The organism is Modestobacter sp. SYSU DS0511, assembly GCF_054050755.1.
In genome coordinates this window covers 56,778-156,606 of sequence record NZ_JBJGZY010000004.1, presented here as the reverse complement: position 1 = coordinate 156,606, position 99,829 = coordinate 56,778, and the positions used below count along the sequence as shown (strand labels likewise).

General features: G+C 76.1%; 99 protein-coding genes, 1 tRNA gene, 1 pseudogene and 2 riboswitches (1 of these 103 running past the window's edge). Of the genes and pseudogenes, 54 read left to right on the top strand and 47 right to left on the bottom strand.

The window, feature by feature from the left end:
* Window positions 1-132 precede the first annotated feature (132 nt).
* The 4 genes from ACI783_RS03820 to ACI783_RS03805 all read right to left on the bottom strand — a co-directional run bounded on the left by ACI783_RS03820 (window position 133) and on the right by ACI783_RS03805 (window position 5,873).
* A complete protein-coding gene (locus tag ACI783_RS03820; RefSeq protein ID WP_457139198.1) occupies window positions 133-2,355 on the bottom strand; it encodes a transglycosylase domain-containing protein in 2,223 nt (740 codons plus the stop codon).
* Between the two features lie 120 nt (window positions 2,356-2,475).
* Window positions 2,476-3,534, bottom strand: a complete 1,059-nt coding sequence (locus tag ACI783_RS03815; RefSeq protein ID WP_457139197.1) for a fatty acid desaturase — start codon at window positions 3,532-3,534, stop codon at window positions 2,476-2,478.
* Between the two features lie 141 nt (window positions 3,535-3,675).
* On the bottom strand, window positions 3,676-4,884 hold the full coding sequence (locus ACI783_RS03810) for an ArsA family ATPase (RefSeq protein WP_457139196.1): 1,209 nt from the start codon (window positions 4,882-4,884) through the stop codon (window positions 3,676-3,678).
* On the bottom strand, window positions 4,881-5,873 hold the full coding sequence (locus ACI783_RS03805) for an ArsA-related P-loop ATPase (protein WP_457139195.1): 993 nt from the start codon (window positions 5,871-5,873) through the stop codon (window positions 4,881-4,883). Before ACI783_RS03805 ends, ACI783_RS03810 begins: the two co-directional genes overlap by 4 nt.
* A 118-nt stretch (window positions 5,874-5,991) precedes the next feature.
* Between ACI783_RS03805 and ACI783_RS03800 the strand changes: the two genes are divergently transcribed.
* From ACI783_RS03800 to ACI783_RS03790, 3 genes are read left to right on the top strand one after another with little or no spacing between them, the layout of a single operon-like run.
* Window positions 5,992-6,162, top strand: a complete 171-nt coding sequence (locus tag ACI783_RS03800; protein WP_166521355.1) for a hypothetical protein — start codon at window positions 5,992-5,994, stop codon at window positions 6,160-6,162.
* Window positions 6,163-6,169: 7 nt separating this feature from the next.
* Complete coding sequence (locus ACI783_RS03795; protein WP_457139194.1) at window positions 6,170-6,637, top strand: RidA family protein; 468 nt, start codon at window positions 6,170-6,172, stop codon at window positions 6,635-6,637.
* Window positions 6,634-7,428: an NUDIX hydrolase gene (locus ACI783_RS03790; RefSeq protein ID WP_457139193.1), complete on the top strand. Its 795-nt coding sequence runs from the start codon at window positions 6,634-6,636 to the stop codon at window positions 7,426-7,428. Before ACI783_RS03795 ends, ACI783_RS03790 begins: the two co-directional genes overlap by 4 nt.
* 66 nt (window positions 7,429-7,494) lie before the next feature.
* Here the strand turns inward: ACI783_RS03790 and ACI783_RS03785 are convergent, their stop codons facing one another.
* On the bottom strand, window positions 7,495-8,169 hold the full coding sequence (locus ACI783_RS03785; protein WP_457080196.1) for a Crp/Fnr family transcriptional regulator: 675 nt from the start codon (window positions 8,167-8,169) through the stop codon (window positions 7,495-7,497).
* A 164-nt stretch (window positions 8,170-8,333) separates the two neighbouring features.
* A complete protein-coding gene (locus ACI783_RS03780; RefSeq protein WP_457139192.1) occupies window positions 8,334-8,627 on the bottom strand; it encodes a hypothetical protein in 294 nt (97 codons plus the stop codon).
* 158 nt (window positions 8,628-8,785) lie between these two features.
* Here ACI783_RS03780 and nth point away from each other — a divergent pair, with 158 nt between their 5' ends.
* Genes nth through ACI783_RS03755 form a run of 5 tightly spaced genes read left to right on the top strand, consistent with a single transcriptional unit; the run spans window position 8,786 to window position 12,600 of the window.
* Entirely contained in the window at window positions 8,786-9,586 is an 801-nt protein-coding gene (gene nth / locus ACI783_RS03775) for an endonuclease III (RefSeq protein ID WP_457139191.1), read from the top strand.
* On the top strand, window positions 9,583-10,158 hold the full coding sequence (locus ACI783_RS03770) for a TlpA family protein disulfide reductase (RefSeq protein ID WP_457139190.1): 576 nt from the start codon (window positions 9,583-9,585) through the stop codon (window positions 10,156-10,158). The genes nth and ACI783_RS03770 overlap by 4 nt, the downstream gene beginning before the upstream one ends.
* Entirely contained in the window at window positions 10,155-10,943 is a 789-nt protein-coding gene (locus ACI783_RS03765; RefSeq protein WP_457139189.1) for an NUDIX hydrolase, read from the top strand. The genes ACI783_RS03770 and ACI783_RS03765 overlap by 4 nt, the downstream gene beginning before the upstream one ends.
* Window positions 10,940-11,422 (top strand): plastocyanin/azurin family copper-binding protein, encoded by a 483-nt coding sequence (locus ACI783_RS03760; protein ID WP_457139188.1) that lies wholly within the window; start codon window positions 10,940-10,942, stop codon window positions 11,420-11,422. Before ACI783_RS03765 ends, ACI783_RS03760 begins: the two co-directional genes overlap by 4 nt.
* Window positions 11,419-12,600: a MarP family serine protease gene (locus ACI783_RS03755; protein ID WP_457139187.1), complete on the top strand. Its 1,182-nt coding sequence runs from the start codon at window positions 11,419-11,421 to the stop codon at window positions 12,598-12,600. Before ACI783_RS03760 ends, ACI783_RS03755 begins: the two co-directional genes overlap by 4 nt.
* A gap of 118 nt (window positions 12,601-12,718) precedes the next feature.
* On the opposite strand, the gene ACI783_RS03750 is transcribed toward ACI783_RS03755, so the two are convergent.
* The 4 genes from ACI783_RS03750 to acs form a co-directional block, all read right to left on the bottom strand.
* Complete coding sequence (locus ACI783_RS03750) at window positions 12,719-13,645, bottom strand: alpha/beta fold hydrolase (RefSeq protein WP_457139186.1); 927 nt, start codon at window positions 13,643-13,645, stop codon at window positions 12,719-12,721.
* Window positions 13,646-13,649: 4 nt separating this feature from the next.
* The gene (locus tag ACI783_RS03745; RefSeq protein WP_457139185.1) at window positions 13,650-14,153 is read right to left on the bottom strand and encodes a phage holin family protein; all 504 of its coding nucleotides are present in this window, start codon (window positions 14,151-14,153) and stop codon (window positions 13,650-13,652) included.
* A 123-nt stretch (window positions 14,154-14,276) separates the two neighbouring features.
* Window positions 14,277-14,933, bottom strand: coding sequence for a helix-turn-helix domain-containing protein (locus ACI783_RS03740; protein ID WP_457139184.1), 657 nt, complete (start codon window positions 14,931-14,933; stop codon window positions 14,277-14,279).
* Window positions 14,934-15,254: 321 nt separating this feature from the next.
* Window positions 15,255-17,246 (bottom strand): acetate--CoA ligase, encoded by a 1,992-nt coding sequence (acs, locus tag ACI783_RS03735; RefSeq protein WP_457139183.1) that lies wholly within the window; start codon window positions 17,244-17,246, stop codon window positions 15,255-15,257.
* A 136-nt stretch (window positions 17,247-17,382) separates the two neighbouring features.
* Between acs and ACI783_RS03730 the strand changes: the two genes are divergently transcribed.
* Window positions 17,383-18,111, top strand: coding sequence for a (2Fe-2S)-binding protein (locus ACI783_RS03730; protein WP_457139182.1), 729 nt, complete (start codon window positions 17,383-17,385; stop codon window positions 18,109-18,111).
* 151 nt (window positions 18,112-18,262) lie between these two features.
* On the opposite strand, the gene hflX is transcribed toward ACI783_RS03730, so the two are convergent.
* From hflX to ACI783_RS03665, 13 genes are all read right to left on the bottom strand, one after another.
* Window positions 18,263-19,420: a GTPase HflX gene (gene hflX / locus ACI783_RS03725; protein ID WP_457139181.1), complete on the bottom strand. Its 1,158-nt coding sequence runs from the start codon at window positions 19,418-19,420 to the stop codon at window positions 18,263-18,265.
* A gap of 131 nt (window positions 19,421-19,551) precedes the next feature.
* The gene (locus ACI783_RS03720) at window positions 19,552-19,812 is read right to left on the bottom strand and encodes a helix-turn-helix transcriptional regulator (RefSeq protein ID WP_457139180.1); all 261 of its coding nucleotides are present in this window, start codon (window positions 19,810-19,812) and stop codon (window positions 19,552-19,554) included.
* The gene (locus ACI783_RS03715; RefSeq protein ID WP_457139179.1) at window positions 19,809-20,663 is read right to left on the bottom strand and encodes an ABC transporter permease; all 855 of its coding nucleotides are present in this window, start codon (window positions 20,661-20,663) and stop codon (window positions 19,809-19,811) included. Before ACI783_RS03715 ends, ACI783_RS03720 begins: the two co-directional genes overlap by 4 nt.
* On the bottom strand, window positions 20,660-21,598 hold the full coding sequence (locus ACI783_RS03710; protein WP_457139178.1) for an ABC transporter ATP-binding protein: 939 nt from the start codon (window positions 21,596-21,598) through the stop codon (window positions 20,660-20,662). Before ACI783_RS03710 ends, ACI783_RS03715 begins: the two co-directional genes overlap by 4 nt.
* A gap of 109 nt (window positions 21,599-21,707) precedes the next feature.
* Window positions 21,708-22,949 carry a uroporphyrinogen-III C-methyltransferase gene (gene cobA, locus ACI783_RS03705; RefSeq protein ID WP_457139177.1) on the bottom strand — a complete coding sequence of 414 codons (1,242 nt, stop codon included), beginning with the start codon at window positions 22,947-22,949 and terminating at the stop codon, window positions 21,708-21,710.
* Window positions 22,936-24,420, bottom strand: a complete 1,485-nt coding sequence (gene cobC, locus ACI783_RS03700) for an Rv2231c family pyridoxal phosphate-dependent protein CobC (RefSeq protein ID WP_457139176.1) — start codon at window positions 24,418-24,420, stop codon at window positions 22,936-22,938. The genes cobA and cobC overlap by 14 nt, the downstream gene beginning before the upstream one ends.
* On the bottom strand, window positions 24,417-25,262 hold the full coding sequence (locus tag ACI783_RS03695) for an energy-coupling factor ABC transporter ATP-binding protein (RefSeq protein WP_457139175.1): 846 nt from the start codon (window positions 25,260-25,262) through the stop codon (window positions 24,417-24,419). The genes cobC and ACI783_RS03695 overlap by 4 nt, the downstream gene beginning before the upstream one ends.
* Entirely contained in the window at window positions 25,259-25,993 is a 735-nt protein-coding gene (gene cbiQ / locus ACI783_RS03690) for a cobalt ECF transporter T component CbiQ (RefSeq protein ID WP_457139174.1), read from the bottom strand. The genes ACI783_RS03695 and cbiQ overlap by 4 nt, the downstream gene beginning before the upstream one ends.
* On the bottom strand, window positions 25,990-26,301 hold the full coding sequence (locus tag ACI783_RS03685; protein WP_457139173.1) for an energy-coupling factor ABC transporter substrate-binding protein: 312 nt from the start codon (window positions 26,299-26,301) through the stop codon (window positions 25,990-25,992). Before ACI783_RS03685 ends, cbiQ begins: the two co-directional genes overlap by 4 nt.
* The gene (locus ACI783_RS03680; protein ID WP_457139172.1) at window positions 26,298-27,065 is read right to left on the bottom strand and encodes an energy-coupling factor ABC transporter permease; all 768 of its coding nucleotides are present in this window, start codon (window positions 27,063-27,065) and stop codon (window positions 26,298-26,300) included. The genes ACI783_RS03685 and ACI783_RS03680 overlap by 4 nt, the downstream gene beginning before the upstream one ends.
* A complete protein-coding gene (locus tag ACI783_RS03675) occupies window positions 27,052-28,440 on the bottom strand; it encodes a cobyrinate a,c-diamide synthase (protein ID WP_457139171.1) in 1,389 nt (462 codons plus the stop codon). Before ACI783_RS03675 ends, ACI783_RS03680 begins: the two co-directional genes overlap by 14 nt.
* 97 nt (window positions 28,441-28,537) lie before the next feature.
* Window positions 28,538-29,152 (bottom strand): cob(I)yrinic acid a,c-diamide adenosyltransferase, encoded by a 615-nt coding sequence (gene cobO / locus ACI783_RS03670; protein ID WP_457139170.1) that lies wholly within the window; start codon window positions 29,150-29,152, stop codon window positions 28,538-28,540.
* Complete coding sequence (locus ACI783_RS03665) at window positions 29,152-31,218, bottom strand: putative cobaltochelatase (protein WP_457139169.1); 2,067 nt, start codon at window positions 31,216-31,218, stop codon at window positions 29,152-29,154. Before ACI783_RS03665 ends, cobO begins: the two co-directional genes overlap by 1 nt.
* Window positions 31,219-31,280: 62 nt before the next feature.
* Window positions 31,281-31,351: riboswitch (cobalamin riboswitch) on the bottom strand.
* A gap of 103 nt (window positions 31,352-31,454) precedes the next feature.
* On the opposite strand from ACI783_RS03665, the gene ACI783_RS03660 reads away from it, so the two are divergent.
* The 6 genes from ACI783_RS03660 to ACI783_RS03635 all read left to right on the top strand — a co-directional run bounded on the left by ACI783_RS03660 (window position 31,455) and on the right by ACI783_RS03635 (window position 35,252).
* Complete coding sequence (locus ACI783_RS03660; protein ID WP_457139168.1) at window positions 31,455-31,898, top strand: hypothetical protein; 444 nt, start codon at window positions 31,455-31,457, stop codon at window positions 31,896-31,898.
* A gap of 29 nt (window positions 31,899-31,927) precedes the next feature.
* Window positions 31,928-32,377 carry a hypothetical protein gene (locus ACI783_RS03655; RefSeq protein ID WP_457139167.1) on the top strand — a complete coding sequence of 150 codons (450 nt, stop codon included), beginning with the start codon at window positions 31,928-31,930 and terminating at the stop codon, window positions 32,375-32,377.
* The gene (locus ACI783_RS03650; RefSeq protein WP_457139166.1) at window positions 32,374-32,667 is read left to right on the top strand and encodes a transcriptional regulator; all 294 of its coding nucleotides are present in this window, start codon (window positions 32,374-32,376) and stop codon (window positions 32,665-32,667) included. Before ACI783_RS03655 ends, ACI783_RS03650 begins: the two co-directional genes overlap by 4 nt.
* A 34-nt stretch (window positions 32,668-32,701) precedes the next feature.
* Entirely contained in the window at window positions 32,702-33,766 is a 1,065-nt protein-coding gene (locus ACI783_RS03645; RefSeq protein ID WP_457139165.1) for an AbrB family transcriptional regulator, read from the top strand.
* Window positions 33,767-33,830: 64 nt separating this feature from the next.
* Window positions 33,831-34,895, top strand: coding sequence for an AI-2E family transporter (locus ACI783_RS03640; RefSeq protein WP_457139164.1), 1,065 nt, complete (start codon window positions 33,831-33,833; stop codon window positions 34,893-34,895).
* 144 nt (window positions 34,896-35,039) lie between these two features.
* Entirely contained in the window at window positions 35,040-35,252 is a 213-nt protein-coding gene (locus ACI783_RS03635) for a hypothetical protein (protein ID WP_457080254.1), read from the top strand.
* Between the two features lie 3 nt (window positions 35,253-35,255).
* On the opposite strand, the gene ACI783_RS03630 is transcribed toward ACI783_RS03635, so the two are convergent.
* Entirely contained in the window at window positions 35,256-35,753 is a 498-nt protein-coding gene (locus tag ACI783_RS03630) for a type II toxin-antitoxin system PemK/MazF family toxin (RefSeq protein ID WP_457139163.1), read from the bottom strand.
* 231 nt (window positions 35,754-35,984) lie between these two features.
* Here ACI783_RS03630 and ACI783_RS03625 point away from each other — a divergent pair, with 231 nt between their 5' ends.
* A complete protein-coding gene (locus tag ACI783_RS03625; protein ID WP_457080258.1) occupies window positions 35,985-36,182 on the top strand; it encodes a hypothetical protein in 198 nt (65 codons plus the stop codon).
* Between the two features lie 15 nt (window positions 36,183-36,197).
* On the opposite strand, the gene ACI783_RS03620 is transcribed toward ACI783_RS03625, so the two are convergent.
* On the bottom strand, window positions 36,198-36,821 hold the full coding sequence (locus ACI783_RS03620) for an MSMEG_1061 family FMN-dependent PPOX-type flavoprotein (RefSeq protein ID WP_457139162.1): 624 nt from the start codon (window positions 36,819-36,821) through the stop codon (window positions 36,198-36,200).
* A 34-nt stretch (window positions 36,822-36,855) separates the two neighbouring features.
* On the opposite strand from ACI783_RS03620, the gene ACI783_RS03615 reads away from it, so the two are divergent.
* The gene (locus ACI783_RS03615) at window positions 36,856-37,248 is read left to right on the top strand and encodes an acyl-CoA thioesterase (protein ID WP_457139161.1); all 393 of its coding nucleotides are present in this window, start codon (window positions 36,856-36,858) and stop codon (window positions 37,246-37,248) included.
* Between the two features lie 78 nt (window positions 37,249-37,326).
* On the opposite strand, the gene ACI783_RS03610 is transcribed toward ACI783_RS03615, so the two are convergent.
* The 5 genes from ACI783_RS03610 to ACI783_RS03590 form a co-directional block, all read right to left on the bottom strand.
* Window positions 37,327-38,826, bottom strand: coding sequence for a cobyric acid synthase (locus ACI783_RS03610; protein WP_457139160.1), 1,500 nt, complete (start codon window positions 38,824-38,826; stop codon window positions 37,327-37,329).
* A gap of 34 nt (window positions 38,827-38,860) precedes the next feature.
* A complete protein-coding gene (locus tag ACI783_RS03605; RefSeq protein ID WP_457080264.1) occupies window positions 38,861-39,526 on the bottom strand; it encodes a lysophospholipid acyltransferase family protein in 666 nt (221 codons plus the stop codon).
* Window positions 39,527-39,646: 120 nt separating this feature from the next.
* Entirely contained in the window at window positions 39,647-40,360 is a 714-nt protein-coding gene (locus ACI783_RS03600) for a PAS and ANTAR domain-containing protein (RefSeq protein ID WP_457139159.1), read from the bottom strand.
* A gap of 219 nt (window positions 40,361-40,579) precedes the next feature.
* Window positions 40,580-42,028, bottom strand: a complete 1,449-nt coding sequence (gene yczR / locus ACI783_RS03595) for a MocR-like transcription factor YczR (protein ID WP_457139158.1) — start codon at window positions 42,026-42,028, stop codon at window positions 40,580-40,582.
* A 264-nt stretch (window positions 42,029-42,292) separates the two neighbouring features.
* Window positions 42,293-43,294: a cobalamin biosynthesis protein gene (locus ACI783_RS03590; RefSeq protein ID WP_457139157.1), complete on the bottom strand. Its 1,002-nt coding sequence runs from the start codon at window positions 43,292-43,294 to the stop codon at window positions 42,293-42,295.
* Window positions 43,295-43,339: 45 nt separating this feature from the next.
* On the opposite strand from ACI783_RS03590, the gene def reads away from it, so the two are divergent.
* From def to cobM, 3 genes are all read left to right on the top strand, one after another.
* Window positions 43,340-43,897 (top strand): peptide deformylase, encoded by a 558-nt coding sequence (def, locus tag ACI783_RS03585; protein ID WP_457139156.1) that lies wholly within the window; start codon window positions 43,340-43,342, stop codon window positions 43,895-43,897.
* A 79-nt stretch (window positions 43,898-43,976) separates the two neighbouring features.
* Window positions 43,977-45,185 carry a precorrin-6y C5,15-methyltransferase (decarboxylating) subunit CbiE gene (gene cbiE, locus ACI783_RS03580; protein WP_457139155.1) on the top strand — a complete coding sequence of 403 codons (1,209 nt, stop codon included), beginning with the start codon at window positions 43,977-43,979 and terminating at the stop codon, window positions 45,183-45,185.
* Window positions 45,182-45,922 (top strand): precorrin-4 C(11)-methyltransferase, encoded by a 741-nt coding sequence (gene cobM, locus ACI783_RS03575; protein ID WP_457139154.1) that lies wholly within the window; start codon window positions 45,182-45,184, stop codon window positions 45,920-45,922. The genes cbiE and cobM overlap by 4 nt, the downstream gene beginning before the upstream one ends.
* Here cobM and ACI783_RS03570 read toward each other — a convergent pair.
* Window positions 45,919-47,001 (bottom strand): cobalt-precorrin-5B (C(1))-methyltransferase, encoded by a 1,083-nt coding sequence (locus ACI783_RS03570; RefSeq protein WP_457139153.1) that lies wholly within the window; start codon window positions 46,999-47,001, stop codon window positions 45,919-45,921. The genes cobM and ACI783_RS03570 overlap by 4 nt on opposite strands.
* Window positions 47,002-47,096: 95 nt before the next feature.
* Between ACI783_RS03570 and ACI783_RS03565 the strand changes: the two genes are divergently transcribed.
* Window positions 47,097-47,822: a cobalt-precorrin-6A reductase gene (locus tag ACI783_RS03565; RefSeq protein ID WP_457139152.1), complete on the top strand. Its 726-nt coding sequence runs from the start codon at window positions 47,097-47,099 to the stop codon at window positions 47,820-47,822.
* The gene (locus ACI783_RS03560) at window positions 47,810-48,481 is read left to right on the top strand and encodes an HAD hydrolase-like protein (protein ID WP_457139151.1); all 672 of its coding nucleotides are present in this window, start codon (window positions 47,810-47,812) and stop codon (window positions 48,479-48,481) included. Before ACI783_RS03565 ends, ACI783_RS03560 begins: the two co-directional genes overlap by 13 nt.
* A 109-nt stretch (window positions 48,482-48,590) precedes the next feature.
* On the opposite strand, the gene ACI783_RS03555 is transcribed toward ACI783_RS03560, so the two are convergent.
* Window positions 48,591-49,028, bottom strand: a complete 438-nt coding sequence (locus ACI783_RS03555; RefSeq protein WP_457139150.1) for an AAC(3) family N-acetyltransferase — start codon at window positions 49,026-49,028, stop codon at window positions 48,591-48,593.
* A gap of 209 nt (window positions 49,029-49,237) precedes the next feature.
* Here ACI783_RS03555 and ACI783_RS03550 point away from each other — a divergent pair, with 209 nt between their 5' ends.
* From ACI783_RS03550 to ACI783_RS03530, 5 genes are all read left to right on the top strand, one after another.
* Window positions 49,238-50,140, top strand: coding sequence for a hypothetical protein (locus ACI783_RS03550; protein WP_457139149.1), 903 nt, complete (start codon window positions 49,238-49,240; stop codon window positions 50,138-50,140).
* Window positions 50,141-50,370: 230 nt separating this feature from the next.
* On the top strand, window positions 50,371-51,021 hold the full coding sequence (locus tag ACI783_RS03545; protein ID WP_457139148.1) for a maleylpyruvate isomerase family mycothiol-dependent enzyme: 651 nt from the start codon (window positions 50,371-50,373) through the stop codon (window positions 51,019-51,021).
* Window positions 51,022-51,100: 79 nt separating this feature from the next.
* A complete protein-coding gene (locus tag ACI783_RS03540) occupies window positions 51,101-51,367 on the top strand; it encodes a VOC family protein (RefSeq protein WP_457139199.1) in 267 nt (88 codons plus the stop codon).
* 25 nt (window positions 51,368-51,392) lie between these two features.
* A complete protein-coding gene (locus ACI783_RS03535) occupies window positions 51,393-53,090 on the top strand; it encodes an ABC transporter (protein WP_457139147.1) in 1,698 nt (565 codons plus the stop codon).
* A complete protein-coding gene (locus tag ACI783_RS03530) occupies window positions 53,087-54,673 on the top strand; it encodes a GTPase (protein WP_457139146.1) in 1,587 nt (528 codons plus the stop codon). The genes ACI783_RS03535 and ACI783_RS03530 overlap by 4 nt, the downstream gene beginning before the upstream one ends.
* Window positions 54,674-54,746: 73 nt before the next feature.
* On the opposite strand, the gene ACI783_RS03525 is transcribed toward ACI783_RS03530, so the two are convergent.
* The 6 genes from ACI783_RS03525 to ACI783_RS03500 form a co-directional block, all read right to left on the bottom strand.
* A complete protein-coding gene (locus ACI783_RS03525; RefSeq protein WP_457139145.1) occupies window positions 54,747-55,145 on the bottom strand; it encodes a VOC family protein in 399 nt (132 codons plus the stop codon).
* 39 nt (window positions 55,146-55,184) lie between these two features.
* Window positions 55,185-56,423, bottom strand: a complete 1,239-nt coding sequence (locus ACI783_RS03520) for an MFS transporter (RefSeq protein ID WP_457139144.1) — start codon at window positions 56,421-56,423, stop codon at window positions 55,185-55,187.
* A gap of 73 nt (window positions 56,424-56,496) precedes the next feature.
* Window positions 56,497-57,990 (bottom strand): precorrin-2 C(20)-methyltransferase, encoded by a 1,494-nt coding sequence (locus ACI783_RS03515; RefSeq protein ID WP_457139143.1) that lies wholly within the window; start codon window positions 57,988-57,990, stop codon window positions 56,497-56,499.
* A gap of 40 nt (window positions 57,991-58,030) precedes the next feature.
* Complete coding sequence (locus ACI783_RS03510) at window positions 58,031-58,651, bottom strand: precorrin-8X methylmutase (RefSeq protein WP_457139142.1); 621 nt, start codon at window positions 58,649-58,651, stop codon at window positions 58,031-58,033.
* The gene (gene cobG / locus ACI783_RS03505; protein ID WP_457139141.1) at window positions 58,651-59,856 is read right to left on the bottom strand and encodes a precorrin-3B synthase; all 1,206 of its coding nucleotides are present in this window, start codon (window positions 59,854-59,856) and stop codon (window positions 58,651-58,653) included. The genes ACI783_RS03510 and cobG overlap by 1 nt, the downstream gene beginning before the upstream one ends.
* 75 nt (window positions 59,857-59,931) lie before the next feature.
* Window positions 59,932-60,684 (bottom strand): DUF4383 domain-containing protein, encoded by a 753-nt coding sequence (locus ACI783_RS03500; protein ID WP_457139140.1) that lies wholly within the window; start codon window positions 60,682-60,684, stop codon window positions 59,932-59,934.
* Window positions 60,685-60,873: 189 nt separating this feature from the next.
* Between ACI783_RS03500 and ACI783_RS03495 the strand changes: the two genes are divergently transcribed.
* A complete protein-coding gene (locus ACI783_RS03495; RefSeq protein ID WP_457139139.1) occupies window positions 60,874-61,218 on the top strand; it encodes a tetratricopeptide repeat protein in 345 nt (114 codons plus the stop codon).
* 110 nt (window positions 61,219-61,328) lie between these two features.
* Here ACI783_RS03495 and ACI783_RS03490 read toward each other — a convergent pair whose 3' ends face one another.
* Both ACI783_RS03490 and ACI783_RS03485 read right to left on the bottom strand, forming a co-directional pair.
* A complete protein-coding gene (locus ACI783_RS03490) occupies window positions 61,329-62,843 on the bottom strand; it encodes an alanine/glycine:cation symporter family protein (RefSeq protein ID WP_457139138.1) in 1,515 nt (504 codons plus the stop codon).
* On the bottom strand, window positions 62,843-63,283 hold the full coding sequence (locus ACI783_RS03485) for a universal stress protein (RefSeq protein ID WP_457139137.1): 441 nt from the start codon (window positions 63,281-63,283) through the stop codon (window positions 62,843-62,845). The genes ACI783_RS03490 and ACI783_RS03485 overlap by 1 nt, the downstream gene beginning before the upstream one ends.
* 169 nt (window positions 63,284-63,452) lie before the next feature.
* Here ACI783_RS03485 and ACI783_RS03480 point away from each other — a divergent pair, with 169 nt between their 5' ends.
* Window positions 63,453-63,938, top strand: a complete 486-nt coding sequence (locus ACI783_RS03480) for an FKBP-type peptidyl-prolyl cis-trans isomerase (RefSeq protein WP_457139136.1) — start codon at window positions 63,453-63,455, stop codon at window positions 63,936-63,938.
* 5 nt (window positions 63,939-63,943) lie between these two features.
* Here ACI783_RS03480 and ACI783_RS03475 read toward each other — a convergent pair whose 3' ends face one another.
* A complete protein-coding gene (locus ACI783_RS03475; RefSeq protein ID WP_457139135.1) occupies window positions 63,944-64,504 on the bottom strand; it encodes a hypothetical protein in 561 nt (186 codons plus the stop codon).
* Between the two features lie 155 nt (window positions 64,505-64,659).
* On the opposite strand from ACI783_RS03475, the gene ACI783_RS03470 reads away from it, so the two are divergent.
* The 4 genes from ACI783_RS03470 (at window position 64,660) to ACI783_RS03455 (ending at window position 70,118) form a co-directional block, all read left to right on the top strand.
* The gene (locus tag ACI783_RS03470; protein ID WP_457139134.1) at window positions 64,660-64,767 is read left to right on the top strand and encodes an SIP domain-containing protein; all 108 of its coding nucleotides are present in this window, start codon (window positions 64,660-64,662) and stop codon (window positions 64,765-64,767) included.
* A gap of 67 nt (window positions 64,768-64,834) precedes the next feature.
* Window positions 64,835-64,910, top strand: a riboswitch (cobalamin riboswitch).
* Window positions 64,911-64,963: 53 nt separating this feature from the next.
* Window positions 64,964-68,587, top strand: a complete 3,624-nt coding sequence (gene cobN, locus ACI783_RS03465) for a cobaltochelatase subunit CobN (RefSeq protein WP_457139133.1) — start codon at window positions 64,964-64,966, stop codon at window positions 68,585-68,587.
* 156 nt (window positions 68,588-68,743) lie between these two features.
* Complete coding sequence (locus tag ACI783_RS03460; protein WP_457139132.1) at window positions 68,744-69,823, top strand: WD40/YVTN/BNR-like repeat-containing protein; 1,080 nt, start codon at window positions 68,744-68,746, stop codon at window positions 69,821-69,823.
* A 10-nt stretch (window positions 69,824-69,833) separates the two neighbouring features.
* Complete coding sequence (locus ACI783_RS03455; RefSeq protein WP_457139131.1) at window positions 69,834-70,118, top strand: MoaD/ThiS family protein; 285 nt, start codon at window positions 69,834-69,836, stop codon at window positions 70,116-70,118.
* Window positions 70,119-70,121: 3 nt separating this feature from the next.
* Here the strand turns inward: ACI783_RS03455 and ACI783_RS03450 are convergent, their stop codons facing one another.
* From ACI783_RS03450 to ACI783_RS03440, 3 genes are read right to left on the bottom strand one after another with little or no spacing between them, the layout of a single operon-like run.
* Window positions 70,122-70,895, bottom strand: a complete 774-nt coding sequence (locus tag ACI783_RS03450; RefSeq protein WP_457139130.1) for an adenosylcobinamide-GDP ribazoletransferase — start codon at window positions 70,893-70,895, stop codon at window positions 70,122-70,124.
* A complete protein-coding gene (gene cobU, locus ACI783_RS03445; protein WP_457139129.1) occupies window positions 70,892-71,464 on the bottom strand; it encodes a bifunctional adenosylcobinamide kinase/adenosylcobinamide-phosphate guanylyltransferase in 573 nt (190 codons plus the stop codon). Before cobU ends, ACI783_RS03450 begins: the two co-directional genes overlap by 4 nt.
* Window positions 71,461-72,027, bottom strand: a complete 567-nt coding sequence (locus tag ACI783_RS03440) for a histidine phosphatase family protein (protein WP_457139128.1) — start codon at window positions 72,025-72,027, stop codon at window positions 71,461-71,463. The genes cobU and ACI783_RS03440 overlap by 4 nt, the downstream gene beginning before the upstream one ends.
* 46 nt (window positions 72,028-72,073) lie before the next feature.
* Between ACI783_RS03440 and ACI783_RS03435 the strand changes: the two genes are divergently transcribed.
* The 3 genes from ACI783_RS03435 (at window position 72,074) to ACI783_RS03425 (ending at window position 74,384) form a co-directional block, all read left to right on the top strand.
* Window positions 72,074-72,469, top strand: a complete 396-nt coding sequence (locus ACI783_RS03435; protein WP_457139127.1) for a cupin domain-containing protein — start codon at window positions 72,074-72,076, stop codon at window positions 72,467-72,469.
* A 34-nt stretch (window positions 72,470-72,503) separates the two neighbouring features.
* Window positions 72,504-73,301, top strand: a complete 798-nt coding sequence (locus ACI783_RS03430) for an oxidoreductase (RefSeq protein WP_457139126.1) — start codon at window positions 72,504-72,506, stop codon at window positions 73,299-73,301.
* Window positions 73,302-73,394: 93 nt separating this feature from the next.
* Window positions 73,395-74,384, top strand: a complete 990-nt coding sequence (locus tag ACI783_RS03425) for an aldo/keto reductase (RefSeq protein WP_457139125.1) — start codon at window positions 73,395-73,397, stop codon at window positions 74,382-74,384.
* 46 nt (window positions 74,385-74,430) lie between these two features.
* Here ACI783_RS03425 and ACI783_RS03420 read toward each other — a convergent pair whose 3' ends face one another.
* Complete coding sequence (locus ACI783_RS03420) at window positions 74,431-75,279, bottom strand: HAD family hydrolase (protein ID WP_457139124.1); 849 nt, start codon at window positions 75,277-75,279, stop codon at window positions 74,431-74,433.
* 125 nt (window positions 75,280-75,404) lie between these two features.
* Between ACI783_RS03420 and ssd the strand changes: the two genes are divergently transcribed.
* The 7 genes and pseudogenes from ssd to ACI783_RS03385 all read left to right on the top strand — a co-directional run.
* Window positions 75,405-76,496, top strand: a complete 1,092-nt coding sequence (gene ssd / locus ACI783_RS03415; protein WP_457139123.1) for a septum site-determining protein Ssd — start codon at window positions 75,405-75,407, stop codon at window positions 76,494-76,496.
* Entirely contained in the window at window positions 76,493-77,653 is a 1,161-nt protein-coding gene (locus ACI783_RS03410; protein WP_457139122.1) for a TadA family conjugal transfer-associated ATPase, read from the top strand. Before ssd ends, ACI783_RS03410 begins: the two co-directional genes overlap by 4 nt.
* Window positions 77,650-78,450, top strand: a complete 801-nt coding sequence (locus ACI783_RS03405; RefSeq protein ID WP_457139121.1) for a type II secretion system F family protein — start codon at window positions 77,650-77,652, stop codon at window positions 78,448-78,450. Before ACI783_RS03410 ends, ACI783_RS03405 begins: the two co-directional genes overlap by 4 nt.
* Window positions 78,447-79,223, top strand: coding sequence for a type II secretion system F family protein (locus ACI783_RS03400; protein ID WP_457139120.1), 777 nt, complete (start codon window positions 78,447-78,449; stop codon window positions 79,221-79,223). The genes ACI783_RS03405 and ACI783_RS03400 overlap by 4 nt, the downstream gene beginning before the upstream one ends.
* 142 nt (window positions 79,224-79,365) lie before the next feature.
* Window positions 79,366-79,599, top strand: coding sequence for a DUF4244 domain-containing protein (locus ACI783_RS03395; RefSeq protein ID WP_457139119.1), 234 nt, complete (start codon window positions 79,366-79,368; stop codon window positions 79,597-79,599).
* A gap of 9 nt (window positions 79,600-79,608) precedes the next feature.
* Entirely contained in the window at window positions 79,609-79,986 is a 378-nt protein-coding gene (locus tag ACI783_RS03390; protein ID WP_457139118.1) for a TadE family type IV pilus minor pilin, read from the top strand.
* Window positions 79,983-80,327 (top strand): annotated as a pseudogene (locus ACI783_RS03385) (Rv3654c family TadE-like protein); the annotation flags it as partial. The gene ACI783_RS03390 and the pseudogene ACI783_RS03385, both read left to right, overlap by 4 nt.
* A gap of 108 nt (window positions 80,328-80,435) precedes the next feature.
* Here the strand turns inward: ACI783_RS03385 and ACI783_RS03380 are convergent.
* Window positions 80,436-82,970 (bottom strand): DEAD/DEAH box helicase, encoded by a 2,535-nt coding sequence (locus ACI783_RS03380; RefSeq protein WP_457139117.1) that lies wholly within the window; start codon window positions 82,968-82,970, stop codon window positions 80,436-80,438.
* A 166-nt stretch (window positions 82,971-83,136) separates the two neighbouring features.
* Here ACI783_RS03380 and ACI783_RS03375 point away from each other — a divergent pair, with 166 nt between their 5' ends.
* From ACI783_RS03375 to ACI783_RS03340, 8 genes are all read left to right on the top strand, one after another.
* Entirely contained in the window at window positions 83,137-85,428 is a 2,292-nt protein-coding gene (locus ACI783_RS03375) for a sodium-translocating pyrophosphatase (protein WP_457139116.1), read from the top strand.
* A 123-nt stretch (window positions 85,429-85,551) separates the two neighbouring features.
* A complete protein-coding gene (locus ACI783_RS03370) occupies window positions 85,552-85,890 on the top strand; it encodes a hypothetical protein (protein ID WP_457139115.1) in 339 nt (112 codons plus the stop codon).
* Window positions 85,887-87,428 (top strand): alpha/beta hydrolase, encoded by a 1,542-nt coding sequence (locus ACI783_RS03365; RefSeq protein WP_457139114.1) that lies wholly within the window; start codon window positions 85,887-85,889, stop codon window positions 87,426-87,428. Before ACI783_RS03370 ends, ACI783_RS03365 begins: the two co-directional genes overlap by 4 nt.
* 215 nt (window positions 87,429-87,643) lie before the next feature.
* Complete coding sequence (gene topA, locus ACI783_RS03360; RefSeq protein ID WP_457139113.1) at window positions 87,644-90,505, top strand: type I DNA topoisomerase; 2,862 nt, start codon at window positions 87,644-87,646, stop codon at window positions 90,503-90,505.
* Window positions 90,506-90,519: 14 nt separating this feature from the next.
* Complete coding sequence (locus ACI783_RS03355) at window positions 90,520-91,263, top strand: methyltransferase domain-containing protein (RefSeq protein ID WP_457139112.1); 744 nt, start codon at window positions 90,520-90,522, stop codon at window positions 91,261-91,263.
* 218 nt (window positions 91,264-91,481) lie between these two features.
* Window positions 91,482-93,773, top strand: coding sequence for a dTMP kinase (tmk, locus tag ACI783_RS03350; RefSeq protein WP_457139111.1), 2,292 nt, complete (start codon window positions 91,482-91,484; stop codon window positions 93,771-93,773).
* Window positions 93,774-93,855: 82 nt separating this feature from the next.
* Window positions 93,856-95,031 carry a DNA polymerase III subunit delta' gene (locus ACI783_RS03345; RefSeq protein ID WP_457139110.1) on the top strand — a complete coding sequence of 392 codons (1,176 nt, stop codon included), beginning with the start codon at window positions 93,856-93,858 and terminating at the stop codon, window positions 95,029-95,031.
* Between the two features lie 59 nt (window positions 95,032-95,090).
* Window positions 95,091-95,163 (top strand) — tRNA-Thr (locus tag ACI783_RS03340).
* 172 nt (window positions 95,164-95,335) lie between these two features.
* On the opposite strand, the gene ACI783_RS03335 is transcribed toward ACI783_RS03340, so the two are convergent.
* Window positions 95,336-95,827, bottom strand: a complete 492-nt coding sequence (locus ACI783_RS03335; RefSeq protein ID WP_457080366.1) for an inorganic diphosphatase — start codon at window positions 95,825-95,827, stop codon at window positions 95,336-95,338.
* A 168-nt stretch (window positions 95,828-95,995) separates the two neighbouring features.
* Here ACI783_RS03335 and dacB point away from each other — a divergent pair, with 168 nt between their 5' ends.
* The 3 genes from dacB to tilS all read left to right on the top strand — a co-directional run.
* A complete protein-coding gene (dacB, locus tag ACI783_RS03330; RefSeq protein ID WP_457139109.1) occupies window positions 95,996-98,386 on the top strand; it encodes a D-alanyl-D-alanine carboxypeptidase/D-alanyl-D-alanine endopeptidase in 2,391 nt (796 codons plus the stop codon).
* 74 nt (window positions 98,387-98,460) lie between these two features.
* Window positions 98,461-99,555, top strand: a complete 1,095-nt coding sequence (locus tag ACI783_RS03325; RefSeq protein ID WP_457139108.1) for a zinc-dependent metalloprotease — start codon at window positions 98,461-98,463, stop codon at window positions 99,553-99,555.
* Window position 99,556: 1 nt separating this feature from the next.
* Window positions 99,557-99,829: the 5' end (the start) of a tRNA lysidine(34) synthetase TilS gene (gene tilS, locus ACI783_RS03320; protein ID WP_457139107.1), read on the top strand. 762 nt of this gene lie beyond the right edge of the window; 273 of the gene's 1,035 nt are visible here — the first part of the coding sequence; the start codon lies at window positions 99,557-99,559; the stop codon falls past the right edge of the window.

Genomic DNA, 99,829 nt, shown 5'->3' with positions numbered 1-99,829 from the left:
CCCCCCCCCCCCCCCCCCCCCCCCCCCCCCCCCCCCCCCCCCCCCCCCCCCCCCCCCCCCCCCCCCCCCCCCCCCCCCCCCCCCCCCCCCCCCCCCCCCCCCCCCCCCCCCCCCCCCCCCCCCGCCGGTCGTTCAGTCGGTCGGTTCCCCGCCGGTCTCCGCGGGCGGGTCGGCCGGCGGCGGGTCGGCCGGGGGAGCCGGCTCGGACGACGGCGCCGGGGGTGCGCTGGAGCTGGACGCCGGTGCCCGCCGCTGGGTGCTGGTATCGCGGTCGTCGGACTGCGTCCGCTGGGTCCTCGGGGGCGCCGGGACCATGCCGCTGCCCTTGGTGCCGGCAGCGACGGCGGGGTCGGCCGGCGGGAGCTCCCGGGTCGGTCCCTGGTCCAGGATCGGCTTCATGGCGTCGTGCCAGATCTGCGCCGGCCGGCCACCGCCGTAGCTGCCGGCGTCCTGCTTCTCCTTGGGGTTGTAGATCATCACGCTGGCCGCGTAGTCACGCATGAACCCGACGAACACCGCCGAGTCGCGGTCCTGCGAGGTGCCCGTCTTGCCGGCGATCTCGTGGCCGGGGACGTTGGCCCGCTGGCCGGTGCCGATGCGGCTCTGCACGTCGGCGGTGAGCGCGTCGGCCAGGGTGTTCGCCACGGCCGGCGGGATCGCCTCGGGGGTGCAGTTGTCCTCCCGCACGACCGGCCGGCCCTCGTCGTCGGTGAGCGGCTCGCCGTTGCGGTCGAGGATCTCCACCACCGGCGTCGGGTCGCACTGGGTGCCCTCGGCCCCGAGCGTCGAGTACGCGCTGGCCAGGTAGAGGGGGCTGGTCTCGAACGGGCCGAGGGTGAACGAGGCCATCTCGCCCTCGATGATGGTCTGCGCCTGCTGCTCCGGCAGGTTCAGCCCCATCCGCTGGGCCATCGTCACCGGGCCGCGGACGCTGCCCAGGGTGTCCTCCATCGCCACGAAGTAGGTGTTGGAGGAGCGGGCCAGTGCGTCGTGCATGGTCAGGTTGGTGGGCAGCGTGCCGACGTTCTCGATCGGGCCGTAGGCCTCGCCGCGGGTGGTGCCGCCGTTCTTCTTGAACACCCGGGAGTAGTACGGGTCGCTGGTGGTGAGCCGGTAGTTGATCCCGTAGCCGGCGTCGAGAGCGGCGGCGGCGGTGAACACCTTGTACGTCGAGCCCGCCCCCTTGCTGGCCGCGACGTTGAGGTTGACCGACTCGCAGGCGGCGTCGACGGCGCGGTCGCAGCCGTACTTGCGGTTCGCGCTCATCGCCAGCACGTGGCCGGTGCCCGGCTCGACGGCGGTGTAGACGGCGGCGAGGGGGTCGCCCATCGGCACGGAGTCGAGCACCGCCTGGTCACCGGCGATCTGCATGTCCGGCCGCAGCGTCGTCCGGATCGTCCAGCCGCCGTTGTCGATGTCGCTCGGCGACAGCCCGAGCGTGCCGGTGAGGTAGCCGTAGAGGTAGTCGCAGAAGAACCCGCCGATGTTGGCGGCGGGGCAGCCGTTGGGCGGGCTGCCGCCCTCGGCGACCGGGATCGGGGAGGCCTGGACCTCGGCGAGCTCCTCGTCGCTGATGTGGCCGAGCTGGTGCATCCGGGCGAGCACCTGGTCGCGGCGCTGCTGGGCGAGCTCCGGATAGTCGATCGGGTTGTTCCGGGGGGTCTGCACCAGGCCGGCGAGCACCGCGGCCTGCGGCAGCTGCAGGTCGATGGCGTCCATGCTGAAGTACTTCTGCGCCGCGGCCTGGATGCCGTACGCCCCGCGCCCGAAGTAGGCGATGTTCAGGTAGCGGGTGAGGATCTCGTCCTTGGAGTACTCCTCCTCCAGGGCGAGGGCCAGCCGCGCCTCGCGCAGCTTGCGGCCCACCGTCTCGTCGAGGGCGGCGTCCCGCTCTTCCTGGGTCTCCGCCGTCTCGACCAGGGTCTGCTTCACCAGCTGCTGGGTGAGCGTCGAACCACCCTCGAGGACCTCACCGGCGGCGATGTTCTTCAGCAGCGCCCGGGTGGTGCCCTCGACGTCCAGGCCGCGGTGGTCGTAGAAGCGCGAGTCCTCGATGTCGACGATCGCCTGCTTCATCACGTCGGAGATCTGGTCGGGCTCGACCGGCGTCCGGTTGTGGTCGTAGAACTGGGTGATCACCGAGTCGTCGGCGGCGAGCACCGTGGTGTTGCCGTTCGGCGTCTTGTCGGTGAGCTCGACCGGCAGGGCGTCGAGCAGGCTCGCCGAGTTGCGGGCGACCAGGCCGGGCCCGCCGACCCAGGGCAGCAGCAGGGCGGCGACCAGGGCACCGGCGACGACGACGGTCGCAGCCAGCTTGACCAGGGCGCCCAGACGGGGGTTCGCAGACTCGGACATCGCGGGCCAAGGTACCTGTCGGCGGCGTGCCCGTGGGGGCCTCGACCGGCGACGCGCGGACGCCGGGCGTGGCGGCCGCGCGTCGCCGTCCGGGCGCGTCGAAGGGGTGGGCCGGCGGGCTCAGGCGGGGTGGTAGCGGTTGGCCCGGGCGAAGGTGCCCATGTCGTTGAACCGGACGCCGTTGGCGGCGAGCACCGGGTGGATGTCCCGCTCCATCAGCTGCCGCACGTAAAAGGGGTCGGCCACGTAGAAGTGGTGGATCGGGTGGGTGCTGCCGAAGTTCAGGCAGAACACCTGGAACGGCGCCAGGTACCACTTGTTGAACACCTGGGTCTGCTGCAGCACGTTCCCCTGCTCGACGTCGCCCTGGTAGTGCATGTTGCTGCTGATGAAGTGCAGGCAGAAGCCGCGCCAGACGTTGGGGCCCACCCAGACGACGGTCAGCACGGTCAGCGCGTGCAGCAGCCCGGCCGGGACGGCGGCGCCGGCCCAGGCGGCCACGTGCAGCGCGAGGAAGCCGTACCAGATGGTGATCGCCACCGGGGTCAGCCCGATGCTGGCCTTGAGGATGGTGCGCCGCCACAGCGCGTCCTCGGCGTCGGCCGGCCGGGTGGTGAGGATCCGGATCAGCGCCGGCACGTAGGGGTCGAGCAGGCTGTAGAGCCGCACGGGGCCCCACGGCTTCCCGTTGGTGATCGACACCTCCTCGATGTCGTCGGGCAGGCCGGACCAGGCGTGGTGCCGCAGGTGCAGGCGGATGCGGTAGACCGGGTTGATCGTGTACGGGCGGATCGCCCAGACGCCGAACAGCAGCGCGTACCGCACGCCCTTGCGACGGCGGAAGTAGAGGGCGTGGATCAGGTCGTGCTCGACCTCGTGCCCGACCGCGGCGAAGGCCGCGGACAGCAGCACCGTCCCGTACCAGGGCAGCACGCCGGTCAGGTAGAGCGCGCCGGAGCCGACGAACCCGGTGACGGCGACGGCGAAGGCGGCCAGCCCGAGCGCGTCCTGGTGCCGCAGCACCGGGTGGTCGCGCCGCAGCTCCTGCGACCGCTGCCGGATCGCGGCGGTGATGATCTTCGTGCGGGCCTTGTCGTCGGCGGAGAGCCCCGTGGTGTCCACCGGGATCTCCACGGGCAGGTCGGCGTCGGGGGCGCCGACCTCAGGGGCTGTGGTCATGCGGCTGCCTCACTCCTCCGGCTGATCGGTCGCGGCGGACCGTGACGGAGTGTGAGGGGTGGGTCCAGCCGCTCGGGTTGCGAGCTCGACACGTTCGGGGTACGTACGTCTGCCGTTCGCTCCGGAGCGTGAGAGCGGCGGTCAGGCCGCCGGGCGGCGGACGGGCAGCACCCGGCTGCGCGGGGTGCCGGTGCCGGTGTCGTCCTCGGCGGCGAGCAGCGCGGAGGCCATCACCCGGAGCCCGTCCAGGTCGTGCACGTCGCCGGCCGCGGCCGGGACGGTGCGCAACGGCACCTCGGGGTGCGCGCTGGTGAACCGGTCGGCCAGCCGCTGCTCCCGGGTGGCCTGCGCCATCCGCTCGGCGTGCACCCGCAGCGCTCCGGCGGCCAGCGCGGCGTCCGGCCCGCCCGCCTCGGCGACCGCCTCGGCCGCGGCCTCGGCGCGGGTGGCCGACAGCCCCGTCGTCGCCGGCGGGTGCGTGCGGTTGAGCACCAGCCCGGCCAGCGGCATCCCCTCGGTCGAGAGCCGGTCGACGAAGTAGGAGGCCTCCCGCAGGGCGTCGGGCTCCGGGGCGGCGACGACGACGAACGCCGTGCCCGGCTGGCGCAGCAGCTCGTAGGTGGCGGTGGCCCGCTCCCGGAAGCCGCCGAACATCGTGTCCAGCGCGGAGACGAACGCGGAGATGTCGTTGAGCAGCTGCCCGCCCAGGATCCTGCTGATGATCCGGCTGAACAGGTTGAAGCCCGCGCCGAACAGCCGGACCCCGGCCCGCCCGCCGGCCCGGGCCGGCGCGGTGAGCAGCCGGATCATCGTGCCGTCGAGGAACCGGCTCATCCGGTTCGGGGCGTCCAGGAAGTCCAGCGCCGAGCGGGACGGCGGGGTGTCGACGATCACCAGGTCCCAGCGGTCGCTGGCCCGCAGCTGGCCCAGCTTCTCCATCGCCATGTACTCCTGCGTGCCGGCGAAGGACGAGGACAGCGCCTGGTAGAAGGGGTTGTCGAAGATCACCTGCGCCCGCTCGGGCGTGGAGTGCGCGGACACGACGTCGTCGAACGTCCGCTTCATGTCCAGCATCATCGCGTTCAGCTCGCCCGAGGCGCCCGGCACCTCGACCCTGCGGGGCTCGTTGTCCAGCTCGACCAGGCCGAGCGACTGGGCCAGCCGGCGGGCCGGGTCGATGGTGAGGACGACGACCTGCCGGCCGGCCTCCGCCGCCGCCAGGGCCAGCGCCGCCGACGTCGTCGTCTTGCCCACGCCGCCGGAGCCGCAGCAGACCACGATCCGGGTGGTCGGGTCGCGGACCAGCCCGGCCAGGTCCATCGCCGGAGCCCGGTGCTGCGGGGCGCTCACGCCGCCGCCCCCGCCGTGAGGTGCCCCTCGAGGCGCTCGGCCAGCTCGAACAGGCAGCCCAGGTCGATCGGCCCCACCGACAGCGGGAGCTCGACCGTCGGCCGGCCCAGCGCCGCGACGTCGTCCCGGAGCGCGTCCTGCGCCGTCCAGCGGCGGGCGTGCTCCACCGCCTCGGCGACCAGCCCCTCGGCCAGCCGCTCACCGCCGGGGAGGTCGGCCGCGGCCAGCGCCGGCGCGAGGTCGGCCGCGCTCAGCCCGCCGTCGGCCGCCCGGGCCAGCGCCTCGGGCGGCAGCAGCGGCTCGCTGGCCATGTTGACGATCACCGAACCGACCGGCAGCCCCGCCTCGCGCAGCTCCCCGATCGCGTCGGCGGTCTCCTGCACCGGCATGTCCTCCAGCAGCGTGACCAGGTGGACGGCGGTCTGCGGCGACCGGAACACCGCCATCACCCCGTCGCTCTGGGTCTTGATCGGGCCTGACCGCGCCAGCCCGGCGACCTCGTTGGTGACGTTGAGGAAGCGGGTGATCCGCCCCGTCGGCGGGGCGTCGACGACGACGGCGTCGTACACCGGCCGGCCGTGCTCGCGGCGGGTGACCGCCTCCTTGATCTTCCCGGTGAGCAGCACGTCGCGCAGGCCCGGGGCGATGGCGGTGGCGAAGTCGATGGCGCCCATCCTGCGCAGCGCGTAGCCGGCCCGCTTCAGGTTGTAGAACATGTCGAGGTACTCCAGGAAGGCCGCCTCGACGTCGATGGCCAGCGCCTTCACCTCGCCCCCGCCGCGCGCGACGGCGACCCGGCGCTCCTCGTAGGGCAGCGGCGGGGTGTCGAACAGCTGGGCGATGCCCTGCCGGCCCTCGGTCTCGACCAGCAGCACGGAGTGCCCGTCGGCGGCCAGTGCCAGCGCGAGCGCGGCGGCCACCGTCGTCTTCCCGGTGCCGCCCTTCCCGGTCACGACGTGGCAGCGCACGGAGCGGGGGTCGGGCGTCACCGGATCAGCGTACGAGTCGAAGGACCCCCCTGCCCCCCAGCGCTCGCAGGCTCACGCCGGGCCCCTGCAGCGGGGCCGTTCCATCCCGTCGCCGGTGGCCCTGCGCTAGCGTCGCGGCATGAGCGAAGCCCGCCGTACCTGGGAGTACGCCACGATCCCGCTGCTGATCCACAACACGAAGGCGATCCTCGACTCGTGGGGCGTCGACGGCTGGGAGCTGGTCACCGTCCTGCAGGGGCCCGGCGGCGGTGACCAGCTGGTGGCCTACCTCAAGCGCCCGACGAGCTGAGGTCGGCGTGAGCACCCCGCAGAGCTGGCACGCCCGGCTGGCCGAGCTGGGCGTCCGGCTGCCCCCGGTGGCGGCCCCGGTCGCCGCGTACGTCCCGGCGATCCGCACCGGTCAGCTGGTCTTCACCTCCGGGCAGCTGCCCTTCGTCGACGGCGGGCTGCGCCGCACCGGCAAGGTGGGCGGCTCGGTCGACGTCGAGGACGCCGCGGCCGACGCCAAGGTGTGCGCCCTCAACGCGCTGGCCGCGATCGACGACCTGGTCGGGCTGGACAACGTGGCCCGGATCGTGCGGGTGGTCGGGTACGTCGCCAGCGCGGAGGGCTTCAGCGCCCAGCCGCGGGTGGTCAACGGTGCCAGCGAGCTCCTCGGCCGGGTCTTCGGGGAGGCCGGGCAGCACGCCCGTAGCGCCGTCGGCGTCGCCGAGCTGCCGATGAACGCCCCGGTCGAGGTGGAACTCACCGTCGAGCTGCGGTGAGCACGCCGGCGCCGGTTCGGCAGGCGGCGACGGTGCTGCTGGTGCGGGACGGCGCCGGGGGCCTGGAGGTGCACCTGCTGCGCCGTACCCGGGCCATGCCCGCCGCCGGGGGGATGACCGCCTACCCCGGTGGCGGCGTCGACGAGCGCGACGGCGACGTCGAGACCGCGTGGGTCGGGCCACCACCGGCGGAGTGGGCGGCCACCTGGGGTTGCGACGAGCGGCTGGCGCGGGAGCTGGTGTGCGCCGCCGTCCGGGAGACCTTCGAGGAGGCGGGCGTGCTGCTGGCCGGCCCGCCGGGGCGCGGCGTCGTCCCCGACGTCTCCGGCGCCGACTGGGAGGACCAGCGGCGCGCGCTGGTCGCCCGGGAGCTGTCACTGGCCGAGCTGCTGGCCGCTCGTGGCCTGGCGGTGCGCGCGGACCTGCTGCGCCCGTTCGCGCACTGGATCACCCCGCCGGCCGAGCGCCGCCGGTACGACACCAAGTTCTTCCTGGCGCTGCTGCCCGTCGGTCAGGAGGCCCGCGACGTCTCCGGGGAGGCGGACGAGGCGGGCTGGGCCACCCCGGCGGCCGCGCTGGCCGAGCACGCCGCGGGCACCCGGCCGATGCTGCCGCCCACCGTGCACACCCTGGGCCAGCTGGCCGCCTTCCCCGATGCGCTCAGCGCCCTGGCCGGGTCGCCGCCTGCGCCGGTGGTGCCGATCAGCCCGAGGTTCGTGCGCGGGCCCGATGGCCTCGTCGCCGTGCTGCCCGACGGCACCCGCATCCCGATGGTCCGCCCCGCGACCTGACTGCCGGGGACAGCGCGAGGGCCCCCGCTCCGGCTGGAACGGGGGCCCTCGTCAGACGGTCCTTCGTCAGCGCGCGCGGCGGCGCAGCCGTTCCTCGTCGAGGACGACGACGGACTTGCCCTGCAGCTGGATCCAGCCGCGGTGCACGAAGTCGGCCAGCGCCTTGTTCACCGTCTCGCGGGAGGCGCCGACCAGCTGGGCCAGCTCCTCCTGCGTGAGGTCGTGCTTGACCCGCAGGCCCTCGCCTTCCCGGCTGCCGAAGCGGTCGGCCATCTGCAGCAGCGCCTTGGCCACCCGGCCGGGCACGTCGGTGAAGATGAGGTCGGCGACCGAGTCGTTGGTGCGGCGCAGCCGGCGGGCCAACACGCGCAGCAGCTGCTCGCCGATCTCCGGGTGCGCAGTGATCCACGGCCGCAGCATCGTGTTCGGCATCTTGGCCAGCCGCACGTCGGTGACCGCGGTGGCGGTGGCGGTGCGCGGGCCGGGGTCGAAGACCGACAGCTCGCCGAACTGGTCGGACGGACCCATGACGGCCAGCACGTTCTCCCGGCCGTCCGGCGCCCGACGGGAGAGCTTGATCTTGCCGGACAGCACGACGTAGAGGCTGTCGCCCGACTCGCCCTCGTTGAAGACCACGCGGCCGCGGGGCAGCGTCACCGTCTCGAGCGCGCTGGCCACCGGTTCGGCGGCCTCCTCCGACAGCCCCTGGAAGAGCCCGGACTGGGCAAGTACCTCGTCCACGTGCACCTCTCGCAACGTCCTCGCGGGAGCGATGGCGACCCGCGTTCCCGCAGAGTCTAGGCCCTGTGGCCAGGCTCACCCGTGCGGTCAGTCACCGGCCTGCCCACTCAGAGTGGGGTCGAACCGTCAGCGCGGGCCCGGGCGGCCGTTCACCCGGGGTCCGTTCAGTCGGGGTCCCGGCCCTCCTCGGCGCGGGTGCTGTCGAAGTCCAGCACCGCCGGCTGGGCTGGTGGGGTCATCGTCCGCGGGCGGCGCCGGCGGCGGGCCCGCCAGCGGCTCATCGCGCGGCGGATGCCCGAGGCGGCCAGGGTGCCCACCTCGCCCGGGGTCGCCGTGTCGAGGAACGCCTCGACCTCGCGTGGTGACGCCGGCCGGCGCAGCGGCTCCTCGACCCGCTCCATGACGAGCAGGAACGCGATCAGCAGCGGCGGGAACAGGATGACGATGAGGGCGACCACGAGCACCTCCTCGGCGGCGTCTCCGGGCGGGGAGGCCCGGGTGGGAAGACGACGTCCGTCGTGCGGTCGGGTGGTGTGCCCGGCCGGATGCCGGGCGGTGCACCGTCAGCGAGTATGACGGGCACTGGCCGTCGGTGCCGACGCCTACCCTCGGTCGCGTGTCCGAGCCCGTGACCCCGCCGGCCTACACCCGGCCCGCCGCACCCCGCCGTCCGGCCCGCGCCGCGCGGCTGGGCGTCCCGCCCTTCGACCCGGAGGAGAGCCCGCTGGCCCGCACCCGGCGGGCCCGGCGGATCAACCGGGAGCTGGCGCTGATCCACCCCGATGCGCACTGCGAGCTGGACTTCACCACGCCGCTGGAGCTGCTGGTCGCCACCGTCCTGTCCGCGCAGACGACGGACAAGACGGTGAACAAGGTGACGCCCGTGCTGTTCACCCGGTACCCGGACGCCGCCGCGTACGCCGGCGCCGACCGCGCCGAGCTGGAGGAGATCCTGAAGCCGACCGGGTTCTTCCGCGCAAAGGCCAACTCGGTGATCGGGCTGGGGCAGGCGCTGGTCGAGCGCTTCGACGGCGAGGTGCCCGCCCGGCTGGCCGACCTGGTCACGCTGCCCGGGGTCGGCCGCAAGACCGCCAACGTGGTGCTCGGCAACGCCTTCGGGGTGCCCGGGCTGACCGTCGACACGCACTTCGGCCGGCTGGTGCGCCGGTTCGGCTGGACGGGGGAGGAGGACCCGGTCAAGGTCGAGACCGAGGTGGCCGAGCTGATCCCGAAGAAGGAGTGGACGATCTTCTCCCACCGGGTGATCTTCCACGGGCGGCGCGTCTGCCACGCCAAGAAGCCGGCCTGCGGCGCGTGCGGGCTCGCCTCGTGGTGCCCGTCCTACGGCATCGGGCCGGTCGACCCGCAGGTCGCGGAGAAGCTGGTGAAGACCCCGGCCGCCTCGGACACCGAGTGAGCCGCCGCCTCGCCGTCCTCGCGGCGGCCGTCCTGCTGCTGGCCGGCTGCAGCTCCGAGGAGTCGGAGCCCGAGCCGCCGGCGCCCGCCGCCGCCCCCGACGTGCGGACCGACCTCGCGGCCTGCCCCGAGCAACCCGACGAGCCGGCGCCGGACGGTGACCTGACCGGGCTGTCGTTCGCCTGCTTCACCGGTGGCCACCTCGACCTGGGGCGGGCCCAGGGCACCCCCACCGTGGTCAACCTCTGGGCCAGCTGGTGCGGTCCCTGCCGCGAGGAGCTGCCGCTCGTGCAGGAGCTGGCCGACACCGCCGGCGACCGGCTGCGGGTGCTGGGCGTCGACAGCCAGGACCGGGCCACCGCCGGTGCCTCCTTCGCCGACGAGGCCGGGGTCACCCTGCCCACCGCCGTCGACGAGGACGGCGAGATAGGCACCGCGCTCGGCCTGCGCGGACTGCCGCACACGCTGTTCCTCACCGCCGACGGATCGCTCGCGCACGTGCAGATCGGCCAGGTGCACTCGCTGGCCGAGTTCGAGGAGCTGGTCGCCGAGCACCTGGGCGTGCCGCTGTGACCGCCGCACCCGAGGAGCTGGCCGATCTCCCCGAGCACGTGCGGCGTCTCGTCGCGGCGGCCGGAGAGCTGTCGCTGTGGCACCGGCACGACCCCCGGTCCGCCCGCTCGGCCAGCGCCCGCCGCTCGGCGGTGCTCCTGCTGTTCGGCGAGGGCCCCGGCGGGCCGGACGTGCTGCTCATCGAGAAGTCCGCGCACCTGCGCCGGCACGCCGGCCAGCCGGCCTTCCCCGGCGGCGGTGCCGACCCGGGGGAGGAGTACCCGGTGGCCACGGCGTTGCGCGAGGCCCACGAGGAGGCCGGCGTCGACCCGGCCGGGGTCCGGGTGCTGGCGACCCTGCCGGCGCTGTTCCTCGGCCCGTCGGACAACCTGGTCGTCCCGGTGGTCGGCTGGTGGGACGACCCGCGGGACGTGACGGTCGGGGACCCGTACGAGGTCGCCCGGGTGGCCCGGGTGCCGCTGGCCGAGCTGGCCGACCCGGCCAACCGGTTCCGGGTGGGCCACCCCAGCGGCTACGTCGGCCCGGCGTTCGACGTCGCCGGAATGGTGGTCTGGGGGTTCACCGCCGCCCTGCTCGACGCGGTCCTGGAGGCCGCGGGCCTGGCCCGCCCCTGGGACCAGCGCGACGTCCGGCCGCTTCCCGTCCCCCCGGTGCCCGTCCTCCCGGACGGCGGGGACCCGCTGGCCACCGACCTGCTCGACGAGGAGCCGGCCGGCCGCGCCGCGCCGACGGTGGCCGACGACGCCGGGCGCACAGGCGGTCCGCGTACCGTCCCGGGACCATGAGCGCAGCCCAGGCCCGCGCGCGGGCGCGGCGCAGCCCACGCCCACCGGCGTCGGTGCTGCTGGTCGTCCTCGCCCTGCTCGGGGTGGCCCTGGCCGGCTGTTCCAACCGGACGCCGGTGCTGCCGGAGGCCACCCGCACCGCCGGCGGTGATGTCGGCACGGTGACCACGACGGCCGACGGCGTCCAGGAGATCACCCTGACCACCGGCGACGACTACGTCTTCACGCCGGACACCTTCACCGTCGAGCCGGGCACCGTGCGGGTGACCGTGCGCAACGTCGCCGAGCGGCTGACCCACAACTTCCGCTTCACCCCGGACACGGGCCCGGCGCCGATCGAGCCGGCCATCCCGGTGCTCAGCCCCGGGGAGGAGGACACCATCGAGTTCGAGGTGACCGAGCCGGGCGACTACCCCTTCGAGTGCAGCTTCCACATCGCGCTCGGCCAGGTCGGGACGATGACGGTGCGCGCCCCGTGAGCCTGGTCGATCTCGCGCTGATCGTCCTGGCGATGCTCTTCGCGCTCTCCGGGTTCCGGCAGGGCCTGATCGTGTCGGCGACCTCGTTCGTCGGGTTCTTCGGCGGCGCGGTGATCGGCGCGCAGCTGTCCGGGCCGATCGCCGACGAGCTGGCCGGTTCCTCGGTCACCCGGGTGTTCGTCGCGCTGGTCGTCGTCCTCGCCGGTGCCCTGCTCGGTCAGCTGCTGGCCGGTGTCCTGGGGCGCGCGGTGCGCACCCGGGTCACCTGGGAGCCGGCGAAGGTGCTCGACTCGATCGCCGGAGCCGTGGTCTCCGCGGCGGCGGTGCTGCTGGTGGCGTGGATGGTGGCCATCCCGCTGGCCAGCTCCCCGTTCCCCGGGGTGGCCGCGCAGGTGCGTGAGTCGAGCCTGGTGCAGTCGGTCGACCGCGCGGTCCCCGAGCAGGTGCGCTCGCTGTACGAGTCGCTGCGCGACGCGATCGACCGGCAGGGGCTGCCGGACGTCCTGGACCCGCTCACGCCCACTCAGGCGCGCGACGTCCCCGCCCCCGACCAGGCGCTGCTGGCCAGCCCGGTCGTCGAGCAGGTGCGGGGGTCGGTGGTGCAGATCCGGGGGATCGCCGGCTCCTGCGCCCGGCAGATCGACGGGTCGGGGTTCGTCTACGCCGACGAGCGGGTGATGACCAACGCGCACGTGCTGGCCGGGGTCAGCCGGCCCACCGTCAACGCCGAGGGCCAGACCTACGACGCCACCCCGGTCTACGTCGACGAGGCGACCGACGTGGCGGTGCTGGCCGTCCCCGGGCTGCCCCAGGTGCCGCTGCGTTTCACGCCAGTGCCCGCCGACACCGGCGACGACGCCATCGTCATGGGCTACCCGGGTGGGGGTGGCCTGTACGTCGGCCCGGCGCGGGTGCGGGACCGCGGGCCGATCAGCGGCCCGGACTTCCGCGCGCTGCGCACCGTGGAGCGCGACGTCTACGCCCTGTACGGGCAGGTGCGCGCGGGCAACTCCGGGGGCCCGCTGCTGGCGCCCGACGGCTCGGTGCTCGGGGTGGTGTTCGCCTCGGCCATCGACGACCCGGACACCGGCTACGCGCTGACCTACGACCAGGTCCGCACGGCGGCGGAGCAGGGCCAGCGGTCGGCCGCGGCGGTGGGCACCGGCTCCTGCGAGTAGAAGGTCGAAGGACCCCACCCTCATCCCTCGCAGGCTCGGGACGAGCCTCTGGGTGGGGCCGTGGCCCCACCGCTCGCAGGCTCGCGGCGGGACCCTGCAGCGGGGCCGTTCCATCAGGTCACGTGGCCCAGTCGGCGATCGCCGCGGTCACCTCGTCCGGGGCCTCCTCGTGCGGGAAGTGCCCGACCCCGGGCAGTTCCCGCCACCGGTACGCACCGGCCACGTAGCGGTCGGACCCGCGGGCGGTGGCCGGCAGGACGTGCGGGTCCCGGGCACCGTGCAGCTGCAGCGTGGGCGCGGTGATCGGCGCGGCCATCCGCCGGGCGAACCGCAGCCCGTCCGGCCGCAGCTGCGAGCGGCCGGCCCAGCGGTAGTACTCCATCGCCCCGTAGGCGGCCTGCGGGATGCGGGCCGCCGAGCGGTAGCGCTCGACGGCCTCGGCGAAGTCGGCGGTGTGCACCCAGGAGGGGCCCGACCAGCGGCGCATCAGCTCGGCCACCGGGTCGTCGTCGGCGCGGGTGAGGCGCTGCTCGGGCAGCCGGGGCAGCTGGAAGCGCAGGGCGTAGGCCATCGCGCGGCGCTGCTGGGCGGACGACATGCCGGCCCGCAGCCGCCGCGGGTGGGCGGCGGAGACCACCACCAGCCGGCGCACGGTGCGCGGGTGCAGGGCGGCCATCGTCCAGCCGACCAGTCCGCCCCAGTCCGAGCCGACGACCACCGCCTCGGTCTCCCCGAGGGAGCGGATGACGGCCGCCGCGTCGGCTGCGGCCGTGGGCAGGTCGTAGCCGCGGGGCGGCTTGTCGCTGGCCCCGTAGCCACGCAGGTCGGGGGCGACCACCCGCAGCCCGGCCGCCGCGAGCCCGGCCAGCTGGGACCGCCAGGCCCACCAGAACTCCGGGAAGCCGTGCAGCAGCAGGACCAGCGGCCCCGCACCGGCTTCGGCTGCGTGCAGCCGGACGCCGTTGGCGGAGACGTCCCGGTGCGTCCAGGGGCCGGGCAGCAGCGCGCTGGTGGCGTCGGGCGGCCCTTCGCCGGGCAGGCTCACCGGGTCAGCGCAGAGGGGCGTGCGCGTCCTGCCGGACGACCTGGCCGTCGCGGACCGTGGGCAGGTCGTGCGTGCGCTGGCCGGGGGCCTCGCGGCGCATCACGTCGGGGAGGTCATGCAGCGTCTCGATGGTGCGCTCGGGCTTCTTGATCTTCTTGACCAGCCGCCAGCCCACGAACCCGACCACTGCGGCCAGCAGGACCAGGAGGGCGAAGACGATGAGGAACGCCGCCCAGCGGGGGAGCCAGACGGCGAGCAGTTCGGCGAGGAAGAAGAAGAAGAACAACCCGGCGAAGGCGAGCATCGCGCCGGCGGCGGCGAACGCCCCGGCGCCGGCGCCGCCCCGCTTGACGGAGGCGCCGATCTCGGCCTTGGCCAGCTCGATCTCCGAGCGGACCAGGATGGAGACGTCGGTCATCGCGCTCTTGGCCAGCGTGCCGACCGAGGGCTCGGTGGCGCCGGCGGCGGTCGATCCCGTCTGCGGGTGCGTCGGCACACTCTGGGCCACGGGTGGCTCCTCCCTCATCGGCGCCGGGCGGACTCCCGGCGCATCGAACTGCACATGATCGTGCCGCATCTGGCCGATCGTCGCTGGCCGGGGTCACTCCTCAGGAGTGGGGCGACCGTGGGTTCACCCGATGTCGCAGCGGCACGGGCAGTCGGCGACGTGGGGGTGGGCCTGCTCGCGGGCGGGTGCGGGGTCCTCGGTGAGGAGCAGCTCGTCGCACCCCGGTGGGCAGCCGCAGTCCGGGTCGCCCCAGCCGAAGTTCGTGTCGTGCCCGGCCCGCGCCCGGGCGTCCCGCCGGCGTCGGCGCTCGTCCTCCCGGGCGTCGCACGCCGCCCGTGCCCGGGTGCGCGCTCGCTCCTCCGGTGCGTCCGCCGGACCAGGCGTCAGGTGGCCGTCCGGCGTGCCCCCGAGCCGGCGCCGGTCGTCGCGGACCTCCCGGACCCGGTCGAACGTGTACCAGGGCTGCTGCCGGTCGTAGCGCTGCTCGCCGTGCCACCAGTCCTGGTCACCGAACCGGGTGTCGAGATGGGCCGGGTAGCGGCGCCCGCCGGCATCGCGCACCGCGTCCAGCGCCATCGCCGGCACCTCGGTCCCGGTCTGGTCCGCCAGGGTCACCCGGAGACCGACCAGGGTCGCCGCGCGGCAGAGCAGGCGGGCAGGGACGTCCCGCCGGCCGCTCTCCGCCTGGCCGATCGCGCCGACGCTGACCCCCAGCTGGCGGGCGAGGTCGCGTTGGGACAGATCGCCACGACGCCGGATGCGCCGGAGCAGCCCACTCACCCACTCGGCTGGTGGCGGCTGGCCGTCGGGCCCATCCTCGGGCGACGGGTGCAGTGGGCCGGTCGGCGGCGGGTCATCGGGCACCGTGCCGATGCTGCCGTCGCCGCGGACCTCGCAGCGGCGTCTGACGGCTTCTGTGGACGGGCGCCGCAGGGCGGACGCGCGGCACCTGTGGGTGCGGGAGCTTGTGCTCTGCTCACTGGGGGTGAGCAGAGCACAAGCTCCCGAGGGGAGACCCCGGCCCCGGCCCCGGCCCCGGCCCGGGCCCCGTCCCCGGCCCCGGCCCGAGCGTGCGAGGGGTGAGGAGGACGGGGTCCTTCGTCAGTCGTCGGAGCCGCTGGAGGGCAGCTTGGCGCTGATCAGGTCCATGACCGAGGAGTCGGTCAGGGTGGTGACGTCGCCCAGCTCCCGGTTCTCGGCGACGTCCCGGAGCAGGCGGCGCATGATCTTGCCCGAGCGGGTCTTGGGGAGCTCCTGCACGACCATGATCTGCCGCGGGCTGGCGATCGGGCCGATCTCCTTGCGCACGTGCAGCCGCAGCTCCTTGACCAGGTCGTCACCCCGGTCGACGGCGTCCCCGCGCAGGATGACGAAGGCGACGATGCCCTGGCCGGTGGTCGGGTCGGTGGCGCCCACGACGGCCGCCTCGGCGACGGTCGGGTGGCTGACCAGGGCCGACTCCACCTCGGTGGTGGAGATCCGGTGGCCGGACACGTTCATCACGTCGTCGACCCGGCCGAGCAGCCAGATGTTGCCGTCGGCGTCCTTCTTGGCGCCGTCGCCGGCGAAGTAGACGTTCTTGCCGAACCGCGACCAGTAGGTGTCGACGTACCGGTCGTCGTCGCCCCAGATGGTGCGCAGCATCGACGGCCACGGCTCGGTGAGCACCAGCAGGCCGGTGGAGTCGTCGGCGAGCTCGTTGCCCTCGTCGTCGACGACCTTGGCGGAGATGCCGGGGAAGGGGTGCTGGGCGCTGCCGGGGACGAGCTTCGTGACGCCGGGCAGCGGGGTGATCATGTGACCGCCGGTCTCGGTCTGCCACCAGGTGTCCACGATCGGGCAGCGGCCGCCGCCGATGTTCTTGTGGTACCAGAGCCAGGCCTCGGGGTTGATCGGCTCGCCGACCGAGCCGAGCAGTCGCAGCGAGGAGAGGTCGAAGCCGGCCGGGACGTCGTCGCCCCACTTCATGAACGTGCGGATCGTGGTCGGGGCGGTGTACAGGATCGTGACCCCGTACTGCTGCACGATCTCCCACCAGCGGCCCCGGTGCGGCGTCTCCGGCGTGCCCTCGTACATCACCGACGTCGCCCGGTTGGCCAGCGGCCCGTAGACGATGTAGCTGTGGCCGGTGACCCAGCCGACGTCGGCCGCGGTCCAGAAGACGTCGGTGTCCGGCTTGAGGTCGAAGGTCGCCCAGTGCGTGTAGCTGACCTGGGTCAGGTAGCCGCCGGAGGTGTGCAGGATCCCCTTGGGCTTCGCCGTCGTGCCCGAGGTGTACATGATGTAGAGCGGGTGCTCGGCGTCGAAGGCCTGCGCCTCGTGCTCGGCCGACTGGCCGGCGACCAGGTCGTGCCACCAGACGTCGCGGCCCTCGGTCCACTCGACGTCGGTCTCGGTGCGCTTGACCACCAGCACGCTGCGTACGCCGTCCGACCCGTCCGACGCGACCTTGGTCAGCGCCTCGTCGACGTTCGGCTTGAGCGGGCTCGGAGCGCCCCGCCGGTAGCCGCCGTCGGCGGTGATGACGACCTTGGCGTCGGCGTCGGTGATCCGGCTGGCGAGGGCGTCGGGGGAGAAGCCGCCGAAGACGACCATGTGGACGGCGCCGATGCGGGCGCAGGCCAGCATGGAGATCACCGCCTCGGGGATCATCGGCAGGTAGATCGCGACCCGGTCACCGGCGGTCACCCCCAGCTCGGTGAGCGCGTTCGCGGTGCGGCAGACCTCGTCCTTGAGCTCGGCGTAGGTCAGCGTGCGGGTGTCGCCGGGCTCGCCGACCCAGTGGTAGGCGACCTGGTCGCCGTGCCCGGCGTCCACGTGCCGGTCGACGCAGTTGACCGCGACGTTGAGCTTCCCCCCGACGAACCACTTCGCGAACGGCGGGTTGCTCCAGTCCAGCGCCTGTTCCCACGGCTGTGCCCAGTCCAGCCGGCGGGCGGCGTCCTCCCAGAAGCCGACCCGGTCGGCCGCGGCCCGCTCGTAGGTGTCGGGCCCCGCGTTGGCGGAGGCGGCGAGGGCCTCCGGGGGCGGGAACCCGCCCTCGGGCAGCTGGCTGGACAGGCCCTGGGCGTCGTTCGTCTGGGTCTCGCTCATGCGCCACCTCCGGATCCGGGCGCCGCCCCACCGGTGAGGCGACGCTGTCTCTGCTGCACAACCTATGGCCCCGGTCACCTCTCCGTCAGGTGCCCCCGCACGTCGCCCTGGAACGCGGCCGGGCGAAACTGTCGCGGTGGACACCGGGACGACGCGGTTCGCCGGGCTGCCCGGTGCAGCGGGGCTCGGGCTGCTCCCGCCACCGTCGGCGGTCGCCGTCCCGGCGACCCGGTTGGCCCACCCCGACTGGACCCGCGAGGTGCTCGCCGCCCGGGCGCCCCGGCAGGGCACCGACGACCGGCGGGTGCTGGCCACCGTGTGGTGGTACTCGGCCTCCAGCGTGCTGCTCGGGCCGTTCCTGGCCGGGCTGGTCACTGGTCTGCCGGTGTCCGCCCGGCTCGCCGACACGACGCTGTACCTGCTGAGCGGGCACGCCCCGGTCGCCGCGACGGCCGGCGACCCGGCCGGCGGCGGTGCTCCGTCCGGTGACCTGCGGCCGGCTCTCGCGGCCGTGATCACCGCGGTGGCCTCGGCCGGTGGGCTGCGGGAGCGGCCGCTGTGGGCGATCGCCACCGACTCGATCGCGAACCGGCTGCTCGCGCTGGGCCGGGCCACCGGCGACGTCGCGGCGGCGACCGCCCTGGCCGGGCCGCTGGCCGCGGAGATCGGCCCGCCGCTGCCCGCGCCGCGGTTCACCGACGTCCCCCGACCCGGTGGGGGAGTCGTCCGGTTCGCCCGCCGGGCGTCCTGCTGCCTGCTGTACCGGGTGCCGCACGAAGTCACGTGCACGGCGTGCCCGCGGCGTCCCCCGGCGCACCGCGAGGTGCTGCTGGAGGACGCCGCGGTCCGCGTGCCCCCGGACTGAGGGCAGCCACAGATCGCGGCGTCGACGGCGGCACCGTCCGCCGCATCTCGGCCAGCAGTCCGGGGCCCGAGCAGGCCCCTGAGCGGGGCGCCGGTGGCGACGACGCCGGCGCGGCAGGCGGGTGGTGTGCAGGCACCACCGCCCGCCGCGCTCAGCGCAGGGCCGCGGCGATCGCCGCCCGCAGGTCGTCGAGCCCCTCACGGGTGAGCGCCGAGACCGGCACGGCGTCGGGATAGGCGGCGCGCAGCGACGCCACCCACTCCGGCGGTGCGATGTCGACCTTGTTCAGCGCGAGCAGCTCGCGGTGATCCCGGGCGCCGATCTCGTAGAGCACCCCGCGCACCGTGGTCACCTGCGCCATCGCGTCGGCGGCCGAGGCGTCGACGACGTGCAGCACCAGGTCGGCGTCGGTGACCTCCTCCAGGGTGGAGCGGAAGGCGTCGACGAGCTGGTGCGGGAGGTGCCGGACGAACCCGACCGTGTCGGTGAGAGTGACCTCCCGGCCGTCGGGGGTCCGCGCCCGCCGGACCGTGGGGTCCAGGGTGGCGAACAGTGCGTCCTGGACCAGCACGTCGGCACCGGTGAGCCGGTTGAGCAGGGCGGACTTCCCGGCGTTGGTGTAGCCGGTCAGCGCCACCGACGGCACCCGCGCGCCCCGCCGTCGGGACCGGGTGCGCTCCCGCCGGCGGCCGGTCTCGGCCACCTGGCGGCGCAGCTGGGCCATCCGGCGGCGCAGGTGCCGGCGCTGGGTCTCCAGCCGCTGCTCACCGGGGCCGCGGACGCCGATCCCGGCGCCTCCGGCGACCCGGCCGCCGCCGACCCGGGACAGCTCGGTGCCCTGTCCGCGCAGTCGGGGGAGCTGGTAGGCGAGCTGGGCCAGCTCCACCTGGGCCTTGCCCTCGCTGCTGCGGGCGTGCTGGGCGAAGATGTCCAGGATCAGCGCGGTCCGGTCGACCACCCGCGCGCCCACCCGGTCCTCCAGGTTTCGCACCTGGGCCGGGCTGAGCTCGCCGTCGGCGATGACCAGTCCGGCGCCCTCGTCCCGGACCAGCCCGGCGAGCTCGCCCACCTTGCCGGAGCCCAGGTAGGTGGCCGGATCGGGCCGGTCTCGGGCCTGGGTCAGCCGCGCGACCACGGCCACCCCGTCGGTCTCGGCCAGCCGGGCCAGCTCGTCGAGGCCGCCGGCGTCGTCGTCGGCGCGGTCGAGCCCGAGCAGCACGGCGCGCGTCACGTCGTCGTCGGAGCGGGTGCTGGCGTCGTCCGGGACGACGTCGGCACCGCCGGAGCGGACCAGCCACGGACCGGGCACGAGGGCCTCCTCAAGACACGCCCGGCCGGACCGGGCCCCGGGCTGCCGGCTCTGCTCGCCGTCGCGCCACCGCAGGTGACCCCGGTCGGACCAGCTTCGCCGTCCGGGCGGCGCGTGGCCACCCGAGGGGCTCAGGCGGTCGATGCCTCCCCCGGGTCGGTGCGGTGCAGGTCGGTGACCCGGGGGAACGGGGCGAGGGAGAAGACCGCCTCGACCGGCACCCGGAAGAACTCGGCGATCCGCAGCGCCAGGGCGAGGCTGGGGCTGTACTCGCCGCGTTCCAGGTAGCCGACGGTCTGGTAGTGCACCCCGAGCGCGTCGGCCAGCTCCCGCCGCGTCACCCCCTGCTCGGCGCGCAGCAGCGAGATCCGGTTGTGCACACCCTCGGTCACCTGACCCACTGCAGCGCCGCCTCCCGCGCGGCCTGCACCTGCGAGCCCGACTGCCGCCGGGCCATCCGGCGCAGCACCCGCGGTGCGAGCAGACAGCCCACCACGGCCCACGCGGCCAGCACGAGGACGGCCACCCCGGGCCGCCAGACGTCGCCGAGCTCGGCGGCGGCCGCCCCGTCGGGCAGGAACGCCCAGCGCAGCCCGTGGCCGAGCCAGTAGACCGGGAACACCTGGGCGACGGCCTGCACCCACCCCCACAGCGCCTGGATCGGCACGACGATGCCGGAGATCCCCAGCAGGACGAGGACCGGGAGCATCCCCCAGGTGCCCACCTTCTGGACGCTGGGCACCACCGACCCGATGACCATGCCCCAGGGCAGGAACGCGAGCAGGGCGACTGCGATCAGCCCGACGGTGACGGCCCAGCCGGCCGTCCCCCGGTGCATCAGGTCGTCGAAGAGCAGCAGGCTGGGCACGAGCAGGACCAGCAGCGTCGGCACCAGGTTCAGGCTCTGCAGCGTCAGCTGTCCGGTGACGTAGCCGGGCATGCCGGCCGGCAGCGCCTTGTGCCGCAGCAGCGTGCCGTCCTCCCGCTCCATGGCCAGCGCGTACGCCGGGCCGATGACGACGCCGAAGACGAGCAGCCCGCCGAGGATGCTGGGCAGCGCGAACGACGGGTAGAGCAGGCCCGTGCCGTCCAGCTCGTTGTCCCGGTTGATCCACAGCCAGCCGAGCGTGATGCCGCCCATGAACAGGTAGAAGCCCTGGTCCTGCGGGCTGCGCAGCCCCTGGACGAACTCCGTCCAGCCGCGGCGCAGGCCGAGGCCGATCGCGTGCCGGGTGGCGTTCACCGGGTCACCTCCACCAGCTCGGGGGAACGGGGGGCCGACTCGAACCGGTGCACCATCGCCAGGTAGGTGTCCTCCAGGTCGGCGCGACGCACCTCCAGGTCGGTGAGCTCGTCGCCGTGCTGGGTGAGCAGCTGGCGGACGAAGGGCACCGGCTCGTCGGTGGGGTGCACGAAGTGCTCGCCGGCGCAGGTCCAGCGCGCCTCGCTGCGGCCGGCGACCTGCCGGGCGAGCTCGTCCGGGCTGCCGTCGGCGACGATCCGCCCGTCGGTGAGGATCAGGATCCGGTCGGCCAGCCGCTCGGCCTCCCCGAGGTCGTGGGTGGTGAGCAGGATGCTGGTGCCCTCCAGGTCCGACAGCCGGTGCACCAGGTCGTGGAAGTCGCGCCGGGCCTCGGGGTCGAAGCCGGCGGTCGGCTCGTCCAGGAACAGCAGCTCGGGCCGGCCGATGATGCCGACGGCCACGTCGAGCCGCCGGCGCTGCCCGCCGGAGAGGGTGGCGATCTTCCGGTCGGCGTTCTCGACGAGGCCGACGGTGTCCAGCAGCCACTCGACGTCGTAGGGGCGGGGGTGCTCCGGCGTCGCGTACGGCGCGTAGTACCCGCCGAGGTAGGTCAGCAGCCGGCGCGGGGTCCAGCGGGGGTGGTCACGCCAGGACTGGAGCACCACGCCGATCCGGGCGCGCCAGGCGTCGTCCCCGGTGGCCGGGTCGGCGCCCAGCACCCGGACCTCGCCGGCCGAGGGCAACCGGAAGCCCTCGAGCACCTCGATGGTGGTGGTCTTGCCGGCGCCGTTGGGGCCGAGCAGGCAGACGACCTCGCCGGGGTGGACGTCGAAGTCCACCCCGGTCAGCACCTGTTTCGGCCCGAAGGCCATCCGCAGGTCGCGCACGTGGACGACGGGCTCGGGGGGCGGGGGTGTCGAGGGGACGGCGTGCACGTGCACCACTCCTTCGGCCGCTGGGTGCGGTCATAGTAGGAGTGCTACATCGGCAGCACTAGTGCTTTGGGCGCGCACGCGCGGGCACACCGCGTGGCGGGCGACCGGGTCAGGCCGGCGGCGCGCCGAGGCCGACGACGTCGCCGACCACCCAGACCGCCGGCGGGCGGATGCCGGCGTCCGTGATCGCCTCGCCCAGGCCGGCGAGGGTCGTGCGCACCGTCCGCTGGCCGGGGGTGGCCCCGTCGGCGACCACGGCGACCGGGGTCTGCGGGTCGCGCCCGTGCTCGACCAGGGCGGCGGCGATCCGCCCGGCGGTGTCCACGCCCATCAGGACGACCAGCGTGCCGCGCAGCCGGCCCAGCGCCGCCCAGTCGACCAGCGACGCCGGGTGCCCGGGCGGCACGTGCCCGGAGACGACGACGAACTCGTGGGTCATCCCGCGGTGGGTGACCGGCACCCCGGCCAGCCCCGGGACGGCGATCGCGCTGGTCACCCCGGGGACGACCTCCACCGGCACGCCGGCGGCAGCGCAGGCCTCCAGCTCCTCCCAGCCCCGGCCGAAGACGAACGGGTCACCGCCCTTGAGGCGCACCACCCGCTTGCCGGCCAGCGCCCGGTCGACCAGGAACTGGTTGATCTGCTCCTGGGCCATGGACCGCCCGCGCGGCAGCTTGGAGGCGTCGATCACCTCGACCTCGGCGGGCAGCGAGGCGAGCAGGCCCTGCGGGGCGAGGTGGTCGGCGACGACGACGTCGGCGGTGGCCACCGCGTGCCGCCCCCGGACGGTGACCAGGCCCGGGTCGCCGGGCCCGCCGCCCACCAGCACGACGCTGCCGGCGGCGCCCTCGGTGGGGCGGGCGGCGCGGTCGGAGATCGAGCCGTCGATCAGCCCGGTGAGCACCGCGTCGCGCACGCCGATGGCCCGCTGCGGATCGCCCCCGCCGTGCACGCCGACCACCAGGTCGCCCTGCCGGCCGACGGCGGGGGTCCAGGCGCTGGAGGCCGACCGGTCGTCGGCGCGGGCGCAGAACACCCGGGCCCGCTCGGCCTCCTCGGCGATCGCGGCGTTGACCTCGGGGTCGTCGGTGGCGGCGACGGCGTACCAGGCGCCGTCCAGGTCGCCGCGCACGTACCGGCGGGGGTGCCAGGTCACCGAGCCGGGGGCGACGAGGGCCTCCAGCGCCGGGGTCACCTCGGGGCTCACCACGGTGACCAGGGCGCGGGCCTCGAGCAGCCCGGCCACCCGGCGGTGGGCCACCTGGCCGCCGCCGACCACCACGACACGGCGTCCGGCCAGGCGCAGCCCGACCGGGTAGACGGCGGCCGGGGCGGGGTCAGGCGCGGTCATCGGTCTCCTCTGCCAGGGCGGCCGGGCGGGGTGGCAGATCAGCGGCGACGTCGGCGGTGACCCGCTCCAGGATCGCAGCCAGCGCCTGGCCGAACGCACGGGAGGTCCCCGGGTCGCGCACGGCGACCCGCAGGTGGTCGCCGGTCAGCCCCGGGAAGGTGTCCCCGCGGCGCACCGCCCAGCCCGCCTCCCGGAGCAGGGCACGGACCCGGGGGCCGCCGGGCACGCGCAGCAGCACGAACGCCGAGGCGGGGTCGCCGACGACCTCCACCCCGGCCGGGAGGGCCGCCAACAGCTCCCGCCGGTGCGCGGTGAGCTCGTCGGCCACCGCTGCGGCCTCGGCCCGGGCACGGTCGGTCGTGCACGCGACCAGCGCGGCCAGCGCCGGGGTGGAGACCGGCCAGTGCGGCTGCTGAGCGGCGAGGGCGGTGACCAGGTCGGGCGGGCCGAGGGCGTAGCCGACCCGCAGCCCGGCCAGGCCCCAGGTCTTGGTCAGGCTGCGCACCACCAGCACGCCGGGCAGGTCGGTGCGGTGCGCCAGGGACGCCGGCTCGCCGGGCACCGAGTCGGCGAACGCCTCGTCGACCACCAGCACCCGGCCGGGCCGGGCGAGCGCCGCCACCGTGTCGGCGGGGTGCAGCACCGAGGTCGGGTTGGTCGGGTTGCCGAGCACCACCAGGTCGGCGTCCTCCGGCACGGCCGCGGCGTCCAACCGGTACTCCGGGGCGGGCAGCAGCAGCCGCTCGACGGGGTGGCCGGCCGCCCGCAGCGCCGCCTCGGGCTCGGTGAACGAGGGGTGCACGACGACGGCCCGCCGCGGGGTGAGCGCCCGGGCCAGCAGGGTGAACGTCTCGGCCGCCCCGGCGGTGAGCAGCACCTCTGCCGGGTCCCGCCGGTGCGCGGCGGCGACTGCGGCGCGGGCGGGGCGCGGGTCGGGGTAGCCGGCGCTGGCGTCCAGCGCCTCGTGCAGCACCTCCCGCAGCCAGGCCGGCGGCGCGTCGGCCCGCACGTTCACCGCCAGGTCGGTCAACCCCGGCCCGACCTCGGCGTCGCCGTGGTGCCGCAGGTCGACGTCGCCGCCGTCGTCCCCGCCGTCGTTCCCGCCAAAATGGCCATTTTGGCGGGGACGGGTTGCGACCGCCACGGTCACCCGGCCGACCACGGTCTTGCCGACGACGAGCTGCCCCCCGCCGAGCAGCGCGGCGGCCTCGGCGACCGAGCCGGTGCCCACCGCGGCCGCGACCCGCGCGGAGGGGGTCGGCACGGGCACCGCGGCCAGCGCCGATGCGGGGTGGCCGGCCAGCGGCCAGCCCCGCCGCTCCGCGGCCTCGCGGAGCCCGGGCTCCGCGGCCCGGGCGTCCAGGGTGGCGAGCCCCACGGGGCCGGCGTCGGCAGGCAGCACGGCGTCGACCGCGGCCAGCACCTCCTCGGCGGTCACCCCGGAGACGGCGCCGACCCCGACGGTGATCACGCCCGGACCCCGGGGGAGTCGGGCAGTGCGGCGAGCAGGGCGTCGGCGTCGCGCGGGAGGGCGCCTTCGGGCAGCAGCCCGAGCTCGCGCAGCCGGGCACCCACGGTCAGTGCCCAGGGGCGGTCCAGCCGGGCGCGGGCCAGCAGCGCGTCGTCGCTCAGCACGGCCTCCGGCGTCCCCTGCACCACCCGGCCGTCGACGACGACGGCGACCTCGTCGGCCCAGCGCAGCGCCAGGTCGACGTCGTGGGTGCTCATCACCACGGTCGAGTCGGCCTCCTGCAGCCGGGCGAGGGCGGCCAGCGCCTCGCCGACCGCGGTCGGGTCCAGCCCGGCGGTCGGCTCGTCCAGCAGCAGCACGCAGGGGCGCATCGCCACCGCGCCGGCCATCGCCACCCGCTTCCGCTCGCCGTAGGACAGCTGGTGGGTGGGGCGGTCGGCCAGGTGGGTGACCGCCAGCAGCTCCAGCGCCTCGGCGACCCGGGCGCGCACCTCGTCCTCGGTCAGGCCCAGGTTGACCGGGCCGAATGAGACGTCCTGCGCCACGGAGGCGCTGAACAGCTGGTCGTCGGGGTCCTGCAGCACCAGCTGCACCGCCTGCCGGTGGGCGCGCAGCCCCGCGCGGGTGTGGCGCAGCTCGGCGCCGTCCAGCGTGACCCGGCCGCGGGCCGGCTCCAGCGCGCCGGACAGGCAGCGCAGCAGCGTCGTCTTCCCCGAGCCGTTGGCGCCGAGCACCGCCAGCCGCCGGCCCGCCGGCACGGTCAGCGAGGCGCCGTCGAGCACCGGCCGGCGGCGGTCGTAGCCGACGGTGAGCCCGGCCGCGGCCAGCGTCAGGTGGCTCACGCGAGGACTCCGACGGTGACCAGCGCGGCCAGCCCGGCGACGGTGAGCGCCTCGAAGCGGCGCGAGCCCGGCAGCGTCTCGGGCAGCACCCGCAGGCCGGTCTCCATGCCCCGGCCGGCCAGCCCGTCCTGCAGCCGCCGGGCCCGGTCCCAGGAGCGGGTCAGCACCGCGGCGGCGAGCACCCCGCTGGATCGGTAGGAGCGGCGCACCGTCGAGTGGCCCATCCGCGCGGTCTGCGCCTCGCGGATGGTGGTCAGGCTGGTCAGCAGCACGAACAGCAGGCGGTAGGTGACCGAGGCGACCTCCACCACCGCGGCCGGCACCCGCAGCCGCTGCAGCGCGGGCAGCAGGTCCGACATCGGCGTCGTCGTCGCCAGCAGCAGCACGGCGGCGCTGCCGGCCAGCGCGTGCCCGACCAGCCCGCCGGCCCGTTCGGCGGCGTCCGGAGCCCAGCCGAGCCCGCCGTCGCCGACCTGCACGACCGCGGTCAGCGCGCCGATGGCGATGAACGCCAGTGGCAGCCGGATGGCCCGGCCGAACGTCCGTGCCGGCACCCGGGCCGGGCCGAGCGCCAGGACGACGGCGGCGAGCCCGACCAGCACGCTGCCCGGCCAGGCCGGCAGCACCAGCGCGCTGAGCACCAGCCCGCCGGAGAGCAGCAGCTTGTCGGCGGGGGAGCGCCGCCGCCAGGTGCTGGCCCAGGCCGCGTCGTCGATCGCGAGCCCGGTCACGGCCCTGCGGTGGGGCTCTCCGCTGCCCGGGGCGCCGTCCGCCGGCCGCGCAGCCGGCCGAGCACGTACCCGAGCACGCCGCCGCCCAGCGCGGCCTGCAGCGCGAACAGGCCGGACTCGATCTCCGACGAGCCGGGGGAGAAGACCGACTCGAACCACGGCTCGTAGCCCGGGGCGGACTCCTGCACCAGCTCGGTGGCCTGGCTGTCGGTGCCGGCGTACTCGCTCTCCCGGTCCAGCAGCAGCGGGGTGGCGAACAGCGCGACGACGGCCAGCACGAGCAGCGCGGTGACCAGGTGCCGCCTCATCGGAGCCCCTCCCCGGGTGCTTGGTCGCGCGAAAGCGCGGGTGCTTGGTCGCGCGAAAGCGCGGGTGCCTGGTCGCGCGAAAGCGCGGGATCGGGGTCGGGGGCCGGGCGGAGGACGCCGAGGCGCTCGAGCTCGGGCCGGGCGTTGACGGTGAGCACCCGGAACAGCAGGACGCCGAGCAGCCCCTCGCCGACCGCCAGCGGCACCTGGGTCAGCGCGAAGACGCCCAGGTACTTCAGCGCCGCGCCCACCAGCCCGCTCTCCGCGTCGGGGAAGGCCAGCGCCAGCTGCAGCGACGTCGTCACGTAGGTGGCCAGGTCGGCCAGCGCCATCGCGGCGAACACCCCGGGCAGCAGCCCGCCGCCGCAGCGGCGCACCAGCCGGTAGGCCCCGTAGCCGACCCACGGCCCGACCACCGCCATCGAGAACGCGTTGGCGCCCAGCGTGGTGAGCCCGCCGTGCGCGAGCAGCAGCGCCTGGAACAGCAGCACCACCGTGCCGAGCAGCGCCATCACCGGGGGCCGGAACAGGACCGCGCCCAGCCCGGTGCCCGTGGGGTGGCTCGAGCTGCCGTTGAACGAGGGCAGCTTGATCGCGCTCAGCACGAAGGTGAACGCACCGGCCGCGCCCAGCAGCAGGGTGGACTCCGGGTGCTCGCGAACCTCCTTCACCACCGCGCGGGCGCCGTGCACCACGAACGGGGCGGCGACGAGCGTCCAGCCGACGGCGTGCGGCGCGGGCAGGAACCCCTCAGCGATGTGCATGGCCGACCTCCTGGGCGAGCCGCGCGGCGGCGGCGACGAAGCGGGTGGCCATCCCGGGTGATCCGGCCCAGTTCAGGTGCAGGTAGCTGGCGTGCACGTTGCCGCTGACGAAGCCCTCCGGGCCGTCGGCGCTCCACTGCCAGGCGGGGGTCGGCCCCGCGCCCGGGCCGGCGGTGGTCCGGTGGAACTCGTGCCCGCGCACCCGGGTGCCGGCCGGGGCCAGCACGCTGTCGGTCAGCGCGACCGCCGCCCGGTAGCCCAGGGTCAGCCGCGGGTGCATCGCCGTCGTCGTGGGCAGCACACCGCACATCGGCTCGCCGTCCAGTGCCTGCGAGAGGTACAGCAGCCCGGCGCACTCGGCGGCGATGGGGCCACCGCGCGCGGCGAGGTCGGCGATCGCCGACCGCAGGCCGACGTTCGCGCTCAGCGCGGACGCGTGCACCTCGGGGAAGCCGCCGCCGACCACCAGCGCCCGGGTGCCCGCGGGGAGCGCGTCGTCCCGCAGCGGGTCGACCGTGCAGACCTCCGCGCCGGCGGCGGTGAGCAGCTCGGCGGTCTCGGCGTAGCCGAAGGTGAACGCCGGGCCACCGGCGACGGCGACCACCGGCCGGCCCTCGACCCGGGTGACCTCCGCCGCCGGGTCCCAGGGTTCGCCGGGCAGGTCCGGTGCGGTGCGGGCCAGCCGCAGGACGGCGTCCAGGTCGACCGACGACTCGACCACCGAGCCCAGGGCGCGCACGGTGCGCACCGCATCGGCCGACCGTTCGGCAGCGGGGACCAGGCCGAGGTGGCGGGAGGGGGTGGACAGGTCCTCGATCCGGCGGACCGCACCCAGCACCGGCACCCCGGCCGCGCCCAGCGCCTCGCGCAGGATCGCCTCGTGCCGGTCGGTGCCCACCCGGTTGAGGACCACGCCGCCGATCCGCACCGTCGGGTCGAAGGTGGCGAAGCCGTGCACCAGCGCCGCGACGCTGCGGGCCTGCGAGGCGGCGTCGACGACGAGCACCACCGGTGCCCGCAGGTGGGTGGCCAGCTGCGCCGTCGACCCGTAGCCGGGCTCGACGCTGGCGTGCGCGGCGCCGTCGAACAGCCCCATGACCCCCTCGACCACCGCGACGTCGGCGCCGCGGGAGCCGTGCAGGAACAGCGGGGTGATCCGGTCGTCGCCGACCAGCCACGGGTCGAGGTTGCGCCCCGGGCGGCCGGCGGCCAGCCCGTGGTAGCCGGGGTCGATGTAGTCCGGCCCCACCTTGTGCGGGCTCACGGTGAGCCCGCGGGCGGTCAGCGCGGCGATCAGGCCGGTGGTGAGCGACGTCTTGCCGGCGTTCGACGACGGCGCGGCGACCACGATCCGCGGGATGTGGTGGGTGCTCATGCGGCCGCTCCCGCGTTGAGCATCGGCAGGTGGTCGCTCGACACGCCGTTCGGAGCGACCGTTCGCCGATGATCAACTCGGCAGGGGGTCGGGCGGGTCACCACTCGATCCCCCGTTGGCCCTTCTGGCCGGCGTCCATCGGGTGCTTGACCTTGGTCATCTCCACGACCAGGTCGGCGGCCTCGATCAGCGCCGGCGGGGCGTCGCGCCCGGTGATGACGACGTGCTGGCTGCCCGGGCGAGCGGACAACGTCGCAACCACGTCCTGGATGTCCACCCACCCCCACTTCAGCGGGTAGGTGAACTCGTCGAGCACGTAGAACCGGTGCGCCTCGGCGGCCAGGTCGCGCTTGATCTGCGCCCAGCCCTCGGCGGCGTCGGCGGCGTGGTCGGTCTCCGCGCCCTGCTTGCGCGACCACGACCAGCCCGCGCCCATCTTGTGCCAGACCACCGGGCCGCCCTCGCCGGTCTCGGCGTGCACCCGGCCCAGCGCGGTCAGCGCGTTCTCCTCGCCGACCTTCCACTTGGCGCTCTTGACGAACTGGTAGACCGCGATCGACCAGCCCTGGTTCCAGGCCCGCATCGCCATCCCGAAGGCGGCGGTGGACTTGCCCTTCATCTCGCCGGTGTGCACCGCCAGCAGCGGCCGGTTGCGCCGCTGCCGGGTGCTGAGTCCGTCCTGCGGCACGACCGCGACCTGTCCCTGCGGCATCAGGCTGCCCGCCTCTCCCGCACGGTGCCCGCGAGGTCGTCGGCGCCGAGCTCGTCGAGCTGCAGGGTCTCCGCGCCGAGCTGGAGCCCCAGGGACGCCGCCAGCCCGAGCCGCACCGGCCCCGACTCGCAGTCGACGACGACGCTCGCGACATCCGCTGCCGCGAGCAGCCCGGCGGCCCGGCGGGCGTCGCCGAGGTGGTCACCGCCGCGGGCGCCGGTGGCCCGGCCGTCGGTGACGACGACGAGCAGGGGGCGGCGCTGCGGGTCGCGCACCCGCTCCAGCCGCAGCGTGTCGTGGGCCTTGAGCAGCCCGGCGGCGAGCGGGGTGCGCCCGCCGGTGGGCAGGCCGGTCAGCCGGGCGGCGGCGGCCTCCACCGACCAGGTGGGCGGCAGGGCCAGCTCGGCCTCTCCGCCGCGGAAGGTGATCAGCCCGACCTTGTCCCGGCGCTGGTAGGCGTCCATCAGCAGCGAGAGGACGGCGCCCTTCACCGCGGCCATCCGGGAGCGGGCGCCCATCGAGCCGCTGGCGTCGACGACGAAGAGGACCAGGTTGCCCTCCCGGCCCTCGAGCGTGGCCTGGCGCAGGTCGTCGCGCTCGACCCGCAGCCCGGTGCCGCTGCGCCCACGGGCCCGCTGGTGGGGCGCGGCGGCCACGATCGTGTCGACCAGGTGCAGCTTGGTGACGCTGCCCTCGGGTCGCTTCGAGCCGACGACCCGGCCGCGCTCGCTGCGCGCCCGCGACCGCCGTCCCGCGGCGCCCGCGCCGATGCCGGGCACCTCCAGCCGGCGGGTGCGGAACGGGTCCGACGGCGCCACCGCAGCCTGCTCCGGCGCGGGGGCGGCGCCGGTGTGCCCGCCGCCCTCACCCCGCGGCGCCGTCGTCGGTGGTTGCTCGTCCGTGGCCCCGCCGTCCTGCGGACCCGGCGCCGACTCGCCTTCCCCGCCGCCAAAATGGCCATCTTGGCGATCGGGGGAGCCGTCGTCCGGGGGTGGGCCGCCGCCGTCGGTCGGGTCGGTGGGGGGCTCGGGGTCGTCGTCCGGCGGGGTGGGGTCGTCCGGGCGGGAGTCCTCCAGCGCCCGGTCGAGGGTCTCGTCGTCCAGGCCGGGGGCGTCGAAGGGGTTGCGGCGGCGGCGGTGCGGGAGGGCGAGCCGGGCGGCGACCCGGACGTCGTCCTCGGTGACGTCGGTGCGGCCGCACCACGCCGCGTGCGCGATCGCCGCCCGGGCGGTGACCAGGTCGGCGCGCAGCCCGTCGACGTCGAAGGCGGCGCAGACGCTGGTGACCTGGCGGAGTGCGGCGTCGCTCAGCACCACCCGGGGCAGCAGCGCGCGGGCGGCGGCGATCTGGTCGGCGAGTTCCCGCTCGGAAGCGGCCCAGGCGGCGGCGAAGGCGGCCGGGTCGGCGTCGTAGCCGAACCGCCGGCGGACCACCTCGGCGCGCAGGTCGGCGTCGCGCGGGGCGGCCACCTCGACGGTGAGCCCGAACCGGTCGAGCAGCTGCGGGCGGAGCTCGCCCTCCTCCGGGTTCATCGTGCCGACCAGCAGGAACCGGGCGGCGTGCCGCACCGAGACGCCCTCGCGCTCGACGTAGGCCCGGCCCATCGCGGCGGCGTCCAGCAGCAGGTCGACCAGGTGGTCGTGCAGCAGGTTGACCTCGTCGACGTAGAGCACGCCGCGGTTGGCCGCGGCCAGCAGCCCCGGCTCGAAGGACTTCACGCCCTCGGTGAGCGCGCGCTCCAGGTCGAGCGAGCCGACCAGGCGGTCCTCCGAGGCGCCCACCGGCAGCTCGACCAGCCGCGCGGGCCGGGTCTGCGCCGGTGAGTCGGAGGGGTGCGGGCCGTCGGGGCAGTCGGGGTCCGGGGCGGCGGGGTCGCAGGCGAAGCGGCAGCCGGCGACGACGTCGACCGGCGGCAGGACGGCGGCCAGGGCGCGCACCGTCGTCGACTTCGCCGTGCCCTTCTCGCCGCGCACCAGCACACCGCCGACGGCGGGGGAGACGGCGTTGAGCAGCAGGGCCAGTCGCATGTCGTCCATGCCGACGACGGCGCCGAAGGGATAGGTCATGAGCAGACCACGGGTCCTCTCCCCGGGTGTCCACGCCCGGAGGTGGCAGGAAGCGACGGCGGGAGTTCCTGACTCCCCGGTCGGGACCGGGTCACAGTGGCGGGACCGCGCCGGAGTCGCACCGGGCTTCCTCCACTGCCGTCGCAGTTGGCGCGCCATTCGACCACGCGCACCCCGGGTGGGGACAGGGGCGTGTCTCTTGACGAACTGGAAAGTGATACGCCACTCTTTCCGGTATGGAAAGCAACGGGATCGACCGCGACGCAGCGGTCGCTCAGCTCGCTGCGCTGCAGGCCGACCGCGCCGCGCTGGCCGACCGGGTGATGCAGCCGTGGTGGCACGACGTGGCGTCGGGGCTGCTGCTCTTCGGTCTCATGGCCTCCTACGTGATCGAGTCCTCCCGGGTGCGTGCCGTGGTGGTGCTCGTCCTCGCCCTCGGGCTCTGCTGGCTGGCGTGGAGCTACCAGCGCCGCACCGGCGTCTGGGTGTACCCGGACAGCCGGGCCTGGCTCACCTGGGTGCCGCTGGCCCTGGTCGTCGTCGTGCCGGCGTTCCTGCTGGCCGACCGCGGCCACCGATGGGCGATGCCCGTGGCCGGCGTCGTGCTCGGCGTCGCGCTCGCCGTGCTGAGCCGCCGGTGGACCCGGCGCTGGATCGCCGAGCTCCGGAGCGGGCGATGACCGGGGAGACGCCGCCAGGAGGCGAACCCGTGGCCGACCAGCAGGCCGCGATGGCGCAGCTGGCCGCCCTGCGGTCGGACCGGGCCGCGATGGCCGACCGGGCGATGCAGCCGTGGTGGTACGACGCGCTGCTCGGGCTGCTCGTGTTCGGACTGCTCGCCGTCCTGGCGGTGGGCAACCCGTTCCTGACGATCGCCGCCGCGGTGGCCTTCGGGTGCGGCCTCCGGTGGCTCATGGCGACCTACCAGCGGCTCACCGGGTTCTGGGTCAGCGGTCTGCGCCCCGGTCGCACCCGGAAGGTGATCACCGCGTGGTTCGTGCTCTACGCGTGCACGGTCGTGCCCGCGCTGGTGCTGGACCTGGTGTTCGACCTCCGGTGGCCGCTGGTGGCCGTGGGCGCCTTGCTCGGCGTGAGCATCGCGCTGATCAGCCGCTGGTGGACCCACATCTACATCGCCGAACTGCGCGGGCAGCCGTGACGGCCGTCGAGCCGCGGTTCGACGCGGTGGTGCACGCCCCGCCCCGGCTGCAGGTCTGCGGGCTGCTCGCCGCCGTCGACACGATGGAGTTCGCCGCCGTCCGCGACGCCGTGGGGGTCAGCGACTCGGTGCTCTCCAAGCACGTCAAGCAGCTGGAGGAGGCCGGGTACGTGCAGGTGCGGAAGGCGACGATCGCCTCCCGGCAGCGCACCAGCCTGGCGCTGACCAAGGCCGGCCGGGCCGCCTTCGACGCGCACGTCGCCGAGCTCCGCCGCATCGCCGGCCTCTGAAGGCCCGGACGGCCGCTGCGGCAGAGTGCACGGCGTGGATCGGGGACGACGGCGCCTGCTGGCCGACTGGGCGGTCGTCCTCCTCGCCGCGGTGCTGCTGGCGCTGGTCATGGACCGGCTCTCCGTCCCGTCCCCGGCGTTGTTCGGCGGGCTGGCCGCGGGCCTGGGCCGGGCGCTGGTCGGCCGCACCCAGCTCGTGCTGCCGCGGCCGGCGCTGACCGGGGCGCAGGCGCTGATCGGGGTCTCGGCCGGGGCGCTGGTGCAGCCGGAGACCCTCCGGGTCGTCGCCGACCACTGGCTGCCGGTGCTCTCGATCACCGTGGCGACCCTGCTGGTCAGCCTGGCCGCCGGGCAGCTGATGCGCCTCCAGCGCGGGATCAGCGCGGTCACCGGTGCCTTCGCGATGGTCGCCGGCGGGGCCTCCGGGATCACCGCGATGGCCCGCGACCTCGGCGCCGACGCCCAGCTGGTCGGGGTGCTGCAGTACCTGCGGGTGCTGGTGATCGTGGTGGCCATGCCGGTGGTGGCGACGGCGGTCTACGGCGCGGACGCCACCGGAGCACCGGCACCGGCCGACGACGGCCCGGGCTGGGCGGCCGGGCTGCTGTTCACCGCGGTCTGCGTTGCGGTGGGGCTGGTGCTGGGCCGCGTGGCCCGCATCCCGGTCGGCGCGCTGCTCGGGCCGCTGCTCGTCGCCGCGGTGCTGGACCTCACCGGGGTCGCGCAGGGCGCCGACGTGCCCGGGCCGGTGGAGTCGGCCGCGTTCCTGGCGATCGGGCTGCAGGTCGGCATCGGGCTGACCCGGCAGAGCCTGCGGGTGGTCGGCCGGGCGCTGCCGCTGGCGGTCGCGCTGATCGTCGGTGTCATCGTCGCCTGCGCCGGGCTCGGGCTGCTGCTGTCGGCGACGGCCGGCGTCAGCCGCCTGGAGGGCTACCTGGCGACCACCCCGGGCGGGCTCTACGCGGTGCTGGCCACCGCCAGCGGCAGCGGGGCGGATGCGACGTTCGTGCTCGCCGTCCAGGTGCTGCGCCTGTTCGTGATGCTCTTCACCGCGCCGCTGCTGGCCCGCTGGCTCCGGCGGGGACAGCCGCCGGCCTGACCGTCCGGTCGCGCGTTCCGCGGTCACCATGTGTCAGGCCGCGCTGAGGTGGCATCTCCTGGGCATGGCAGCCGACGAACCGCGAACCGACGCCGCGGCCCAGGCAGCTCCCGCCTGGCTGGTGCGCTCCGCCGCCGTCGGCGGCCGGGTGCTCGTGCTGGTGGTCCTCGGGTGGCTGCTGGCCGGGCTGGCCGGGCAGCTCACCCTGGTGCTCGTCGCCGTGCTCACGGGGCTGCTGATCGCGGGAGTCGCCGCGCCGGCGGTGTGCTGGGCGAGCGGCCGGGGCGTGCCGCGGTGGGTGTCCGCCGGTCTGGCCGTGCTGCTGCTCCTGGCGGTGCTGGCCGGCGTCGGGCTCGGCCTGGCCGCCCGCATCGCCGCTCAGCTGCCTCAGCTGCGCGACGCCCTGGACCGGCTCTCCACCGAGCTGTCGGACCGGTTCGGCGTCTCGGTGCCCTCCCTCGGTGAGCTCCTGGGCGGTGGCGGGCAGGGCGACGCCGGCGTGGGCGCGCTGGTCGGGCCGGCCCAGACCCTCCTGGAGGCCCTCCTGGGCGCCTTCCTCACCCTGGCGCTGGCGTTCCTGTTCCTGACCAGTGGCCCGGGCATGTGGCAGTGGCTGCTCGGCAAGTTCGGCGGCCGGCTCCGGGAGGACGTCGACGCCGGTGGCCGGGCGGCGTGGGGGACGGTGGGTGCCTACGTGCGCGGGCTGACGGTCGTGGCCCTGTTCGACGCGGTCGGCATCGGCCTCGGGCTGCTGCTGCTCGGCGTCCCGCTCGCGCTCACCCTGGCGGTGCTGCAGTTCGTCGGGTCCTACGTGCCCGCCATCGGGGCCTTCGTCGCCGGCGCGCTGGCCGTCGTGGTGGCCTACGGCGCGTCGGGGCTGGGCACCGCCGCGCTCGTGCTCGTGCTCGTCGTGGTCGTCCAGCAGCTGGGCAACGACGTGGTCGAGCCGTACGTGATGAAGAGCCGGCTGCCGATCAACGCCGCGGTGGTCCTCATCGCCGTGACGGCCGGCGGGCTCCTGTGGGGGATCGCGGGCGCGCTGCTCTTCGTGCCGCTGGTCGCGGCGGCCTCGGCGGCCGGCCACGAGGTCTGGGCGCGGCACGGATCACGGCCGATCGCCGGCGGTTGACCCCCGGCGCTGCGGGACGGGTCGTCCGTCCGTGCCTACCCTGGTCGGGGCCGCCCATCGGCGGGGCACAGGCACCGAGCGAGGGAGACCGCTCTGTCCGAGGACGACACGACCGCGACCGGCACCCCCGAGGACGGGGGTGCCGTGCTGCTGTTCGTCGGCGGGCCGCTCGACGGCCGGGTGGAGGTGCGCGAGGCGCGCCACGGCGACCCCCTGCCCACCGTCACCCACGTCCACCTGCACGGCGGGCCGAAGGTGGTGCACCGGTACGACCTGCAGAGCCTGCCCGGGGGCGCCGGCGTCTACCACCTGCGGCCACGCGTCCCCGTGCACGAGAGCGAGCCCTCGGCCGACTGACGGTCAGCGGCCGAGCCGGCGGCGGACCTCGGCGGCGACCTGGTCGAACCGGGCCCGGTCCAGGGTGGCCCCCTCCCGTCGGACGTCGCCGGCGGCCAGGCGCAGCACCCGGTCGACGCGCACCTCGCTGGGCCGGCCCCGCCGGTCCCAGGGGCCGCTGCCGATGTCGACCCAGTGCCGGCCGTGCCGGGCCTCGTCCGCGGCGTCCCGGTCGTGGTCCCTGCTGGTGAGCATCAGGCCCAGCAGCGCCTCGCCGTCCCGACCGACCACCAGCACCGGTCGGTCCTTGCCGCGGCCGTCGGCCTCCTCGAACGGGACCCAGGCCCAGACGATCTCCCCGGGATCGGGGCGACCGTCGTCCCGTGGCCGGTAGTCCAGCCTGACCGGCCCGTCGTGGTCGGTGGCCGCGCGTCGGGTGACCGGCCGTGCCGCCCGAGGGGGACCCGCCGTCCGCACCGCCGCCGTCAGCCGGCCCAGCACTCCGCGCCATCCCGTCGCCATGTCCGGACCGTAGGCGACCGGCCACGCGGCGTGCCGATCAGGGACACGCCGGTCGCGAACCGAAACCGCCGCGTCGGTCGTTCCCCGCGAACGACAGGGGTGTGATTCTTCCGACGAACGGTGCCTGTCCGGCAGCAGACGGGTCCCATCGTGGTTGGGACGACCAACGGTGGGCCACTACAGGACGACGCCGGTGACCACGGCCGCGAGTGGGGGAGAGAGGGGCATGCGATGAGCACAGCCCAGCCGGTGCAGCCGGTGAGCGTCGCCGGCCCGTCCACGGTCCGGGCCAGTGCCCTGGCCGCGTGGCAGCTGGTCGAGGACGCGCGCTACCGGCCCGAGCGCCGGGCCCGTGCCGACCGGATCCGGCTGCTGGCCCAGCGGGCGGTCGCCGCCCGCAGAGCCGAGCGGGAGGAGCTCGCCGGCTGACCCCGGGCGGCCGGGCTACAGCTCCTGGGCGAGCTCCGCGCGGATGGTCGCGTCGTCGGGCAGCGGGGTGTCCAGCCGGCAGTGCTCCCGCAGCACCTCACCGAACGGCGTCATCGTGGACCGGTCGACGTGCGTGCTCGGGTCCCAGAGCCCCGAGCGCATGACCGCCTTGCCGCACTGGAAGTAGGCGCGGGTCACCTCGATCACCAGCACCGACCGCGGCGCACGGCCGAACTCGGTGAGGTCGACGCCCAGGTCGTCGGGGCCCACCAGCGACGTCGTCCCGAAGACCTTGAGGGTCTCCTCGGCGCCGGGCACGAAGAACAGCAGCGCGGCCCGCGGGTTCCCGGTGAGGTTGCGCAGGCTGTCGACCCGGTTGTTGCCGGTGCGGTCGGGCAGCGCGAGGCGGTGCTCGTCGAGCACGTGCACGAAGCCCGGGTCGCCGCCGCGGGGGCTGATCTCCGGCCAGCCGTCGGCAGCGGCGGTGGCGAGCGTGGCGAACGGGGACAGCCCGATGAACGCCGCGCAGTGCCGGTCGATCCGGTCGATCTCCTTGTCCAGCACCAGCCGGCTGGGCGGGCGGTAGCCGGCGAGCACCTCCTGGTCGGAGCGCGCGGTCCCGGCGAGGCTGCTGTCCACGCCCCGACGGTAGCGGTCGGTAGCGTGGCCGCCCGTGCCCGAGGTCTGGAGTGCCCCCGTCCGCTTCGCCGAGTGCGACCGGCAGGGCGTCGTCTTCAACGGCCACTACCTGACCTGGGCCGACGAGGCGCTGGGCGCGTGGTGGCGGGCCGCCGGGGTCGACTGGACGGCGCTGAACGCGGCCGGCGTCGAGTACTACGTGCGGGCCAGCGCCCTGGAGTGGACGGCCCCGGTCCGGCACGGCGACGTGGTGGCCGTCGACGCCGACCTGGAGCGGCTGGGCACCACGAGCGTGACGCTGCGGTTCACCGTCCGGGTGGCCGGGCGCACGTGCTGCACCGTCCGGTCGACCTACGTGGTGACCACCGCCGGCCGGCCGGTGCCCTGGCCGGACGACGTGCGCGCGCTCCTCACGGCGCCCAGCTGACCGTGAGTTCTGCGATCTCGTGGCTCCCGAGCTGGGGAAGCCACGAGATCGCAGAACTCACGACGGCCGACGGAGCGGTCAGCGCGGGCCGGGACCGGACGGCAGCACCGGCAGGTCGGCCGGTGGGCCGGACTCGACCAGGCGCCAGAGCGCGTCGGTGTCGGCGTGGTCGGCGATCAGGTCGCCCAGCGCGTCCAGCCGGGCCTCGCGGACGGCGGCGAAGTCGGTGTCCGCCGCCGCGGTGAACCGGCGCCCGGCGAGCCCGGCGACCTCGGTGAGGAACGCCCGGCGGAACCCGTCGTTCTCCAGCGCGCCGTGCCACGTCGTCCCGAACACCGCCCCGGCCCGGGCGCCGTCCAGGAACGGCTCGGCGGTGCCGTCCACGGTGACCACGCCGTGGTGGATCTCGTACCCCCGCACGGGCTGGCCGAGCGCCGAGCCCACCGGGCGGGCCAGGGTCTTCTCCCGCGCGAAGCGCACCTCGGTGGGCAGCAGCCCGAGCCCGGGCACGACGCCGGCGCGCGACTCGACCTCGTCGGTGATGGTCCGGGCCAGCATCTGGTGGCCACCGCAGATGCCGAGCACCGGCCGGCCCTCGGCGGCCCGCCGGGAGACGGCGTCGGCGAGGCCGGTCTCGCGCAGCCAGCGCAGGTCGGCGACGGTGGACCGGGTCCCGGGCAGCACTACCAGGTCGGCGTCGGCGAGCTCCTCGGGACGGGTGGCGTAGCGCAGCAGCACGCCGGGCTCGGTGGCGAGCGCGTCCAGGTCGGTGAAGTTGGACAGCCGGGGCAGCCGGGCGACCGACACCCGCAGCACGTCCTCCCCGTGCGGCGGCAGCGCCGGGCCGCGGACCGCGTCGACCCCGAGGGAGTCCTCGACGTCCAGGTGCAGTCCGGTCTGCCACGGCAGCACACCGAGGGTCGGCCGGCCGGTGAGGTCGCGCAGCTGGTCCAGGCCGGGGGCGAGCAGCCGGGCGTCGCCGCGGAACTTGTTGACCAGGAAACCGGCGACCAGCCGCTGGTCGGCCGGCGGCATGAGGGCCACCGTGCCGTACAGCGCGGCGAAGACGCCGCCCCGGTCGATGTCGCCGACCACCACGACCGGCAGCTGCGCGGCGGTGGCCAGGCCCATGTTGGCGATGTCGTCGGCGCGCAGGTTGATCTCGGTGGGGGAGCCGGCGCCCTCGCAGACCACGACGTCGAACCGGGACCGGAGGTCGGCCAGGCAGGCCAGCGCCTGCTCGAGCAGGGCGGCCTTCATCGGCCGGTAGGACAGCGCCGTGACGTCGGCGACCGGCTTGCCCAGGACGACGACCTGGCTGGCGTTCTCCCCGCCCGGCTTGAGCAGCACCGGGTTCATCGCCGCCTCCGGCTCGACCCGGGCGGCCGCGGCCTGCATCACCTGCGCCCGACCGATCTCCGCGCCGTCGGCGGTGACCATGGAGTTGTTGCTCATGTTCTGCGCCTTGAACGGCGCGACCGACACGCCCTGGCGCACCAGCCAGCGGCAGATCCCGGCGGTGACCACGGACTTGCCGGCGTCGGAGGTGGTGCCGGCGACGAGCAGTGCGCCACTCATGGGGTCGCTCCGCGACCGGCCGTCCGGTGGCCCATCAGGCGGCGGTCGGCGTGGTGCCCCAGCCGGCCTTCTCCTGACCGGAGAGCTCGGCGATCGCCTCCATCACCCGGTCGGTGACCTCGCGGCGGGCCTTCGCCTTGCCCGCCATGCCGCGGTGCTCGGGGAAGGTCAGCGGCTCGCCGAAGGTGACCCGGATCCGGTGCGGGCGCGGCCAGCGCGCGTCGATCGGCTGCACCCGGTCGGTGCCGTGCACGGCGACCGGGACCACCGGGCAGTCGGCGGTGAGCGCCAGCCAGGCCACGCCGGTCTTGCCCCGCGCCAGCCGGCCGTCCCGGGACCGGGTGCCCTCGGGGTAGATGCCGAAGGCGCCGCCGGCGCGGAGCACCCCCATCGCGGTGTCCAGCGCGGCCTGCGCCGCCCGGGAGGCCTCGCGCTCCACCGGGAGCGCGCCCAGCGCGGTGAACAGCGTCCGGGTCAGCCAGCCCCCGATGCCCGAACCGCGCCAGTACTCGGCCTTGGCCAGGTAGCCGACCCGGCGGGGGGCCATCAGCGGGATGACGATGCTGTCGATGAACGAGAGGTGGTTGCTGGCCAGGATGACGGGCCCGGTGGCCGGCACGTTCTCCCGGCCGACGACGGTGGGCCGGAAGGCCACGAGGAACAGCGGCCGCAGCACGAACCGGGCGAACAGGTAGAACACGCGCCGGCCTCCCCTCGCTCGTCCCGCACCCGGACCGGGCTCCGGTGCCGGGCGGTCCCGGCATCTTCTCCGACGGGCGCCGGGGCGGGACGAGCGGGGGCCGACGGAACGGCTGCCGGGTCAGACGCTGCGGTCGGGCGGGCAGGCGTCGTGCAGGATCTCGCGGACGTCGGCGGGCAGGGGGCGGCGGCCGCTGGCCGAGTCGATGATCGACGCCGCGACGTCGCGCACCTTCCGGTGGGTGTGGCTGGAGATGTGCGCGAGCAGGTCGAAGGCGACCTGGTCGCCGCAGCGCATCAGCAGCATCAGGATGCCCTTGGCCTGCTCGATGGCCGCCCGGCTGGCCATGGCGGTGCGCAGCTGCTCGACCTCGGTCTCCAGCCGGTGCACTTGGTCGGCGGGGGCCGCGGCCGGCGGGCGGGCGCGCTCCTCGGTCAGGTCGACGAGCAGGCCGGCGAGCGCGACGACCCTGCCCGACCCGTCGGTCTCCGGCTCGCAGACCAGCAGGACGCAGCGCACCTGCCCGTCGGGACGGACCAGCCGGTGCTCACGGGTGAACGGGGCGCCCGTGGTGCTGGCGACGCCCAGCGCCGTCCGGACGGCCGGGCGGTCGTCGGGGTGCACCTGCGAGAGCAGCAGCTGGGCCGACGGCGCGACGGCGGCCGGGTCCAGCCCCTGCAGGGCGACGAGCTCGGGCGAGCACGACCACTGCCCGGTGACCAGGTCGCCGCGGAAGCGCCCGGTCAGCCGGCCGGTGGAGGCGCGGAGGTGCTCCCCGACCGAGCGGGCAGCGGGGATCGTGCTGTGGGTGGCGGTCGTGGTGGAGGAGGGCATTGACTCGACCGATCTCGACAGTGCACCTGGGTCCTGCCGGTGGGACCCTCCGCGCGCCGTGCTCTCGACGGGGGAGCGCCCATCGCCCCGGTGGGCGACCACGCTGGGAAGTTACCGAGCCGAGGCGTTCCGCGCACGGGGACCCGGGGCGGCGTGGTCCAGCACCCCGGTGCCGTCGTGACCAGGCGTGATGGTGCCGCGACGGTCCGGCGGCGGACGTCAGACGACGGTGCGCGGCGCCGGCGTCCGGCCGCGCTCACTGCGCAGCTCACCGGCGAGCCCGGCCAGCACGTCGACGGCGGTGCGCAGCTGCTCGGCCGGCCGGGTGAAGGGGAGCCGGAGGTGGTCGTCGAAGGCATGGCCGGTGCCGAAGACCCGACCCTCGGCCAGCAGCACCCCTCGCGGTGCGGCGGCGGCCGCCAGCGCGGCGGAGCTGAGCCCGGGCGGCAGGGCGCACCACACCGACAGCCCGCCGCCCGGTGGGTGCACCCGCCACTCCGGCAGCTGCTCGGCGAGGGCGGTCAGCAGTGCGGCCCGCTGGGCGCGCAGCTGCTCGCGGCGCTCGACGAGCACGGCGTCCAGGTCGCGCACCAGCACGGTGGCGGCCAGCTGGTCGAGCAGGCCCACGGAGAGCTGCCGGCGGGCGAACACCCCGGCCAGCCGGGCGGCCAGTGCGGCGTCGGTGCGCAACCAGCCGATCCGCAGCCCGCCCCACACCGCCTTGGCCAGTCCGCCGAGGGTGACCGTGGCGGCGTCGGGCAGCCCGGCGGCGTACGGCGGCAGCGGGCCGTCGTCCAGGTACAGCTCGGCGCACACCTCGTCGACGACGGTGAGCACTCCCTGCTGCCAGAGCGTGGCGGCCAGCCGGCGCCGCCCGGCCGCCGACATCCGCGCGCCCGTGGGGTTGGTGAAGTCCGGCATCAGGTAGGCCAGCCGCGGACCGCTCTGCCGGACCGCCAGGTGCGCGGCCTCGACCAGCGCGTCGGGGTGCTCCGCGTCCACCGCCACCGGCACCAGCCGGGCGCCGGCGCCCTCGACGACCCGCAGCGCACCGGGGTAGCTGGGGTGCTCGACCAGCACCCGGTCGCCGGGCTCCAGCAGCGCCTCGGCGACGACGGCGGCGGCGTCGCCCACCCCGGCGGTGACCACGATCTGCTCCGGGTCGGTGGGCAGCCCGCGCTCGGTGAACCGCTCGGCGATCGCCGTCCGCAGCTCGGGCAGCCCGCCGGGGGCGTAGCCGTGCCCGGCGGTGAGCGCGGGCAGCTGCTCCAGCGCCGCCCGGTAGGCGGGCTCGAGCTGGGAGGTCGCGGCGGGCGCGGCGTGGGCGAGGTCGATGTGCCCGGGAGCGTCGGTGGGTAGCCAGTCGCCGGCCGGGGCGCCGCCGGGTGGCTCCAGGACGGTGCCCGAGCCGTGCCGGGTCCGCGCCCAGCCCTCCTCGCGCAGCACCCGGTAGGCCGAGGCGACGGTGACCCGGCTGGTGGCCAACGCGGTGGCCAGGTCGCGTTCGGCGGGCAGCCGCGTCCCGGGTGCGAGCCGGCCCGCGTCGACCAGTTCCCGGATCCGCCGGGCCAGCCCGGCGTACCGGGGCGTCGGCAGGGTGGTGACCGCCCCGACCAGGGTGGCCAACTCCTGCGCCGGAGTGGACTGCTCAACGACCCCGGGTGGCATGGCGCCACCGTGCCGGATTGGACCGCTTTCCACCAGCCCGGAGGGTGCCACTGTCCAGCCCATGAGCCCTGCTGGCGGAATGACCGTCCTGATCGTCCTGTTCCTGGCGCTGGGTGTGCTGGCCGGGCACACCCTGCTGGTCACGCTGCGCGGCGGCCTCGGGCCCGCCGACCCGCCGGCCAGCCACCCGAACGTCGACCCGGCCGGTTTCCCGGTGCCGCCGGAGCCGCGGGGGGTGCTGCCCCGGCACCCGGCGCAACCGCGTCAGGCGCGCGGTCCACGGCGGAGCCGGCTGGTGTCACGGCGGAGCCGGCTGGTGTCACGGCGGAGCCGGGCGGTGACGGCCAGGCTCGCGGCGGCCAGCCACACCGTCCGGGACAGGCGCGCCGCGCGGCGGATGTCCGGGCGGACCGGCGGCTGACCGTCGCCGAGCGGCGGTCGCTCCTCGACCCGGCTGCCGTACACGTTGCGGCCGCCCAGCCGCAGGCCCAGGGCCCCGGCCAGGGCGGCCTCGCAGCGCCCGGCGTTCGGGCTGGGGTGGGCGGCGCCGTCCCGGCGCCAGGCGCGCCACGCGCCGGCGGCCGACCCGCCGGTGAGCGGCGCGGCCGCCACCGTCAGGGCAGCGGTGAGCCGGGCCGGCACCCAGTTGAGGACGTCGTCCAGCCGGGCCGACGCCCAGCCGAAGCGCTCGTACCGGGCCGACCGGTACCCGACCATCGCGTCCAGGGTGTTGGCCGCGCGGTAGCCGAGCAGCCCCGGCAGCCCGGCCACCGCGCCCCAGAACAGCGGCGCGACGGCGGCGTCGGAGGTGTTCTCCGCGACCGACTCCACCGTGGCCCGGACCAGCTCCGCCTCGCCCAGCGCGCTCGGGTCCCGGCCGGCCAGGGTGGGCAGGTGCCCGCGCGCCGCGGCCAGGTCACCGGCGTCGAGGTGGCCCGCCATCGTGGCCGCTGCCCGGTCCAGCGAGGTGCCGCCGAGCACCGCCCAGGTGGCCAGTGCGGTCACCGCCGTCCGGGCGGCCGGGGAGGCGGCGGTGCCCCGGGCCAGGGCGGCGCCCAGCGCGGTCGCCGTCCCGACGCACGCGGCGGTGTAGGTGATGCCCGTGGCCCGGCCGTCGCGCCAGACGCGGCGCTCCAGCGCGCCTGCCGCGCGGCCGAAACCGGCGACCGGGTGGAACCGCCGCGGGTCGGCGAGCAGCAGATCGGCCGCGGCGCCCAGCGCCAGCCCCGCGGCGGTCGCGCGGCGGAGGGCGGAGGGGCTGGACATCGCGGCCACTGTAGGGAACCGGGGCATTCCCTAGGATCGACGGTCATGCGCCTGCCCGGCCGTTACGACGGCGTCGCCCGGCCGATCGTCACCTACGGCAGCAACCCCGTGCTGCACCGTCCCTGCGCCCCGGTCACCGTCTTCGACCGGGCGCTGCGGCACCTGGTGCTGGACATGTTCGCCAGCATGCAGGCCGCGGACGGGGTGGGGCTGGCGGCCAACCAGATCGGCGTCGACGCGCGGGTGTTCGTCATCGACTGCCCGGACGCCGACGAGGAGGACGTCGTCGGTTACGTGGTCAACCCGGAGCTGACGATCCTGGGTCCGGTCGGCGACGAGCCGGCGACGGAGACCACCCCGGAGGGCTGCCTGTCGGTGCCCGGCCCGTACGCCGACCTGCCGCGGGCCTTCCGGGCGCGGGTGGACGGCGTCGACGTCCACGGCGGCCCCGTCTCGATCGAGGCGACCGGGATGGCCGCGCGCTGCCTGCAGCACGAGGTCGACCACCTCAACGGCACCGTCTACGTCGACCTGCTGCCCGAGGAGCTGCGCGAGCGGCTGCTGGCCGAGGCCGCGGGCCCGGAGGGCGAGCTCCCCGCGTGACGACGGCCGAGAGAGCGTCGCAGGGAGCGCCAGCGACCGAGGAGCGGATCGAGGCCGGAGTCACGCCAGTGGGCGCCGCGTGAGCTGGCGGGTCACCGTGGTCGGGGTCGGCGCCGACGGCTGGGACGGGCTCTCCCCGGCCGCGCAGCGCGCGATCACGGGCGCCGAGGTGCTGCGCGGCAGTGCGCGCCAGCTCGACCTCGTCCCGCCGGCGGTCGACGCGGACCGGGTGCCCTGGCCCTCGCCGATGACGCCCGCGCTGGCCGGGCTGCCGCGCGCACACCCGGGGCGCCGGGTCGTCGTGCTGGCCAGCGGTGACCCGATGCTCTCCGGCGTCGGCACCTCGCTGGTCCGGCTGTTCGGCGCCGACGCCGTCGACGTGGTGCCGCACCCGTCGTCGGTGACCCTGGCCTGCGCCCGGCTGGGCTGGGCGGTGGAGGAGACCACGGTCGTCACCGTCGTCGGCCGCCCGGTCTCGTCGGTCCTCCCGCACGCGACCCCCGGACGGCGGCTGCTGGTGCTGGGCTCGGACACCCGGACGCCGGCGGACCTCGCCGCCCTGCTCACCGGGGCGGGGTACGGCGCCAGCCGGCTCACGGCCCTCGCCCAGCTCGGTGGCCCCGCCGAGCGGCGCTTCACCGGCACCGCCGCCGGGTGGCCGCACCCGCAGACCGACCCGCTGGTGCTCACCGCCGTCGAGGTGGCCGCCGACCCGGGCACCGTGCCGCTGCCGACCGTGCCGGGCCTGCCCGACGACGTCTACGAGTCCGACGGGCAGCTGAGCAAGCGCGACGTCCGGGCGGTCACGCTGGCGCGGCTGGCCCCGCTGCCCGGCCAGCTGATGTGGGACGTCGGGGCCGGCGCCGGGTCGATCGGCATCGAGTGGATGCGCGTGCACCCGACCTGCCGGGCCGTCGCCGTGGAGGCCGAGCCCGCCCGGGCCGACCGGGTGGTGCGGAACGCGGCGCGGCTCGGCGTCCCCGACCTGCAGGTGGTGCGCGGCCGGGCACCGGAGGCGCTGGCCGGGCTGCCGGACCCCGACGCCGTCTTCGTCGGCGGCGGGGCCACCGTGCCCGGCGTGCTGGACGACTGCTGGGCGGCGCTGCGGCCGGGCGGCCGGCTGGTGGTGAACGCGGTGACCCTGGAGAGCGAGGCGCTGGTGGCCCAGTGGCGGGTCCGGGTCGGTGGGGAGCTGACCCGGCTGTCGGTGGCGCAGGCGGCTCCGGTCGGCGGCTTCACCACCCTCCGCCCTGCCCTCCCCGTGACGATCTGGAGCGGAACCCGATGACCGTGCACTTCATCGGCGCAGGGCCGGGCGCGGCCGATCTGGTCACCGTGCGGGCGGCCCGGATCATCGCGTCGGCCCCGGTGTGCCTGTACGCCGGCGCGCTGGTGCCGCGCGAGCTGCTGGACACCGCGCCGGCCGGCGCCCGGCTGGTCGACACCGCCGACCTGGACCTCGACCAGATCACCGCCGAGCTGGTCACCGCGCACGAGGCGGGGCTCGACGTCGCCCGGCTGCACTCCGGCGACCCGTCGGTGTACAGCGCGATGGCCGAGCAGATGCGCCGGCTGGACGCCGCCGGGGTGCCCTACGACGTCGTCCCGGGCGTGCCGGCGTTCGCGGCGGCGGCGGCCAGCCTGAAGCGGGAGCTGACCGTGCCGGGGGTGGCGCAGACCGTCGTCCTCACCCGGACGTCGGCCCGCTCGACGCCGATGCCGCCGGGCGAGGAGCTGGCCGCCTACGCCGCGACCGGCGCGACGCTGGTGCTGCACCTGGCCGTGCAGCGCATCGACGAGCTCGCCCCCGAGCTGGCCGCCCACTACGGCGCCGACTGCCCGGTCGCGGTGGTGGCGAAGGCCAGCCGGGACGACGAGCTCACCCTGCGCGGCACGCTCGCCGACATCGCGCAGCAGGTCACCGACGCCGGGGTGCGGCGCACCGCCGTCGTGATCGTCGGCCGGGTGCTCGCGGCCGGCGAGTTCCCCGACAGCCACCTCTACTCGACGACGCGATGCCGTTAACCGCGCCCCACGATCACGCCGGCGCGGTCGATCACCACGACGTCGACCTGCACCGGAGCGCCGAGCAGCACGCCCTCCGCCGTCCGGCGGGCGCCGGTGGCGACGAGGTCGCCCAGCGGCAGCCCGGCGGCCTGGCACTGCCGGAGTGCGTCCAGCGCGGTGTTCGCCGCGCGCACGCCCTCGACCAGCTCCGGCGCGGCCCCGGCGTCGGCCACCAGCTGGGCCAGCGCGGTGAACGACACCTGCGAGCGGGCCGAGTGCAGGTCCAGGTGCCCCTCGGCCAGCTTGGCGAGCTTGCCGATGCCGCCGGCCACGGTCAGCCGCGGCACCGGGTGGCGGCGCAGGTACTTCAGCACCGCGCCGGCGAAGTCGCCCATGTCCAGCAGCGCGTCCTCGGGCAGCCCGTACAGCTCCTGCGCGACCCGCTCGCTGGTCGACCCGGTGCAGCCGGCCACGTGCTCCCGCCCGGCGGCGCGGGCGACGTCGATGCCGCGGCGGATCGAGTCGATCCACGACGAGCACGAGTACGGGACGACGACGCCGGTGGTGCCCAGCACCGACAGCCCGCCGAGGATCCCCAGCCGCGGGTTCCAGGTCCGCCGCGCGAGCTCGGCGCCGTTCTCGATGGAGACCTCGACGACGACGTCACCGGTGCCGCCGTGCTCCCGCGCCACCGCGGCCACGTGCTCGCGGATGAACTGGCGCGGCATCGGGTTGATCGCCGGCTCGCCCACCGCCAGCGGCAGCCCGGGCTTGGTCACCGTGCCCACGCCCTCCCCGGCGCGGAAGAGCACCCCGCTGCCCGGCTCGCCGTGGGCGACCCGCGCCGACACCAGGGCGCCGTGGGTGACGTCGGGGTCGTCGCCGGCGTCCTTCACCACGGCCGCCCAGGCGCTGCCCGGTGCCAGGGACTCGCGGGCCAGCGCGAAGGCCGGGTGCCGGTCGTTGGGCAGGTCGATCTGCACCGGGTCGGGGAACTCGCCGGTGAGCAGCGCGGTGTAGGCGGCGGTGGTGGCCGCGGTCGCGCAGGCGCCCGTCGTCCAGCCGTGCCGCAGCCCGCTGGCACCGTCCCTGCTCACGGGCACATGGTGCACCGCCACCGAGTGCCGACCTGCCGACGCCTCGCCCGCGGGGCAGGCGTCGACTGCTCGACACTCGGCGACGGGGGGACGGCGTGACCGGTCAGGTGCTGGTGCTGGGCGGCACCGGCGAGGCGCGGCGGCTGGCGGCGGCGCTGCTCGCCCGGGGGGTCGACGTGCTCTCGTCGCTGGCCGGGCGGGTCGCCGACCCGGTGCTGCCGGAGGGGCCGGTTCGGATCGGCGGGTTCGGTGGCGCCGACGGGCTGGCCGCGTGGCTGGCCGAGCACGCGCCGCGCGCCGTCGTCGACGCCACCCACCCGTTCGCCGCGCGGATCACCGCCAACGCCGCGGCCGCGGCGGCCCGGCAGGGCACCCCGCTGCTGCGCTTGCAGCGCCCCGGCTGGACGCCGGGCCCGGGGGACACCTGGCGATTTGTCGACACGTCGACCCAGGCCGCCGAGGCGGTGGCCGGGCACCGCAGCGTCTTCCTCACCACCGGCCGGCAGGGCGTGGGCGTGTTCGCCGGGCTGCCCGGGCGGGTGCTGGTGCGCTCGGTCGACCCGCCCGACGAGCCGCTGCCCGCAGGCGCCACGCTGCTGCTGGACCGCGGGCCGTTCAGCGTCGCCGACGAGCTGGCGCTGATGCGCAACCACGCGGTCGACGTCGTCGTGACCAAGGACTCCGGCGGGCACCTCACCGAGGCCAAGCTGGTCGCCGCCCGCGAGCTCGGCATCCTGGTGGTGCTGATCCGCCGTCCGCCGCTGCCGCCCGGCGTCGAGACGGTGGCGACGGTGGAGGAGGCGCTCGCGTGGCTGCGGTGAGGTTGGTGCTGTTCGACCTCGACGGCACGCTGGTCGACTCCACGCCCGGCATCTGGGCCTCGATCCGGGTGGCCGCCGCGGAGCTGGGGCTGCCCGCGCCCACCGAGGCGCAGCTGCGGTCGATGGTCGGGCCACCGCTCTGGGAGGGCTTCGCCGCCGCGTTCGGGATCACCGGGGACGACGTCGACCGGGCGGTGGCCGCCTACCGGGCGCACTACACGGCCGGCGCGATCCTGCAGGCCCCGGTGTACCCGGGCATCGCCGATCTGCTGGCCGAGCTGACCGACGGCGGTGCTCGGCTGGCGGTGGCGACCAGCAAGCCCGAGCCGTTCGCGCTGCGCATCCTGGAGCACACCGGGCTGCTGCCGCGGTTCGCGAGCGTGCACGGCGCGACGCTGGACGGGCGGGTCCGGCACAAGGAGCAGGTGGTGGCCGCCGCCTTGGCCGCGCACCCGGACGGCGAGCGCCCGGTGCTGGTGGGCGACCGGTCGCACGACGTCCTCGGGGCGCGGGCGCACGGGCTGCCCTGCATCGGCGCGGGCTGGGGCCCGGCACCGCCGGGTGAGTTGGAGGCCGCCGGCGCGGCCGCGGTCGCCGCAACCCCGGCCGACGTCCCGGGGGTGCTCGACCGCCTCGGTCCGCCGCCGAGTGTCAGCTGAGCGGGGCTTCACCTCGGTTCTTCCCCCGCTGAGCTGTCACTCGACGGCCGCGGACGTCCCGGGGATCAGTCGGCGCCGAGGTGGTGGAGATGCTCGTCGGCGCTGAGCGTCAGGGGACGAGCAGTTCCGCGAGCCGCCGGGCCGCGAAGGCGACCAGGTCGGCTGCGGGCATCAGCACGACGCGGGCAGCACCGATGGCCGCGGGGAGGATGCCGGCCCGCTGCTCGAACTCCTGCCCGATCAGGGGGAAGTAGGTCCCGTTGTCGTCACCCACGTCCTGGGTCTCCCACCAGACGCGCTCGTCGTCCACCAGCATCGGGAAGCTTCGCTGCTTGAGCCGCCGGTGGGCCACTCGGGACTCGGCGTGGTGCAGGAAGCTGTTGCGGTCGTGGCCGACCCCGACCAGCAGGATCTGACCGCCGAGGTCGTGCAGCCGCTCGAAAGGTGAGCTGGGGCCGACGGCGAAGTGCCACGGCTGGGCTGCAGTGATCTCGGCGGCGCGGGCGCCCACCGCAGCGACCGACGCCTGCGGGTGCCTGCTGCGCACGGGCGTCCGGGAGCATCCGCACGGCCTCTGCGACGGCGCCCATCGCGGTGACGGGAGCACCCTCCCGGCGGGCGCCGTCCCGGGATCTGCCTCCGTCGTGCTGCAGGCCGGGGACGGCTCGCCGCGGGGTGGGCTCGCTGACCTGGTCGTCCTGCCCTGAACTGCGGTCGCCGGTCGACCGGGCGACGTCGTCCTTCCAGACTGGCACCGTGTCCGGCCTGGAGCACCGCGTCGACGAGTTCCTGCAGGCCCCGTTGGCCGCGGCGTTCCTCGTGCTGGCCGCCCGCAACGACCTGGGCGCCGACCAGCTGGCCGACCCGGCCACGGCGTGCACCCTGGCCAGCAGTGCACTGTGCGAGCTGAACCCCTGGAGCGGCGGTGCCCGACCGGCCGACGTCCGTGCCGACGCCCTGGCGGCCGCGCGACCGCTGCGTCCGCTGCTGGCTGACGTGCTGGCCGACGAGCGCAACAGTTGGTGGGACGCCCCACTGCAGCGAGACGCGCAACTGCTGCTGACCGGGCGGGAGGACCGCCGACCCGAGCCCTACCACCTGCCCGTGCCGACCGGAGCGGTCAGCCGGTGGGAGACCTATGCGCAGAAGCCCGCACACGGCCTGATCACCTCCACCGAGCTGGCGGTGCCGGCCGACGAGCCGATCCGGTCGAGTGCACACGCCGAGCTGGCCTGCGGGTGCAGCGACTGGACCGCGGTGTACCCCGTGGCCCAGCGGCGCCTGGAGGTGGCCGAGCACGCGCGCGTCGCGGAGGTCCACTCCGCCGCCGACTGGCACGACCTGTGCGTCCGGTACGGCGATCCGGCCACCCACCACGGCTCGGACACCAACCTGCGGGATGCGGCCGGGATCGACAACGGCCTGGCGCCGACCTGGAGTGCTGTCGCTGCCGACCACGACGCAGTGCACCTCAGCTTCGCTGGCCTGATCAGCGCCCTGTACGTCCCCGTCAGCAGCCCGGGGGTGGGGACTACGACGCTGTGGGCCTGGGACTGGGAGTGCACTCACTGGGTCCGTTCGGTCGCCACCGCGGCCACGACCCTGCCGGAGCTGGACGAGCCGCCGCAGGCCGCGGACCACTGGCTGCGGCTGGGCTGAGCGACCGCTGACTCCGGCGGGCAGCCGTCGCTCTCCAGCCGGCGGGGCCTCCGCCGCGACCGCCCCGGTCCGCCGCCATGTGACAGCTGAGCGGGCTTCATCCCGGGTCCTCGCCCGCTGAGCTGTCACTCGGCGGGCGCCGCGCCCGGACGGCGACGACGAGACCGATGACTTCGGCGGGCCGGCGCAGTCGTTCCCCCGACGGCGACCGTTGCGACCGGAAGGACCCCGTGCCCGACGCCACGCTCACCACCGAGGACCTGTGGGCAGCCGCCCACGCAGAACGCGCCGCCCTGGCAGCGGACCTGACCGAGCTGACGCCGGCGCAGTGGGCCCGGCCCTCCCTGTGCGGGCGCTGGACCATCGAGCAGGTGCTCGCGCACCTGTCCGCCGCGGCCAGCACCGGACGCGGCCGCTGGCTGGCCAGCATGCTCGCCGCACGGTTCGACGCCGACCGGCACAACGACCGCCGGATGGCCGAGCAGCGAGGCGCCGACCCCGCCGCCACCCTGGCGCGCTTCCGGGCGGTCGTTCCCAGCACCACCGCCCCGACCGGGCACACCGCCGCCTGGCTCGGCGAGGTGGTCGTGCACGCCCAGGACATCCGCCGCCCGCTCGGCCTGACCGCCGCTCCGCCGGTGCCGGTGGTCACCGCGGTGGCGCGCTTCTACGCCTCCCGGGACTTCGCCGTGAACAGCCGGACCGCGGCCCGGGGCCTGCGTCTGGCGGCCACCGACGGCCCGTTCACCGCCGGGGACGGGCCGTCGGTCACGGGCACCACCCTGGCGCTGACCATGGCGATGGCCGGTCGCGTGACCTTCTGCGACGACCTGACCGGGCCGGGTGTGCCCGTGCTGCGGGAGCGGTGCACGCCCGGCTGAGCGGGACGGCGGGATCAGTCGACGCCGACGTGGTGGCGGAACCGAGCATCGGTGGTGACGGGGGGGGGCAGATCGACGTCTGCCGGAGGCCACGACGGTCGAGAACCGGCTGCACCTGGACCTGCGGGCCGACGGGGCCACGACCGCCGCGGAGCAGGACCGGCTGCTGGCCCTCGGTGCCTGCCGCGTCGACGTCGGCCAACCCGACGACGACGCCAGCTGGACGGTGCTGGCCGACCCGGAGGGCAACGATGGAAGGACCCCTCTGCCCCCGCACCTCGCAGGCTCGGCACGGGCCCCTGCAGAGGGGCCAGCCGCACGGCGCAGGAGGCGGAGGAGTGACTAGTGCCCCGGCGGGCTAGGAACGGGCGGTGACGAGCCCTCCGCTGACCGACGCGCTCCAGGCGCTGCGCGACGAGGTCGCCGCCGCGCCGCTCGGGCTGGCCACCCCCGGGCGGGACGCCGCGGCCCGCACCGCCGCCGACGTCGTGCACCAGGTCGACGACTACCTGCTGCCCCGGCTGCGCGACCTGGACGCCCCGCTGCTCACCGTCGTCGGCGGCTCCACCGGCGCCGGCAAGTCGACGCTGGTCAACAGCCTGCTGCGGGCGCACGTCACCGCGCCCGGCGTGCTGCGCCCCACCACCCGGGCGCCCGTGCTGGTCTGCGCCCCCGCCGACCGGGCGGCGTTCGCCGGCGACCGGGTGCTGCCCGGGCTGGCCCGCACCACCGGCGGTGCGGCCGGGCCGGGCGGGCTGCAGCTGGTCACCCACGACGGGCTGCCCGCCGGGCTGGCGCTGGTCGACGCCCCCGACGTCGACTCGGTGGTGGAGGCCAACCGCGACCTGGCCGGGCAGCTGCTCGCCGCCGCCGACCTGTGGGTGTTCGTGACCACGGCGGCCCGCTACGCCGACGCCGTCCCCTGGGACCTGCTGCGCACCGCCCAGGAGCGGGGCACCGCGCTGGCCGTCGTGCTGGACCGGGTGCCCCCGGAGGCGGCCACCGAGGTGGCCGGTGACCTCGCCGGGATGCTCGAGCGCGGCGGGCTGGGCGCCGCCCGGCTGTTCGTGGTGGAGGAGCGGCCGCTGACCGAGGGGTTCCTGCCCGAGGAGCAGGTCGGCCCGCTGCGCGCGTGGCTGCACGGCCTCGCCGCCGACGCCGAGCAGCGCGCCGCCGTCGTCCGGCAGACCCTCGCCGGGGCGCTGGCCAGCCTGGACGAGCGCGTCACCGCCGTTGAGGCGGGGGTGGCCGAGCAGGCCACCGCCGCGGAGGCGTTGGGCACCGCCGCCGACGCCAGCTACGCCCGGGCCCGGGCCGCGGTCGACGAGGGCGTGGGCAACGGCAGCCTGCTGCGCGGGGAGGTGCTCTCCCGCTGGCAGGAGTTCGTCGGCACCGGGGAGTGGATGCGCTCGCTGCAGGGTCAGGTCGGCCGGTTGCGCGACCGGCTCACCGCCTCGCTGACCGGCCGGCCCACCCCGGCCGACTCGCTGCAGGGTGCGCTGGAGTCGGGCGTGGAACTGCTGCTGCGCGCGGAGGCCGACGCGGCCGCCGAGCGCACGGTCACCAGCTGGCGGTCGCTGCCCGGCGGGCCGGACCTGCTCGCCGGGCGGGAGGCCGAGCTGGAGGGCGTCTCGCCGCACTTCACCGGTGCGGCGGCCGACGCCGTCCGCGACTGGCAGGGCACCGTGCTGGAGCTGGTGCGGACGGAGGGCGCCGGCAAGCGCTCCCGGGCCCGGCTGCTGTCCTGGGGGGTGAACGGCGCCGGCGCGGTGGTGATGGTCGCGGTCTTCGCCTCCACGGCCGGGCTCTCCGGAGCCGAGGTGGTCGTCGCCGGGGGCACGACCGCGCTGGGCCAGCGGGTGCTGGAGGCGGTGTTCGGCGACGCCGCCGTCCGGGAGCTCGCCGCCCGCGCGCGGGCCGACCTCGACGCCCGCGCCGACGTGCTGCTGCGGGAGGAGCAGGCCCGCTTCGACGAGCTGCTGGCCGACGCCGCCCCCGCGCCCGGGGCCGCCGAGCGGCTGCGCGCCGCCGTCGCCGCGCTGGCGACCGCCCGCGGGGCAGCCGCGTGAGGCGGCGGGAGACCTCGCTCGCCGACCGGCTGGGCGCGCTGCGCGAGGCGGTCGAGGTGGCCGAGGGCCGGCTGGAGGTGCCCGAGGTCGGCGCCGCGCGGTCGCTGCTGGCCAAGGCCGGCGCGCGAGAGGCGCTCGGCGACGCCACCGTCGTCGCGCTGGCCGGGGCCACCGGCAGCGGAAAGTCGACGCTGTTCAACGCGCTGAGCGGCAGCGAGGTGAGCACCCCGGGCGTGCGGCGGCCGACCACCGGGATCGCGCACGCCAGCGTCTGGGATGCCGACGGCGCCGACCGGCTGCTCGACTGGCTGGAGGTGCCCCGCCGGCACCGCGTCGACCAGGGGGACCCCGCACTGGACGGGCTGGTGCTGCTCGACCTGCCCGACCACGACAGCGTGCGGGTGGAGCACCGGCTGGAGGTCGACCGGCTGGTGCAGCTGGTCGACGTGCTGGTCTGGGTGCTCGACCCGCAGAAGTACGCCGACGCCGCCGTCCACTCCCGCTACCTGGCGCCGCTGGCCGGGCACGCCGGGGTGCTCGTCGTCGTCCTCAACCAGGTCGACCGGCTGGACGAGGCCGCCGCGCGGGCCTGCCTGGCCGACCTGCGCGGCCTGCTGGACGCCGAGGGGCTGGCCGACACGCCGCTGCTGGCCACCGCGGCCCGCACCGGGCACGGCCTGCCCGAGCTGCGGGCGGAGCTGGCCCGCCGGGTCGGGGCCCGCCGCGCCGCCACCGACCGGCTGGCCGCCGACGCCCGCGGTGCCGCGGTCGCGCTCGCTGCGCACTGCGCGCCCGACGCCGGGCCGGACCGCAGCCGGGACCGGAGCGAGCGGGAGGGGCTGGTCGGAGCGCTGGCCGATGCCGCCGGTGTGCCCGCGGTGGCCACGGCGGTCGAGCAGTCGGCCCGCCGCCGCGGCGCCGAGCACACCGGCTGGCCGGTGCTGCGCTGGACGTCGAAGCTCCGCAGCGACCCGCTGCGCCGGCTGCACCTGGGCTCCGAGGCGGCCCGCACGTCGTTGCCGCCGGCCGGTGCGGTGCAGCAGGCGGCGCTCGGCGCGGCGCTGCGCCGGGCCCGCGACGAGGCCGGCCACGGGCTGCCGCAGGCGTGGCGCGACGAGCTGCGGCGCACCGCGGAGGTGTCCCAGGAGCGGCTGGCCGACCGGCTGGACCGGGCGGTGGCCGGCACCGACCTGGGGCCGCAGCGCACCCCGCTGTGGCAGCGGGCCGTCGGCGGGCTGCAGTGGGTGCTCGCGCTGGTCGCGCTGGCCGGGGCGCTGTGGCTGCTCGGCCTCGTCGGGCTGGGGCTGCTGCAGCTGGACGACGTGGTGCCGCTGCCCCGGGTGGAGGGCATCCCGCTGCCCACGCTGCTCCTGGCCGGTGGGCTGGTGGCGGGGCTGCTGCTCGCGCTGGTGGCCCGCCCGCTGGTGCGCGCGGGGGCGCGGCGGCGGGGCCGGCAGGCCCGCCGCCGGCTGCTCGACCGGGTGGCCGAGGTGGCCGACGCGGAGGTGCTCGAGCCGCTGGGGGAGGCCCGCGCCGACCACGACCGGTTCTGCGCCGCCGTCGGCCGCGCCGGAGCCGGCTGACCCGGCCTCGCTTTCCGCGCGGAGAGCGGGGCGGACTCCCTCGCTTCCCGCGCGGAGAGCGAGGAGGCGGGAGTCAGGCGGGCGTCGTCAGGCGGGACGGCGGGTGCTCGGCGAGGCAGAACGGGTTGCCCTCCGGGTCGGCCAGCGTCGACCACTGCACCCAGGGCACCTCGTCGAGCACGTCCCACCGGTGGGTGGCGCCCAGCGCGATCGCCCGGGCGACCTCCTCCTCGCGGCACCCCCACGGCACGGTGAGGTCGAGGTGCTGACCCGGTCGCTCGGGCCGGGGGCCGGAGCGCGGCCGGAAGAACATGGCGAAACCGTCGGGCTCCCGGGCGGACACGAACACCCGGCCCTCGTGGTCGCCGATCACGGTGCCGCCGAGCAGCTCCGCCCAGAAGCCCGCCAGTGCCCGCGGTGAGGCGGCCTCGACGTTCACCGATCCGAGGCTGATCGCGGTCGTGGCACGCACGCGCCGGAAGTTACGGACGGGCGCCGGCCGGGACAACCGTCATCTGTCGTGGACCGGTTCCGGCCGCGGCTGCCCCGCCGGTGCCGGCGTGATCGCGGGCCGGCGGCGGTGCAGCGCGAGCCCGGCGACCGCGGTCAGCGCGAGGACGATGACCACCGCGCCGTAGACCTCGGCGGTGGCCTCCAGGCCCACGGAGTTCGCGGCGGTGCCGGCGGCGATCGCCGGCAGGCTGAACGCCAGGTAGCTGACGGTGAAGACCGCCGAGATCAGCGCCGCCCGCTGGCCCGGGTCGACGCCGGCGGTCACCGTGGCCATCGCCCCGAGGAAGGCGCCGCCGAAGCCGAACCCGGAGACCACCGCGGCTGCGAAGAAGAGGGCCAGCGACCCGGTCCACAGGGCGGCGATCGTGCCGGCGACGCCGGTGGCGAACACCAGGGCGCCCACGGTCATCCCCCGGGTGGGGGCCATCGACCGCATGGTCAGCGACCCGATCACCCCGGTGCCGTTCAGCGCCAGGATCGGCAGCGCGCCGGTGACGTGGTCGGTGACCCCGAAGACGGTGGCGGCCAGCGACGGGCTGAGGGAGGCGTAGAGCCCACCCAGCGACCAGGTGGCGATCAGGCACGGCAGCACCAGCAGGAACGCCCGCCGCTGCGGCGCGGGCACGTGCACGCTCGGCACCAGGGAGGCCGCCAGCCCCGGCCGCCGGGGCGAGGTCTCGGGCAGCAGCAGCACCCAGGCCGCGGCGGCCAGGCAGAGCACGGTGAGCACCCCGAACACCCAGTCGGTGGGGGCCGGCACGAACTGCACGGCCAGGCCGGCGCCCACCGCGCCGAGGGAGAGGCCCAGCCCGGGGCCCGCGGAGTTGACCAGCGGGCCCAGCGGCCGCTCCGCGCGCTGGGTGTCCAGCAGGGCGGCGCCGAACGCGGCGGTCAGCGCCCCGGTGGCGAAGCCCTGCACGACGCGGGCCACCAGCAGCCACCCCACGCCGTCGGCGGCCCAGAACAACACCATCGACACCGCCTCGACCAGCAGTGCGACGGCCAGCACCGGCCGCCGTCCGATGTGGTCGGAGAGGCTCCCCACCACCAGCAGGGAGAGCAGCAGCGCGAAGGCGTAGACGCCGAAGACGACGGTCAGCGTGCCCGAGCCGAAGCCGAACTCCTCGGCGTAGACCCGGTAGAGCGGGGAGGGGACACCCGAGGCCGCGAGCATCAGGATCAGCAGGACGGCGACCGACCAGAAGGCGGCCGGGCGGGAGAGCGTTCCTCGAGGCACGAACGGGTGCAAGCCCCAACCAGCCGGTCCTGTTCCCGGGGTCATCCGGTCGGGCGGCCGTCGGGGGTGGTGGTCACCCGGGGTAGCGGCGGCTGGTGAAGACCTGGCCCGAGGGCGTCACGCGGGTCTGGGTCGAGCCGATCAGCAGCAGGCAGCGCATGTCGACCGTCTCCGGGTCCAGCCCGGCCAGCGTGGTCACCCGCACCGACTCCTCCGGCCCGCCGACGTCGCGGCCGACGACCACCACGGTGTCGGGGTCGCGGACGTCGAGCAGCGCCTTCTGCGCCTCGGCCAGCTGGTGCGGCCGGGCCGTGGAGCGCGGGTTGTAGAGCGCGAGCACCAGGTCAGCCGCGGCCGCGGCGCGCAGCCGGTCGAGCACGACGCCCCAGGGCTTGAGGACGTCGGAGAGGCTGATCACCGCGAAGTCGTGCCCGAGCGGGGCGCCCACCCGCGACGCGACGGCCTGCGCGGCGGTCAGCCCGGGCAGCACCCGCACCCCGACGTCGGGGAAGCTCTCGGCCGCCACCTCGAGCACCGCGGCGGCCATCGCGAAGACGCCGGGGTCGCCGCTGGAGACCACCGCCACCCGGCGTCCGTCCCTGGCCAGCTGCAGGGCGGCGGCGGCGCGCTCGGCCTCCACCCGGTTGTCGCTGGGGTGCCGGGTCTGCCGCGGGTTGGCCGGGACCCGGTCCAGGTAGGGGCCGTAGCCGACCAGGTCGTCGGCCTCGGCCAACGCCTCGGCGACCTCGGGCGTCGTCCAGGACCGCTTGCCGGGGCCGAGCCCGACGACGACGACCTCACCGGTGCGCAGCGCCTCGTCGTCGGAGCGCTCGGGGGTGTTGCCCGGGCCGGTCAGCGGGCTGGGCAGCAGCGCGAGGGAGAAGTAGGGCACCGTCTCCGGGTCGACCTCGGCCAGCGGGGCGACCCGCTGCCGGCCGGTGGTGGCCCGCTCCACGTAGACGGCGCGGTCGAGCACCCCGGCGGCGTCGAACGCCTCCCGGACGTTGCCGAACGTGCGGCCGAGCTTGAGCACCGCGGCGGAGTCGGTGGTGGCCAGCCACTCGGCGAGCTCGGAGGCATGGAGCGTGCCGGGAAGCACGGTGAGCACCTCGTCGCGCTCGACCAGCGGCCGGCCGAGCACCGCCGCGGCGCCGCTGACGCTGGTCACGCCGGGCACCACCTCGGTCGGGTACCGGTGCGCCAGCCGCTTGTGCATGTGCATGTAGGAGCCGTAGAAGAACGGGTCGCCCTCGGCGAGCACGACGACGTCCCGGCCGGCGTCCAGGTGGGCGGCCAGCCGCGCGGCGGCGGACTCGTAGAACTCGTCGATCGCCCCCTGGTAGCCGCCGGGGTGGTCGGTGGTCTCGGTGGTGACGGGGTAGACCAGCAGCTCCTCGACCTGCCCGGCGCGCAGGTACGGCTCGGCCAGCCCGCGGGCCACGGAGCGGCCGTGCTGGGCGGCGTGGAAGGCGACGACGTCGGCGGCGCCGATCAGCCGCGCGGCCTTGACCGTGACCAGCTCCGGGTCGCCGGGCCCCAGCCCGACCCCGTACAGCCGCCCGCTCACGCCGCTTCCCCTTCCGCCAAAATGGCCATTTCGGCGGCGGTCACTCGGCCGTGCTCGCGATCGCGTTGACCGCGGCGGCGGTGATCGCGCTGCCGCCGCGCCGGCCGCGGACGACGAGGAAGTCCAGGTCCGAGGCGGCCAGCGCCTCCTTGGACTCCACCGCGCCGATGAAGCCCACCGGGATGCCGATGACGGCGGCCGGCCGGGGGGCGCCGGCCGCGACCATCTCCAGCAGGTGGAACAGCGCAGTGGGCGCGTTGCCGATGGCCACGACGGCGCCGTCCAGCCGGTCGCCCCACAGCTGCAGGGCCGCGGCGGTGCGGGTGGTGCCCATCTCCCGGGCGAGGTCCGGGGTGCGCGGGTCGTTGAGCGTGCAGACGACGTCGTTGTCCTTCGGCAGCCGCCGCCGGGTGACCCCCGAGGCGACCATCTGCGCGTCGCAGAGCACCGGGGCGCCGGCGTGCAGCGCCTCCCGGGCCTTCGCCACGACGTCGTCGGACCAGGCCACGTCGGCGACCAGGTCGACCTGCCCGCAGGCGTGGATCATCCGGACGGCGACCTGGGCGACGTCGGCGGGCAGCCCGGAGAGGTCGGCCTCGGCGCGGATCGTGGCGAAGGACTGCCGGTAGATCTCGGCGCCGTCGTGCTCGTAGGAGTACATCAGTCCTTCTCGATGAGGTAACCGGTCGGCGTCGCGACGACGTCGACCACGCGGCCGGCCGGGCGGCCGCACCGGCGGGCGCAACCGGCCCAGTGCTGTCGGGCGCCGCCGGCGGGCAGCGTGCCGGCGGCCACGGCGGCGGTGGCGTCGGCCCGCACGTCGGCCAGCGACTTCGCACAGCCCGGCCGTCCGGCGCAGGCGGTGACCAGCCGCCAGGGACTGCTCGGCTCGGTGACCAGGCCGGCTCCGGTCAGCGCGGCGGCCGCCTGGTCGGCGGCGGCCAGGTCCGGGACGACGACGGTGCGCCAGGGGGTGACCTCGACCTGGGGTGCCAGGTCGGCCAGCAGCTCGGCCTGCGCGGCGGTGAGCCGGCCCAGCGGCACGACGACGGCCAGCGCGGTGCGGCCGTCGTCCTGCAGCAGGACGCCGGCGGGCCCGGTGACCGGTGCGCTGACCCGCTCGCGGCCCGGGGCGTCCGGCCGCCGGCCGGTGAGCCGCTCGGTGACCCGCGCCCAGCCGTCGGTCAGCTCGGTCAGCCGCCAGGCCGTCCCACCCTGGGCGGCGCGCTCGGTGAGGAACGCCGTGCTCGCGGCCAGCGCCAGGGCGACCGCGTCCCCGGGGCGGGCGCGGACCCCGGAGTCGGTGCCGCCGAGCAGCAGGGCGACGACGTCCGGGGCGAGGGCGAGCAGGGCGACGTCGGCACCCAGACCGGCGACGTCGCCGCGCCCGTCGTCGAAGGCGACCAGGAACCGGCCGGGCAGCTCGGCGAGGGCGGGGTCGGCCAGCAGCGCGCTGTCGAAGGAGCGCACCCAGGGGCGGACGTCGAGGTGCCCGCCCCGCCGGCCGGAGAGGCTGCTGGCCAGCACGTTGCGCACCCGCTCGTGGGTGGCGCTGGGCAGCAGGCCCACCGCGGCCAGCCGCTCGCCCAGCTCGGTCTCGGCTCCGGTGGGCAGGCCGCGCAGCTGGAGGTTGCCGCGGCTGGTCAGCTCCAGGTGCCCGTCGCCGAGGTCGCGGGCGGTGGCGGCCAGCGTGCGCAGCTGCCCGGCGGTCAGGCCTCCGCCGGGGACGCGCACCCGGGCCAGGCCACCGTCGGCGGCGGTGTGGGTCTGCAGCGCGCCGGGACACGCGTCGACCCGGTCCCGCGCCGGCCCGGGGCCGGACGGGGGGAGGGCGGTCTGTGCGGAGGACATCGCGACGGAGGACATGGCGAGGGCGAGGCTACTTCCCCGGATGCGGGGCCCTGCCGGACAGTCGGGGGGCCTGCCCGGCAGGGCGGCTGGTCACCGCAGTGCGCGGCCGTCCATCTCCATCCAGACCCGGCGGCGGTGGGCGCGGGTGCGCACCCGGGCCATCGCGGTCACCCGGCGCTCCTGCTCCGGGGTCGCGCGGTGGTCCACGACGGCGAGCTCCGCATCGCGCGTGGCCCGCTCGGCCTCGACCTCCGCCGGGGTGGTGGGCAGCTGCGGGCCGGTGCCGTCGTCCGCGTCGGTGGCCGGCCGGTCGGCCCGGTAGGGGGAATCGTCGGGCAGGTTGCCGCTGACCCGGCCGTACGCGCCGAGGGTGAGCAGCACCAGGCCGGCGCAGATGGAGAAGACGACGTTGGCCATCGAGAAGGCCAGGACGTTCCAGCCGGTCTCCAGCACGGCCAGGTTGGCGAGCGCGCAGACCAGGAACAGCGCGCCCACCGCCATCATCACCGTCGAGGCGGTGCGGTGGCCGCGCAGCGCGGCGGCGACCAGCACCGCCGCGGTGACCAGCGAGAGGGTCGACAGCAGGCCGTTGGACGACAGGCCGAGGATGCGCTCGCCGTCGGTGGAGGAGTAGTCCAGTCCGTCGACGAGCCCCAGCACGCCGAAGACGGCGAGCACCGCGGCGACGATGACGGCGCCGATGCGGTGCACGGCGGGCACCGTCCGGACGGCGCCGGTGGCGGGTGCCTCGGCGGGTTCGCCGTGCTCCCCGGTGCCGGGGGACGCGGTGTGGGCAGACGCGGTGTGGGCAGACGCGGTGCGGTGGCGCAGGGAGAGGGCCATGCGGAACTCCGGGAGTGGCGGGCGTCGGGCCGGGTCGGGCTGGCTCCGGCATCGGTCGCGTACCTAGGCGATCGCGGGCGATCCGGTGGTGGGCCTCCTTTCTCGTTTCGTTGCGTGATGAACCCGATGCGCAGCGTGGCAGGGAAGTGGGGGCCCGGGGCAGGTGTTGGTCCGGCCGGAAGGAGCGTCATGACCCAGCCGTTCGAGACCCAGCCGTTCGAGATCGACCTGCACTCCGAGTACCTGCGCGCCGACCTCTTCTTCGCCATGGGGCAGCCCACCGAGGCCGCCCGGGTGCTGGAGCCGGTGGTGGCCGCCGAGCCGGGCAACCAGGCAGCGCTCGAGCTGCTCGCCCGCAGCTACTACGGCGCCGCCCAGCTGGCCCGGGCCGAGGAGTGCCTGACCCGCCTGGTGGAGCTCGCGCCGGCCAACGGGTGGGTACGCCGGGCGCTGGCCCGCACGCTGGAGCGGCAGAGCCGTGGTGCCGACGCCGCCGTCCACCACCGGGTGGCCGACGCGCTCGGCGCCGCCTGAGCCGTCGGGTCCGACCTGAGCCGGAACCGGCGGGGTGGCGCCGCGTGCGCTCGCGCCACCACCCCGCCGTCGGCGGGCCTGCCCGCCCCCGGTCGGGGCGGGCAGGATCGTCAGCCGCGCTCGGCGAAGGGGACGAGCTCGCGGTCGGCCAGCCGCCGGCGGTAGCCGAAGATCTCCGCCTTCACCACCCTGGCCATGAGGTAGAGCCCGATGATGTTCGCGAACGACATCGCGAAGATCATGCTGTCGGAGAAGCCGATCACCGAGTCCAGCGTCGACGATGCGCCGATGACGACGAAGATGCAGAAGACGACCTTCCAGACCCGGTCGACCAGCATCGACTCGCCGAACAGGTAGGTCGCCGCCTTCAGCCCGTAGTAGCTCCAGGCGAGCATCGTGGAGTAGGCGAAGAGGATCACCGCGACGGCGAGCACGATGGGGAACCACGACGCGACCGTCTCGAACGCCGCCGAGGTGGTCTGCACGCCGGCCTCGCTGGCGTCGTCGGCCCAGGTGCCGGTGATCGTGATCGCCAGCGCGGTCATCGAGCAGATGACGACGGTGTCGATGAACGGCTCCAGCACGGCCACGTGGCCCTCGCTGGCCGGCTCGTTGGTCTTCACCGCCGAGTGCGCGATCGCCGCCGACCCCAGCCCGGCCTCGTTGCTGAAGGCGGCCCGGCGGAACCCCTGGATGAGGACGCCGACGATGCCGCCGAAGCCGGCCTCGGGGCTGAACGCCTGGGAGATGATCGCCCAGATCGCCGAGGGGATCTCGGTGAGGTTGAACAGCAGCACCAGCAGGCAGGCCACCACGTAGAAGACCGCCATGAACGGCACGATCTTGTCGGTGACCCGGGCGATGCTGCGGATCCCGCCGATGATCACCGCGCCGACCAGCAAGGCGAGCACCAGCCCGAACACCGCCCCGGCGGCGCCCCCGCCCAGCGGGCCGTCGGCGCCACCGGTGACCGACTGCGCCTGGCTGAAGGCCTGGTTGGACTGGAACATGTTCCCGCCGCCGACCGCCCCGCCCAGGGTGAAGACGCAGAAGGCGACGGCGAGCACCTTGCCCAGGCCGCCCATGTTCTTCTCGGCCAGGCCGCGCCGCAGGTACCACATGGGTCCGCCGGAGACCCGGCCGTCGGGGAAGACGTTGCGGTACTTCACCCCGAGCGTGCACTCCACGCCCTTGGTGCACATGCCGACCAGCCCGGCCACGATCATCCAGAAGGTGGCGCCCGGCCCGCCCAGGGACAGCGCGACGCCGACCCCGGCGATGTTGCCCAGCCCGACGGTGCCGGAGACGGCGGTGGCCAGCGCCTGGAAGTGGGTGACCTCCCCGGCGTCGGCGGGGTCGTCGTACCGGCCGCGGATCAGCTGGACGGCGTGGCCGAAGGCGCGGAACTGGAACCCGCGCAGGTAGATGGTGAAGAAGACGCCGGCCGCCACCAGCCACACGACGATCAGCGGCAGGCCGATGTCGTCGCCGTTGCGGTCCTGCCCCAGGAAGGGCAGGGGGACGGCGAAGAAGACGACGTTCTCGATGGCGGTGGAGATCGGGGCGAAGAAGTCGTTGACCGACTCGTCGAAGCTGGCGGCCTGCACCGCTGCGGACGGCGTCATCACGGCACCACCAGGACGGGGACGGGGGAGAGCTGGATGAGGTTGCTCGGCGTGGACCCGAACAGCAGCGTGCGCACCCGGCTCTGCCCGACCCGGCCGACGATGATCCACACCGCGTCGTGCTCCCGGGCCAGGGCGACCAGGGTCTCGGCCGGGTGACCGTGCCGGACGACGCCCTCCAGCTCCAGCTCCGGGTGCGCCGCCGACAACCGGGCCGTCACCGGCTCGAGCACCCGCTCGCGCGCGGCGGTGGCCTCCCGTTGCTTCTCGATCGCGCGGCGTTCGTTCTCCTCGGCGGTGGAGAACGAGTACGGCGACCACGGCACCACGCAGGCCAGCACCAGCCGCAGGTCGTGCCGCCCGGCGGCCTCCGCGGCGGCGTCCGCCGCGCGCCCGCTCGCCTCGCTCCCGTCGAGCCCGACGATGATCGATCTGGACACTGCTGGACCCCCAGCCGTCACGGACGTTGCCGGAAAGCTAGTGGCCCGTCGGACCTCCGGCCATCCGAACGCCCGGCGCTCACGGTGTGTGGTGTGCTGGGGACCCACCGCCGTCCCGCTGACCCGTCGAACGGCGCCCCCGACCGAGCCGTGCTCGCCTGGAGACCACATGCACCGCCGCACCGTTCCCGCCGCGTTCCTCGCCCTCGGCCTGTCGCTGTCCGCATGTGGCGGGGACGAGGAGCCGGCGAGCCTGGCCGCCCAGATCAGCACCGACCTCGCCGAGGCCCCGGACGTGCCGGCCTCCGAGGAGCCGGCCCCCGACGAGCTGGTGATCGACGACGTCGTCGTCGGCGACGGGGCCGAGGCGACCGAGGGGTCGACCGCGGAGGTCAAGTACGTGGGTGCCCTCTACGAGGACGGCGAGGAGTTCGACTCCTCCTGGAGCCGCGGGGAGGGCTCGACGTTCCCGGTGCCGCTCGGCCAGGGCGCGGTGATCGAGGGGTTCGAGCAGGGCATCGAGGGGATGCAGGTCGGCGGTCGGCGGGTGGTGGTCATCCCCAGCGAGCTCGGCTACGGCGCACAGGGGGCCGGGACGACGATCCCCGGCGACTCGACCCTCGTGTTCGTCATCGACCTCGTCTCGGTGTACTGACCCAGCTACGGGTACCACTCGGGGAGCCGGGTCCTCCGGTCCACGCGCTGGCTGACCAGCCGCCGGCCGTCGGCGGCGACGGCCTCCGCGGTCGGTGGCTGCCTGCCGCCCCAGACCACCACCAGGTGCCCGTGCCGGGGTACCGGGATCTCCCGCGGGCCGACGAGGACCCGGTCGACCGCCGAACTCGCCCGCAGCACGGCGTAGGAGACGTACCGGGCGCCCCAGGGCATCAGCCGGCCGGCGCTGCGGTTCGCCGAGCCGCCGCCGGTCCACCGGAGGTGACCGCCCTGGGTGACCGCGTCGGGCCGGCCGGCCAGGTCCTCGTCCTCCAGGCCGCTCCCGCCGCCGCCCAGCACCACCCACTCCTGCCCGCGTCGCACGAGGGCCCAGGTCTCCTCGGCCACGTAGCCGACGCTGCGCCGGGCGAACATGGTGCAGGCGACGTCGCCGTCGACGTCCACCGCCAGCGGGGCGAACCGCCGGCGCCGGCTCAGCCGCGGCGGGGCCTCGGGCAGGCCGTGCTCGAGCAGCGCGAGGCTCTCCGTGAGCGCGTCGTAGGCCACCGCAGCAGGCTAGGGGCGGGCGCGCGCCGGGGACAGCGGGTTCAGTCGGTGCCGTACCTCGCCAGCCGGGGGGGCGTCGGCCGGACCTGCCGCAGCGAGGCGAGCACGGTCTCGAACTCGGTCCGCTCGTCGTCGGGCGGGTCACCAGGTGCTGGGTGGCCTCCGAGGCCGCGGCCACCCGGGAGCTGGGCCGACACCTGCGCCGCGAGCTCGGGGTGGCCAAGGACCGGGTGTCGGCGCTGGGCTACTGGCGGACCACCTGACCGCGCCGTCCACCCGGCCCGCCGGCGTCCCCGGTAGCGTCTGCCGCACATCACGGCAGTGCAGCGAGGAAGCCGGTGCGAACCCGGCGCGGTCCCGCCACTGTGTGCCCCGTCCCGCTGGTCGGCCGGGGTGAGCCAGACACCGCGGCTGCCGTGTCCGACGACCCGGGGCGCGGACCCCGAGGGAGGCACTGCCGTGAGCTCTCGCACCTTCACCCTGCTCTCGACGAGCGACACCGACCTGTTGAGCGCCCGGTCCAGCGCGGCCGACTGGCGGCTGGGCAACCCAGCCCGGCTCGGCGCCGACGGGATGGCGGACCTGGCGGCCGGCAGCGACCTCGTCGTCGTCCGAATCCTGGGCGTACGCCGCCAGTACGAGGAGATGCTCGCCCCGCTGCTCGCCGGGCCGGCTCCGGTCGTCGTCCTCGGTGGGGAGAACGTGCCGGACGCCGAGCTGATGGAGCTCTCCACCGTGCCGATGGGCGTGGCGACCGAGGCGCACGGCTACCTGGCGCAGGGCGGGCCGGACAACCTCGAGCAGCTGCACCGCTTCCTCGGCGACACCCTGCTGCTCGAGGGCGAGGGCTTCGAGGCGCCGTCGGTCGCCCCGGAGTGGGGCGTCCTGGAGCGCCCCGCGCGCACCGGCGAGGGTCCGGTCGTCGCCGTCCTTTACTACCGGGCGCACCACCTGTCCGGGAACACCGGCTTCGTCGAGGCGCTGTGCACCGCGATCGAGGACGCCGGCGGCCGTCCGCTGCCGGTGTTCACCGCCTCGCTGCGCACCGTCGAGCCCGGCCTGGTCGAGCTGCTGCGCACCGCCGACGCCCTGGTGGTCACCGTGCTGGCCGCCGGCGGGTCGAAGCCGGCCACCGCGCAGGCCGGTGGGGACGACGGCGCCTGGGACGTCGGCGAGCTCGCTGATCTGGACGTCCCGGTCGTCCAGGGGCTGTGCCTGACCAGCTCCCGTGCCGAGTGGGCCGCCAACGACGACGGGCTCTCCCCGCTGGACGTCGGCAACCAGGTCGCCATCCCGGAGTTCGACGGCCGGCTGATCAGCGTGCCGTTCTCCTTCAAGGAGACCGACGCCGACGGGCTGACCTCCTACGTCGCCGACCCCGAGCGGGCCGCCCGGGTCGCCGGCACCGCGGTCGCGCACGCCCGGCTGCGGCACACCCCGCCGGCCGAGCGCCGGATCGTGGTGATGCTGAGCGCCTACCCGACCAAGCACGCCCGGATCGGCAACGCCGTCGGGCTGGACACCCCCGCATCGGTGGTCAGGCTGCTGGCCGCGATGCACGGTCAGGGCTACGACATCGGCCCGTTCGACGGCCCCGATGCGCTGCCCGGCGTCGCCGACCTGGATGGCGACGCGCTGGTGCACGCGCTGATCGCCGCCGGCGGCCAGGACGAGAACTGGCTCACCGAGGAGCAGCTCAGCGGCAACCCGGTGCGGATCCCCGCCGCCGAGTACCGCCGGCACTTCGACTCGCTGCCGGCCGAGCTGCGCGAGGCGATGGTCGAGCACTGGGGCGAGGCACCCGGCTCGCTCTTCGTGGACGGGGACGACATCGTCTTCGCCGCGCTGCGTGCCGGGAACGTCGTCGTGATGGTGCAGCCGCCGCGCGGCTTCGGGGAGAACCCGATCGCGATCTACCACGACCCGGACCTGCCGCCGTCCCACCACTACCTGGCCGCCTACTGGTGGCTGCGCAGCGTCTTCGGGGCGCACGCGATGGTGCACGTGGGCAAGCACGGCAACCTGGAGTGGCTGCCCGGCAAGACCGTCGGGATGTCCGCGGGCTGCGGCACCGACGCCGCGATCGGCGACCTGCCGCTGGTCTACCCGTTCCTGGTCAACGACCCGGGCGAGGGCACCCAGGCCAAGCGCCGGGCGCACGCGACCCTGGTCGACCACATGGTGCCGCCGATGGCCCGGGCCGACTCCTACGGCGACATCGCCCGGCTGGAGCAGCTGCTCGACGAGCACGCCAACATCGCCGCGATGGACCCGGCGAAGCTGCCCGCCGTCCGGCAGCAGATCTGGACGCTGCTGCAGGCGGCCAAGCTCGACCACGACCTGGGGCTGACCGAGCGGCCCGAGGACGACCACTTCGACGAGATGATCCTGCACGTCGACGGCTGGCTCTGCGAGATCAAGGACTCCCAGATCCGCGACGGGCTGCACGTGCTGGGCACCCCGCCGTCGGGGCAGGACCGCGTCGACCTGGTGCTGGCGATGCTGCGCGCCCGGCAGATCTGGGGTGGCACCGTGGCGCTGCCCGGGCTGCGCCAGGCGCTCGGGCTCACCGAGGACGGCACCGCCGGGCTGAGGGAGACCGACCGGGTCGAGGCGCAGGCCGAGGCGCTGGTGGCCGGGATGGAGGAGCGCGGCTGGACCGCCTCGGCCATCGCCGACGTCGTCGGTGGCGTGCTCGGCACGACGGACGACGAGGTCGCCGCCGTCCTGCGGTTCGCCGTCGAGGAGGTCGTGCCCCGGCTGGAGCGCACGACCGACGAGCTGGACATGACGCTCCACGCGCTCGACGGCGGCTACGTGCCGGCGGGGCCGTCGGGCTCGCCGCTGCGCGGGCTGGTCAACGTGCTGCCGACCGGGCGGAACTTCTACTCGGTCGACCCGCGTGCCATCCCCTCCCGGCTGGCCTGGGAGACCGGCTCGGCGATGGCCGAGTCGCTGGTCGACCGCTACCGCGCCGACCACGACGGGCAGTTCCCGCCCTCGGTCGGGCTGTCGGTGTGGGGCACCTCGGCCATGCGCACCGCGGGCGACGACGTCGCCGAGATCCTGGCGCTGCTCGGCGTCCGGCCGGTCTGGGACGAGGCGTCGCGACGGGTGACCGGCCTGGAGCCGATCGACCTCGACGAACTCGGCCGGCCCCGGATCGACGTCACGGTGCGGATCTCCGGCTTCTTCCGGGACGCCTTCCCGCACGTGGTGACCATGCTCGACGACGCCGTGACCCTGGTCGCCTCGTTGGACGAGTCCGACGACCAGAACTTCGTGAAGGCGCACGTCGAGGCCGACGTCGCCGGGCACGGCGACCGGCGGCGGGCCACCACCCGGGTGTTCGGCTCCAAGCCCGGCGCCTACGGAGCCGGGCTGCTGTCGCTGATCGACTCGCGGAACTGGCGTGGGGACGCCGACCTGGCCGAGGTCTACGCGGTGTGGGGCGGCTACGCCTACGGCCGCGACCTCGACGGCGTGCAGGCCCGCCCGGACATGGAGGCCGCCTACAAGCGGATCGCCGTGGCGGCCAAGAACGTCGACACCCGCGAGCACGACATCGCCGACTCCGACGACTACTTCCAGTACCACGGCGGCATGGTCGCCACGGTGCGCGCGCTGACCGGCTCCTCGCCGGAGGCCTACATCGGCGACTCCACCCGGCCCGAGCAGGTGCGGACCCGGTCGCTGGTCGAGGAGACCTCCCGGGTGTTCCGCGCCCGGGTGGTCAACCCCAAGTGGCTGGCCGCGATGCGCCGGCACGGCTACAAGGGCGCCTTCGAGCTGGCCGCCACCGTCGACTACCTGTTCGGCTACGACGCCACCACCGGCGTGGTCGCCGACTGGATGTACGAGAAGCTCGCCCAGACCTACGTGCTCGACCCGGAGAACCGCGAGTTCATGGAGAAGTCGAACCCGTGGGCGCTGCACGGCATCGCCGAGCGGCTGCTGGAGGCGGTCGACCGGAAGATGTGGGCCGAGCCGGACCCGGCGCTGCTGGCCGAGCTGCAGCAGGCGTACCTGGACACCGAGGGCGACCTGGAGGGCGGGGAGACCCCGGCGCAGCAGCCGGTCTGACCTCCTGTTCGCCTCCGGCGGGCAGGTTCCGGGGAGCTTGTGCTCTGCTCACCCCCGGTGAGCAGAGCACAAGCTCCGTGGGACCACGTTCGTCGGCCTCGTGCGGATGCGTCGCCGCGCCGATGACTTCGTCGGTCCCCGGCGGTCTACTGCTGCATGGCGACGACTCTGCTGGCGATCGGCACCCGCAAGGGGCTCTGGCTCGCGACGAGTGCGGACCGACGGACCTGGTCCCTCTCCGCACCGCACTTCCTGATGACGGAGGTGACGAGCATCGGCATCGACGTCCGTGGCGGGCGCACCCGCGTGCTGCTCGGCGTCCGCTCCGAGCACTTCGGGCCGACCGTCGTCCACTCCGACGACCTCGGCGCCACCTGGACCGAACCCGAGGGCGGCGCGATCCGGTTCCCGGCCGACACCGGTGCCGCGGTGGAGCGGATCTGGCAGCTGCACCCGGACTCCGCCGACCGGCCCGGGGTGGTGTGGGCCGGCTGCGAGCCGATCTCGCTGTGGCGGTCGGACGACGGCGGGGAGCACTTCGAGCTGTGCCGCGGCCTGTGGGACCACCCGCACCGCGCCGAGTGGGGCGCGGGCTACGGCGGGGCGGCGGCGCACTCCGTCGTCCCCGGGCCCGACGGCACGGTGCACGTGGCGATGAGCACCGGCGGCGTCTACCGCACCCGCGACGGCGGCGCGTCCTGGCAGCCCCGCAATTCCGGGATCAGCGCCTACTTCCTGCCCGGGCCGGCACCGGAGTTCGGCCAGTGCGTGCACAAGATCGCCCGCGACGCCGCGGTGCCCACCCGGCTGTACGCGCAGAACCACCACGGGGTGCACCGCTCCGACGACGACGGCGACACCTGGACCTCGATCGCGGACGGGCTGCCCTCGGACTTCGGCTTCGTGATGCTGGCCGACCCGCGCCGCGGCGGACGGATCTGGGTGGTGCCGCTGGTCGCCGACGGCCGGCGGATCCCGCCGGACGGGCGGCTGGCGGTGCACCGCAGCGACGACGCGGGGGAGACCTGGCAGGAGCTGACCGCAGGGCTGCCGACCGACCAGTACAACGCGGTGCTGCGGGACGCCGCCTGCGTGGACGCCGACGACCCGGTCGGCGTCTACGTGGGCACCCGCGGCGGCGAGGTCTACGCCAGCGCCGACGCCGGGGAGTCGTTCACGCAGGTCGCCGGCCACCTGCCCGACGTGCTGTGCGTGCGCGCCGCGGTCCTGCCATGAGGGAGCTGCCGTGACCGTGCGGGTGCTGCTGCCGCGGCTGCTGGCCGACTGCACCGGCGGGCGCTCCTCGGTGGCGCTCGACCTCCCGGCCGAGGCCACCGTCGGCGCGGTGCTCGACGCGCTGGCCGCCGACCACCCGGTGTTCGACCGCCGGGTGCGCGACGAGACCGGCGCGCTGCGCCGCTTCGTGAACGTCTACGTCGACGGCGAGGAGGTGCGCCGGCTGAGCGGCCTGGCGACGGTCGTCGGACCCGGTGCGGAGGTCATGGTCGTGCAGTCGGTCGCCGGCGGCTGATGGTCAGGGCAGCAGCAGCGCTGCGGTGAGCAGGGTGACCGTGGTGGCCACCTCGCCCATCGCGCCCATCACGTCGCCGTTGACCCCACCAAGCCGGGTCCGGGCCCGGGAGAGCAACCCCTCGGACGACCCCAGCCCGGCCGCGACGGCGGCGACCAGCACGAGCGCGGCGACGGGGCCGTCGGCCCCGGCCAGCAGCCCGCCGCCGGCGACCGCGACCGCCGTGAGGAGCGCCGCGCCGGCCAGCCACGGCCGGGACACGGTGCCGGCCACCGCCCCGCCGAGGGAGGAGCCCTCGGCGATCGGCACGCCGGGCAGGCCGGTGCGGGCCATCGCCACCCGGGCGGTGAGGGTGGCCGCGGGCAGGGCCAGCCACCCGCCGTCCACCGGGAGCAGGTGCGCGAGGCAGGCGACCTGGAGCAGCAGGGTGAGCACCAGGGTGGCGACGCCGAACGGGCCGACGTCCCCGGCGCGCATCACCGCCAGCGCCTGCTCCCGGCCGCGCAGCGGGCCGAGACCGTCGGCGGTGTCGGCCAGCCCGTCCAGGTGCAGCCCGCGGGTGGCCACGGCGAGGACGACGACCCCGAGCGCCGCGCCCACCAGTGGGCTGGCCGCACGGCCGGCGGCCCAAGCCGCCGCGGTGGCCGCCGACCCCAGCACCAGCCCGACCAGCGGCGCCCACGGCAGCGCGCCGCGCACCGATCCGACCGGGGGCATGCGTACCGCGCTGAGCAGCGAGAACGCCTCGACCGGCCCGGACCACCAGCGCCGGCTCATCGCAGCCGCTGCGGCAGCCCCGCGACGACGAACCACACCTCGTCCGCGGTCGCTGCCAGCCGCTGGTTGACCGTGCCCAGGGTGTCGCGGAACAGCCGCCCGGCGCGGGTCCCGGGGACCACGCCCAGCCCGACCTCGTCGCTGACCGCGACCACGTGCGCCGGCGTCATCACCCAGTTGTTGACCAGGGCGTCGCAGCGGGCGGCCAGGCGGTCCAGCGCGGCCTCGGCCCGCCGCCGGTCGGCGGCGTGCGCGCCACCGGCCTCCGCGCCGTCGTCGGCGGTGCCCCAGACCCCGGTCTCGTCCATGAGCGCGGCCACCCAGGTGGTGATGCTGTCGACCAGCACCGCGCCGCCGCGGACCAGCTCCGAGGGCATCGTGGTCTCCAGCGTCGTCCAGCCGACCGGCCGGCGGGCCCGGTGCGCCGCGACCCGCTGGGCCCACTCGGCGTCGCCTTCGGACACCTGGCTGGTGGCCAGGTAGGTGACGTCGTGCCGGCCCTCCAGCAGCTGCTCCGCGTAGGCCGACTTGCCCGAGCGGGAGCCGCCCAGCACCAGGACCCTGCTCATAGGACGAGCTCCAGCCGGGTGACCGTGCCGTTGTGCGGGGTGACCACCGGCATCTCCGCGGGGCCCAGCCCGGCGGCGACGGCCTGCGCGGCGCGGATCGTGTCGCCGTGGGTGACCAGCGCGACCACCTCCGCCGGCGGGTCCGCGGCCAGCCGGGCGAGGAGGGCGGCCACCCGGGCGTGCAGCTGGGCGAGGCTCTCCCCACCCTCGGCGGACCAGTGCACGTCGGTCCAGTCGACGACGTCCCACAGCTCGTGCGAGGGGCGGCCCTCCAGCACGCCGTAGCCCTGCTCGCGCAGCTCGGGGGTGGTGGTGACCGGGAGCCCGGTGGCCGCGGCGCAGTGCTCGGCGGTCTGCACCGCGCGCAGCAGGTCGCTGGAGAGCAGGGCCCCCGGGCCGGCGCCGGCGGCGGAGACTGCGGCCAGCTCGGCGGCGGCGGACGCCGCCTGCTGGTGGCCCAGCTCGGTGAGCGGCACGTGGGGCGTCTGGCCCTGCATCAGGCCCGCGGCGTTCCACTCGCTCTGGCCGTGCCGGACGAGGAGGAGAGTCAGGGGACCGGCCATCGTGGGGAGAGCCTAAGCGGAGGCCCGGCAGGGCATCCTGGCCGGCATGACCGCAGCGGAACCCGTCAACGTCACCGCCGCCCTCGCCAGCTTCGACGACGTCTACAGCCCGCGCATCGTCGCCCGGGTCAACGACTACGACGTCCGGATCGCGCACGCCCGCGGCGAGCACGTCTGGCACGTCCACGAGGACACCGACGAGTTCTTCCTCGTCCTCGACGGCCGCTTCGACGTCGCCGTCCGGCAGCCCGACGGCTCGGAGGTGACCGTGCAGCTGGAGCGCGGGGACACCTTCGTGGTGCCGTGCGGCACCGAGCACAAGCCGTCCTCGACCGGCGGGTCGATCCTGATGTTCGAGCCCACCGGCACGGTCACCACCGGGGACGACGACAGCGTCGCCGTCCCCGACCACGTCGACCGCACGGCGGGCCGCCCGCTCTGACCCGCCGCAGCAGGCGGCTCGTACCGTCGTCGCCGTGACGATCCCGCTGCGCCCCGGCGCCGGCCGCGCCGCCGCGCCCGCCGCCCGCCCGACCGGCCCCGATCCGCTGGCGCCGCTGCTCGAGCTGCCCGGCGTGTCCGCCGCCGCGGAGGGCGCGCGGGCCGCGGTCGACCGGCTGCTCGGTCACAAGGTGCTGCGGCGCGAGTCGGCCGGGGTGAGCGCCGAGTCGGCGCTGCGCGGTGCCCGGGCCTCGGCGGCGCTGGAGGGCGTCGACGTGCCGCTGCCCGCCGTCCGTACCGGGGAGGTGGACGACCCGGTTGTGCAGGGCTCGCTGCGGGTGTCGGTGGGGCTGGGGTCGATGGTCGAGACCTGGCAGCGTGCGCCCGGCCAGGTGCTCGCCCGGCTGCACGTGCTGGCCGCGGCCGACCTCGCCGACCCTGACCAGCTGGGGCGCCCGCACGGCGCGGCCGGTCCGCGGCTGGGCGGGCTCTTCTCGATCATCACCGGCGCGACCACGGTCCCGGCCGTGCTGGTGGCCGGGGTGGTGCACGGCGAGCTGGCCGCGCTGGTCCCCTTCGGTGTGCAGGACGGCGTGGTCGCCCGCGCCGCCGCGCGGCTGGTCGGCATCACGCGGGGGCTGGACCCCAAGGCGGTCTCCGTGCCGGAGGTGGGCTTCGCCGAGCTCGGCGCGGGTGCGTACGCCGCCGCGCTGGCGGGGTACCGCTCCGGCGGTCCGGACGGCGTCGCCGGCTGGCTGGTGCACTGCTGCCGGGCCACCGAGCTCGGCGCCATCGAGGGCCTGGCGATCTGCGAGAGCCTGCTCCGCGGCTGAGGGAGAAGCCCTCCCACCCCTCGCGCGCTCGGGCGGGGCCCTGGAGGAGCCCATGGCACTGCGGCGATCGCGCTCGGCGTCGAGACTGGGTAGATGCGCTTCCTCGAGGTCGACGGTCTGGGACAGGTCAGCCGGGTCGGACTGGGCACCTGGCAGTTCGGCTCCCGTGAATGGGGGTACGGCGACGAGTACGCCGGAGGAGCGGCGCGGGACATCGTCCGGCGGGCCCGGGAACTCGGCGTCACGCTGTTCGACACCGCCGAGGTCTACGGTTTCGGCCGCAGCGAGAGGATCCTGGCCGAGGCCCTCGGCGCCGACCGGGCCGAGGTGGTCGTCGCCAGCAAGGTCTTCCCGGTGGCGCCGTTCCCGGCGGTGGTGCGCAACCGAGCGGCCGGGAGCGCCCGCCGGCTGAGGCTCGAGCGGATCCCGCTCTACCAGGTGCACCAGGCCAACCCGCTGGTGCCGGACTCGGTGATCATGCCGGGCATGCGCGCTCTGCTCGACGAAGGTGTGATCGGTGCCGTCGGGGTGTCCAACTACTCCCTGGAGCGCTGGCAGGCCGCCGACCGCGCGCTGGGCAGCTCGGTGGTGAGCAACCAGGTCCAGTTCTCCCTGGCGCACGCCGGGCCGCTGGCCGACCTGGTGCCCTTCGCCGAACGCGAGAACCGGGTGGTCATCGCCTACAGCCCGCTCGCCCAGGGCCTGCTGGGCGGCCGGTACTCGGCGGACCACCGCCCCGGGGGCGTCCGGGCGATGAACCCGCTGTTCGGCACGGAGAACCTGCACCGGGCCGAGCCGCTCCTCCAGCTGCTCCGGGACGTCGCCGCCGCCCACCAGGCGAAGCCGGCCCAGGTGGCCCTGGCCTGGCTCCTCGGCCTGCCGCAGGTGGTGGTGATCCCGGGGGCGTCCAGCGTCGAGCAGCTCGAGTCCAACGTGGCGGCCGCCGAGCTGGAGCTGACCCCGGCGGAGCAGCAGGCGCTGACCGCCGCGGCGCAGGAGTTCCGGCCGGTCTCCACCGGCCGTACGGTCCTGGACCAGGTGCGCGCGAAGGTGACCGAGGTGCGCGCCCGCGTGGGCGGCTGAGTCCTCGGGGCGGGGCGGCGGCAGCGCCGGGGCCGGACCGGCCGGTTCAGGCGCCGCGGCGTCGGCCGCGGCCGTCCGGTGGGGTGACCACCGGCGGGGCCGCGTCCCCGGGGGAGAGGGCGCGCAGCGCCCGCCGGCGGGCGTACCACGCCAGCCCGGCCACGGCGGCGCCCACGGCGGCGCTGGTCACCACCGGCGTCCGACCGCCGAAACGCGACCGCAGCGTCACCGGGCGGGTGAACGTCAGCACCGGCCAGCCGCGCTCGGTGGCGGCCCGGCGCAGTCCCCGGTCGGGGTTGACGGCCGTGGGGTGGCCGACCGCCGCCAGCATCGGCAGGTCGGTCACCGAGTCGCTGTAGGCGAAGCAGTCGGCGAGGTCCCAGCCCTGCTCCGCGGCGATCTCCCGCATCGCGGCGGCCTTGTTCTCGCCGTAGGCGTAGAAGTCGATCTCGCCGGTGTACCGGCCGTCGACGGTCACCATCCGGGTGGCCACCACCCGGTCGACGCCGAGCATCTCGCCGATCGGGCCGACCATCTCCGCCCCGCTGCTGGAGACGATGACGATCTCCCGGCCCGCGGCCCGGTGCGCCTCGATCAGGTCGGCGGCCTCGGCGTAGATCAGCGGGTCGACGATCTCGTGCAGCGTCTCGCGGACGATGTCGTGCACCACCGCGACGTCCCACCCGGTGGTCATCGCGGTGATCTGGCGGCGCATCCGCTCCATCTGGTCGGCGTCGGCGCCGGCGAGGGAGAAGACGAACTGCGCGTAGGCGCCCTTGAGGACCGCCCGGCGGTTGATCAGCCCACCCTGGAAGAACGGTCGTCCGAAGGCCAGGGTGCTGGACTTCGCGATGACCGTCTTGTCCAGGTCGAAGAACGCCGCGGCGCCGGTCACGTCCTCCACGGTAGGGGGATCGGCAGCCCCGCCGTCCAGGCGCACCGCCGTCCACACCCCGAGGGGTCATCCACAGTTCGCCGGCACGACTTCCGGACCGGCTCCGGTACCGGTGCGCTGGCCCGGTGCCTGTTGCCCCGCGCCGCGCCGGCGCCCTCCCGTCCGACCGCCGCCCCGTCGTCGCCAGCACCGACGAGACGCTCCTCGACGACCTGCTGGGGGTGCTCGCCGCCGCCGGTGCCACCGCCGAGCTGACCACCGGCGGGCCCGCGCTGTGCCGAGCCGCCCGCGACGCCCCGTTCGTGCTCGTGGGAGCCGACCTGGTCGACAGCGCAGCGGTCCGCGCGCTGCCCCGGCGGCCGGGCCTGCTCGTCGTCACCGGCAGCGAGCCCGCGCCGGAGGTGTGGGCCGCGGCGGTGGAGCTGGGCGCCGAGCGGGTGGTGGTGCTGCCCCGCGACGAGGCGTGGCTGCTGGAACGGGCTGCGGCGGCGCTCCGCGCTCCCGCCCGGCCGGGCTGGCTGGCCGTCGTGGGCGGCGCCTGCGGTGGGGCCGGGGCGAGCACGCTGGCGACCGCCCTCGCGGTCGCCGCCCGGGCAGCCGCGGCCGACGAGGTGCTGCTGGTCGACGGCGACGGCTGGGCGGCGGGGCTGGACCTGCTGCTGGGCGCCGAGCGGTCACCCGGCCTGCGCTGGCCCGAGCTCTCCGGGCTCAGCGGCCGGGTGTCCGGGGCCGCCCTGGTGGCCGCGCTGCCCGAGGCGCACGGGGTGGCGGTGCTCTCCGCCTCCCGCGAGCACCCCGAGCCGGTCCCCGCCGACGCGCTCCTGGCCGTGGCCCGCGGATCGCGGGACAGCGGTCTGGCCGTCGTCGTCGACCTGCCCCCGCACGACGCGGCGGCCGAGCAGGTGCTGGTCGCCGCCGACCTCGCCGTGCTGGTGGTGCCGGCCCGGCTGCGGGCCGCGGCCGCCGCCCGGACCCTGCTGGAGTCGCCGGCCGGCGCCTGGTCCACGGCGCTGCTGGTGAGCCGGCCGGTGCCCGGCGGGCTGACCCGCGCGGAGGTGGCCGACGTGGCGGGGCGGCCGGTCTTCGCGGAGCTCGCCGCCGACCGGGCCGCCGTGGTGCGCAGCGAACGGGGTGAGCCGCCCTCGGTCACCGCCCGGGCCCCGCTGGGTCTGGTCAGCCGCCAGCTGCTCGGCCGGCTGCCCGGGCGGGCGGCATGACCGGGCAGCCGGCCGCCCCGCTCATCGACCGGGTCCGCTCCCGGCTGGCCGGCGTCCCCGGCACCGGCGTCCCAGGGGCCGCCACCGTCGCCGCCCTGGTCCGGGAGGAGACCGGCGGCCTGCTCGGTGACCGGGCGGTGCTGGACGCCGTCCGGCTGGCCACCGACGAGCTGGCCGGTGCCGGCGCGCTCGAACCGCTGCTGCGGCGCCCCGGGGTCACCGACGTGCTGGTCAACGGGCCGGACGAGGTGTGGATCGACTGCGGCAGCGGTCTGGAACGGGCCGACGTCCGGTTCCCGGACGAGGCGGCGGTGCGGCGGCTCGCGGTCCGGCTCGCGGCCTCGGCGGGGCGGCGGCTGGACGACGCCGCGCCCTGGGTCGACGCCGGGCTGCCCGACGGCACCCGGCTGCACGCGGTGCTGGCGCCGGTCGCCGCCGGGGGCACCTGCCTGTCGCTGCGGGTGCTGCGGCGGGCCGCGCTGACCTTCGGCGACCTGCACGCGCGCGGCGCCTTCCCCGGCGCGGCCGCCGACCTGCTGCGGGCGGCGGTGCGCCGCCGCCCGGCCTTCCTGGTCACCGGTGGCACCGGCACCGGCAAGACCACGGTCCTGTCCGCGCTGCTCGGTCTGGTCGACCGCACCGAGCGGGTGGTGCTGTGCGAGGACGCGCCCGAGCTCGCCCCCGCCCATCCGCACGTGGTGCGGCTGCTGACCCGGCCACCCAACGTCGAGGGCGCGGGCGCGGTCACCCTGCGGGACCTGGTCCGGCAGGCGCTGCGGATGCGCCCGGACCGGCTGGTGGTCGGCGAGGTGCGGGGCGGGGAGGTGGTCGACCTGCTGGCCGCGCTCAACACCGGGCACGACGGCGGCTGCGGCACGGTGCACGTCAACCGGACCGCCGACCTGCCCGCCCGGCTGGAGGCGCTCGGCAGCACGGCCGGCCTGGACCGCGCGGCGGTGCACAGCCAGACCGCGGCCGCGCTGGCGCTCGTCGTCCACCTGCGCCGCGGGCCGGGCGGGCGGTCGGTCGAGGAGCTGGGCGTCGTCCGGCGGCGGGGCGACCTGATCGAGGTGGTGCCGGGCTGGCGGGCCGACGGCGGGGAGTGCGCCGCCCGGACGGAGCTGGCCGGGCTGCTCGACTGCCGGGTGCCCGGATGAGCGCGCCGGCCCTGCTGTGCCTGGCGGCCGCGCTGCTCGCCTGGCCACCGGCGGCCGGTGCGGTGCGGCGACTCGCACCGGGGCCGCGTCCGCGGTGTCGGCTGCCCGACCCCGGCTCGGTGGCGCACCGGTGGGCCCTCCGGTCCGGGCCGGCGGTCGTGGCGGGCGCCGGCGGACTGCTGCTGTCCACGCCGGTGGTCGCGGTCCTCGCGGCGGTCTGCGCAACCGCCGGGGCGCGGGTGGTACGGAGCCGGGCCGGGGCGCGTGCCCAGGACCGGCGCACCCGGGCGCTGGCGGAGGCGCTGGGCGTGCTGGTCGCCGAGGTCCGGTCCGGACGGCCGCTGGCCGAGGCCGCCGGCGCCGCGGCGGCGGGCTGCCCGGACCCGGCCACGGCGCGGGTGCTGGAGCCGGTGCTCCGGCTCGGGGAACCGCCACCGGAACGGCCGGGTGACCCGCTCGGTCCGGCGCTGCTCCGGCTGGCGGCGGCCGTCCGGCTCAGCGGGCGCACCGGGTGCTCGCTCGCCGCCGTCATCGGCGCGGTGGAGGACGACCTGCGGGCGCGGCTGCGCACCGCGGCCGAGCTCCGCTCCGCGGTGGCCGGGCCGCGGGCGAGCGCCACCGTGCTGGCGGGCCTGCCGGTGTTCGGGCTGCTGATGGGCGCCGGCGTCGGAGCCGACCCGTGGCGCGTGCTGACCACGACCACGCCGGGCACCGTCCTGCTCGTGCTGGGCGTGGGGCTGGAGGTGGCCGGCCTGGCCTGGTCGGCCCGGCTGGTCGCCCGGGTCGTGCAGGGATGACCGGCGCCGCGCAGGCCGCGGTGGCGCTGGCCGCGGCGCTGCTGGTCTGGGTGCCGCCCGACGCCGCCCGTCGGGCCCGGATCCGGGCGGTGACCGGGCCGCCCGGTGAGGGCTCTGCTGCACCGGGACCCGGCGGCCGGCTGCGCCGGACGACCGGGTCCCGGGCAGGGGGTCCACCGGGCCCGGCGCGGCGACGGGTCGAGGCGGCGGCGGGTGCGCTGGCGGTCTTCGCGCTGCTCGGTGGCGGGCTCCCGGGCGCGGTCGGGGCGCTGGTCACCGGCGGAGCGCTGGACCGGGTGCTGCGCCGTACGGGGAACGCGCCGGAACGCGCCGGTGCCGCCCAGGTGCGCGCCGATCTGCCGGTGGCCTGTGACCTGCTGGCGGTCTGCCTGGCCGCGGGGACGCCGGTGGGGGAGGCGCTGGCCGCGGTCGCGGGCTCGGTGCCCGGACCGCTGGGCGACCGGCTGGCGCGGGTCGCGGCGCTGTACCGGCTGGGGGCGACGCCGCAGCGCGCCTGGGCCGGGGCCGGGCCGCCGGTCGATGCGCTGGCCCGGGCGGTGGTGCGCGCCGGGGAGTCCGGTTCATCGGTGGTGCCGGCCCTGCAGCGGCTGGCCGTCGACCTCCGCGGCGACGAGCGGGTGCGGGTCGACGCCGCCGTCCGGCGGGCGGGGGTCTGGGTGCTCGCCCCGCTCGGCCTGTGCTTCCTGCCCGCGTTCCTCTGCCTCGGCGTGGTGCCGCTGGTGCTGGGCATCGCCGCGGACGTCTTCCGCTGAGGCACCGCCGGCCCCTGCCCCGCGGGCCGGTGTCCACAGCGGGACCCGATCTCCACAGTCCCGGCGAGCGTCTGGGCGGGGGCCCGGCGGATGGGGAGGGTCGGGTCGTCGGGCCGAGAGCCGGCCCGCGGGAGGGAGCGAGATGACCGCGCGGGACGACGGGGGACGACGGGGCGGGCGGGTGGCGGCGGCGCTGAGCCGGCGCTGGGCGGCGGTGCGGCAGTCGGGGGAGGAGGGGATGAGCACCGCCGAGTACGCGGTCGGCACCGTGGCGGCCTGCGCGTTCGCCGCGGTGCTCTACCAGGTGGTCACCGGTGGGTCGGTGCTCGCCGCGCTCGGTCGCCTGGTCGAGTCCGCCCTGAGCACGCTGTCCTGAGGAGTCGCCGTGCGCCGCAGTTCCCGCCCGGGGCGGGAGGACGGGATGGTCACCGCCGAGACCGCGGTGGTGCTCCCCGTGCTGCTGTTCGTGCTGGCCGGTGCGGTCGCCGCGGTGGTCGTGGTCGCCGGTCAGCTGCGGTGCGTGGACGCCGCCCGGGAGGGGGCCCGGGCGGCGGCGCGCGGGGAGCCGGCAGCCGTGGTGCAGCGGGTCGCGGGTGCCGCCGCGCCCGACGGCGCCGCGGTCGGCCAGGGCGGCAGCGGTGACACGGTGACGGTCACGGTCGCCGCGGTGGTCGCCCCGCTGGGCCCGGTGCCCTGGCGGGTCACCGTGACCGCGACGGCCACCGCCGTGCTCGAACCCGCTGCCGGCGGAGGCGGGCCGTGAGCCGGCGGCCGGGCGGCGAGGGGGAGCGGGGCTCGGCCACGGTGTGGGTGGTGGCGCTCGCCGGGCTGCTGGCCGCGCTGGGCGTGGCCGCCGTGCTCGTCGGCGCAGCGGTCGTCGCCCGCCACCGGGCCACGGGGGCGGCGGGCCTCGCGGCGCTGGCCGCCGCCGGCGCCGCGGTGCAGGGCGACCCGGCGGCGTGCACCGTGGCCGGCGGGGTGGCGGCCGCGAACGGTGCCGCGGTGACCTCGTGCGCGGTCGGTGCCGGGGCGGTGGTGGAGGTGCACGTCCGGGTGCCGGTGCGGCTCGGCCCGCTGGGTGTGGTCGATGCCCGGGGCCGGGCCCGCGCCGGCCCGGTGCCGGCCGAGGGCCCGGGACCCGGAGACACGGGATCAGGAGACGCGGGACCCGGAGACGCGGGATCAGGAGACGCGGGATCAGGAGACGCGGGATCAGAAGACGAGGTCGTCGGTGACCTCGCCGGCGCCGGCGCCGGGGACGCCGCGCCCGGCCTGCTGCGGTGGCAGCCCCATGGGTTCGACCGTCTCGGCGGACCGGGCCTCCTCGGCGGGCCGGGCCTCCTCGGCGGGCCGGGCCTCCCCGGCGGGCCGGGTGTCCTCGGTGGGCAGTTCGGGCGCGGCGGCCAGTTCGTCGAGCACCACGTCGAGCACCCGGACGGCGCCGCGCTTGTCCAGCGGGTCGTTGCCGTTGCCGCACTTGGGCGACTGCACGCAGGAGGGGCAGCCGGACTCGCACTCGCAGCTGGCCACGGTGGCCCGGGTGGCCTGCAGCCACTCCCGCAGCACCGCGTAGCCCCGCTCGGCGAAGCCGGCGCCGCCGGGGTGGCCGTCGTAGACGACGATCGTGGCGGCGCCGGTGTCCGGGTGCAGGGCGGTGGAGATGCCGCCGAGGTCCCAGCGGTCGCAGGTGGCCAGCAGGGGCAGGATGCCGATCGAGGCGTGCTCGGCGGCGTGCAGCGAGCCGGGCAGCGCGGCGTCGTCGACGTCGGCGCGGCCGATCGCCCGGTGGTCGAGGGTCAGCCAGACCGCGCGGGTGCGCAGCTGCCGGGGCGGCAGGTCCAGCGGGAACTCCGCCAGCACCTCCCCGGTGCCCAGCCGCCGGCGCTGGTAGGCCACCACCTGGTTGGTCACGTCGACCACGCCGGTGTGCGCGGTCACCGCGCCCAGCCGGCGGGTGCGCTCGATCGAGACGATCGACAGGTCCACGGTGTCCCGGGCGACCGTCGTCCACTCCGGGCTCTCGGCGTGCACCACCGCGCAGGCGTCCTCGTCGTCGAGCTCGTCGACCACGAAGGTCTCCCCGCGGTGCACGTACAGCGCGCCGGTGTGCACCGTGGCGTGCGAGGCATCCCCGTCGACGGTGCCCAGCAGCCGCCCGGTGTCCCGCTCGATGATCGACACCGGGGCCGCGCCGCTGCCCCGGATGTCGACGTCGGGCCGCCCCCGCCCGGCCCAGTACCAGCCGGTGGGGCGGGCCCGCAGCTGCCCGGCGGCCACGAGCTCGGCGATCTGCGCCTCGGCCACCGGCCCACCGAAGTCGGCGAGCTCCTCGGGGCGCAGCGGCAGCTCGGCGGCCGCGCAGCACAGCTGCGGGCCGAGCACGTACGGGTTGGCGGGGTCGGTGACGGTCGCCTCGACCGGCCGCCCGAACACCGCGCGCGGGTGGTGGGCGAGGTAGTGGTCCAGCGGGTCGTCGCGGGCGATGAAGACGACCAGCGACTCGCGCTGCGCCCGCCCGGCCCGGCCGGCCTGCTGCCACATCGACGCCAGCGTCCCGGGGTAGCCGGCCAGCACGACGGCGTCCAGGCCGGCGATGTCGATGCCCAGCTCCAGCGCGTTGGTGGTCGCCACCCCCAGCAGCTCGCCGGTGGAGAGCGCGCGCTCCAGCTCCCGTCGCTCCTCGGGCAGGTAGCCGCCGCGGTAGGAGTCCACCTTCGCGGCCAGGTCCGACCGGCCCCGCGAGCGCAGGATCGCCCGGGCCTGCTCGGCCACCGTCTCCGCGCCGCGCCGGGAGCGGACGAACGCCAGCGTCCGGGCGTCCCGCTGCACCAGGTCGGCGAGCAGGCCCGCGGCGTCCGCGGCGGCCGACCGGCGCAGCGGGGCGCCGTGCTCGCCGGTCCGCTCGGTCAGCGGCGGCTCCCACAGGGCGAAGGTGGCGCCCGGCCGCGGGGAGCCGTCCTCGGTCACCGCGGTCACCTCGGCGCCGACCAGCCGGGTGGCGGCCGCGGCGGGGTCGGCGACGGTGGCCGAGGCCAGCACGAACACCGGCTCGGCGCCGTAGCGGCGGCAGACCCGGCGCAGGCGGCGCAGCACGTGCCCGACGTGCGACCCGAAGACGCCGCGGTAGGCGTGGCACTCGTCGATGACGACGTAGGCGACCCGGCGCAGCGTGCTGGACCACTTCTGGTGCGCGGGCAGGATCCCGCGGTGCAGCATGTCGGGGTTGGTGACGATCCACCGCGAGTGGCGTCGCACCCACTCCCGCTCCTCGCCGGGGGTGTCGCCGTCGTAGGCGGCCGGCCGCACCGACGGGCCGGCCAGCGCCGCGACCGAGGCCAGCTGGTCACGGGCCAGCGCCTTGGTCGGGGCCAGGTAGAGCACGCAGGCCCGGTCGTCCTCGGCGAGCGCGGTCAGCGCCGGGAGCTGGTATGCCAGCGACTTGCCCGAGGCGGTCCCGGTCGCGACGACGACGTGCGCACCGCTCCGGGCCAGCTCCGCGGCGGCCACCTGGTGGCTGAAGGGGGCGACCACCCCGCGGGCGGCCAGCCGGTCGCGCAGCTCCGCGTCCACCCAGTCCGGCCACGCCGACACCCGGCTGGGGCGGGCGGGCAGCCGGTGCACGTGGGTGACCGGGTCCTCGTCGTCCGCGGTGCCGGCCAGCAGCGACTCCAGCAGCTCGTCACCGGGCAGCGCCGCTGGCTCGGCGCCGGCGTCCGCGCGGGGCGGGGCGGGGCGGAGCGACGTCACGCCTCCCACTGTCACACCGGAGTGCAACCCATCCGGCCGCGACCAGGACGAACAGCAGGGAGTTGTGCCCCAGATCACAGAAGCTCTGGTGGAACCGCCCGGGCTGCGGCACAGTGCGTGCCACGCCGGGACCCTCCCCGAGCGCGAGCCCGGGGGTGGCCGGCCGGTGCGCGCCCACCTCGCCGCGGAGGCCCCGATGCCCGACGCCGACCTGTCCGGAGGAGACCTCGCCCTGGTGGCGGTCGTGCTCCTCGTCTCCCTCGCCGCGCTCGGCTTCGCCGCCTGGCTGGTCCGCGCGGTGCTCGCCGCCGACCAGGGCACGGCGTCGATGCAGGAGATCGCGGCGGCGATCCAGGAGGGCGCCGGGGCGTTCCTGCGCCGCCAGTTCCGCACTCTGGCGGTCTTCGCCGTCATCGTCTTCCTGCTGCTGCTCCTGCTGCCGGTCACCGACGGCGGGCTGGGCACCCGGGTGGGCCGGGCGGTGTTCTTCCTCGTCGGGGCCGCCTTCTCCGCCAGCGTCGGCTTCATTGGCATGACCCTGGCCACCCGCGGCAACGTCCGGGTGGCGGCGGCCGCGGCCGCCGGCGGGCACCGCCCCGCCTTCCGGATCGCGTACCGCACCGGTGGCGTCTGCGGGATGATCACCGTCGGTCTCGGCCTCTTCGGCGCCGCGCTGGCGCTGCTGCTGTTCCAGGAGACCGCCCCCGTGGTGCTCGAGGGCTTCGGCTTCGGCGGGGCGCTGCTGGCCATGTTCATGCGGGTCGGCGGCGGCATCTTCACCAAGGCCGCCGACGTCGGGGCGGACCTGGTCGGCAAGGTGGAGGCCGGCATCCCCGAGGACGACCCGCGCAACGCCGCCACCATCGCCGACAACGTGGGCGACAACGTGGGCGACTGCGCGGGGATGGCCGCCGACCTCTTCGAGTCCTACGCGGTCACCCTGGTCGCGGCGCTCATCCTCGGCCAGGTCTTCCTCGGCCCGGTCGGCATGGTCTTCCCCCTGGTGGTCGCGGCCGTCGGGGTGATCGCCTCGATGGTGGGCATCCTGGCCAGCAACCCCCGCGGCGGCGACCGGTCCTGGATGACGCCGGTCAACCGGGGCTTCTTCGTCTCCGCGGCCGTCTCGCTGGCGCTGGTCGCGGTCGCCTCGTTCACCGTGCTGCCGACGCTGTCGGGCGGGCTGGACGTGCCGGTCAGCCCGCAGGTGCTCGGGTTCCTGTCGGTGCTGATCGGGATCGTGCTGGCCGCGGCGATCCAGCAGCTCACCGGGTACTTCACCGAGACCTCCCGACGCCCGGTGCGCGACGTGGGCCGCAGCTCGCTGACCGGCCCGGCCACCGTGGTCCTCTCCGGCATCTCGCTCGGCCTGGAGTCGGCGGTCTACGCGGCGCTGCTGATCGGCGGGGCGGTCTACGGGGCGTTCCTCATCGGCGGGGCGGCTGCCCTCTACGCCGTCGCGCTGGCCGGCTGCGGCCTGCTCACCACCGCCGGCGTCATCGTCTCGATGGACACCTTCGGGCCGGTCAGCGACAACGCGCAGGGCATCGCGGAGATGTCCGGGGACGTCGACGAGGCCGGCGCCCAGGTGCTCACCGACCTCGACGCGGTCGGCAACACCACCAAGGCGATCACCAAGGGCATCGCGATCGCCACCGCGGTGCTGGCCGCCACGGCGCTGTTCGGCTCGTACAACGCGAGCATCGGCGACGCGCTGGACGACGCCGGGGAGGCCCTGGGGGACGCCTTCACCCTGGTCTCCCCGAACAACGTCGTCGGCGCGGTCATCGGCGCCGCCGTCGTCTTCCTCTTCTCCGGGCTGGCGATCAGCGCCGTCTCCCGGGCGGCCGGGCGGGTGGTGTTCGAGGTGCGCGAGCAGTTCCGCACCCACCCGGGGATCATGGCCGGCACCGAGCGCCCCGACTACGGCCGCGTGGTCGACATCTGCACCCGCGACTCGCTGCGCGAGCTGACCACCCCGGGGCTCCTCGCGGTGCTCGCGCCGGTCGCCGTCGGCTTCGGGCTCGGGTTCGGCCCACTGGCCGCCTACCTGGTCGGGGCGATCGCCACCGGCACGCTGATGGCGGTCTTCCTCGCCAACTCCGGCGGCGCGTGGGACAACGCCAAGAAGATGGTCGAGGACGGCGCGCACGGCGGGAAGGGCAGCGAGGCGCACGCCGCCACCGTCATCGGCGACACCGTGGGTGACCCGTTCAAGGACACCGCCGGGCCGGCGATCAACCCGCTGATCAAGGTGATGAACCTGGTGGCCCTGCTCATCGCCCCGGCGGTCGTCGGGCTCTCGGTGGGCGACGACCAGAACGACACGGTGCGGGTGCTGATCGCGCTCGGCGCCACGCTGGTCATCGTCGCGGCGGTGGTGGTCAGCAAGCGCCGCTCCGTCGTCGTCGGTGGGGACACCGACACCGCGGCTGCCACGCTGAGCGCCAGCGCTCCCTGATCCGCCCGCCGGTGTGGACGACGCCCGCGGCTGTGGACGACGGCGCACACGGCACCCGGACCGCCGCCCAGCATCGTCTCGCCGGTCCCACCCGGGGGCCGCGCGAGAGCGGGGGAGGGTGCGGTGTCCGGACTCGTCTCCGTCCAGCTGGAGGCGCTCGGGCAGCTGCAGGTCGAGCTGGCCGGGCTGGGGGTGGAGCTCACGGACGACGCCGGGCTGACCGGCGCCACCGGACGCTCGCTGGCCACCGCGCTGCCCGGGCCGGTCGGGGAGACGGCGGCCGACGCCGGCGTCCGGTGCGCGGAGCTGGCCGGTGCCCTCGCCGACCGGACGGCGGTGGTCGCCGCGGTGCTCGACGCCGCGCTGACCGCCTACCGGGCCGCCGACGCCGGGCTGGCCGCCCAGCTGGCGGCGCTCTCCACCCCGCTCGACCCGCCCGGCGGGCCGCTGGTGCCCCGGTGAGCGCCCCCGTGCTGGAGCAGATGGCCGGCTGGGACCTGCCCCAGCTGCGCGGCTGCGTCGGCACCCTGGCGCTGGTCGCCGACCGGCTGACGCCCTGGCGGGTGCGGCTGGACGCCCTCGGCCGGCAGCTGGCCGCGGCCGAGTGCTGGCCGGGCGATGCCGGGACGGCGGCCGCGGGTGCGCTGCTCGAGCTGTCCGGCGTGGCCACCGGCGTGGGCCGCCGCGTCGACGACGCCCTCGCCGCGCTGCACCGGCTGGTCGGCGCCGCCACGGAGGCCGCCGAGCACGCCGCCCGCGCGCTGGCCGTCGCCGGCTGGGCCGGGCTGCTGCTCGACGACGACGGCCGGGTCACCGGGCTGCCTCCGCAGCCGCACCCGTTGATGGCCCCGGACCAGGCGGCGGAGGTCGCCGCCCGCCGGTCCACCGCAGAGCACGCCGCCGCGCTCGCCGCCGGCCTGGCCGGAGAGGCGCGGGCAGCGGGCGACCGGGCGCTGGCCGCCGCCGTCGACGCCGGCGAGGCGCTGACCGACCTGGCGCCCGGCCCGGCGGTGGTCACCTTCGCCGACCTCCTGCCGCGGCTGGCTCCGCAGGGCCCGGTCGTCGCCCCGGCGCCGCCCGGGGCCGACCCGGTGGCCGCCGCCGCGTGGTGGACCGGGTTGAGCGCGCCCCAGCAGCTGGCCGCCATCGCGACCCGTCCCGACGCCGTCGGCGCGCTCGACGGGCTGCCGGGGTGGGCCCGCGACCGGGCGAACCGGCTCCGGCTGCAGGCGGCGCTGGCCGACCTGCCGCCCGGTGCGGCCCGGGAGGCCGCCACCGCGGTCGCCGCCCAGCTGGCTGCCGGGGACGGCGGCCCCCTGTCGCTGCAGCTGCTGGTCTTCGACCCCGGGCAGGGGCTGGCGGCGCTGTCGGTCGGTGACCTCGACACCGCACAGGCGGTCGCCGTCCTCGTGCCCGGCATCCTCACCACGGTCGCCGACGACCTCCCTGGACTGGCCGGCGCCGCCGCGGACGTGGTGTCCGCCGCGACCGCGGCCGCGCCCGGGCTGACCGTCGCGGCGGTGGCCTGGCTGGGGTACCGCACCCCCGGGCTGCTCGGCGCCCTGCAGCCGGTCACCGCCGCGCGGGCCGGGCGGGTGCTGGACCGGACGCTGGACGGGCTCGCCGCGGCCCGGGGCGGCCCGGGGGCATCACCGGCGGCCCGCACCACGGTCGTGGCCCACAGTTACGGCACGCTGGTCACCGGGCAGGCCGCGCGGGCGCCCGGCCGGCTCGCTGCCGACGCCGTCGTCCTGCTCGGCAGCCCCGGCACCGGCGGCCGGGCGTCCCGGCTGGAGGCCGAGGAGGTCTACGGCGCGTGGACGCCGGTCGACCCGGTCAGCATCAGCGGGTACTACGGCCCGAGCCCGGCCGACCTGGGCTACGGCGACGTCCCGCTGCCCACCGACCCCGGCCAGGGCCACACCGAGTACTACGACCGCGACCGGCCGACGCTGGCCGCCGTCGGCGCGGTCGTGGCCGGCGCCGGCCCGGTCAGGTGACCGTCCTGCCGCCCGGCGGAAGGGGGTCGGGAGCCCGGGAACCGCAGCGCGCGCCGACCGTTGACCGGGCGACGGCGCGCCCGGATCGGCTCGCCGCCCGGCCTGGTGTCCGGGCGGTGGCCTACCGTGGCGCCTGCCGAACGGGTGCAGCTCCGCCTGCCCCGTGTGCGCCGGGCCGAGCCCGGCGCCTGCACCAGCACCCTGACAGGAGTCCCGTGCCGCCCTCCAAGACCACGAAGTCCGCCACCAGCACCGGTGCCCGTGCGCCGCGCAAGCGCGCCGCCGCCGCCGGGTCCCGGCCGCTGGTCATCGTGGAGTCGCCCACCAAGGCGAACAAGATCGCCGGGTACCTGGGCAGCGACTACGTCGTGGAGGCCAGCGTCGGGCACATCCGTGACCTGCCCCGCAACGCCGCCGACGTGCCGGCGGCGCACAAGGGTGAGTCCTGGGCGCGCCTCGGCGTCGACGTCGACCACGGCTTCGAGCCGCTGTACGTGGTCAGCCCCGACCGCAAGCAGCAGGTCACCCGCCTGAAGCAGCTGGTCAAGGAAGCCAGCGAGATCTACCTCGCCACCGATGAGGACCGCGAGGGCGAGGCGATCGCCTGGCACCTGATCGACACCCTCAAGCCGTCGGTCCCGGTGCGTCGGATGGTCTTCCACGAGATCACCCCGGAGGCGATCGCCCGGGCGGTGGCCAACCCCCGCGAGCTGGACACCGCGCTGGTCGACGCGCAGGAGACCCGCCGGATCCTCGACCGGCTCTACGGCTACGAGGTCTCCCCGGTGCTGTGGAAGAAGGTGCTGCCCAAGCTCTCGGCCGGCCGCGTGCAGTCGGTCGCCACCCGCATCGTGGTCGAGCGCGAGCGGGAGCGGATGGCCTTCACCTCCGCCGACTACTGGTCGCTGGAAGGCACCTTCGCGGTGCCCCGCGCCGCCGGCGCGGACGAGGGGGAGCCGACCACCCTGCGGGCGCGGCTGGTCAGCGTCGACGACAGCCGGGTCGCCACCGGGCGCGACTTCGACGCCGCCACCGGCCGGGTCACCGGCGACGTGGTGCACCTGGACGAGGCCGGTGCGCGTGGCCTGGCCGCGCGGCTCGAGGGCCGCCAGGTCGCCGTCAGCCGGGTCGACGAGAAGCCCTACCGCCGTCGCCCCTACGCGCCGTTCACCACCTCGACGCTGCAGATGGAGGCCGGCCGGAAGCTGGGCTGGTCGTCCGCGCAGGTCATGCGGGTCGCCCAGCGGCTCTACGAGAACGGCCACATCACCTACATGCGGACCGACTCGACCAACCTGTCCGACGAGGCGATCAACGCCGCCCGCCGGCAGGCGCGGGAGCTGTACGGCGACGCGTTCGTCCCCGCCGAGGCCCGCCGCTACAAGGGCAAGGCCAAGGGTGCCCAGGAGGCGCACGAGGCGATCCGCCCCGCCGGTGACTCCTTCCGCACCCCGGGCCAGCTCGCCGGGCAGCTGGGCCGGGACGAGTTCCGGCTCTACGAGCTGATCTGGCAGCGCACCGTCGCCTCGCAGATGGCCGACGCCGTCGGGCAGACGGTGAGCATCCGGCTGGCCGGCCGCTCCACCACCGACGAGGCCGTCGAGTTCACTGCGTCCGGACGCACGATCACGTTCCCGGGCTTCATGCGCGCCTACGTCGAGTCCCGTGACGAGGGGGCGGCGGCCGGGGGCGACGACGACCACGGCAGCGACGACGCCGAGCGCCGGCTGCCCCGCGTGGAGCGCGGGCAGCAGCTGGACACCACGGCGCTGGACCCGAAGGGCCACACCACCTCGCCGCCGGCCCGGTACACCGAGCCGAGCCTGGTGGCCCGGCTGGAGGAGCTGGGCATCGGCCGGCCCTCGACCTACGCCTCGATCATGCAGACGATCCAGGACCGCGGGTACGTGTGGAAGAAGGGCTCTGCGCTGGTGCCCTCCTTCATCGCCTTCGCGGTGGTCAACCTGCTCGAGCAGCACTTCTCCCAGCTGGTCGACTACGACTTCACCGCCTCGCTGGAGAACGAGTTGGACGAGATCGCCCAGGGCGACCTGGGCCGGGTCGACTGGCTCACCGAGTTCTACTTCGGCGGAGAGGGCCGGCACGCGGGGGCGATCGCCCGGTCCGGTGGCCTCAAGCAGGTCATCGGGCAGCGGCTGGAGGAGATCGACGCCCGCGGCGTCAACTCCATCCCGCTGCGCGCGGTGGCGCCCAACGGCGACCCGGTGGTCGTGCGGGTCGGTCGGTACGGGCCGTACCTGCAGGCCGGTGGCGAGGACGGCGCCCGGGTGAGCATCCCGGAGGACATCGCCCCCGACGAGCTGACCAGCGAGAAGGTCGCCGAGCTGCTCGACGCCCCCAGCTCCGACCGCGAGCTGGGCACCGACCCGGAGTCCGGCTTCCCGGTGGCGGTGAAGGCCGGCCGCTACGGGCCCTACGTCACCACCCTGGTGCCCGAGGGCAGCAAGGAGCAGCCGCGCACCGCGAGCCTGTTCAAGTCGATGTCCCCGGAGACGGTGACCCTGGAGCAGGCGCTGCAGCTGCTGACCCTCCCGCGGACGGTCGGCACGGACGCCGACGGCCAGGAGATCCAGGCGCTCAACGGCCGCTACGGGCCCTACCTCAAGAAGGGCACCGACTCCCGCTCGCTGGAGAGCGAGGACGCGCTCTTCACCATCACCCTCGACGAGGCGCTGGCGATCTTCGCCCAGCCCAAGCAGCGCGGCCGGGCGGCGGCGAAGGCCCCGCTGAAGGAGCTGGGCCCGGACCCGGTCAGCCAGGGGCAGGTCACCGTGCGGGAAGGCCGCTTCGGGCCCTACGTCACCGACGGCGAGGTCAACGCCAGTCTGCGCAAGGGCGACGACGTCGAGACGATCACGCTGGAGCGGGCCGCCGAGCTGCTCGCCGACCGCCGCGAGCGGGCGCCGGTGAAGAAGAAGGCGGCGAAGAAGACGGCGGCCAAGAAGGCGCCGGCGAAGAAGGCCACCGCGAAGAAGGCCGCCGCGAAGAAGACGACGACGAAGAAGGCCGCTCCGGCAGCCGCCGACGTCGCCGAGCCGGTTCCCGCGAACAGCTGAGGCAGGGCAGCGCGGTGGAGGGGTGGGACCAGCGCCGGACGTCGTTCGGCGCGGTCGCCGCCGCGTACGCCGCGCTGCGCCCGTCCTACCCGGCCGACGCGGTCGCCTTCCTGCTCGGGCCCCGGCCGCTGCGGGTGCTCGACCTGGGCGCCGGCACCGGGCTGCTCACCGACGTGCTGCTCGCGGCCGGGCACGAGGTCGTCGCCGTCGACCCGACGCCGGGCATGCTCGACCAGCTGCGCGCCCGGTTGCCGCAGGTCGAGGCCGCCGTCGGCGGGGCGGAGGCGATCCCGCTGCCCGACGGTGGTGTCGACGCGGTCGTGGCCGGGCAGGCCGCGCACTGGTTCGACGTCGCTCCTGCGGCCGCCGAACTCCGCCGGGTGCTGCGTCCGGGCGGCGTCGTCGGGCTGGTCTGGAACACCCGGGACGCGCGGGTGCCCTGGGTGCGCGCCCTCGGCGAGCTGCTGGCCGCCGAGGCTCGCGACCACGAGGCCGACCAGACGGTCGTGGCCCGGTTCGCCGCCGAGCTCCCCGCCGAGGTCGCGACCGCCGACTCCGGGATCGTCCAGGAGGTCACCGCCGAGCAGGTGGTGGCCGGGATCGGCACCCGCAGCTACGTGGCCACCATGGAGGCACCGCGCCGGGCGGCGTTCCTCGGCCGGGTGCGGGAGCTGCTCGCCGAGCACCCCGACACGCGCGGCCGTGCCGTCCTCCAGCTCCCGTACACCACCCGGGCGCACCGGCTGACCCTGCGCTGAGGGGGCGGAACCCACCGTCCGGGTCCGGAACCGGGCCGTGCCGTCGTCGTCGACCGGTACGGTGACCCCGCCGCCCGTGGCGCGACCGCCACCCGTTCCTCTCACCCCCGGGGGTCCCGATCAGCTCCGACCCGGACGGGCCGTCCTCGCACGGGCCGTCAGCAGACAACCGGCCGGGTGCCGGTCCCGCAGCCGTACCCGGGGCCGGGTCCGGTGGGGTGGTCGACAACGCCCGGGACGCCGACGAGCCGGGCGCGGTGCCCGCCGACGGTCTCGCCGCGGCCGGCACGCCGACGCCCGACGGCGCCGGGGTCCCGCTGGCCGGGCTGCCCGAGCGTCCCTGGCGGGCCGAGCACGAACGGTCCGGCGCGGAGCCCGGTGCGGACACCGAGGGCACCGCTCAGGACGTGGCCGGGGGCGACGAACCGGGCGGCGTCGGCATCGGGGCCCGGATCCGCGCCGTCCTGCGGGTGCGGGACTTCCGCAAGCTGTGGCTGTCCACCGCGCTGTCCAGCTTCGGCGACTGGCTGGGCCTGCTCGCGATCTCCTCGACCGCCTACTCGCTCCTCGACGGGTACGCGGCCAACTTCGCGGTCGGTGGCGTCCTCGCCTTCCGCCTGCTGCCCGCCATCGTGCTCGGCCCGCTGGCCGGGGCCTTCGCCGACCGGTTCGACCGGCGCAAGACGATGGTCGTCTCCGACATCCTGCGCTTCGGGCTCTTCGCCTCGATCCCGCTGGTCGGAGACCTGCTGTGGCTGTTCATCGCCCAGTTCCTGATCGAGGCGATCAGCCTGTTCTGGATCCCGGCGAAGGACGCCGCGGTCCCGAACATGGTCCGGAAGGACCAGCTGGAGGCGGCCAACCAGCTGTCGCTGGTCACCACCTACGGCCTCACCCCGGTGCTGGCCGGCGTGGTGATGGCGGTGTTGACCGCCGCGGGTGGACTGAGCGAGCTCATCCCCGGGGTGGACGAAGCCGACCTGGCCCTCTACCTCAACGCGCTGACCTTCCTGGTCGCCGCGATCGTCATCTGGAACCTCCCCTCGATCAGCGGCCGCCGGGCCGAGGGCACCAAGGTCACCGGCGACAGCTTCCTCAGGTCGCTGAAGGAGGGCTTCTCCTTCGCCGGGCACACCCCGCTGGTCCGGGGGCTGGTCGTCGGCATCACCGGGGCCTTCGTCGCCGCCGGTGTGGTCATCGCCACCGCACAGGCGTTCGTCATGTCGATGGGCGGCGGGACCGCCGCCTACGGGCTGCTGTTCGGTGCCGTCTTCGTCGGGCTGGGGCTGGGCATCGCCGTTGGTCCCAGGGTGGCCCGCGACCTGCCCCGGGAACGGCTGTTCGGGATCACGATCGTCGGCGCCGGCGTCGCGGTCGCGCTGCTGGCCTGGACCTTCACGCTGTGGCTCGCGCTGATCCTGGTCGTGCTGATGGGCTTCTTCGCCGGCATCGCCTACCTGGCCGGCTTCACCCTGCTGGGCACCGAGGTCGAGGACGAGATCCGCGGGCGCACCTTCGCGCTGGTGCAGTCCCTGGTCCGTGCCGCGCTCATCCTGTCCCTGGCCGTCGCACCGTTCGGTGTCGGGCTGATCGCCCGCCAGACCGTCGACCTGGGTCCGGTGGCGCTGACGGTCACCGGCGAGCGGCTGATGCTCCTCGTCGCCGGCCTGCTCGCCGTCGGCGTCGGCCTGGTGGCCTACCGGCAGATGGACGACGGCCGCCCGATGCCGCTGATCGCCGACGTGGTCACCGCGCTGCGCCGGGACACCACGGCCCGCCGCCGGCTGGCCGGGGGCGGGGTGCTCATCGCCTTCGAGGGCGGGGAGGGCGCCGGCAAGTCGACCCAGGTGCGCCGGCTCCACGAGTGGCTGACCGAGGAGGGGCTGGGCGCCCGGACGACGATCGAGCCGGGGGGCACGCCGTCCGGCGGGCGGATCCGGTCGATCCTGCTCGACCCGGCCAGCTCCGGGCTCTCCCCGCGCGCGGAGGCGCTGCTCTACGCCGCCGACCGGGCGCAGCACGTCAACGACGTCCTCCGGCCCGCGCTCGACGCCGGCGAGGTCGTCATCACCGACCGGTTCGTCGACAGCTCGCTGGCCTACCAGGGCGCGGGCCGCACGATCCCGATGGACGACGTCCGCTCGATCTCCCGCTGGGCCACCCAGGGCCTGCAGCCGGACCTCACGGTGCTGCTGGACCTCCCCCCGGAGATCGGCCTCGCCCGTGCCCGTGGGCGGGCCGCCGCCGACCGGATGGAGTCGGAGTCGCTGGACTTCCACCAGCGGGTCCGCCAGACCTTCCTCGCCCTGGCCGAGGCCGAGCCGGACCGCTATCTGGTGCTCGACGCCCGGCAGTCGCCCGACGAGCTGGCCGCCGCGATCCGCCGGCGGATCAGCGTGCTCCTGGAAGGGCTGCCCCTCCAGCAGCCGGTCAAGCTGCCGACGCCGCGGGGTCGCCGGGGGAGCGAGCACGGCGTGCAGACCGGCGCCACCCCCCAGTTGCACCCCTGACCGAGCCCGCCGCCCTCACCACTCACGAGCTCGCGGCGAGCCTGCGGAGGGGGCCGAAAGCCGAGTGCGGGAGGATGGGTACGTGAGCGCTACCGGGGTGTGGGCCGACGTCGTCGGTCAGCCCGCGGTCGTCGCCGAGCTGCAGGCCGCCGTCGCCACGCCGACGGCGATGACGCACGCCTGGCTGTTCACCGGCCCGCCCGGCTCGGGGCGCTCGGTGGCCGCCCGCGCGTTCGCCGCCGCCCTCCAGTGCCCCGCCGGCGGTGACGGAACGTGCCACGAGTGCCGCACGGTGCTGGCCGGCAGTCACGCCGACGTCCACCGGGTCGTGCCCGAGGGCCTGTCCATCGGGGTCGCCGAGGTGCGGCAGATCGTCCGCACCGCCGGGCGCGCTCCGTCCGGGGGCCGGTGGCAGGTGGTCGTCGTCGAGGACGCCGACCGGATGACCGAGCAGGCGTCCAACACGGTGCTGAAGATGCTCGAGGAGCCGCCGCCGCGCACGGTCTTCCTGCTGTGCGCGCCCTCGCTGCACCCCGACGACGTGCCGGTGACCATCCGATCGCGCTGCCGGGTGGTCGCGCTGCGCACCCCGAGGATCGACGCGGTCGCCGAGGTGCTCACCCGGCGCGACGGCATCGACCCGGCGCTGGCCGCCTGGGCGGCGGCGGCTGCCGGCGGGCACGTCGGCCGGGCCCGGCACCTGGCCCAGGACGAGTCGGCCCGGCTGGCGCGCAAGTCGGTCCTGGACATCCCGCTGTCGCTGGTCTCGCTGGCCGCCTGCCTCAACGCCGCCGACGACCTGGTGGCCGCGGCCAAGGACGAGTCCGACCGGACCACCGCCGAGGTCGACGCCGTGGAGACCGACGCGGTCAAGGCGAGCCTCGGCGTGGGCGCCCGTGGGCCGGGGGTGGCCGCGGCCAGCCGGGGCGCGGGTCAGCTCAAGGAGCTGGAGAAGCGGCAGAAGTCCCGCGCCACCCGGCTCGGCCGTGACTCGCTGGACCGCGCACTGGTCGACCTCGCCGCCCTCTACCGGGACGCGTTGGTGATCAGCTCGGCCGGGGGAGCGGCCGACCCGGGTGTGCCCCTGGCGCACCCGGACCGGCGCGCGGACGCGGTGGAGCTCGCCCGGCGGATCGGCGCCGACGGTGCGCTGCGGCGCATCGACGCGGTGCTGGCCGCCCGCACGGCGCTGGAGCAGAACGTCAAGCCGCAGATCGCGGTGGAGGCGCTGACCGTGGCGCTGCGGCTGCCGGCCTGAACCGCCGGGGGCTGCGCAGCACCGGCTCGCCGGTGCCGTAAGCTCTGCGACGCACGCCCGCCGCCTTAGCTCAGTCGGTAGAGCATCTCACTCGTAATGAGAAGGTCGTCGGTTCGATTCCGACAGGCGGCTCTCTGTTCCCCTCGGTCGGGCCCGGTTCCGGCCGACGCCGCTGCCGCGCTGTGACGCGGTCACGCGGAACTCACGACCAGACGCCGACGGCGGCGCACCCGGGTGGGTGCGCCGCCGTCGGCGTGCGTGCTCGGCGATCCGGCCGGAGCCGGCGTCAGGGGTGGACAGGGGGTCAGTGGCCGCCGGCCTCGAGGGCCCGCTTCCGCGAGGCCTCGATCTCGGCCTCGGCCTCGGCGCGCCCGACCCACTCGGCGCCTTCGACCGACTTGCCCGGCTCGAGGTCCTTGTAGGTCTCGAAGAAGTGCTGGATCTCCAGCCGGTCGAACTCCGAGACGTCGCCGATGTCCTGCAGGTGGGCCACCCGCGGGTCGGTCGCGGGCACGGTGAGGACCTTGTCGTCGCCACCCGCCTCGTCGGTCATCCGGAACATGCCGATCGCCCGGCAGGTGATGAGGCACCCGGGGAAGGTCGGCTCCTCCAGCAGGACGAGCGCGTCGAGCGGGTCACCGTCCAATCCGAGGGTCTCCTCGATGTACCCGTAGTCCGCCGGGTACCGCGTCGAGGTGAACAGCATCCGGTCCAGGCGGATGCGTCCGGTGGCGTGGTCCAGCTCGTACTTGTTCCGCTGGCCCTTGGGGATTTCTACCGTCACGTCGAACTGCACGCCGATAGTGTGGCGCACGAGCGTCCGCCGTGTGGGCGGAGGTCACTCCGGGGGGTGGGGGAGATCTCGTCGAGTCCGCAGGACGAGCCGTCGGACCAGCCGTCGGAGGCGGGTGACGGAGCGGCCCCGGAGGGGGCGCAGCCCTCGGGCGGGACGGCCTCCGCGACGGTGCCGGACGACACCGCGGGGGCACCGCCGGCGGAGGCCGACGGGCCCCGTGCGGACGCCGAGGCCACCGCGGCCGTCCCGGACACGCCCCCCTCGGGCACCGACGAGCCGGGCACCGACGAGCCGCCGGCGGACGTCGCACCCGAGCCCACCATCGCCGAGCAGGCGGCCGCCGCCGAGCGGGCGGTCGAGGACGCCGCCGCGGAACGCGTCGCCGCCGACCAGCTGGCCGCCGAGGCCGCCGAGGAGGCGGAGGCGCGACGGGCGGCAGCCGCGCAGGCCGCGGCCGATCTCGCCGAGGTCAAGCGCTGGATCGCCGAGCGCGCCGCCGCGGAGCAGGCCGCCGCCGAGGAGGCCGCGCAGCTCACCGCGGAGGACGAGGAGGCCGCTGCCGCCGCCAAGGCCGCCGCGGACCTCGCCGAGGTGCGCCGCTGGGCCGCGGAGAAGGCGGCCGCCGAGCAGGCCGCCGAGGAGCAGGCCGCCGCCGAGCAGGCGGCGTTCGAGCAGGCCGAGGCCGAGCGCGCGGCCGCGCTCCAGGCGGAGGCCGACCGGATGGCCGCCGAGCGGGCCGAGGTGGAGCAGGCGGTGCTCGCCGAGGCGGCCGCCCGACGCGCCGCGGAGCAGGAGGCGGCTGCCCGCGCCGCCGACGAGGCGGAGGCCCGCCGGACGGCGGAGCGTGAAGCCGACCGCCGGGCTGCCGAGCAGGCGGCGGCCGCACGCGCCGACGAGCAACGGGCCGAGGACGCACGGGCCGAGGACGCACGGGCCGAGGCGGCACGGGCCGAGGCGGCGCGGGCCGAGGCCGAGCGACCAGCAGCCGGCCCGCGGCCGGACCCCGGTCCCGCCGCGCCGGGCGCCACCCCGCTGGCGGCCCTGCCCGGGCAGCCGGCCACCGGCGCCCGACCCACTCCCGGACCCCGACCGACACCCGCCCCGCGCCCCGCTCCCGCGCCGAGGGCCGCCCCGGAGGCCGCCCCCGCCGGCGCAACGGCTGCCGCACCGCCCACCCGTCGCGACCGCCGGGCCGGTGCTCGCCGCCGGGGCAGGGCGTTGCTGGCCGCGCTGCTGGTCCTGGTCGTCGCCGCGGTGGCCGTCGTGCTCGTCCTCCGGTTCACCGGGAACCGCGGCAGCGAGCTCGCCGAGCAGGTGCCCGACGCCGTGCTCCCGGTGCTCACCGACCCCTCGCCGGTGCTGACCGAGCTGTCCGGCAGCGCCCCGCTGCCCGACCCCGCCGTGCTCAGCGGCGTGCTCACGCCGCTGCTGGCCGACCCGGCGCTGGGCAGCGGCCTCTCCGCGCAGGTGGTCGACGTCGCGACCGGCGGCGTCCTGTTCGACCTGGACGGCGCCGACCCGGGAACCCCCGCCTCCACCGCGAAGCTGCTCACCGCGCTGGCCGCACTCACCACCCTCGACCCGGTCGACACCCTGACCACGACCGTCGTCGCCGGCGCCACCCCCGGGGAGGTCGTGCTGGTGGGCGGTGGCGACCCCACCCTGTCGACCACCGAGCCGTCGCAGAACTACCCGGGCGCGGCCACCGTCGCCGAGCTGGCCGCCGAGGTCCGGCAGGCGCTGGGCGGCACCGCGGTCACCCGGGTGGTCGTCGACAACTCGCTGTTCACCGGCCCGCTCACCGCCCCCGGCTGGGGGGCCGGTGACGCGCCCTCCACGTACGCGGCGCCGGTCACCGCGACCGCCGTCGACGGCGCCCGGGTCGCCCCCGGCGGGCCGATGCGCAGCGGCGCCCCCGGCACCGACGCCGGCCGGGCGCTCGCCGCCGCGCTGGGCGTTCCGGAGGCACCGGTCGCGCTGGGGGAGGCGCCGGCCGGCGCCCGCACCCTCGGCAGCGTCGAGTCCGCGCCGGTGGTGCGGCTGGTGGAGCAGGCGCTCACCGAGTCGGACAACCTGCTGGCCGAGTCCCTGGCCCGGCACGTGGCGATCGGCCGGGGCCTCCCGGCCGACTTCGCCGGCGCCGCCCAGGCGGTCACGGACGCGGTCGCCGACGCCGGCCTGGACACCACGGGTGTCGCGCTCAGCGACGGCAGCGGGCTCTCCTCCCTCGACCGGGTGCCCGCGCAGCTGCTGACCCGGCTGCTGCGCGGGGTGGCCGACGGCAACATCCCCGGCAGCGGCGGCCTGCTCAGCGGCCTCCCGGTGGCCGGGTACGACGGCACCCTGGCCGAACGCCCCGGCGCCGGTCAGGCCGGGGCCGTCCGGGCCAAGACCGGCACCCTCAACGGCGTGCACGACCTGGCCGGGACGGTCCTCACCGACGACGGCCGGCTGCTGGCCTTCGCCGTGCTCGCCGACGGGGCGACGGGTGGCCTGGTCGCCGCCGAGGCGGCCCTGGACGAGGTCACCACCGCCCTGGCCGCCTGCGGCTGCCGGTGAGGCCCCCTGCCAGGTCCCGCCGCGAGCTCGCGAGCGGTGGGGAGCAGGGGGTCCTCCAGGCGTACGTTGACCGCATGAGCCGCTCCTCGTCCCTCGTCGACTGGGACCTCGCCGGCCGCACCGCCCGCCGCCTCACCTCCTCGGGTCCGGAGACCTCCCGGGAGGAGGCCGCCGACGTCGTCGCCGAGCTGCACCGCGCCGCCGCGACCGCCGTCGCGCACGTCGAGGGGCTGACCGGCCTGCACCCGGTGCCCGGCGGGCCCGAGCCGGTGGTCGCCGTCGTCGACCGGCCCGGCTGGGTCGACGCGAACACCGTCGGCATGGCCGCGCTGCTCGACCCGCTGACGGAGGGGCTGCGCGCCGCCCAGGGCGGCACCCCGCCCGGGCCGCTGGCCACCGCGATCGGGTCCCGCGCCACCGGCGTCCAGGCCGGGGGGGTGCTGGCGTTCCTCTGCACGCGGGTGCTCGGCCAGTACGAGGTGTTCGGCACCGGCGGCCGGCTGCTGCTGGTCGCGCCCAACATCGTCGAGACCGAGCGGCGCCTGGGCGTCGACCCGACCGACTTCCGGCTGTGGGTCTGCCTGCACGAGGTCACCCACCAGCTGCAGTTCACCGCCGTCCCGTGGCTGCGCCCCTACCTCGAGGAGCAGGTGCAGGCCTTCGCCTCGGCCACCGACCTCACGCCCGACGTGCTGCGCGAGCGGCTCACCGACCTGGTCCGCAGCCTCGGCGACGCGGTCCGCGGCGGCGCCGACGACGGCGCCCCGCAGGGCCTGATGGCGCTGGTCCGCGGCCCGGAGCAGCGGGCGGTACTGGACCGGGTGACCGCGGTGATGAGCCTGGTCGAGGGGCACGCCGAGTTCGTGATGGACGGCGTCGGACCGGACGTCGTCCCCTCCGTGCGCACGCTGCGCAAGCGGTTCGCCCAGCGCCGCAAGGGCCGGGGGCCCATCGACCGGGTGCTGCGCCGGCTGCTCGGGCTGGAGCAGAAGATGCAGCAGTACGCCGATGGCCGGGTCTTCGTGGCCGGCGTCGTGGAGCTGGCCGGGATGGACGGGTTCAACCAGGTGTGGGCCGGCCCGCAGAACCTGCCGCTGGTCGAGGAGCTCACCGACCCCGCCCGCTGGGTGGAGCGCGTGCTGGGCAGCCGCCCGGCCGTTCCCGCCTGAGGTGGCCGGGCCGCCACCGGCGGTCGCGGTCGTCCGGCACGCCGTCCGCGCCGGTCTCCGCCGCTCGGACCGGCCGGTGCTGGTCGCCTGCAGCGGGGGAGCGGACTCGGTGGCGCTGGCCTCGGCGCTGGCCTTCGAGGCGCGCCACGCCGGCGTCCGGGTCGGTGGCGTGACCGTCGACCACGGGCTGCAGCCCGGCTCGGCCGCCCGCGCCGACGCCACCGCGCACCTGCTGCGCGGGCTCGGCCTCGACCCGGTGCTGAGCGTGCGCGCC

Excerpts from the sequence above, each read along its gene's own strand:
- ACI783_RS03820 (WP_457139198.1), bottom strand. The coding sequence starts at position 2,355 with ATGTCCGAGTCTGCGAACCCCCGTCTGGGCGCCCTGGTCAAGCTGGCT.
- ACI783_RS03815 (WP_457139197.1), bottom strand. The coding sequence starts at position 3,534 with ATGACCACAGCCCCTGAGGTCGGCGCCCCCGACGCCGACCTGCCCGTG.
- ACI783_RS03800 (WP_166521355.1), top strand. The coding sequence starts at position 5,992 with ATGAGCGAAGCCCGCCGTACCTGGGAGTACGCCACGATCCCGCTGCTG.
- ACI783_RS03760 (WP_457139188.1), top strand. The coding sequence starts at position 10,940 with ATGAGCGCAGCCCAGGCCCGCGCGCGGGCGCGGCGCAGCCCACGCCCA.
- acs (WP_457139183.1), bottom strand. The coding sequence starts at position 17,246 with ATGAGCGAGACCCAGACGAACGACGCCCAGGGCCTGTCCAGCCAGCTG.
- cobA (WP_457139177.1), bottom strand. The coding sequence starts at position 22,949 with ATGACCGCGCCTGACCCCGCCCCGGCCGCCGTCTACCCGGTCGGGCTG.
- ACI783_RS03685 (WP_457139173.1), bottom strand. The coding sequence starts at position 26,301 with ATGAGGCGGCACCTGGTCACCGCGCTGCTCGTGCTGGCCGTCGTCGCG.
- ACI783_RS03680 (WP_457139172.1), bottom strand. The coding sequence starts at position 27,065 with ATGCACATCGCTGAGGGGTTCCTGCCCGCGCCGCACGCCGTCGGCTGG.
- ACI783_RS03675 (WP_457139171.1), bottom strand. The coding sequence starts at position 28,440 with ATGAGCACCCACCACATCCCGCGGATCGTGGTCGCCGCGCCGTCGTCG.
- cobO (WP_457139170.1), bottom strand. The coding sequence starts at position 29,152 with ATGCCGCAGGGACAGGTCGCGGTCGTGCCGCAGGACGGACTCAGCACC.
- ACI783_RS03665 (WP_457139169.1), bottom strand. The coding sequence starts at position 31,218 with ATGACCTATCCCTTCGGCGCCGTCGTCGGCATGGACGACATGCGACTG.
- ACI783_RS03660 (WP_457139168.1), top strand. The coding sequence starts at position 31,455 with ATGGAAAGCAACGGGATCGACCGCGACGCAGCGGTCGCTCAGCTCGCT.
- ACI783_RS03640 (WP_457139164.1), top strand. The coding sequence starts at position 33,831 with ATGGCAGCCGACGAACCGCGAACCGACGCCGCGGCCCAGGCAGCTCCC.
- ACI783_RS03630 (WP_457139163.1), bottom strand. The coding sequence starts at position 35,753 with ATGGCGACGGGATGGCGCGGAGTGCTGGGCCGGCTGACGGCGGCGGTG.
- ACI783_RS03625 (WP_457080258.1), top strand. The coding sequence starts at position 35,985 with ATGAGCACAGCCCAGCCGGTGCAGCCGGTGAGCGTCGCCGGCCCGTCC.
- ACI783_RS03610 (WP_457139160.1), bottom strand. The coding sequence starts at position 38,826 with ATGAGTGGCGCACTGCTCGTCGCCGGCACCACCTCCGACGCCGGCAAG.
- ACI783_RS03600 (WP_457139159.1), bottom strand. The coding sequence starts at position 40,360 with ATGCCCTCCTCCACCACGACCGCCACCCACAGCACGATCCCCGCTGCC.
- yczR (WP_457139158.1), bottom strand. The coding sequence starts at position 42,028 with ATGCCACCCGGGGTCGTTGAGCAGTCCACTCCGGCGCAGGAGTTGGCC.
- ACI783_RS03590 (WP_457139157.1), bottom strand. The coding sequence starts at position 43,294 with ATGTCCAGCCCCTCCGCCCTCCGCCGCGCGACCGCCGCGGGGCTGGCG.
- def (WP_457139156.1), top strand. The coding sequence starts at position 43,340 with ATGCGCCTGCCCGGCCGTTACGACGGCGTCGCCCGGCCGATCGTCACC.
- cobM (WP_457139154.1), top strand. The coding sequence starts at position 45,182 with ATGACCGTGCACTTCATCGGCGCAGGGCCGGGCGCGGCCGATCTGGTC.
- ACI783_RS03510 (WP_457139142.1), bottom strand. The coding sequence starts at position 58,651 with ATGTACTCCTACGAGCACGACGGCGCCGAGATCTACCGGCAGTCCTTC.
- cobG (WP_457139141.1), bottom strand. The coding sequence starts at position 59,856 with ATGTCCTCCGTCGCGATGTCCTCCGCACAGACCGCCCTCCCCCCGTCC.
- ACI783_RS03500 (WP_457139140.1), bottom strand. The coding sequence starts at position 60,684 with ATGGCCCTCTCCCTGCGCCACCGCACCGCGTCTGCCCACACCGCGTCT.
- ACI783_RS03495 (WP_457139139.1), top strand. The coding sequence starts at position 60,874 with ATGACCCAGCCGTTCGAGACCCAGCCGTTCGAGATCGACCTGCACTCC.
- ACI783_RS03490 (WP_457139138.1), bottom strand. The coding sequence starts at position 62,843 with ATGACGCCGTCCGCAGCGGTGCAGGCCGCCAGCTTCGACGAGTCGGTC.
- ACI783_RS03480 (WP_457139136.1), top strand. The coding sequence starts at position 63,453 with ATGCACCGCCGCACCGTTCCCGCCGCGTTCCTCGCCCTCGGCCTGTCG.
- ACI783_RS03460 (WP_457139132.1), top strand. The coding sequence starts at position 68,744 with ATGGCGACGACTCTGCTGGCGATCGGCACCCGCAAGGGGCTCTGGCTC.
- ACI783_RS03450 (WP_457139130.1), bottom strand. The coding sequence starts at position 70,895 with ATGAGCCGGCGCTGGTGGTCCGGGCCGGTCGAGGCGTTCTCGCTGCTC.
- cobU (WP_457139129.1), bottom strand. The coding sequence starts at position 71,464 with ATGAGCAGGGTCCTGGTGCTGGGCGGCTCCCGCTCGGGCAAGTCGGCC.
- ACI783_RS03440 (WP_457139128.1), bottom strand. The coding sequence starts at position 72,027 with ATGGCCGGTCCCCTGACTCTCCTCCTCGTCCGGCACGGCCAGAGCGAG.
- ACI783_RS03435 (WP_457139127.1), top strand. The coding sequence starts at position 72,074 with ATGACCGCAGCGGAACCCGTCAACGTCACCGCCGCCCTCGCCAGCTTC.
- ACI783_RS03425 (WP_457139125.1), top strand. The coding sequence starts at position 73,395 with ATGCGCTTCCTCGAGGTCGACGGTCTGGGACAGGTCAGCCGGGTCGGA.
- ACI783_RS03410 (WP_457139122.1), top strand. The coding sequence starts at position 76,493 with ATGACCGGGCAGCCGGCCGCCCCGCTCATCGACCGGGTCCGCTCCCGG.
- ACI783_RS03405 (WP_457139121.1), top strand. The coding sequence starts at position 77,650 with ATGAGCGCGCCGGCCCTGCTGTGCCTGGCGGCCGCGCTGCTCGCCTGG.
- ACI783_RS03400 (WP_457139120.1), top strand. The coding sequence starts at position 78,447 with ATGACCGGCGCCGCGCAGGCCGCGGTGGCGCTGGCCGCGGCGCTGCTG.
- ACI783_RS03395 (WP_457139119.1), top strand. The coding sequence starts at position 79,366 with ATGACCGCGCGGGACGACGGGGGACGACGGGGCGGGCGGGTGGCGGCG.
- ACI783_RS03325 (WP_457139108.1), top strand. The coding sequence starts at position 98,461 with ATGAGCCGCTCCTCGTCCCTCGTCGACTGGGACCTCGCCGGCCGCACC.